We start from the raw sequence: 112801 nt of genomic DNA, 5'->3' as shown, positions 1-112801 counted from the left end.
GAGCATCCGCAACAACCGGCTCAGCGACTTCAATGCCCCAATCAAGGTCAATGGGCAGAACGGCAACTGGCCCGACGCAGGCGAGCTGGCCTGGAACACCCTGAGCAACACCAGCCCGCGCGACACCGCCCAACCCGTGGTCATGCTCGATCTGGTCGGCGCCCACCGCTGGCGCGTGCACGACAACCACGCCGCCCATTTCGTGAAAACCCAGGGCAACCGCGTGGCCTATGGCTTATTTGCCAAGGGCGCCAGTGAGGACATCCGAATCGAACGCAACCTGGTGGTCTGCACGCCCCAGGGCATTTCACAACCCGGCGAGCGCGTGGGCATTTCGGTGGGCGGCGGTGGCACCGACCCCCAGGTGTGCCGCGACGGCACCTGCCGGTCGTTTGAGCACCGCGGTGGCCTCGCCGCCAACAACGTGGTCGCGCATTGCAACGACGCGGGCGTGGACGTGAACCGGGGTGTGGACGTGCGGGTGGTGCACAACACGCTCATCAATACGGCCGGCATCACCGTGCGGGCGGGCTCCAGCGCCCGCCTGCAGGCCAACCTCGTCGACGGCGGCAGTTGGCGGCGCGACCGCAGCGTGGTGGACGAGCGCGACGCCGCCCCGCTGGCCCGGTGGCTGGACCCGGCGGCGGCACGGGCCCTGCAATGGCACTGGCGGCGGGCCCCGCTGGATGGCCCCGCCACCCCGGACATTCCCAGCGATTTCAATGGCCAATCGCGCGCCGGCCATTCGACACCGGGCGCGCTGCTCCCCTGAACTCACAATTCGTCACCGATTTTCAACAATCGGTGACAGGGATTTTCCATTCGGTCCGCCCCCAAGGCCGAATGAGTTACCAATTGACACGGCGATCAATGGCAATTCTCCGTCAATAATTCATTGACGGTATTTCGCGATATCGCACCCCTCTGATTCGCTCGAATCAGCCTCCCATCCGGCGCCTACTACCTATTCGGTACACCGATGAAGTGGTGGGTCAATTTGTGTCTTTTTGTACGAAGAATACCGTTCGTCGGCAAAAAATGCCGTGCGTTTCCGCGCACTTCCGCACATCGCCGATTTTGAACAGCCGATCAACTGTGCCGCTTTTCACGCTTTCACCCCCCCTAAAGTCATTCGCAGTGGCGTCGAGAAACAAGGCAATGGGGCCAAAAACGTGAGGCACTTCACGATCGGACTGCAGAACCCCAAACATTCGTATTAACGCTTTTGGCTGAAATTCGCCAGGCGTCGGAACTTTCAATTCAACTCATTGCGAACGCCAACCATCATGGAAATCGAATTGGTTAATCCCCGCCAGAAACGGCAGTTGTCCCGCCCGGTGTTGGCGGCCCTGTTCACCTGCGTGGCCTTGGCCGCCTGTGGTGGTGGTGGCGGTGGGGGTAGCGAAGGCGCCTCCGCGGCGCCCGTGGACAACGCGGCCAGCGCGGCGCCCCCGCCGCCCGCCAACGGCGGCTCGCCCACCCAAGCCGAGATGGACGCGGCGGCGGCCCGTGGCTGGTCCTGGAACAGCTTCAAGAAGTTCTGGGAATCGATCAAGTCGCCTGCTCCAGCACCTGCCCCCGCTCCGGCGCCTGCCCCCGCTCCGGCACCTGCCCCCGCGCCGGCGCCTGCCCCCGCTCCGGCACCTGCCCCCGCTCCGGCACCTGCCCCCGCTCCGGCACCTGCCCCCGCGCCGGCGCCTGCCCCCGCGCCGGCACCTGCTCCCGCACCGGCGCCTGCCCCCGCTCCGGCACCTGCCCCCGCGCCGGCGCCTGCCCCCGCGCCTGCCCCCGCTCCCGCCCCGGCGGTCGGCATCGGCGGCCTGGCCTGCGCCGCGGGCGCCATCACCTGCGTGGAGGTGAGCTCCGGCAGCGCCCAGACCAACCTGCCCATCACCTTCGGCCAGCCCTTCCGCAGCGGCGACCTTTCCACCAGCCAGGGCCTCAGCGCCCAGGACAGCGCCGGCAACACCGTGCCCGTGCAGATGGATGAGGTGTCCACCCATGCCAACGGCTCCGTGCGTTTCGCTGTGCTCAGCGCCAGCGTCCCCAGCCTGCCAGCCAACACCGCGCGCCTGATCAATTTCTACCCCGCCGCCAAGACCAGCCCCAGCGTCTCGGTGCCAGCCGATCCGGCCTGGAACCTGCAGGTCACGGCCAAGCTCGCCGACGGCAGCACCCTGGTGGCCAACCCGCAGCAGCAGCTCAAGCAGCAGATCGCCAGTGGCACCAACCGCCGCCTGTACGGCCCGGTGGCCAGCGAATTCACCGTGGTCGCGCCCATGGTCAACCAGGCCACCGGCGCCGCCCACCCGCACCTGGTCGCACGCCTGCACACCCGCCTGTACCAGAGCGGCCAGATCCGCACCGACGTGGTGATGGAGAACAACTGGGCGCTCAAGGCCTCGCCGTCTGACCTGAGCTACTCGTTGACCGTCACGGCCAACGGCCAGACGCTGCTGTCGCAGCCCTCGTTCACGCACCACCACCATGCGCGCTGGCACAAGGTGGTGTGGAACAACGGCGCCGCACCGAACGTTCGCCTGCGCCACAACATGCGCTACTTCCTGGATAGCCGCGCCACCTGGAACTACAACCTGGGCCTGACGATTCCTGAAACCGTGCTCGCCGCCGAGGCGAGCAACCTGGCCAAGACCAACACCGGCCCCATGGGCACGGCCATGCTGACCACCAACATGCCGGGCACCGGCGGCCGGGCGGAGATCGCCCCCGTGCCGCGCTGGACGGCGATGTACCTGGTCAGCCAGGACGACCGCGCCCGCGCCTCCATGCTGGCCAACGCCGACGCCGCCGCCAGCGCCCCCGTGCACTACCGCGACGAGGCCACCGACCAGCCCATCAGCGTGATCAAGTACCCCGGCATCGCGCTGCGCTACGGCTCCTCCAGCCCCGCCGTGCCGACCGCCAGCACGTCCAGCGTCTGGACGCCGGACATCGCGCACCAGGGGTCGTACGCCTATATCCCCTACCTGGTCACCGGCGACGCCTTCTACCTCGACGAAATGATGTTCTGGGCCGCCTGGAACGTCGCCGCCAACGACCCGTACTACCGCCAGCAGGGCAAGGGCCTGCTGATGCCCGAGCAGGTGCGCGGCCAGACCTGGGGCGCGCGTTCCCTCGCCGAAGCGGCCTTCGCCACGCCGGACAACCACCCCATGAACGGCTACTTCGACACCATGCTGTCGAACAACATGGCTTGGTTCCTGGATACCTACGGCCCGGGCAAATCGGGTCCGCTGTTCTCGCCCATGGGTGCGCTGATCTCGCAGTACAACAACAACCAGTCGCCGTCGTACGAGTCGGATTTCTTCGCCACCGTGATGAGCTGGCTGACGGAGAACAACGTGCCGAACGCCAGCGCCGTGCTCAACAGCGTGGGCCGCATGCAGATCGACCGCTTCCTGGCCACCTCCCAAACGGCCGGCTTCTGCACCAGCCGCGCCGCGGGCTACTGGCTGCAGACCATGAACGGCAGCTCGTACGTCAACACCTGGGCCGACTTCTACAAGCTGAACTACGGCACCGCCACCTGCGGCACCACCGCCCAGCCCAATGACCCGGCCTACCCCGACTGGGCCGGCGGCTACGCGGCCGTGGCGCGCGGCATGCTGGCGGCGGCGAAGAACGCCGGCGCGACCAACGCCTCGACCGCACAGGCCCGCTGGGTGCAGTTCACGCCCAACCTGGACCCGGACTTCAAGAACGACCCGTCCTACGCGATCGTGCCGCGCTGAGCGCCACGGAGTCCAGACCAAGCCCCGCGGCCCGCGCCGCGGGGCTTTTTTCTTGCGCGCATGCCCACCCCGCTGAGCACGGCGATGTGCCGCGCCGAGCGGACCCAGGCGCGGAGCGCCTCGTCCGTGGGAGGTCAGCCGCGCTGGCGCAAGGCCTCGTAGAGGCAGACGCCGCTGGCCACCGAGACGTTCAGGCTCTCGACCGCGCCGCGCATGGGGATGTGCACCAGCTCATCGCAGGTCTTGCGCGTGAGCTGGCGCATGCCTGGGCCCTCGGCGCCCAGCACCAGGGCCACCGGGCCCTTGAGGTCGACCTCGTAGACCGATTTGGGCGCGTCGTCGCTGGTGCCGATGACCCAGATGTTGCGTTCCTTGAGCTCGCCCAGCGTGCGCGCGAGATTGGTCACCATGAAGTACGGCATGGTCTCGGCCGCGCCACTGGCCACCTTGGCCACGGTGGCGTTCAGGCCCACCGCGTGGTCCTTGGGCGCCACCACGGCGTGCGCGCCCGCGCCGTCGGCCACGCGCAGGCAGGCGCCCAGGTTGTGCGGATCGGTCACGCCGTCGAGCACCAACAGCAGCGGTGCCTGGCCCGCGCCGTCCACCTGGTCCAGCAGATCGTCGAGCGAACGGGCCTGTTCGACGGGCAGCACGCGCGCGGCCACGCCCTGGTGGCCGTGGCTGCCGGCGAGCTTGGCGATGCGCAGCGCGTCGGCCTCGATCAGGCGCACGCCGGCTTCCTTGGCGCGTTCGAGGAACTGGCGCATGCGCGCGTCGCGCCGCGAGCTGTCCACGTAGACCTCGACCAGGCTCTGCGGCGCGGTCTTCAGGCGCACGCCAACCGCGTGGAAACCGAACAGGACTTTGGTGGCGGACGGGGCTTTGGGCGGGGCGGACATGGGCGCGATTATCGGCCCCCCGCCCCGGCGGCCCCGCCAGCCCGCGCGCGGCGCCTCAGGCCGCGACGCCGGCGCTGATGTCGGCCACCTGGCCCGCGCTGATGGTGATGCGGCGCTCGCAGCGCTCGGCGATGCCGCGGTCGTGCGTGACCAGCACCAGCGTGGTGTGCTGCTCGCGGTTGAGCTCGAACATCAACTCCATCACGCTGGCGCCGGTGGCGAAGTCCAGGCTGCCCGTGGGCTCGTCGGCCAGCAGCACGGCCGGGCGCACCACGAAGGCCCGCGCCAGGGCCACGCGCTGCTGCTCACCGCCCGACAGCACCTTGGGGTAGTGGTTGAGCCGCTCGCCCAGGCCCACGCGCTGCAGCATCTGCGTGGCGGCGGCGCGGGCGTCGCGCCGCCCGGCCAACTCCAGCGGCAGCATCACGTTCTCCAATGCGGTCAGGTTGGCCAGCAGCTGGAAGCTCTGGAACACGAACCCCACCTTCTCGGCGCGCAACGCGGCGCGGCGGTCCTCGTCCATGGCGAACAGATCGACACCATCGATGTGAACCGTTCCCTGCGTCGGGGTATCCAAGCCCGCGATGATCGACAGCAAGGTGCTCTTGCCCGAGCCGGAGGCGCCCACGATGGCCACGGTTTCGGCGCGGCGCAGGCTGAAATCGATATCGCGCAGAATGGTCAGCGTGCCCGTCGAGTCGGACACCGACTTGAACACATGGCTGACCGCAATCATCACATCGGACATGAAGCATTCCCTGAAGACGAACCGCCGCCACTTTAGCCTGAGCCTGGTGGCGGCGTGGGCGCTCGGCCAGGCGGGCGCGCTGCGCGCCCAGGGCAAGGCCGAGCCCGTGGTGCTGGTGGTGGGCGATTCGCTCAGCGCCGAATACGGCCTGCGCCGGGGCAGTGGCTGGGTCGCGCTCACCGAAGAGCGGCTCAAGGCCGAAAAGGTTCCGGCGCGGGTGGTCAACGCCAGCGTCAGCGGCGACACCACCTCGGGCGGGCGCTCGCGCCTGCCAGCGCTGCTCCAGCAGCACCGGCCCTCGGTCGTGGTCATCGAGCTGGGCGGCAACGACGCCCTGCGCGGCCTGCCGCTGAGCATGACGCGCGACAACCTGGCCGTCATGGCGCGCGCCGCCAAGGCCGCCGGCGCGCGCGTGCTGCTGCTGGGCATGGAAATGCCGCCCAACTACGGCGCGAAGTACGGACAGGAATTCCGCGAGCTGTTCGCCGCCGTGGCACGGCAGGAAAAGGCCGCGCTGGTGCCCTTTTTCCTCAAGGGCGTGGCCGACGGCGCCGACCCGCTGGCGCTGTTCCAGAGCGACCGCATCCACCCGAACGAGAAGGCCCAGCCCACCATGCGCGACACGGTCTGGCCTGAACTGCGCAAACTGATCGCGGCAGGATAATCGGGCCCATGCCCGTTGCCACCCTGAGCGCAGGCGACGCCCTGCGCCGCCTCGCCGAATTCGACACGATCATCGACGCCCGCACCGAGGACGAGCACGCGCTCGACCACGTACCCGGCGCCCTGAACTGGCCCACGCTGGACAACGCCGAGCGCATTGAGATCGGCACCATGTACAAGCAGGTGAGCGCCTTCGAGGCCAAGAAGCGCGGCGCCGCGCTCGCCGCGCGCAACATCGCCGCCCATATCGAGCGCGAGGTGCTCGACAAGCCCAAGAGCTGGCGCCCGCTGGTCTACTGCTGGCGCGGCGGCAACCGCAGCGGCGCCCTGGCCACCATCCTGGGCGCCATCGGTTTCCAGGTCACGCTCATCGACGGCGGCTACAAGGCCTGGCGCGCCGCGCTGGTGGACGACCTGCCCCGCCTGGCCGCGGGCTTGCGCTACCGCGTCGTCTGTGGTCCCACGGGCAGCGGCAAGACGCGGCTGCTGCACGCGCTGGCGGCTGAGGGTGCGCAGGTGCTCGACCTGGAGGGCCTGGCCTGCCACCGCAGCTCGGTGCTGGGCCACCTGCCCGGCCAGCCACAGCCCAGCCAAAAGGGCTTCGATTCCTTGCTGTGGGACGCGCTGCGCCGCTTCGACCCCGAGCGACCGGTGTACGCCGAAAGCGAAAGCAAGAAGGTGGGCAACCTGCGCGTGCCCGACGGCCTGATGGACGCCCTGCGCGCCAGCGAGTGCATCGCCCTGCGCCTGAGCGACGAGGAGCGCGTGGCGCTGCTGCTGGAAGACTACGACTACTTCGTGCGCGACCCCGAGCTGCTGATCGGGCGCCTGCAGGCCCTGCGCGCGCTGCGGGGCGGCGAGGTGGTCAACGGCTGGATCGGTCTGGTGCGCGCGGGGCGCACGCCGGAAATGGTGCGGGATCTGCTGGGCCAGCACTACGACCCCACTTACGCGGCCTCGACCTCGCGCAACTTCCGCCGCTTCGCCGAGGCCCTGCCTTGCGAGCCCACCGACCGGTCGATGGGGGCGATGCGAGCGGCCGCGCGCCGCCTCATCGACAGCGAAACGGCACCGGCCCCGAAGGCCGGTTGAGGCCTTCAGTTGGCGCCGCCGGCGCCACCATCGCCCTGCCCGGCATCGCCCGGCGCACCGGACGTCTCGCCATCGGGCTGGTCGGCACCGTCTGGGTGCTCGCTGGTCTTGCGCGCGGCCTTGGCGCGCAGTTTCTCTTCCTTCTTCTGCTTCTTGGCCAGCTCGCGCTGCCGTTTCTCGTAACCGTAGTTGGGTGTAGCCAAATCGCGCTTTCGTCGGGTTGAAGGGGGGTCAGGACCGCAAGCGGGGCAAGGCCTGCGCCAAGTCGGCCCGCAGGTCTTCGACGTGTTCCAGGCCGATGGCAAAGCGTACCAGACCCCCTGCGTGAGGCCAACCCAATGTCCGGATGGCGCTCATGCGGTACGGTGCGCACAGGCTGATGGGACCGGCCCAGCTCCAGCCCAGCTTGAACACGCGCAGGCTGTCGCAGAAGGCGTCGATGCGTTCCTGGGGAATGGACGCGTCGAAGGCTGCGCTGAACAGGCAGCCAGCCGCCTGGGCGTCGCGTTGCCAGGTGGCGTGGCCGGGCGAGCCCGCCAGCGCCGGATGGAAAACCTGCGCCACGCCGGGCTGGCCCTGCATCCAGTGCGCCAGCTCGCGCGTGGCGGCGTCCTGGGCGCGGTAGCGCAGTTCGATGCTGGGCAGACCGCGCAGCACGAGCTCGGCGTCGTTGCCAGCCACGCCCAGGCCCAGGCGCATGTGGCACAGCAGCACCGTGCGGTGCAAGGCCTCGTCGCGCGTGACCACGGAGCCCATGAGCACGTCGGCACCGCCGCTGGGGTACTTGGTGAGCGCCTGCACGGACAGGTCCACGCCCAGAGCGAAAGGCGCGAACGCGATGCCGGCGCCCCAGGTGTTGTCCAGCGCGGTGACGATGGGCCGCTCGCGGCCTTCGCTGGCCCGGCGCGCCACCGCCACCAGCGCGGGGATGTCGGGGAACTCGAGCGTGATGGAGCCCGGCGCCTCCAGCCACACCAGGCGCGTGGCCGACGAGATCTTCGCGGCCAGGTCGGCCGGGTCCATGGGATCGTAGAAGCGGTGCGCAATGCCCCAGGCCGCCAGTTCGCCCTCGGCGAAGGTTTTGCCGGGCCCGTAGGCGTTGTCCGGGATCAGCAGTTCGTCGCCCGTGCGCAGGAAGGCCATGTCCACCAGGGCCACGGCGGCCAGGCCGCTGGGCGCGAGCACGCAGTGCGCACCGCCTTCCAGGGTGGCGATGCGCTCCTCCAGGGTGAAGGTGGTGGGCGTGCCGTGCAGGCCGTAGGTGTAGCCGCTCTTGTCCTTCCAGTCGTAGGTGCGCAGGGCCTGCACGTTCGGGAAGATGACGGTGGAGGCCTTGTGCACGCCAGGCGCGACAGCCTCGAAGCCCTCGGGGGGCTTGTAGGGGTGGTGGATGAGCTGGGTGGACAGGCGCTCGCGGCTCATTCGCTCACAGCTTCCACTTTTCCAGCAGTTGCGCGGGGCGCAGGCTGTCGTAGCCCTCGAACGGCTGGTGGATCCACGGGTTGGTGGGCAGGTATTCCACCGAATAGTCGGGCGTGAAGGTGGACAGCTGCTTGGTCCAGATCACCGCGCTGCGCAACTCGGTGATAGGCGAGTAGTTGTTCTTGAGCAGGTCGATCACCACCTTGAGCGTGTGGCCCGAGTCGGCGAGGTCGTCGACCAGCAGCACCTTGCCGGCGATTTCGCCCTTGGGCGTGGTGATGTAGCGCGCGATGTCGAGCTTGCCCTGCACCGTGCCGGCCTCGGCGCGGTAAGAGCTGGTGGACATGATGGCCAGCGGTTTGTCGAAGATGCGGGAGAGGATGTCGCCCGGGCGCATGCCGCCGCGCGCCAGGCACAGGATGGTGTCGAACTCCCAGCCCGACTGGTACACCTTGAGCGCCAGCTTTTCGATGAGGTTGTGGTACTCGTCGTAGGAGACGTAGAGGTGTTTGCCGTCTTCGGTGAGCATGCGTGCGGACTCCAGGCTGGGAGGGTCGAAACAGTGTGTCGTGGGGCGGGCGAACGCCCTACCCGGGCTTACCCGTGCTCACCCCTGGAAGGGGTGCTGCAGCAGGATGGTGTGGTCGCGGTCGGGGCTGGTGGACACCACGTGGATCGGCACGCCGGTGGTCTCCTGGATCCGCTTGAGGTAGTGGCGCGCGTTCGCGGGCAGGTCCTCGAAGCGCGTGACGCCCACGGAGGACTCCGTCCAGCCGGGAATGGTCTCGTAGATGGGCTTGCAACGCGCGATCTCGTCGGCGCCCATGGGCAGGATGTCGATGCGCTCGCCGTCGAGCTCGTAGCCCGTGCAGAGCTGCAACTCGGTCAGGCCGTCGAGCACGTCGAGCTTGGTGATGCACAGGCCCGACAGGCCGTTCACCTGGGCCGAGCGCTTGAGCAGCGCGGCGTCGAACCAGCCGCAGCGGCGCGAGCGGCCGGTGGTGACGCCCTTTTCGGCGCCCACGGTGGCCATGTGCCAGCCCGGCGTGCCTTCCGTTTCCCAGTCGAGTTCGGTGGGGAACGGGCCGCCGCCCACACGCGTGCAATAGGCCTTGGTGATGCCCAGCACGTAGTGCAGCAGTTGCGGACCCACGCCCGCGCCGGCCGCGGCGTTGCCGGCCACGCAGTTGCTGGAGGTGACGAAGGGGTAGGTGCCGTGGTCGATGTCGAGCAGCGTGCCCTGCGCGCCCTCGAACAGCAGGTTGACACCCGCCTGGTGGGCTTCGTTGAGCTCGCGCGAGACGTCGGCGATCATGGGCTTGAGCTGCTCGGCCTGGGCCATGGCTTCGGCGTAGACGCGCTCGAACTGGATGGCGCCGTCCTTCATGTAGGGCGCGATCTTGTCGTCCCAGGCCATGTCGGCCGAATGCAGGTAGGTGGTGAGCACGTGGTTGTGCAGGTCCAGCAGTTCGCGCAGCTTGGCCGCGAAGCGCTCGGGGTACTTCAGGTCCTGCACGCGCAGCGCGCGGCGCGCGATCTTGTCCTCGTAAGCCGGGCCGATGCCGCGGCCCGTCGTGCCGATCTTCTCGGTGCCGGCCTTGACCTTGGCGGCCTCGCGCGCGATGTCCACCGCGGCGTGGAAGGGCAGGATCAGCGGGCAGGCCTCGCTCACGCGCAGGCGCGAACGCACCTCGACGCCAGCTTTCTCCAGTCCCTCGATTTCCTCGAACAGCTTGCCGACCGAGAGCACCACGCCGTTGCCGATGTAGCACTTGACGCCCGCGCGCATGATGCCGCTGGGAATGAGGTGCAGCGCCGTCTTCACGCCGTTGATGACGAGGGTGTGGCCCGCGTTGTGGCCGCCCTGGAAACGCACCACGCCCTGCGCGGTTTCGGTCAGCCAGTCGACCAGCTTGCCCTTGCCTTCGTCGCCCCACTGGGTGCCGACCACCACCACGTTGCGCCCGGGGGTTGCGGCGCGGTCCTTGTTGCTCATCTCGGTTTCCAGTCAAAGAGGCCGGACGGTCCAGCCGCCCGGGCGGCCGGTGTCGGGCACCAGCTCGCGGTCACACAGGAATTCATCGACCTCGTGCTCGTGCCCCGGCAGGGCACAGACCACGGTATGGCCCTGCGCGCGCAGGAGGGCCACCGCCTGGCGCAGGCCGGCGTCCATGCCCCAGGGAGCGCGGATGGCGGCCACCAGGGGGCGCGGGGCCACGCAGGCGACGAGTTCCTTGAGGTCGAGGCTGAAGCCCACGGCCGGGCGCTTGCGCCCGAACACGGCCCCCACCTCGTCGTAGCGGCCGCCGCGCGCGATGTCGGCGGCCGGGCCGCGCGCGTCGCGCGCGAAGACGGCGAAACGCACACCGGTGTAATAGGCATAGCCACGCAGGTCGGACAGATCAAACGAGACCGCCATGCCCTGCACGTGCTCGGCCAGCCACTGCAGCTCGTCCAGCGCGGCGTGCAAGGCCGGCGACGGCGTGAGCACGCGGCGTGCTTCGGCCAGCACCTGGGCATCGCCGAACAGCGTGGCCAGCGCGGTCAGGTCGCGCTGCACGGCCGCGGGCAGGGCCTTGGAGAGCAAGCGCAGCTCGGCCACGTCCTTGGCGGTGAGGGCGGCGTGCAGCAGGGCCACCCGCGCGGCGGGCAGCTTCAGCGGATCCAGCACGGCGTCGATGATGCGCACGTCAGCCAGATCGACCTGCAGCTCGCGCAGGCCGGCGCCGCGCAGGCAGGCCTGGGCCAGCTCCAGCGCCTCCAGATCGGCCTCCAGCCCGGCGTGGCCATATATCTCGGCGCCAAACTGAAGCGGCTCGCGGCTGGACGCCGGGCGCTCCATGCGCGTGTGCACCACCGGGCCGCAGTAGCACAGGCGTGCCACGCCCTGGCGGTTGAGCAGGTGGGCGTCGATGCGCGCCACCTGGGGCGTGCTGTCGGCGCGCAGGCCCAGCGTGCGGCCGCTGAGCTGGTCCACGAGCTTGAAGGTGCGCAGATCGAGCGATTCACCGGTGCCGGTGAGCAGCGACTCGATGTGCTCGAGCAACGGCGGCATCACCAGCTCGTAGCCGTGGGCGCGGGCGGTATCGAGCAGACTTCGGCGGAGTTCTTCGATGTGCCGGGCCTCGGACGGCAGGACATCGGCGATGTGATCCGGGAGGACCCAGGCGGACATGGCGTTTTCAGGCGCTGTTAAAAACCGGATTCTACCGGGACCCATGCGGGGCCCCGGCAGGCGCCGGCCTGGGCTCAGGCGAACAGGCCCGCAATCAGCAGGCCCGCGGCCACGCTGATGAGTCCGAAGAAGCGGATCTGCCCGTCGCGCAGCGAGAGCATCTGCGTGAAGACGCGGCGCCAGCCGCCGGGTGACAGCAGCGGGAGCAAGCCCTCGAACACCAGGACGAGCCCCAGCGCCAGCCACCAGGCGTCGCCGCCACCGCTGTTCATGTTCAGCGCTGCGTCGCCGCGCTCGGGCTGCGCAGCGCCCGGAAGAAGTCGGTCGAGGGATCGACCACCATCACGTCGTTGCGGCCCGTGAAGCTGGCCTTGTAGGCCTCTAGGCTGCGGTAGAACTGCGCGAAAGCCGGGTCGCGGCCGAAAGCCTCGGCGAACGAGGCCGCGGCGGCGGCGTCGCCCTCGCCTTTGATGCGCTGGGCGTCGCGGTAGGCCTCGGCCACGATCACCTCGCGCTGGCGGTCGGCGTCGGCGCGGATGGCCTCGCCCTCGGCGTAGCCGGTAGAGCGCAGCTCGTTGGCCACGCGCTTGCGTTCGGCCTCCATGCGCTGGTAGACGGAGGACACGATGGACTCGGCGTAGTCGACGCGGTTGATGCGCACGTCCACCACCTCCATGCCCCAGGGCTGGTTGGCGCTTTGCACCGCCGCCACCACGCCGCGCTGCACCTCGCGCATGAGCTCCTCGCGGTGCGTGGCGAGCAGCTCGCGCAGGGTGCGCTTGTTCACCTCCTGCTGGAACGCGTTGCGCACCACACGGTTGAGCTGCAGGGCGCCCGCGCGCTCGTTGGTGCCCACGTTGCGGATGTAGGCCTGCGGGTCGCTGATGCGCCAGCGCACGTACCAGTCAATCACCACGCGCTGCTTCTCGGCGGTGAGGGTCGGCTCGCTGTCCTGGCTCTCGAGCGTGAGCAGGCGCTTGTCGATGTAGGTGACGTTCTGGAACGGCGGCGGCAGCTTGAAGTTCAGGCCGGGCTCGGTCACGACCTGCTTGATCTGGCCGAGCTGGTAGACCACGCCGAACTGGCGCTGATCGACGACGAACAGCATGGAGCTGGCCACGGCCAGCAGCACGATGAGGGAGGTGACGACGAAACCAAGTTTGTTCATGTTCTGACTTCCCTTATCAGCGGCTTTCGCGCTCGCGCGAGCGGGCGCCGTCGCCGGAGCGCTCGGTCGGCACCGCCGTGGAGGCCGGCGAGGACGTGCTCGGCAGGGCATTGGCGGGCACGCTCGGCGGCATGGCGCCCGCGGACTGCATCAGGCGGTCGAGCGGCAGGTACAGCAGGTTGGAGCCGCCGTTCTTGGTGTCGACCAGCACCTTGGTCACGTTGCCGTAGATCTGCTGCATGGTGTCGATGTAGAGGCGATCGCGCGTGACTTGCGGTGCCTTCTGGTACTCGGCCAGCAGCGACTTGAAGCGCTGCGAATCGCCTTGCGCCTGGGCGGAGATGCGCGCCTTGTAACCCTCGGCCTCTTCCTTCAGTCGCGAGGCCGTGCCGCGGGCGCGTGGCACCACGTCGTTGGCGTAGGCCTCAGCCTCGTTCTTGGCGCGCTCGCGCTCCTGGCCGGCGCGCAGCACGTCGTCGAAGGCCGCCTGCACCTGCTCAGGCGGGCGCACGCCACCCTGCTGCAGGTTCACGGCCACCACGTCGATGCCCACCTTGTAGCGGTCGAGAATGGTCTGCATGAGGCTGCGCACGCGCGGCGCGATCTGGTCGCGTTCCTCGGCCAGCACGGCGTCCATCTTCATCTTGCCCACCACCTCGCGCACGGCGGTCTCGGCGGCCTTGAGCACGGCCAGGTCGGGGTCGCGGCTTTCGAACAGGAAGGCGCGCGCGTCACTCAGGCGGTACTGCACGACGAACTTGATGTCGACGATGTTCTCGTCCTCGGTGAGCATGGACGACTCGCGCAGGCCCGTCGCCGGCACGATGTTGTCGCGCCCCACGTCGACCGAGCGCAGCTGCGTCACGAACACCGTCTCATGCCGCTGCACGGGGTATGGCAGGCGCCAGTTGAAACCGGCCCCCACGGTGCTGTGGTAACGGCCGAACTGGGTGATGACGGCCTGCTGGCCTTCCTGCACGATGAAGAAGCCCGTGCCCAGCCAGATGAGCACCGCGATGCCGGCGATGAGGCCCACGCCCACGCCGGCCGCCTTGGGGTTGGGGTTGAAACCCTGGCCGCCGCCGTTGCCGCCGCCCGTGGGGCCACCGGGGCCGCCGGGCCGGCGGTTGCCCAGCAAGCCACCGAGCTTGCGGTTGAAGTCGCGCCAGAGTTCGTCCAGGTCGGGCGGGCCCTGGTTGGGGCCCTGCCCGCGCGGACGCTGCGGCGATCGCGAATCGTCCTCGCGGCCGTTTTGCTCACCGTCCTCGCGACCCCAGCGCGGGTCGTTGAGGTTGAACACGCCCAGCCAGCGGCGCCAGCCACGCGGACGGGCCGGCGCGGCGTCGCGCGCGGCCTGCGGGGTCCCAAGGTTCACATCCATGCTCGGTGTTGTTCCTGTTATCGACTCGGAGTTCACATTGTGCCCAATCAAACCAGCGGGTCGGCCGCTTCGGCGGGCCGCATGGGGTCTTGTTCGGCCGGCGCGCCGTGGCGGCGCGCCACCTCGGCCGCCAGCCAGGACCGCAGTTCGGGCAGACCTTCGCCCGAAAGCGCGCTCACGAAGACGCGCGGCACGCTCTGCCCATCGACCTCCATCGCGTCCAGCGCACGCAGGGGCCGGTTCGCCGGGTCCATGGCGTCGATCTTGTTGAAAACCAGCAACTGCGGCACCTCGGCCGCCCCGATCTCACCGAGCACACGCTGCACGGCGGCGATCTGCTCGGGGTGGTCGGGGTTGGAGGCGTCGACGACATGCAACAGCAGGTCGGCGTCGGCGGCTTCCTGCAAGGTCGCGGCGAAAGCCTCCACCAGGCCGTGCGGCAGCTCGCGGATGAAGCCCACGGTGTCGGACAGCGACACCGTGCGCCCGGCCTCGCCCAGGTAGAGCTGACGGGTGGTGGTGTCCAGCGTGGCGAAGAGCTGGTCAGCCGCATAGGTGCGGGCCTTCACCAGGGCGTTGAAGATCGAGCTCTTGCCGGCGTTGGTGTACCCCACCAGGGAGATGGTGAAGGCCTCGCGGCGCTGGCGCTGGCGGCGCTGCGTGGCGCGCTGCTTCTTGACCTTCTCCAGGCGCTCTTTGGTGCGCTTGATGGCCTCGCCGATCATGCGGCGGTCGAGCTCGATCTGCGTCTCGCCCGGGCCGCCGCGCATGCCGATGCCGCCGCTCTGGCGCTCCAGGTGCGACCAGCGCCGCACCAGCCGGGTTGACAAGTACTGCAGCCGCGCGAGTTCGACCTGCAGCTTGCCCTCGTGGCTGCGCGCGCGCTGCGCGAAGATTTCCAGGATCAGCAGGGTGCGGTCGTTGACCGGACAGCCCATGTGGCGCTCGAGGTTGCGCTGCTGGGCCGGGCTCAGCGCCTGATCGAACAGCACCTCGCTGGCGCCGGTGGACTGCACCAGCATCTTGATCTCGTCGGCCTTGCCCGAGCCCACGAACAGGGCCGGATCGGGCGCACGGCGCTTGCAGCTGACGCGGTCGGCCACGCGGTAACCCGCGGTCTCGGCCAGCTGGCCCAGCTCCTGCAGGTCGGCATCGAAATGGGGAAGCCCGAAATCAACCCCCACCAGGATGACCGATGGTGTGGCGTTCGGGAGAGAGGCGGTGGGAGATGTCAAATCGGTGGGGCAACGCGCCCTGCGTTGCCCACCCGGCCGTCAGGACGTGCCTGGCGGCTCGGGTTGCGCGTGTCTCGCAGCGGCGGACTCAGGCGGCGTTGGAATCGTCGGGGTTGTTGGCCGAGAACTGCACGGGACGACCGGGAACGATGGTCGAGATGGCGTGCTTGTAGACCATTTGCGTCACGGTGTTGCGCAACAGCACGACGTACTGGTCGAAGGACTCGATCTGGCCCTGCAGCTTGATGCCGTTGACCAGGTAGATCGAGACGGGGACATGTTCCCGGCGCAATTGGTTCAGGAACGGGTCTTGCAAGAGCTGGCCTTTGTTGTTGCTCACGATATGCTCCGTGTTCGGCTGGTTTTGGAGGGTGGAAACATACCACACGGGCATGCCCTGCGCCTCACCGGGCCATTATTTGCGCCTCGGTCATTCGGCTTTGAAGGGGTTGCTCGAGGTTCTGAACTCGATGCGCAGCGGGGTGCCGACGAGGTCGAAGGCCTTGCGAAAGCGCCCCTCCAGGAAGCGCCGGTAGGCGTCGGGCACCCGGTCCAGCGAGTTGCCGTGGATGACGATCACCGGGGGGTTCATGCCGCCCTGGTGGGCGTAGCGCATCTTGGGCCGGGCCTGGCCACCGCGTGACGGCGCCTGGAAGGCCACCGCCTCCTGCAGCAGGCGGGTCAGCACCGGGGTGGGCATCTTGCGCATGGCCGAGGCGTGCGCCTGGGCAATGGAGGCCCACAGCGGCGCCAGGCCCTGGCGCTTTTTCGCCGAAATGCGGTGCAGCGCGGCGAACTTCAGGAACGCCAGGCGGTTTTCGATCTGGCGCTCCAGCTGCTCGCGCTGGTAGCTGTCGATCGCGTCCCATTTGTTGATGGCCACCACCACGGCGCGGCCACTCTCCAGGATGTAGCCCGCGATGTGGGCGTCCTGGTCGGTCACGCCTTGGGTGGCGTCGAGCAGCAACAGCACGACGTTGGCGTTCTCGATGGCCTGGAGCGTCTTGATGACGGAGAACTTCTCGATCGCCTCGAACACGCGGCCCTTGCGGCGCAGGCCGGCCGTGTCGACCAGCTCGAAGCGTTGGCCATTGCGCTCGAAGGGCACGCTGATGGCGTCGCGCGTGGTGCCGGGCATGTCGAAAGCGACCAGGCGCTCCTCGCCGAGCCAGGCGTTGATCAGCGTGGATTTGCCGACGTTGGGGCGGCCCGCCACGGTCAGGCGGATGGTGCCGGTGTTGTCCTCGGCCTCGCCTTCCTCGTCCTCGGCCAGGCCGGGGACTTGGTCGAGGGCGGTCTCGATCATGGAGCGAACGCCCTGCCCGTGCGCGCCCGACACGGGCAGCACTTCGCCCAGGCCGAGTTCGAAGAACTCCACCAGCTGGGTGCCCTGGGTCATGCCCTCGGCCTTGTTGGCCACCAGCACGCAGGGCTTGCCCAGGCGGCGCAGGTAGTTGGCGATGTCGTGGTCCTGCGCGCTCAGGCCGGCGCGCGCGTCGACCACGAAGAGCACCACGTCGCTTTCGGCCACGGCTTGGCGCGTCTGCTGCGCCATTTCGCGGTAGATGCTGCCCTCGCCGGCGTCGGGCTCGAAGCCGCCGGTGTCGACGACGATGTACTCGCGTTTGCCCAGGCGGCCATTGCCGTAGTGGCGGTCGCGCGTGAGGCCGGCCAGGTCGGCCACGATGGCGTCGCGAGTGCCCGTGAGGCGGTTGAACAAGGTGGACTTGCCCACATTGGGGCGGCCCACGAGCGCGACGACGGGTTTCATGGAGGGCGAACGGGCCTTATTGCGGGCGCCAGGCGTACAGGCCGCCGCGCGCTGTCATGACCACCAGCGCGTCGCCGGCCAGCACGGGCGGCGACACGATGGCCGAGCCGTCGGTGCTCAGACGGGCCATTTCACTGCCGTCCTCGCGCGACAGCACGTGCACCAGGCCGGTGCCGTCGCCCAGCGCAATCACGCGGCCCAGGGCCAGCGGGGCGCTGAGTTGGCGGTACTTCAGGCGCTCGGAACTCCAGGCCTGTTCACCGCTGTCGCGCCGCCAGGCCAGGAGGGTGCCGTTGCTTTCGGTACCGAACAGCAGGCGGTCGTCGCCGTGCACGCCCACCACGCCCTGCGCCGGCTTGGTCCAGATCACGGAGCCGCGCACGCCGTCCAGGCAACCCACCGCGGCGCTGTAGGCGCGCACGCAGATGTTGGTGCCGATGCGGCTGACGGGCGCCAGCACGTCGACCAGGCGCTCGACCTCGTTGGTGCCGCGCGCCGTGGCCACGGGCGCTTCCCAGCGCACCGTGCCGTTGTCGGGGTTGAGGCCGACCAGGCGGCCGGACACGCCGGCCACCAGGGTGTCGCCCACGGCCGCGAGCGCGCCCGGCTGGTTCAGCGTGAGCGGGTCGCCCGAGCGGGTCTGGTTCCACAGGCGCGCCCCGTTGGCGGCGTCGAAGGCCACCACGCTGCGATCGGCGGTGAGCACGAACACCCGGCCGCCGGCCACCAGCGGCGGCGTGAAGGAACGCGCCGGCAGGCGCACGCGCCAGCGCGTCTCGCCGTCGACGATGGCCACCAGCACATTGGCGGCGGTGACGACGGCGGCGGTCTGGCCGTCGCTGCCCACGCCCGTGGCCAGGCGGGTGCGCAGGTCCACGCGCCAGGCGTCGGCGCCGGTGTTGGCGTCGATGGCGGCCACCACGCCGGTGGCGCCGGCCGCGAACACGTGGCCGGCCGCGTGCACGGGCACGAAGCCCGAGCCGCCCTCGCCCACGTTGGCGGTCCAGATCTGGCGCGTGCCCATCAGCTGGGTGGCGGGGCCCAGGTCCGCTGGCTGCGGCTTCTTGGGCCCGGAGGAGCAGGCCGCGAGCGTGAGCGCGGCCGCGAGGCACAGGCTGGCGGTGCGCAGGCGCTTCATGGCTTGGCTCCCGCGTCCACGGCCACGCCCAGCGAGGCCAGCTTCACCGCCACCAGGCGGCGCACCTCATTGCCGGCATCCAGCGCCTTCCAGGCGGCCTCGTACTGGGCCTTGGCCTCCTCGGTCTTGCCCTGGGCCAGCAGCACGTCGCCACGGCGGTCGGCCAGCAGCGGCTCGAAGGGCGCCGGCACCTTGGCCTGCAGCACCTGCAGGGCGGCGTCGGGCTTGTCGGCCTGCAGCTCCACCGAGGCCAGGCGCAGGCGGGCGACGGCCTGCAGCCCCTCGTCCTTGCTCTCGTTCAACACGGCCTGCAGGGCCTCGCGCGCCTTGTCGAGCTGGCCGCCGTCGAACAGCGCCTTGCCGGCCAGCAGGCCGGCCTGGGCGGAGAAGGTGGTGCGGGCGAAATCGGCGCGCATGTCGGCCAGCACGCGGCCCACGCGGTCCAGGTCCTTGGACTGCACGGCGCGGTCGACCTCTTCATAGAGCACCGCCGCCTTGGCCGCCTGGTTGCGCTGCCACCAGTTCCAGCCGTTGTAGGCGGCGAAGCCGCCGAACACCACGATGAGCAGCCAGCTGATGGCGTTGCCGTACTTGGCCCAGAAGTGTTTGATCTGGTCGAGCTGTTCCTGCTCTTCGAGGTCGAGGTGTTTGGCCATTGGACTCGTCGTTCGCGAAAGTGCTGGATTGTAGGTAGGCGGGCGACCCGCTCAGTGCGCGCGAAGGCGGGCAGCGATGGCGCCGGGATCGGCCAGGGGCAGCATCACCTGCCCCGCCGCCTGCTCGCGCTCGCCGCGCAGGGGCTTGAGCGCCACCTGGCCCAAGGCGATTTCCTCGGCACCGAAGATGAGCGCGAAGCGCGCGCCGCTGGCGTCGGCCTTCTTGAACTGCGATTTCATGCTGCCCATGCCCTCGGCGCCGGCGGCGTGCATCTGCACGCGGGCGCCGGCCTGGCGCAGAGCGCGCAGCAGCGGCATGACGCGCGGCAGCTCGGCGGCGTCGGGCACCACGGCGTAGGCGTCGGGCACCGGCGCTTCGGGCAGGCGGCCCTGCTCTTTCAGCAGCTCCAGGATGCGCTCCATGCCCAGGGCCCAGCCCACGGCGGGCGTGGGCTTGCCGCCGATCTGCTCGAACAGGCCGTCGTAGCGGCCGCCCGCGCACACCGTGCCCTGCGAGCCGAGCTGGGTGGTGACGAACTCGAACACCGTGAGGTTGTAGTAGTCCATGCCGCGCACCAGGCGCGGATTGACGCGGTACGCGATGCCGTGCGCCTCCAGCAGGGCCTTCACGCGCCCGAAGTGCGCGAGCGATTCGGCCCCCAGGTGGTCCATGAGCTTGGGCGCCGCGTTCACCAGCGCCTGCATGGCGGGGTTCTTGGTGTCGAGGATGCGCAGCGGGTTGCTGTGCAGGCGGCGCCTGGCGTCCTCGTCGAGCTGTTCGGCGTGCGATTCCAGGTAGGCGATCAGCGCCTGGCGGTGCGCCAGGCGTTCGGCGGGTTGGCCCAGGCTGTTGATCTCGAGCTCGATGCCCGTGAGGCCCAGCCTGGCCCACAGGTCGCAGGCCAGCACGATGAGTTCGACGTCGACGTCGGGGCCGGCGAAGCCCAGGGCCTCGGCGCCGAACTGATGGAATTGCCGGTAGCGACCACGCTGCGGGCGCTCGTGCCGGAACATCGGGCCCATGTAGTACAGGCGCTTGGGGCCGTCGTAGAGCATGGAATGCTCCAGCGCGGCGCGCACCACGCCGGCGGTGTTCTCAGGCCGCAGCGTGAGGTGCTCGCCGTTGAGCCGGTCCTCGAAGGAGTACATCTCCTTCTCGACGATGTCGGTCACCTCGCCCAGGCCCCGCACGAACAGCGCCGTGGGCTCCACGATGGGCGTGCGCAGGTTGCGGTAGCCGTAGCCCGCCATGAGCGCGCGCAGCGTGTCTTCCAGCCACTCCCAGTGCGCCGACTGCGGAGGGGCGATGTCGTTCATGCCTTTGACGGCAACCAGTTTCTCGGCCATGGAAAAAGGGGCGGTCAGGCGTGCAACACGCCGAACCGCTTCTCGATGTAGTTTTCGACGATGGTCTGGAACTCGCGCGCGATGCCCTCACCGCGCAGCGTGACGGCCTTCTGGCCGTCGATGAACACCGGCGCGGCCGGCGCCTCGCCGGTGCCGGGCAGGCTGATGCCGATGTCGGCGTGCTTGCTTTCGCCCGGTCCGTTGACGATGCAGCCCATGACCGCGACCTTCAGGCCCTCGACACCCGGGTAGCGCTCGCGCCAGACCGGCATGGAGGCGCGCAGGTAGTCGTCGATCTGCTTGGCCAGTTCCTGGAAGGTGGTGCTGGTGGTGCGGCCGCAGCCGGGACAAGCGGTGACGCTGGGCACGAAGCTGCGCAGGTCCAGGGCCTGCAGGATCTCCAGGGCGACCACCACCTCCTGTGTGCGCGCCTCGCCGGGCTGCGGCGTGAGCGAGATGCGAATGGTGTCGCCAATGCCCTGCTGCAGCAGCACCGACAGCGCGGCGGTGGAGGCCACCGCGCCCTTGGTGCCCATGCCGGCCTCGGTGAGGCCCAGGTGCAGGGGGTAGTCGCAGCGCTGCGCCAGCGCCTGGTAGACGGCGATCAGGTCCTGCACCGCGCTGACCTTGCAGGACAGCACGATGTTCTCGCCCGGCAGGCCGATGGCCTCGGCGCGCTCGGCGGACGAGATGGCCGAGGTGATGAGCGCCTCGTACATCACCTGCTTGGCGTCCCAGGGCTGGGCGCGCGCGTGGTTCTCGTCCATCAGGCGCGCGAGCAGGTCCTGGTCGAGGCTGCCCCAGTTCACGCCGATGCGGATGTGCTTGCCGTGGCGCGCGGCGATCTCGACCATCTGCGCGAACTGGCGGTCGCCCTTCTCGCCGCGCCCCACGTTGCCGGGGTTGATGCGGTACTTGGACAAGGCCTCGGCGCAGGCCGGGTGGTCGCTGAGCAGGCGGTGGCCGTTGTAGTGGAAGTCGCCGATCAGGGGCACGCTGATGCCCATGCGGTCGAGCTGCTCGCGGATGTGCGGCACGGCCTTCGCGGCCTCGTCGTTGTTGACGGTGATGCGCACGAGCTCGGAGCCGGCCTGGGCCAGCTCCTTCACCTGGATGGCGGTGGCGATGGCGTCGGCCGTGTCGGTGTTGGTCATCGACTGCACGCGCACCGGGGCGTCGCCGCCGATGGACACGCCGTGATCGCCCCAGCGCACCACGCCCTGGCGGGTGCGCCGGCGCGGGGCTTCGGGCAGGGGAATCGGGCCGTCGGACATGCGGGAACTCACTTGGCGTCGAAGCGCGCGACGTCGTTGCGCGCGACGCTGGCGACGTCGTAGGCGCGGCCGCGCAGCTTGACCTGCACCGCGCTGGCCTTGCCGATGGTCACCGCGTATGGCGGCGCGGCCGAGAACTCGACGCGCTCGCCGCGCTGCAGCAGCCGCTGCAGCACCACGGTGCCGGTGCCGTTCACCACCTCGGCCCAGGACTCGCCACTGGCCTCGATCTGCAGCACGGCGCCGCCCGGGGGCGTGGCCACGGCCGGCGCCTCGGGGGTGACGGTGGGTGCCGCGGCACTGGTGGGTGCGGTGGGCGCCGCGCCCGCGGCCGCAGGCGAAGGGGTGGGCGGCGCGGCCGCCCCGGTGTCGGCCGGGCCGGTGGTTTCCTCGCCCGCGGGCGCGCTGGGCGCGCCTGGCGTGGCCTCGGACGGCTGGAAGATCGGCAGCCCTGGCGCGGCGGCGGGGGCCGCGGGCGCGGCGGCCTCCTGGGCGGTGTCGGGCGCGCCCTGCACCACGTCCGCGGGTTCCATGTCGGGCAGGAACATGACCACCAGCGCCGCCAGCAGCAGGGCGATGGCGCCCAGCAGCGCGGGGCGCGACAGCCAGGTCAGCGGGCTGGCGGCGGGCGCCTCGCTCGCGGGCTTGAAGGGCGCGTTGATGGTGCTGTCGCTGTCGCGCAGCGCGGGCTTGGGGTTCAGCGGGATCTGCTCCAGCACCGGCGCCGGGTCGATCCGCAGCTGGCGGCAGGCGCTGGAGGCCAGGGCGCGCGCGAAGGTCAGGTCGGGCAGTTCCTCGTAGCGGCCGGCCTCCAGGGCCTCCAGCTTGCGCACAGGCACCTTGAGCGCGGCGGCCAGCGCCGCGATGTGCAGTCCCGCGGCCTCGCGGGCCTCGCTCAAACGCACCGGCCGGCTCGCCGCCGGTGCCGATTCGAGGGTCTGCTCCCCCAACTCACTCATTGAATGCCCCCCGTTGGTACGCCGCCCACTGGGGCGACTGTGGAAAACGCCGGCCCAGCTGCTGGGCGAGCTGCGCCGCCGCCACGTCGTTGTTGAGCTGGCGCTCGACCTTCACGCCAAGCCACAGCGTTTCGGCGTTGGCGAGCTCGGAGTTGTTGACGCGGCGGATGATGAACTGCGCCCCCTGGTTATCGCCCCGGCGGTGCTTGAGACTGGCCAGGTTGTAGGCGGCGATCGGGTTGCTCGGGTCGAACTCGTAGGCGCGCGCGAGCGTGGCCTCGGCGTCCTGCAGCTTGCCCGCGCGGATCTGGCAGACGCCCTGAACCAGCCAGGTGCGCGAGCGCCCGCCGTAGGTCGGCACGGCCAGGGCCTGGTTGAACATCTCGTCGGCCTGCACATAGCGGGCCTGCTCGCAGGCGAACAAGCCGTAGCTGTGCAGGGCCTGCGCGTCGCGCGGGTTGATCTGCAGCGCGCGGCGGAAGCTCTCCTCGGCCAGCGCCACGTCGTTCAGGCGCATATAGACCAGGCCGCGCAGGATGTAGGCCGGCGCGTAGTTCGGGTCGGCCTGCAGCGACAGCTTGATCTCGTCGAGCGCGACGGTGGTCTGGCCCTGCTCGTAGTAGCTGGCGGCCAGCTCGTAGCGGATGCGCGCGCGGCGCACCGCCGGCGGCTCGTCGGACGCGGTGATGGGCTCCACGCCCGGCGTGGGCGAGGCCGACACGCGCGGCGCCTGCGAGGAGGCGCAACCGGCCAACCACGCCAGCGCCAGCACCATGGATAAAAGCCACAGGGTTTGAACGGTTCGGCTGCGCGGCGGTCGGTTCGCGACGGAGGTCATGCCTGCCTTTCCTTTTCCTTGGTCATCAAACGGATGGGCTGCACCGATTCGCGGCGGCGCGCCATGCGGCGCGCGGCGTCGGTGCGGTCCAGCACGTCGCCGGCGAGCTGGCCGCAGGCGGCGTCGATGTCGTCGCCGCGCGTCTTGCGGATCGTGGTGACGATGCCGCCTTCGTTGAGCGCCTGGCCAAAGCGCTGCACCGCGGCGCGCGGCGAGCAGCGCAGGCCCGAATCGGGGAAGGGGTTGAAGGGAATGAGGTTGAGCTTGGCCGGCACGCCACGGCCGGCGTGCCCGCGCAGCAGCGTGAGCAGGGCCTGCGCGTGCTCGGGCTGGTCGTTCACACCGTCGAGCATGCAGTACTCGAAGGTGATGAAGTCGCGCGGCGCGGCCGGCAGGTAGCGCAGGCAGGCGTCGAGCAACTCGGCGATGGGGTATTTGCGGTTCAGCGGCACCAGGTCGTCGCGCAGCGGATCGAAGGGCGCGTGCAGCGACACGGCCAAAGCCACCGGGCAGTCCTGCGCCAGGCGGTCGATCATGGGCACCACGCCCGAGGTGGAGACCGTCACGCGCCGGCGCGACAGGCCATAGGCGTGGTCGTCGAGCATGGTCTTGAGCGCGGGCACCAGCGCGTGGTAGTTCTGCAGCGGCTCTCCCATGCCCATCATGACCACGTTGGTGATCACGCGTTCCCCGGGGCGGTTGAGAAACACGCGCAGGAAGAACTCGGCGTGCCAGAGCTGGGCCAGGATCTCGCCGGTGGTGAGGTTGCGCGAGAAGCCCTGGTGCCCGGTGGAGCAGAAGCGGCAGCCCACGGCGCAGCCTGCCTGCGAGGACACGCACAGCGTGCCGCGGTCGTCCTCGGGGATGAACACGGTCTCGACGGCGTTGCCGTCACCGACGTCGAACAGCCACTTGATGGTGCCGTCGGTCGAGTCCTGGCGCGAGAGCACGCGCAGGCCTTCGACGCGCGCCACGCCGGGCAGCTTCTCGCGCAGGCTGCGCGCGAGGTCGGTCATCTGGGAGAAATCGGACGCACCGCGCTGGTGGATCCAGCGAAACAGCTGGACGGCGCGGAAGCGCTTTTCGCCCAGGCCTTCGCAGAAGGCGGCCAGCCCCTCGAGATCGAAGTCGAGCAGGTTGACCGTCATGACATGGTCAACGCGAGTAGACGTTCATGCCGGGGAAGAAGAAACCCACTTCCACGGCGGCCGTCTCGGGCGCGTCGGAGCCGTGCACCGCGTTGGCGTCGATGCTGTCGGCGAAATCGGCGCGGATGGTGCCGGCGGCGGCCTTCTTCGGGTCGGTGGCGCCCATCAGGTCGCGGTTCTTGAGGATGGCGCCCTCGCCTTCGAGCACCTGGATCATCACCGGGCCGCTGATCATGAACTCGACCAGGTCCTTGAAGAAGGGGCGCGCGCTGTGCACGGCGTAGAACTGCTCGGCTTCGCGGCGCGACAGGTGGGCCATCTTGGCGGCCACGACCTTCAGGCCGGCGGCCTCGAAACGGGCGTAAATCTGGCCGATGACGTTCTTGGCGACGGCGTCGGGTTTGATGATCGAGAGGGTGCGTTCGATGGCCATGGGTTTCCTGAAGTTTTGAGAGCGATCGGAGCAGCGGACCCGTGGTCCGCAAAGCCCGCCATTCTACATGGCGGAAGTGTCAACCCCTGGGGCGGCGCCCCTGTGGACGGGGGGGTTTGCCGATGCCTTTGCCCGGGGCTTTGCCGCCCTGGCGGCGCTGGCGCTGCACCGCGTCGTGGCCGATGTAGCCCTGGCTGGTCTTCATGGGATCGGGCTGGCCGCCGGCGCTTCGACCGCGGGCCGCGGCGCCCTCGGCGCGGCGCGGCGCGGACGGCTTGGGCGGCGGCGATTTGGGGCCCGGCCCCTGGCGACGGCGCGCGCTGGCTGGGGCCGGGGCGTCGCCGCGCGGGCCCCGGGGCGGGGCATCGGCCAGGCCGGCCGCCTGGCCCAGGCGCTGCACGTCGCGCTCGCCCAGTTCGATCCAGGCCCCGCGCGGCAGGCCGCGCGGCAGCACCACGGCCCCGTAGCGGATGCGGATGAGCCGGCTCACGGCATGGCCCACGGCCTCGAACAGGCGGCGCACCTCGCGGTTGCGGCCTTCGCCGATGGTGACGCGGTACCAGCAGTTGGCGCCCTCGCCGCCCCCGTCCTCGATGGACTGGAACTGCGCCATGCCGTCTTCCAGCTGGACGCCGTCCAGCAGCCGCTGCCGCTCTTCGTTGGAGATGGCGCCGAGCACGCGCACGGCGTACTCGCGCTGCAGGCCGAAGCGCGGGTGCATCAGGCGGTTGGCCAGTTCGCCGGCGTTGGTGAACAGCAGCAGGCCCTCGGTGTTGAGGTCGAGCCGCCCCACCGACTGCCATTTGCCCTGGTGCAGGCGCGGCAGGCGGCGGAACACCGTGGGGCGGTTCTGCGGGTCATCGTGGGTGACGACCTCGCCAGCCGGCTTGTGGTAAGCCAGCACGCGCGGTGCTGGCGGCTGCAGGCGCACGCGCAGGGGCTTGCCATCCAGGCGGATCTGGTCGCCGTGCTGGATGCGTTGGCCGACGTGGGCGGGCTCGCCGTTGACCGAGAGGCGGCCCTGCACGATGAGCTGCTCCATCTCGAGCCGCGAGCCCAGGCCGGCCTGGGCCAGCACCTTGTGCAGCTTGGGCGATTCGGCCTCGGGCGCGAGCACGCGCTTGGCCGGCTCGGTGGGCGCCTCGGGGGCGTGCGACTGGGCCTCGTCGAAGGCGCCGCTGACGACCTCGTCGAAGCGCAGGGCGTCGGCGTCGGCCGCGGGTGCGTCCGCGCGCCGGGGGCGCTCGGTGCGCGGCTTGCCGACGCGCGCCGCTTCGGAGCGCGGCTGGCTGGCGCGCGGCCGATCGGACCGGGGCTTGCCGGCGGCGCTGGGCCGATCAGGCCGGGGTTTGCGTGGGGTGGCCGGGCTCATCGGGATCGTCCTCGGGGGCGGGTTCGTCGGCCGCGGGCGGTTCGCCCTCGGCCAGGGTGGCGGTGTCGTCGGCCGAGGGTTCGGCGGGCGGCTCGGCCGGTGTTTCGGCGGCAGGCTCGGCCGCGGCATCGCCAGCGGCCTCGCCGCCCTCGCCCGCCTCGGCCGGCAGCTGCGCCGCCAGGCTCTCGAAATCGAGCGAGCCCAGCGAGGACTCCTGCACCCCGCTGGCCTCCAGCGGCGGCAGCTGGTCGAGCGAGCTCAGGCCCAGGTCGTCGAGGAACTGGCGGGTGGTGGCGAACAGCGCCGGACGGCCCACCGTCTCGCGGTGGCCGATCACCTCGACCCAGCCGCGGTCCTCCAGCTGCTTGAGGATCAGCGAGTTGATGGTGACGCCTCGGATGTCCTCCATGTCGCCGCGCGTCACGGGCTGGCGGTAGGCGATGATGGCCAGCGTCTCCAGCGTAGCGCGCGAGTAGCGCGGCGGCTTCTCGGGGTGCAGGCGGTCCAGGTAGTGGCGCATCTCGGGCCGGCTCTGGAAGCGCCAGCCGCTGGCCACGGGCACCAATTCCACGCCGCGCCCGGTCCATTCGAGCTGCAGCTCGCCCAGCAGGGTCTTGAGGGTGTCATTGGCGAGTTCGCCGTCGAACAGCACCGAGAGTTCGCGCAGCGTCATCGGCTGCGCGGCACAGATGAGGGCCGTCTCGAGGACACGCTTGGCATCCGTGGTGTTCATGATGGTCTTGGTCGCTCGGCGCCGGGGCCGCGAAGAATGGGCTCTGGGTGGGCGGGGCCGGGGAAGAGGTCCCGGGCATGGGCCGCGGCACGGGCCGCGAAAGAAGCGTCCGCCGATGCGGGCGGATCAGTCGATCAGGCCCTGGCCGGCAGGGGGCGGATTGTACCGGAGCCCCCCGGCGGCCAAGGCGGCCGACAGGTCCTCGGGCGGGTCGCGCCAGAAGGCCAGCGGCGCCCCGGAAACCGGGTGCGACAGGCGCAGGGACGCCGCGTGCAGCGCCTGGCGCTGCAGGCCCCAGAGCGGCCGGCCGCCGTACAGCGTGTCGCCCACCAGCGGATGGCCCAGCCAGGCCATGTGCACGCGGATCTGGTGCGTGCGCCCGGTGTGCAGCTTGCAGGCCACCAGCATGGCCTCAGCGCAGCGGTCGAGGGCAAGGAAATCGCTCTGCGCCGGCTTGCCCGCGCCCTCGCCCACCACCGCCATGCGCAGGCGGTTGCGGGGGTCGCGACCGATGGGCTCGTGCACCGTGCGCAGGCCCTCGTGGCGCCAGGCGCCGTGCGCGATGGCCAGGTACTGGCGCCCCACCTCGCGGGCCGCGATGGCGCTCACCAGCGCCTGCATGGCGGGGCGCGACTTGGCGACCATCATCAGACCCGAGGTGTCCTTGTCGAGCCGGTGCACGATGCCCGCGCGCGGCAGCGCGGCGGCGCCCGCGTGGTGCGCGAGCAGGCCGTTGAGCAGCGTGCCGCCCCAGTGCCCGGCCGCCGGGTGCACCACCAGGCCGGCGGGCTTGTCGATGACCAGCAGGTGCTCGTCCTCGAACACCAGGTCCAGCGCCATGGGCTCGGCCACGAAGGCGCGCGCCTGCGGCGTGGGCCGCAACGTGACCACCACCGTGTCGCCCGCCGACACGCGCGTGGCGGCCTTGGTGCAGGCGCGCTCGCGCCAGAGCACGCCGCCGTCGGCCAGCAGCTGCTGCAGGTAGGAGCGGGAGAACTCGGGCACCAGCGCGGCCAGCGCACGGTCCAACCGCCAGCCGTGTAGCCCGGCGGGGACCTCGTGGCGGCGCTGCTCGGCCTGTTCGTCCCAGGGCTCGCCCTCGGGCGCCACACCCCCGGCCGATATACTGTCCGCTTCGTTCAACGAGTCCTGTTCCAGCGCCATGCCCTTGAAGTTGAGCCGTGGATTATCGGCCCCGTCCCTGGCCGCCGTCGCCCTGGCGCTGCTGCTGCAGGGCTGCAGCACGACCCCGGTCGATGAGACCATTGGCTGGAGCCCCAACCGCCTCTACAGCGAGGCCACGGACGAGCGCGACGCCGGCAACTACGCGCGCGCCGTCACCCTGTTCGAAAAGCTCGAAGGCCGCGCCGCCGGTACGCCGCTGGCGCAGCAGGCCCAGCTCGACAAGGCCTACACCCAGTACCGCGGCGACGAGCCCGCGCAGGCCCTGGCCACGCTGGACCGCTTCATGCGCCTGCACCCGGCCAGCCCCGCGTTCGACTACGCGCTCTACCTCAAAGGCCTGGTCAACTTCAACGACAACCTGGGTCTCTTCGGCTCGCTGGCGCGCCAGGACCTGTCCGAGCGCGACCAGAAGGCGGCCAAGGAATCCTACGAAGCCTTCCGAGAGCTGAGCACGCGCTTTCCCCAGTCGCGCTACACGCCGGACGCGGTGGCGCGCATGCGCTACATCGTGAACTCGCTCGCGCAGTACGAGGTGCACGTAGCGCGCTATTACTTCGGCCGGGGCGCCTACCTGGCGGCCATCAACCGCGCGCAGTCGGCGCTGACCGATTACACCGACGCACCCGCGCTCGAAGAGGCGCTGTACATCCTCGTGCAGTCCTACGACGCCCTGGGCATGACCCAGCTGCGCGACGACGCCGCGCGCGTGATGCGCGCGAGCTACCCGAACAGCGAGTACGTCGAGCACGGCTTCAAGAAGTCGAGCGATCCGTGGTGGAAGCTCTGGTGAGCGCCGCCAGTTCGCCCAGCCACGCGTCCACCTCCCCCTCCGTGTCCAGCCAGCGGCTGGGCGGCAGCGCCGCCAGCAGCGCCGGTCCGTAGGCGCGCCGGCGCAGGCGCACGTCGCCGATCACGATCAGGCCCCGATCGCCCGCGCGGCGGATCAGGCGCCCCACCCCCTGCCGCAAGGCCATCGCCGCGTCGGCCAGTTGCACCTCGCTGAACGGGTCGGCGCCCAGCGCCTGCGCGCGCGCCAGGCGCTGCCGCAGCCAGGGGTCGTCGGGCGGCGCAAACGGCAGCTTGTCGATCACCAGCAGCTGCAGGGCCTCGCCCGGCACGTCGATGCCCTGCCACAGCGCGCCGCTGGCCACCACCACCGTGGGCGCCGCACCGCCCGCGCGGCGCAGGGCCTCCAGCGCGGCATGCGTGGGGCGCTCGCCCACCAGCCACACCCGCCAGCCCGGCCGGGCGCGCGCCTGCAGGGCCTGCGCGATCCGCTGCGCCGCGCGCCGCGTGGTGGCCAGCACCAGGCAGCGGCCGCCCAGCCGCGCGATCCAGGGAACGATGCGCTCGGCCAGGGCCTGCGCGTGCGTGGCCTCGGCGGGCTCGGGCAGGTCATCGGGCACGAACAGCGCGGCGGCGCTGGGGTCTTGGTCCCCCGCCACCAGGCGCAGCGCGCGCGGCGACCAGGCGGCATCCACCGCCAGGGCCTGGCGGTGCCAGCCCAGGGCGTCGTCCAGGCCCAGCGTGGCCGAGGCGTGTACCACGCAGCGCGCGCCCAGCGGCGCCGCGGTGGCCAGGGCCAGCGCGGCCGCGTCCTGGCCCTGCGTCGCCGGCCGCAGGCAGGTCCAGTCCTCGGGCGAACGCCAATCGAGCCAGACCGCCGACGGGTCCTCGCTGCTCAGCAGCGTGTGCAGCACCTGCGCCATCGAGCGGGTGCGCTCCAGCAGGCGGCGCGGGCGTGGATCGGCCTCGCCGCTGGCCGTGAGCGCGGCCTGCGCGGCGGCGACGGCGTGGGCCAGCCGCCAGGGCGCCAGGCGATCGCCCAGGGGCCAGGCCTGCCGGCCTTCGCGCGGCGGCAGCGCCGCCAGCGCCTGGGCCAGCGCGCGCGTGGCCGATTGCCCGTCGTGCGCGAGCAGCCGCCAGGCCTGCAGGCCGCGCAGCGGGCCCTCGGCCAGCGCGGCGAGATCGGCCCACAGGCGCTGCAGCGCCGCCTGGTCGAAGGCCTCGGCGCCCAGTTGCGCGCGCAGCCCGTGCAGGGCATGCGCCTCGTCGAACACCACCACGTCCACCTCTGGCAGCAGGCGCGGGCGGCCCAGGCGATGGCGCTGCAGCTCGGCCAGCCACAGGTGGTGATTGATGACCACCACGTCGGCCGCCTGCGCGGCGCGGCGCGCGCGCTCCACGTGGCAATCGGCCCAGCGCGGGCAGGCCTGGCGCGCGCAGTTCTCGCTGGTGGAGGTGATGCGCCCGTGCAGACCGGCGATGGCGTCGGTGCCGGCCACCTGGTCGAGGTCGCCATCGCCGCCGCGCTCGGCCCAGGCCAGCAGTTCACGCAACCAGGCGTGTTCCGCCGGCACGCCCGCGCGCGGGCCCTGGTCCACCGCCGCCTGCAGGCGCGCCAGGCAGACGTAGCGCCCCCGGCCCTTGAGCAGGGCCACGCGCACCGGCTGGCCGGTGGCGCTGGCCAGGCGCGGCAGGTCTCGCTCGGCCAATTGGCGCTGCAGCACATGGGTGCTGGTGGAGACCAGCGCGCGCCGGCCCGACAGCAGCCAGGGCAGCAGGTAGGCCAGGGTCTTGCCGCTGCCCGCCGGGGCCTCGACCAACAGCGCGCCCCCGCCCTCGATGGTCTGCGCCACCGCCTGCGCCATGGCGGCCTGCGCCGCGCGCGCGGTCCAGCCGGGCCAGGTCCGGGCCAGCGCGCCACCGGGCGCGAGTGCCTGCGCCACGCGGGCGCCGAGTTCGCTCATGCGAACGCCTCCGCGCAGCGCACCGCGCGGCGGGCCCCATCGGGCGGCCGTGCGAGGCTCACGCGGGCTTCCCCCGTCCGGCCGGCCGGGGATTAGTGGATACCATTGCGACCACCGCGCCCCCGCCGCTCCAACCGATCGAATCCATATGAGCAAAGGCTATCGCATCCTGGCATCGACCGGCATCCACAAGGGTGACCGCGACTACCAGCAGGACCAGGTCGAACTGATGCAGCACACGCGCATCCCCAACTGCCTGCTGGCCGTGCTGGCCGACGGCATGGGTGGGCGCAGCGGCGGCCGCAAGGCCTCGGACCAGGTGATGCTCACGGCGCGCCAGCTGTTCAACCGCTTCGACCCCGAAACCGACGACCCGCGCGCCCTGCTCAAGCAGATCGTCAACGAGTCGCACATGGTGATCAAGCTGACGGCGGTATCGGCCGAGCAGGAACCGCACAGCACCGTGGCGGCCTTCTTGCTGCTGCCCAATGGCGAGAGCCACTGGGTGCACGCCGGCGACTCGCGGGTCTACCACTTCCGCCAGGGCAAGCTGCTGCACCGCACGACGGACCATTCCTACGTGCAGACCCTGGTCAACCAGGGCGAGATCACCGAGCAGGAAGCCCTGGACCACCCGCACGCCAACATCCTGATGGGTTGCCTGGGCACCGAGAACGACCCGCCGATCGACCTGCACGCGGTGCCCAAACTGAACGCGGGCGACGCGCTGATGGCCTGTAGCGACGGCATCTGGCACTACTTTTCGCCCGAGGAGCTGGCCAGCACCATCGCCATGCTTTCGCCGCGCGAGGCCTGCGAGTTCCTGATCCAGAAGGCGCGCACACGGGCGCGGGGGACCGGCGACAACCTCTCGCTGGTGGTCGTCAAGCTCGACCCCTTGATCTGAGCGCCGCGCTCAGGTCAGCGCCGTGTCCACCACCCGGTGCGGCAGGGCCAGGTACTCCTGCGACTGCATCTCCGTCAGGCGCGACACCGTGCGCGGGAATTCGTGCGACAGGGGCCCTTCGAGGTACAGCGCCTCGGGCGGCACGGCCGCCGACAGCACGAGCTTGCAGTGCCGGTCGTAGAGCACGTCCACCAGCCAGGTGAAGCGCCGCGCCTCCGACGCCATGCGCACCGACATCTGCGGCACGTTGGACAGCAGCACCGTGTGGAACTGGCTCGCGATCTCCAGGTAATCGTTCTGCGAGCGCGGTCCGCCACACAGGGTGCGGAAGTCGAACCAGATCACCCCGCCCGCGCGGCGCAGGGCCTGGATCTGGCGCGACTCGATGCCCATCACCGGGCTCTGGTCGCCCACCTCCGCGAGCTGGTTGAAGGTGGCTTCCATCGCCGCGTCGGCCGCGGGGCCCAGCGGCGTGTGGTACAGCGCGATGTGCGTCAGCGTGCGCTGGCGGTAGTCGGTGCCGTTGTCCACGTTCACCACCTCCAGCCGTTCCTTCAGCAGCTCGATCGCCGGCAGGATGCGGTCGCGGTGCAAGCCCTGCGGGTACAGCTGGTCGGGGTGGAAGTTCGAGGTGGTGACGAAACCCACGCCGTTGCGGAACAACGAGTCCAGCAGGCGGTGCAGGATCATGGCGTCCGTCACGTCGGCCACGTGGAACTCGTCGAAGCAGATCAGCTTGTAGCGCCGGGAGATGCGCTCGCCCAGCACGTCCAGCGGGTTCTGCGTGCCCTGCAGGTCACGCAGCTCGCGGTGCACCTCGCGCATGAACTCGTGGAAGTGCAGGCGCGTCTTGCGCTTGAGCGGCACGGCGTGGAAGAAGCAGTCCATGAGGAAGCTCTTGCCGCGCCCCACCCCGCCGAACATGTACACGCCGCGCGGGATGTCCGGCCGGTGGATGAGCTTCTTCAGCGCGTTGGAGCGCTTCTGCTTGTACTGCGTCCACTCCTGCGCGCAGCGTTCCAGCGCGTCCACGGCCCGCAGTTGGGCCGGATCGGGCGTGTAGCCGCGCTCCTTGAGCGCGGCCTCGTAGGCGCTGCGGACGCTCAAGGCGGTGTCAGAAGTTCAGTGAGCGCTTGTCGACGGCCAGCGCGGCTTCCTTCGTCGCCTCCGACAGCGAGGGGTGCGCGTGGCAGATGCGCGCGATGTCCTCGCTGCTGGCCTTGAACTCCATCGCCACCACGGCCTCCGAGATGAGCTCGCTGGCCATGGGGCCCACGATGTGCACGCCCAGGATCTCGTCGGTCGCGGCATCGGCCAGGAACTTCACCATGCCGGTGGTGTCGCCCAGCGCGCGCGCGCGGCCGTTGGCCATGAAGGGGAAGGTGCCGGCCTTGTAGGCGGCGCCGCGCGCCTTGAGCTGCTGCTCGGTCTCGCCCACCCAGGCGATCTCGGGGCTGGTGTAGATCACCCAGGGGATGGTGTTGAAGTTCACATGCCCGTGCTGGCCCGCGATGCGCTCGGCCACCGCCACGCCCTCTTCCTCGGCCTTGTGCGCGAGCATGGGGCCGCGCACCACGTCGCCAACGGCCCAGACGCCCGGCAGGTTGGTGCGGCAGTCGCCGTCGACCACGATGGCGCCGCGCTCGTCAAGCTGCAGGCCCACGCCCTCGGCGTTGAGGCCGATGGTGTTGGGCACGCGGCCGATGGAAACGATCAGCTTGTCCACCTCCAGCGTCTGCGCCTCGCCCTTGGCGGTGGTGTAGGCGATGGACACGCCCTTCTTGCCGGACTTGACTTCGCCGACCTTCACGCCCAGCTCGATCTTCAGGCCCTGCTTGTCGAAGGCCTTCTTGGCCTCCTTGGCGATCTGCTCGTCCACCGCGCCCAGGAACGTGGGCAGGCCTTCGAGGATGGTCACCTCGGCGCCCAGGCGGCGCCAGACGGAGCCCATTTCCAGGCCAATGACGCCCGAGCCGATCAGGCCCAGCTTCTTGGGCACCGCGCCCACGCGCAGGGCGCCGTCGTTCGAGAGGATGTTCTCCTCGTCGAAGGGCGCGCCGGGCAGCGCGCGCGCATTGGAACCGGTGGCCACGATGACCTGCTTGCCGACGAGGCTCTCCTCGCCCGCCTTGATCTCGTAGCCACCCGTGGAACCGGAGGTTCCATCCTCACCGGGCGGAACGGCCTTCACGAACGAACCGCGGCCGTGGAAGAAGGCCACCTTGTTCTTCTTGAACAGGAACTCGATGCCTTTGTTGTTCTGCTCGACCACGTGGTCCTTGCGCTTGAGCATCTGGCCCACGTCCAGGCTCAGGCCCTTGACCTCGATGCCGTGCTCGGCGAAGTGCTTGCCCGCGTGCTCGTAGTGCTCGGACGACTGCAGCAGCGCCTTGGAGGGGATGCAGCCCACGTTGGTGCAGGTGCCGCCCAGGGCGGCGCCGCCCTTGGCGTTTTTCCACTCGTCGATGCAGGCGACCTTGAAGCCCAGTTGCGCGGCGCGGATGGCCGCGATGTAGCCCCCGGGGCCGCCGCCGATGACGATGACGTCGAATTGCTGGCTCATCGTCTCGTCCTCAGATGTCGAACAGCAGGCGCGCGGGGTCTTCCAGCGCTTCCTTCATGGCGACCAGGCCCAGCACGGCTTCGCGGCCGTCGATGATGCGGTGGTCGTACGACATGGCGAGGTAGTTGATCGGCCGGATCACGATCTGGCCGTTCTCCACCACGGCCCGGTCCTTGGTGGCGTGCACGCCCAGGATGGCCGACTGCGGCGGGTTGATGATGGGCGTGGACAACATGGAGCCGAAGACGCCGCCGTTGCTGATGGAGAAGGTGCCGCCGGACATCTCTTCAATGCCCAGCTTGCCGTCCTTGGCCTTCTGGCCGTACTCGGCGATCTTCTTCTCGACGTCGGCGAAGCTCATCTGGTCGGCGTTGCGCAGGATGGGCACCACCAGGCCGCGCGGCGAACCCACCGCGATGCCGATGTCGAAGTAGCCGTGGTAGACGATGTCGTTGCCGTCGACCGAGGCGTTGAGCACCGGGTACTTCTTGAGCGCGTGCACCGCGGCCTTGACGAAGAAGCTCATGAAACCCAGCTTGACGCCGTGCTCCTTCTCGAACTTCTCCTGGAACTTCTTGCGCATTTCCATCACCGGGGCCATGTTGACCTCGTTGAAGGTGGTGAGGATGGCGTTGGTGGACTGCGACTGCAGCAGGCGCTCGGCGATGCGGGCGCGCAGGCGCGTCATGGGCACGCGCTCCTCCGGGCGCTCGCCCAGGTTGGGACCGGCCACCGGCACTTGCGGCAGGGCCTTGGTGGGCGCACCCGTGGGGATCGCCACCGGTGCGGCCACGGCACCGGCGGCTTTGGGCGCGGCCACGGCGGCGAGCACGTCGCCCTTGGTCACGCGGCCATCTTTGCCGGTGCCGGCCACGGAGCCCGCGGCCAGGTTGTTGTCGGCCATGAGCTTGGCGGCGGCGGGCATGGCCACGCCGGCCTTGCTGCTCGACACGGCGGCAGCGGCGGCGGGGGCCGGCGCGGGCGCGGCGGTCGCGGGGGCCGCCGCCGGTGCGGCGGCGCCGGCCACGGCGGCGGTGTCGATGCGCGCGATCACCTGGTCGGCGACGACGGTGGCGCCGTCGCCCTGCAGGATTTCGGTGAGCACGCCGCCGGCGGGGGCCGGGGTCTCGAGCACCACCTTGTCGGTCTCGATCTCGATCAGGATTTCGTCGGCGGACACCGCCTCACCGACCTTCTTTTTCCACTGCAGCAGCGTGGCCTCGGCCACCGATTCGGACAACTGAGGGACTTTGACTTCAACGATTGCCATGTTCTGTTCCGTGCGTTCGTTCTATGGGGGACGTGTCGGGCGCCTGGCGGCGCGACCGCGAGGCCACGCGCCCGACAGACTGTCTTTACTTGGTCAGGATGAAGCCCTTGAGCTTGCCGAAGGCGGCGTCGATCAGCTGCTTCTGCTGTTCCTGGTGCAGGTGGGCGTAGCCCACCGCCGGCGAGGCCGAGGCCGCGCGGCCGGCGTAGCCGAGCTTCTGGCCCTCGAGCATGTTCTCGTGGATGTAGTGCTGAACGAAGAACCAGGCGCCCTGGTTCTGCGGCTCGTCCTGGCACCACACGATGTCGGCCGCGTTCGGGAAGCGCTTGAGCTCGGCGGCGAAGGCCTTGTGCGGGAAGGGGTAGAGCTGCTCGACGCGGATGATGGCCACGTCCTCGCTGCCCTTCTCCTCGCGCTTCTTGACCAGGTCGTAGTAGACCTTGCCCGAGCACGCGATCACGCGCTTGACCTTCTCGGCCTTCTTCACCACCTCGGCGTTCTGCTCGGGGATCACGGTCTGGAAACCGCCCTTGGTGAACTCGGACAGCGGCGAGGTGGCGTCCTTGTTGCGCAGCAGGCTCTTGGGGGTGAACAGGATCAGCGGCTTGCGCAACGGGCGCACCATCTGGCGGCGCAGCACGTGGAAGATCTGGCTGGCGGTGGTCGGCTGCACGATCTGCATGTTCGTGTCGGCCGCCAGCTGCATGAAGCGCTCCAGGCGGGCCGAGCTGTGCTCGGGGCCCTGGCCTTCGTAGCCGTGCGGCAGCATCAGGGCGATGCCGTTGACGCGGCCCCACTTCACTTCGCCGGAGGCGATGAACTGGTCGATCACCACCTGCGCGCCGTTGGCGAAGTCGCCGAACTGCGCTTCCCACACCACCAGGGTGTTCGGGTCGTTCGACGCGTAGCCGTACTCAAAGCCCAGCACCGCCTCTTCCGACAGGATGGAGTCGATCACCACGAACGGGGCCTGGTTCTCGGCCACGTTCTGCAGCGGGATGTAGGTGCCCTCGTCGTACTTCTCGCGGTTCTGGTCGTGCACGACCGCGTGGCGGTGGGTGAAGGTGCCGCGGCCGCAGTCCTCGCCGGACAGGCGCACCGGGAAACCGCTGGCCACCAGCGAGGCGAAGGCCATGTGCTCGCCCATGCCCCAGTCCACCGGGATGTCGCCGCGGGCCATGGCCGCGCGGTCGGCGTAGACCTTCTTCACCAGCTGGTGCGGCGTCACGGTGTCGGGGATGGTGGTGATGCGCTCGGCCAGGCGGTTCCACTCGGTCAGCGGGATCGCGGTGTCGGCGCTGTCGCTCCACTTCTTGCCCAGGTAGGGGCTCCAGTCGACCGCGTACTTGCTCTTGAAGTTGGTGAGCACCGGGTCCACCGTGTGGCGGCCCTCATCGAGCGCGGCGCGGTAGGTCTTGACCATGTCGTCGCCCAGCGTCTCGCCCAGGCCCTGGGCCGCGAGGCGGTCGGCGTACAGCTTGCGCGTGCCGGGGTGGGCCGCGATCTTCTTGTACATCAGGGGCTGGGTCAGGCTGGGGGTGTCCTGCTCGTTGTGGCCCAGCTTGCGGAAGCAGACGATGTCGACCACCACGTCCTTCTGGAAGGCCAGGCGGAACTCGAGCGCGAGCTGGGTGGCGAACACCACGGCCTCGGGGTCGTCCCCGTTCACGTGCAGCACGGGCGACTCGATCATCTTCACGATGTCCGAGCAGTACAGCGTGGAGCGGCTGTCGCGCGGGTCGGAGGTGGTGAAGCCGATCTGGTTGTTGATGACCAGGTGCACCGTGCCGCCGGTGGAGTAGCCACGCGTCTCGGCCAGCGCCAGGGTTTCCATGACCACGCCCTGGCCGGCGAAGGCGGCGTCGCCATGCACCAGCACGGGCAGCACCTGCTTGCCCAGGGGGTCGCCGCGGCGGTCCATGCGGGCGCGCACCGAGCCCTCGACCACCGGGTTGACGATCTCCAGGTGCGAGGGGTTGAAGGCCAGCGAGAGGTGCACCGGGCCGCCGGGGGTGGCGACGTCGGAGCTGAAGCCCTGGTGGTACTTCACGTCACCGGCGGGCAGGTCCTCGGGCGCGGTGTGGTCGAACTCGGCGAACAGGTCCTTGGGCATCTTGCCCAGGGTGTTGACCAGCACGTTGAGGCGGCCGCGGTGGGCCATGCCGATGACGATTTCCTGGATGCCGGCCTGGCCGGCCTGCTGCACCAGCTCGTCCATCGAGGCGATGAAGCTCTCGCCGCCTTCGAGCGAGAAGCGCTTCTGGCCGACGTACTTGGTGTGCAGGAAGCGCTCCAGACCCTCGGCGGCCGTCAGGCGCTCCAGGATGTGCTTCTTCTTCTCGGCGTTGTAGGCCGGGCGGGTGCGCGTGGCCTCCAGCTTTTCCTGCCACCAGCGCTTCTGGTTCTGGTCGGTGATGTAGTTGTACTCGGCGCCGATAGAGCCGCAGTAGGTTTCGCGCAGCGCGTTCAGCAGGTCGCGCAGCGACATGGAATCGCGGCCGAAGAAGGTGTTGCTGGTGTTGAACACCGTCTCGTAATCGGCGTCGGTGAAGCCGTAGAACGAGGGCTCGAGCTCGGGAATGTGGGGGCGCTCGGCGCGCTTGAGCGGGTCCAGGTCGGCCCAGCGGGCGCCGACGTTGCGGTAGGCCGCGATGAGCTGCTGCACGGCGGTGCGCTTGCGGGCCAGCTCGGAATCGGCGCCGGAGGCCACCACCACGGTGGTGCCGCCCTGTTTGGCGCGCTCGGCGAAGGCGTTGATGACCGGCAGGTGCGGGACGTCCTTGGCGTTGCTGCCGTCGACCGCGGGAACGTTCTGCAGGGCGTCGAAGTACTCGCGCCAGTTGTCCGGCACGCTCGTGGGGTTGGCGAGGTAGTTCTCGTACATCTCTTCCACGTACGGCGCATTGCCGCCGAAGAGATACGAGTTGCCCTGATAGGCAACGTAGATGTTGCCCGCGTTCGATGGGGTATCGCTCATGGATCCGCTGACCTCCGTCTTCCTCGGGAAGACATTAGCTGGTTAAGACAACCTTCCGCGACACGGCTGGACCGGTTGGCGGATGCGACAGTGACTGGGAAGGACCTGACTGCGGACGGCATTGTGCCACCGCCCCGCGCCAAGGGGGCGATCATGGGCCAAAGCCCACGCCGATACTGTGACGGGTGGTGAAGCGGGCGTGACCGGCGGGCGTGCTCAGGGCGCCACGCGCGGCGACAGCCGCTCGGACGCCGGCACCGAGGCCGGCTCGTCCATCTCGATCGCGATCTGGGTGCAGACGGTGCGGCACAGCATCACGGCCTTCTCGCTCTGCACACGATAGAACACCTGCGTACCGTCCTTGCGCTTGGCGAGCACGCCCGAGCGGTAGAGCAGGTTCAGGTGCTGCGATAGGTTGGGCTGGGTGGTGTCGATCTCGCGCAACAGCTGGGAGACCGACTTTTCCTGATCGCACAGGGCGCTGAGGATGCGCAGCCGCATGGGGGTGGAGAGCACGCCGAAGAGTTCGGCGGCGAGTTCAAAGACCCGCCCTTTCTCGACCTGGGCATCACTGGCGATCATGTCGGCCATGGCATCCGCGCTTGGTTGGAAATATAAGCATGGATGATAGCCCTGGCCCCCGGCCCCCGCCTAGCCAGCCCGCCAGGGCCTGCGGCGGGAGGCGCGCTCAGCCGCCCTCGCCCGCCAGCGCCTGGCGCAGTTCGCGCTTGAGCACCTTGCCCATGGGGTTGCGCGGCAGCGCCGGCATCACCGCCCAGCGGCGCGGCACCTCGTGGCGGGCCAGGTGGGCGCGGCACCACTCGCCCAGGGCCTGCGTGTCCAGGGTGTGGCCCCGCGCCGGAACGACGCAGGCGGCCACCTCCTCGCCCAGCCGTTCGTCGGGTACCGCCACGACGGCCACGTCCGCGATGCCAGGGAAACGCATCAGCGCGGCCTCCACGGCGGCCGAGGACACTTTCAGGCCGCCGCGGTTGATCACGTCCTTCACGCGGTCGATGAAGCGCAGCAGCCCGTCCCCGTCGGCCACCACCAGGTCACCGGTGTGCAGCCAGCCGTCGCGGAAAGCGAGCGCGGTGGCCTGTGGGTCCTCGAAATAGCCAGCCGCCAGGCTGGGGCCGCGGAACAGCAGCTCGCCCGGGGTGCCGGGCCCGACCGGCCGCCCCGCCCCGTCCACCACGCGCAGCTCGCAGTGCGGCATGGCCTGGCCCATGAGGCCGGCCTTGGCCGGCAGCCAGTGCGGCGGCAGGTAGGCGCCGGCCGGACCGCTCTCGGTCATGCCCCAGACGTGCACCTGCTCCATCCAGGGCCAGCGGACCGCCGCGCGCCCGATGAGGGGCGCCGGCATGGCCGCGCCGCCGTAGGCCAGGCGCCGCACGCGCCACAGGCCCTCGGCGCCGCGCTCGGCCTCGGCCAGCATGAGCTGGATCACCGAGGGCACGCCGTGGTAGACGGTGGTGCCTTCGGCGTCGGCCAGGGCCAAGCGCTGCGCGCTGTCCAGGTGGTGCTCCATGACAAAACCCGCGCCATGCACCCAGGAGGACATGCAGCCCAGGTTCAGGCAGGAACTGGTGAAAAAGGGAAACGCGCCCTGGTAGAGGTCACCGGCCACCAGCCCCACCGCGGCGCCCATGGCCAGGCCCGCATGCAGCAGGCTGCGGTGGGTGTGCACCACCGCCTTGGCCTGGGCCGTGGTGCCCGAGGTGAACAGCAGGCAGGCGGGTTCGGTGGGCGACACGGGCGGGCCAGCCGCCTCGGCCAGCCCCGGTGCCGACCCGTCCAGGGTCGCCGGCCAGGCGGGTTCGGGCCCGTCCAGCAGCGCCAGGGGAACACCGCTGGCCGCCGCGAGGCGCGGCGCGCTGGCGGCCAGGCCAACCACCAGGCGGGGCCGCACCAGGGCCAGGGCCTGGGCCAGCTGCTCGTCGGACCCGCGCGTGCTGAGCGGCACCACCACCGCGCCGATGGCCCAGCAGCCCAGCGCCGTGAGCACCGCCTCGCGGCCGGCGTCGTTGTCCAGGTAGACAGCCACGCGGTCGCCGCGCGCCACACCCCAGCGGGTCAGGCCCTCGCCCACGCGGCGCTGCCAGCGCGCGAGCTGGGCATAGCTCAGGCGCTCGCGGTGCCCGGCGGCGGCGCGCGCGGACAGGGCGATGGCCGAGGGCCGCTGCAGCGCCCGCCGATCGATGAGCGCGCTCACGCTCAGCCCCTGCAGCTGCGCGGGCGATGGGGGCTCGAAGTCGGGACCGGCCATCGCTGCCTCAGCGACCGGTGAACACCGGCGCGCGCTTCTCGCGGAAGGCGTTCACCGCCTCCTGGTGGTCCTGGCTGCGGTTGGACAGGGCCTCGTAGGCGAGCGAGGCGTCCATGATCGAATGGGCCAGTTGCTTGAGCCCGATGTTCACGGCCATCTTGCTCCAGCGGATGGCCTTGACCGCCCCACCCGCCAGCCGATCGGCGAACTGCGCCACGCGCGCGTCCAGATCGGCCGCCGGCACGGCGTGGTTGATGAGCCCGATGCGCGCGGCCTCGGCGGCGCTCATCAGGTCACCGGTCATCAGGTACTCCTTGGCGCGCGCGTAGCCGATGAGCTGCGGCCAGATCACCGCGCCGCCGTCGCCCGCCACGAAGCCCACGCTGACGTGCGGGTCGCCGATCCTGGCGGTCTCGGCGGCGAACACCACGTCGCAGAACAGCGCGATGGTGGCGCCCAGGCCAGTGGCGTGGCCGTTGAGCTTGGCCACCAGCGGCTTCTCGCAGTCCAGCAGCGAGTAGACGATCTGCTTGCCCTCGCGGGCCGTGGTCTCGAAGGCGCCCGGCTCGTCGATCATCTTCTGCATCCAGTCGATGTCGCCGCCAGCCGAGAAGGCGCGGCCCGCGCCGCCGAGCACCACCACGTCGCTGTCCGGGTCGCCCGAGGCCTCGACGAAGACGCGCGCCAGCTCGGCGTGCATGCGCTCGTCGATGGCATTGAGCTTGTCGGGCCGGTTCATGGTGATCTCCAGCACGCGGCCCCGGCGCGCGAACTGAAGCGACGAATAGCTTGAAAAGTCCATGGGTTCCTCGCTCAGGCCGCGGCGCGGTAGACGTTGAGTTCCAGTTTTTCGCGCGCCATGGCGGCCGCCACCGGCGCCGACGCGGCCACGCGCTGCGCGTGCGCCCACAGCGCCGGCAGGCCCTGCGGGTCGATGCCCGCGTAGCCACCCCAGCGCAGCAGGGTGAGCGCGTAGGCGTCGTGGAAGGACGGCCGCTCGCCGAACCAGAACGGCGTGGCCTGCGCCACCCAGCCCTGGATGCGCTCCAGGTGATCGCGGAAGCGCTTGGTGTTGAAGCGCTTGAGCTCGGCGTGCACGGCCTCGTCCTCGGCGAACAGGTGGGGCTTGAAGACGTGGGCGAAGGTGGGGTGCGCGGTGTTGTTCATGAAGGCGAGCTGCGACATGGCCTGCGCGCGCGCCCAGGGGTCGGCGGGCAGCAGGCCCACCTGGGGGAAGCGGCGGTCCAGGTAGTCGGCGATGGCCAGCACCTGGGTCAGCGGCCGGCCCTCGACCACCAGCACGGGCACCTGGCCCAGGGGGTTGAGCGCCAGGTGCGCGGCGCTCAGGTGCTCGCCCTTGTGCAGGCGCACGGCGTGCGCCGCGAAGTCCTGGCCGATCGCCGCCCGGATGGTTTCCAGGCCGGCGTGGACCACGAACGAGCAAGTGCCCGGGCCATAGTGAAGTTCCAGCATGCAATGTGTCCTCGGTGGGGCCCGGGCGGTGCCGGGCGGGGTGGGAAGCGTCCGCCGGCCTCAGACGTCCAGGTCGTCGGGCACGGGGATGTCGAACTCCAGCAGCTGCTGGGCCATGCCCTTGCCCATGGGGTCGGGGCGCAGCGAACTGGGGCCGCCGCCGTCCAGGGCGCCGTCCAGCACGAAGTTCAGGGCGTGCAGGCCGGGCACCGCGTGGCGCACCACGGCGCCCTCGACCAGGTGGGCCAGGTAGGCCTTCACCGCCTCGGCGCTCAGCGCCGCCTCGATGAAGGGCAGGAAGGCCGGCCGGCGCGCGATGACGGCGATGTTGGAGGTGTTGCCCTTGTCGCCCGAGCGGCCCCAGGCCAGGCGCACCAGTGGCACGCGGCGCCCGCCGGGCCCGGTCGCGGTCGCGGTCGCGGCGTCGGCGCGCGGGGCCGCGGCCGGCGCCTCGGCCAACGGCGCACCGGCAGGGATGGGCACGCTCACGCACTGCCCGTCCAGCGTCACGCGCGGCGGCGCCAGCCGCGCCTTGTCCACCAGGCAGGTGAACAGGCGGTAGCGCGGCTCCACCACGGGCCGGCTGTTGAACATGAGCGCGCTGCCGGTGGTGGTGCCGGGCGCGAACGACACGCCGGGCACGCGCGCCTCGCGCGAGAACAGTTCCAGGGCCTCGCGGCGCGGGTGCGTTGCCGCCACGCGCGCGATCGCCTCGCGCAGATCGAAGGCGCGCGCGCGCGGGCCGTAGCCGTCCTCCGCGCCCACCACGCCCACGGCCACCTTCTCGAAATCGCCCAGGCCGCGCGCCAGCGCCATGGCGCGGGCCCGGCCGAGCAGCGCCTCGCCGGTGCGGCGCGCCTTGCGCACCGCGTCGATGCCGAACACCGGCAGCTGCGCCACGCAGCGGTAGCCGTCGAGGTAGGCGGCGGACAGCTTGTAGTGCGGGCCGGGTGCCTGGCCGCGCGCGCCACGCACCACCACGCGGTCGGGGCCGGCCTCGGTGACGGTGACGCCAGTGAAATCGCAGCAGACGTCGGGCAGCCGGTAGCGGGCCGGGTCGCCCACCTCGTACAGGATCTGCTCGCTGACCGTGCCGCGCGTGACCAGGCCACCGGTGCCGGCGGGCTTGCTCACCACGAAGTGCTCGGCGCCGTGGCATTCGATGACGGGGTAGCCGATGTTTTCCCAATCGGGCACGGTGTGCCAGTCGGTGTGGATGCCGCCCGTGACCTGCGGCCCGCACTCCAGGATGTGGCCCGCCAGCGAGCCCATGGCCAGGGCGTCGTGGTCGTCGGGCGTCCAGCCGTACTCGTGCATCAGCACGCCCAGCGTGGTCGCGCTGTCGACGATGCGCCCGGTGACCACGATGTCCGCGCCCATCGCCAGGGCCCGCGCGATGGGCAGCGCGCCCAGGTAGGCGTTGGCGCTGACCAGCTCGGCCGGCATGGACTCGCCGGTGTAGAAGTCCGCTGCGCCCGCCGCGCGCAGCGAGGGCATCAGGTCCAGGCAGTCGTCGCCTTCGACGCAGGCCACCGTCAGCTGGGTGCCCAGTTCGCGCTGCAGCCGTCCGATGGCCTGGACGCAGCCGGCCGGGTTCAGGCCGCCCGCGTTGGCCACCAGGCGGATGCCGCGCTGCTGGCAGGCCGGCAGGATCTCGCGCAGCGTGAGCTCGACGAACTCGCTGGCCCAGCCGGCCGCCGGGTCGCCCTGGCGGGTGTGGGCGAAGCTGGAGAGCGTCATCTCCGCCAGGTAGTCGAACACCAGGTACTGCATGCCCGGCACCGCCACCAGCTGGCGCGGCCCGAGGATGCTGTCGCCGACGAAGGCACAGGCGCCGCCGATGGTGACGGTCTTGGCGGTCTTGGAAGCGGTTCGGTTCATCAGTCGGCGCTCAGTCCCAGGCGGCGCACGATCTGGCCAGCGGTGTCGACCTCCTCGCGCAGGAAGGCGCTGAACTCGGCCGGCGTGCCGCCGATGCCCTCGGACCCCTTGCGCGCCAGCCGCTGCTGGAACTCGGGGTTCTTCATCACCTGGGCGATCTCGCGCGACAGCTTGTCCACGATGGCGGGCGGCGTGCCCGCCGGCGCCAGCAGGCCGGCCCAGGCGTAGGTCACCAGCTCCGGGTGACCCAGCTCGCCAATGGTGGGCACGGCCGGCAGCTGCGGCGAGCGCTGGTGGCTGGTCACCGCCAGGGCGTGCACCGCGCCCTTGGCGATGTGCGGCTCCATGGTGGGGATGGCGTCGAAGCTGAACTGCACGCGGCCGGTCAGCAGGTCGCCGCGCGCCTCGTTCGAGCCCTTGTAGGCCACGTCGAAGGCGCCGCGCAGGCCGGTGGCGACGGCGAAGCGCTCGCCCAGGATGTGGTTGGCCCCCCCCTTGCCGCTGGTGGCGTAGCTCAGCGGCGGCTGGCCCTTCTGGCCCAGGGCGACGAAATCCTTGAAGGCGCCCGGCATCTGCGGCGCGGCCACCAGCACCAGGGCCGTGCGCGTCATCAGCGACACCGGCACCAGCGACTGCGGCGTGTAGGGCAGCTTCTTGTAGAGCGACTGGTTGATGGCGTAGGCGCCGATCACCACGCCCAGGGTGTAGCCGTCGGGCGCCGACTTGGCCACGGACTCGGTGCCGATGATGCTGTTGGCCCCGGGCTTGTTGTCCACCACGATGGTCTGGCCCAGGCGCGCCGACAGCTCCTTCATCACCTCGCGGGTCATGTCGTCGGTGTTGCCGCCGGGCGGGTACGGCACCACCACGCGCAGCGGCCGGTTGGGGTAGCCGGCGTCGGCCTGGGCGGCGGCGCCGGTGCAGGCCAGCGCGGCCGCCGCCAGCAGCAGGCAGCGGAAGCGCAACGGGATCGAGGCGGGGGGCATGGCTTGTCTCCTGTCGTTGTTCATGGGCACTGTCGCCGGGCCATTGTGGAAGCGCCCTCCCCCGCATGGATGGCGAAACAGGGGTTTTCTGATAACGTTTTGGAATCGCAGAACATCGCCGCCAAGGCTCGCCCCATGCAACTCAAGGACCTTCAGGCCTTCGCCCGCATCGCCGAGCACGGCAACCTGCACGCGGCGGCCGACGCCCTGGGCCTGACGCAGCCGGCGCTGTCCAAGTCCGTGCGCCGGCTGGAAACCGAACTGGGCGTGCGCCTGCTGGAGCGCCTGCCGCGCGGCGTGGCCCTCACGGCCGCCGGCCGCCTGCTGCACGAGCGCGGCCGCTCGCTCGCGCGGCTGGTCGACGACACGCGCGTGGAGATCGCCGACCTCAAGACCGGCCAGTCGGGGCAGTTGCGCGTGGGCGCGGTGCCCACCATCCTGGACACCAAGCTGGCGCCGGTGCTGGCGCAGCTACTGGGCGGCGACGACCCGCTGCGCTTTTTCGTCAGCGTGCAGCTCAGCGGCGGCCTGCTGCGCGCGCTTCAGGCCGGCGAGCTGGATTTCGCGCTCGCCGCCATCCCTGAGCCGGTGCCGGACGGGCTGTCCTGCCTGCCGCTGTGGCGGCAGGAAACGCATATCGTGGCGCGCAAGGGACACTGGCTGCTGCGCCGCCCCGGCACCCTGGACGACCTGCGCCAGCAGCCCTGGCTGCTGCCGCCGCGCGGCATCATGACGCGCACCTGGGTCGAGGCCCTGTTCGCGCAGGCCGGCCTGGACAAGCCGCGCCTGATGGTGGAGGCCGACGCCTCGCCCGGCCTGTTCGCCACGCTGATCCGCAAGACCGACCTGCTGAGCGCCATGACGGTGGACACGCTGGCCTCGCCCATGGGCGCGGGTCTGGCCACGGTGGCCTCGCCGCAGGGCCCCTGGGTCACGCCCCTGGGCCTGTTCTGGCGCCGCACGGCCTACTTCTCCAAGCCCATGGAGCGCTACCGCGACCACCTGCTGGCCACCCTGGCCGAGCCCGCACCCGCCTGAACGGGCGCGGCGGGCCGCAACGGGCGGCCGCCGGCCGGGCGGTGGTCAGGCGGCGCCCACCAGGTCCTTGATCTGCTGCAGCGCGCCGGGGTCGTCCATGGTGGTCAGGTCGCCCGGGTCGCGGCCTTCGCACACGGCCTGGATCGCACGGCGCAGCAGCTTGCCGCTGCGCGTCTTGGGCAGCAGCGAGACGAAACGCACCCGCGCCGGCCGCGCCACCGCGCCCAGCTGCGCGTCCACCAGCTTCATGATCTCGCCTTCCAGCCGGAGCTGGGCCTGGGCGTCGCCCAGCGCCGAGGCGTCCTTGGCCACCACGAAGGCCATGGCCACCTGGCCCTTGAGCGAATCGGCCACGCCCACCACCGCCACTTCGGCCACGTTGGCGTGGCTGGCGATGCTCTCCTCGATTTCGCGCGTGCCCAGGCGGTGGCCGGCGACGTTGATCACGTCGTCCGTGCGGCCCAGGATGTAGTAGTAGCCGTCCTGGTCGCGGATGCCCCAGTCGAAGGTCGAATAGACCAGCTGGCCCGGGATGCTCTTCCAGTAGGTGTTGACGAAGCGCGCGTCGTCGCGCCACACCGTCTGCATGAAGCCCGGCGGCGTGGGGCCTTCGATCACCACCACGCCTTTCTGATCGGCGCCGGTCAGCTCCTCGCCGGTGGACTCGTGCAGCAGCTTCACGCGGTAGCCGTACATGGGCACGCCCGGGCTGCCGAATTTGCTGGGCTGCTTCTCCACGCCGTTGGCCACGGTCAGGATCGGCCAGCCCGACTCGGTCTGCCAGTAGTTGTCGATGATGGGCACGCCCAGGCCGTCGGCGATCCAGCGCGCCGTGGGTTCGTCCAGCGGCTCGCCGGCCAGGAACAGCGCCTTGAGGCTGGAGAGGTCGTATTGCTTGAGGTAGGCCGGGTCCTGCTTCTTGAGCACGCGCACCGCGGTGGGCGCGCTGAACATCACCGTGACCTTGTACTTCTCGACCAGCTTCCACCAGATGCCGCCGTCGGGGCGGATCGGCAGGCCCTCGTACATGATGGTCGCCATGCCCGCGATCAGCGGCCCGTAGACGATGTAGCTGTGGCCCACCACCCAGCCGATGTCGCTGGTGGAGAAATAGGTCTCGCCCGGCTGGCCCAGGAAGATGTGCCGGATGCTGGCCGCCAGCGCCACCGCGTAGCCGCCCACGTCGCGCTGCACGCCCTTGGGCTTGCCCGTGGTGCCGCTGGTGTAGATGGTGTAGCTGATGTCCGTGGCGTCGAGCCAGGTGCAAGGCACCTGCGCGTTCAGGTGCTGTTCGCGCAGGGCGGCGTAGTCGTGGTCGCGCCCGGCCACCCGCTCCATGGGCGCCAGGCCACGGTCCACCAGCAGCACCGAGGCGGGCTTGTGCCGGGCCAGGGTGATGGCCTCGTCCAGCAGCGGCTTGTAGGGCACCACCTTGCCACCGCGCGAGCCGGCGTCGGCGCTGACGATGGCCACCGGCGTGGCGTCGTCGATGCGGCTGGCCAGCGAATGGCTGGCGAAGCCGCCAAACACCACCGAGTGGATGGCGCCGATGCGCGCGCAGGCCAGCATGGCGAAGGCGGCCTCGGGAATCATGGGCATGTAGATGAGCACGCGGTCGCCCGGCTTCACGCCCTGGGCGAGCAGCACGGCGGCCATGCGCTGCACCTCGGCGTGCAGCGCCTCGAAGCTGTAGATCCGCTCCACGTCGGTCTCGGTGGACACGAAGATCAACGCGTTCTGCTGCGCGCGGTCCTTCAGGTGCCGGTCCACCGCGTTGTGGCAGAGGTTGGTGCGGCCGCCCTCGAACCAGCGCGTGAACGGCGGCTTGTCGTTGTTGCAGACGCGGGTGAAGGGCGTGTGCCAGTCGATCAGGCGGGCCTGCTCGGCCCAGAAGCCCTCGGGGTCCTCGACCGAGCGGCGGTGGAAATCGGCGTATCCCATGCGTGTCTCCTGGTGCGGCCGGCCCCGGCTGGCGGCCGCTTCTGAATTCTTAATTATGGAGACCTGGCTTGCGTGGGGCTGACGGGACTAACCCGCGCTGCCCGGGCCCGCGCCTAACGTCCGCTTAATCCTGCGCCGTTCTGATGCCGGCCGTGATCACCGCCCCCGCCAGGACGTGCCATGGACGCCATCAACCAGTGGCTGATGCCGCTGTGGAACCTCTCCCCTTCCGCTCCCGCCGCGCTGGTGCTGCTCGCGCGCGTCGCCAGCCAGTACCTCCCCTTGATCGCCTTTCTCTCGGTCGCCGTCCTGCTCAGCCTGGGCGAGCCCTGGCGGCGCACCGCCTGGCAAATGCTGCTGGCCATGGGCGCCGCCTGGCTGATCGCCAGGGGCTTGCACAGCCTGTGGCCGCAGGCGCGCCCGGCGGCGCTGGGCATCGGCACCCAGTGGCTGGAGCATGGCAATTCGCCGGCCTTCCCCAGCCGCCACGCCACCGTCGGCCTGGCCTTCGGGTTCGCCGGCCTGCTGGCCGCGCCCCGGCGCGCGGTCGGCGCGCTCTGCCTGCTCGCCGGCCTGCTCATCGCCTGGAGCCGCGTGGCCCTGGGCGTTCACTTCCCCCTGGATGTCATCGCGGGCGCGGCCATTGCCGCGGCCTGCGCCCTGGCCATGCACCGGCTGTGGCCGTGGACGCCCGCCGGCAGCGCGCCGCCGCCTTCCCCGATTTCCGTTTCCACCGACGCCGCCATGCCCTACCCCCCTGCCCTTGAAGTCTCCGTCCTGATACCGGCCAAGAACGAGGCCGGCAACATCGGCCCCCTGGTGCGGGAAATCGCCGCCGCCCTGGGCGCCGACTACGCGTTCGAGGTGGTGCTGGTCGACGACGGCAGCACCGACCACACCGGTGCGGAATTCCTGGAGCAATGCCGCCAGCGGGGCGTGCGCGGCCAGCTGCTGCGCCACGCCCGCAGCTGCGGCCAAAGCACCGCGCTGGCCACGGGGGCGCAGCACGCGCAGGGGCGCTACCTCGTCACCATCGACGGGGACGGCCAGAACGACCCCGCCGACATCCCCGCCCTGATCGCCGAAGCGCGCCGGCTCAGCGCGGCCGGCCCCGACTTCTGCATCGCCGGCTACCGGCGCAACCGCCGGGACACGCGCTGGAAGCGCCTGCAGTCGCGCATCGCCAATGGCGTGCGCCGGCGCGTGCTGGACGATGGCGTGCCCGACACCGGCTGCGGCCTCAAGCTGATCCCGCGGCAGACCTGGCAACGCCTGCCGTATTTCGACCACATGCACCGTTTCCTGCCCGCGCTCGTGCAGCGCATCGACGGGCGGATCGCCGTGGTGCCGGTCAACCACCGCCCGCGGCGCACCGGCGTGTCCAAGTACACCGCCTGGAACCGGGTGTGGGTCGGTATCGTCGACATGCTGGGCGTGCGCTGGCTGATGCTGCGCAGCCAGCACCCCACCCTGTCGTCCAAAGAGGTCGTTGGCGAGCCCATGCCGTGAAGACCGAGCTCCGCTTCTTCGCCAAGCCGCTGCTGCTCACCGCCGCGCTCAGCCTGGCCTTCGTGGCGTTGCATGAGGGCTGGCTGGGCGCCTTCACGGAGAAGGAGCTGCTGCACGCGCTGTTCCTCTACCACTGGGGCATCGCCTGGCCAGCCTTCGTGGCCATCGGCGTTGTCTACACGGCCCTGGGCGGCCCGCGCCAGGTGCTGGCCTTCAGCAGCGGCTACCTGCTCGGGGGATGGCAGGGCGCGCTGGTCAGCACGCTCATCACCGGACTCGGCGCCCTGTTGACCATGGTCGTGGCGCGCTACGCCGCCGGCGACTGGCTGCGCCGCCAGTACCCGCGGCGGGTCGAGGCGCTGCGCCAGCTCATGGCCGAGGACACCTGGAAGTGGGTCTGCATCCTGCGCCTGCTGCCGGTGGGCAGCAACCTGGCCACCAACATCGTCGCCGGGCTGTCGGGGCTGGACCTTCGGCCCATCGTCGTGGGCAGCCTGCTGGGCTACCTGCCGCAGATGCTGCTGTTCGCCTACGCGGGCTCGGGCCTGGCCCTGCACAACAGCGCGCACCTGTGGATCAGCCTGGCCACGCTGGCCGCCTCCACGGCGCTGGGCGTCTACCTGTACCGCCACGGCTTCAGGCAGCGCCTGGAGCGCCTGCGCGGCGAGGCCCAGGCGCAATGACCCACGCCGAGCGCCCCGCCGACGGCGGATGGGCCTGGCCCGTCGCGTTCATCCTGCTGGCCGCGCTCGTCGTGCTGGCGGCCGGCATCGGCCTGCGCTCGCCCTGGCCGGCCGACGAGCCGCGCTTCGCGCAGATCGCGCGCGAGATGGTCGAGTCCGGCCAATGGCTGTTCCCGATGCGCGGCGGCGAGCCCTATCCCGACAAGCCGCCCGTCTTCATCTGGCTGGTGGCCCTGTTCTACCTGGCCACCGGCCAGCTGAAAGTGGCCTTCCTGCTGCCCAGCGCGCTGGCCGGGCTGGGCACCCTCTGGCTGGTGCACGACATCGGCCGCCGCCTCTGGGGACGCGACGTCGCCCGGTACGCGCTGCTCATTCTGCTGTTCACGCCCCAGTTCTTCATGCAGGCCAAATCGGCCCAGCTCGATGCGCTGGTGACGTTCTGGATCACCCTCGGTTGCTACGGCCTGCTGAGGCACTTTGTGCTGGGCCCGTCCTGGGGCTGGTACTGCGGGGCCTTCGCGGCCATGGCGCTGGGCATCATGACCAAGGGCGTGGGCTTCCTGCCGGCGCTCATGCTCATCCCCTTCGCGCTCTGGGGCTCGCGCACCGGCGCGGGGCCTTCGGGCAAGGTCTGGGGCGCCAGGAGCTGGCTGGGCCTGCTGGTGCTGCTGGGCACGCTGGCGCTGTGGCTGGGGCCCATGCTGTGGACGGTCGCGGCCTCCGGCAGCGACGCCCTGCGCGCCTACCGCGACAACATCCTGTTCCACCAGACCGCCGGCCGCTACGCCAACCCCTGGGGCCACATCAACGCCTGGCACTACCTGTTCACGGTGGCCATCCCTTCCGTCTGGCTGCCCTTGCTGGTGCTGATGCTCACGCAGTGGCGGCGCCTGGGCCGCCTGCTCAAGGAGGACAGCACCGCCCGCGTGCTTTTCACCTGGGCGCTGATGGTGCTGGTCTTCTTCTCGCTGAGCCGGGGCAAGCGGGTGGTCTACATCCTGCCGGCGCTGCCCATGCTCTGCCTGGTGGCGGGCGCGCTCTGGCGGCGGGCGCTGGACGACGGCGGCACGCGCACCTCGGCCCTGGCGCTGCGGGCGGTGGTGGTGCTGATGGGCCTGGGCCTGGCCGCGCTGGGCGCGGTGGCCTGGCTGCACCCCGCCCTGCTGGGGCCCAAGGTCGACGACTACGGCGACGTGCTGGCCGTCATCGCCCTGCCCGTGCTGGGCATGGGCGTGGGCGTGCTGGCCCTGGCCGCCGCCACCTGGCGCCGCGACGCGCTGGCCTCGCTGGCCGCCGTATCGCTGCTGTGCTGGTTCGCGCTGTCCTGCTGGGTCTGGCCCGCGATGGACGCCCACCGCACGCCCAAGGCCTTGATGCAAGCGCTCGAGCGCGCCGTGGACGCCCGGCACGAGGTCGGCCTGCTGCAGTTCAAGGAGCAGTTCCTGCTGTTCTCGCACCGGCCGCTGACCCATTTCAGCGTCCTGGCCCCGGTGGCCGAGCAAGAGCGCAACGCCTGGCGCTGGATGCAGGAGGACCCCAGCCGTGTCCTGCTGGTGCCCGATTCGCTGGACCTGGCCTGCTTCGACATGCACCGGCTGCGCGTGCTGGGCAATGCCCACCGGCAGGACTGGGGCCTGCTCGACGCCGGCGCCATGAAGCCCCGCTGCGAGCCCCCGCTCAAGGCCCTGCGCTACACCTGGCGCCCGCAGCGCCTGGACATCCTGGACTGAGCCCGCGCCGCCGGCCTGGCCCACCGGGCCAGGCGGCCCGCGCGCCAGTGCCCGACCGCGCGGGCCTTACTTGATCAGCCCCTGCACCGCCTTGAAGTCGGGGTGCTCGGCCGTGCGCAGCCACTCGAAGGCCACCATCTCGGTGGTCAGCAGTTCGGCCCCGGCACCGGCCAGGCGGTCGAAGGCGGCGTCGCGGTTGCGCTCGGTGCGCGAGCCGCAGGCGTCCGTCACAACCCAGACCTCGAACTCCTGCTCCAGCAGCTCCAGCGCGGTCTGCATGAGGCAGACGTGGGCCTCGCAGCCGGCGATGACGATGCTGGGCCGCTCGGCCTCGCGCGGCGTCTGGGCGCGTTCCTTCTGCAGGTGCTTGGGCAGGCTGCGCACGTTGCCGCCCTGCGGGCGCGCGGGCGGGCGCAGCCAGTCGGCCAGGCCGTCGGCCACGGCGCTGAAGTGCATCTTGGCCAGGGTGCGGCGGCACAGGGCGCGCAGCTCGGGCGGGTTGGGGCCCAGCTTGTCGGGGTTCTGCTCGGTGCCCCAGGCGGGCACGTCCAGGGTCTGGGCCATCTGCGCCAGGCGCAGGGCGTTGGCCAGCACCAGCGGGCCTTCGTGGATGGCGGGCATGAGGCGGGACTGGTAGTCCACCAGCACCAGTTGGGAGTCGTCGGCGTCGAGCAGCATGGCGAGCGGGAAAAGGGTCAATCGGCGAACAGATCGCGCTGCGGCAGGGTGCGGCCGGGCGCGGCGGGGTCGAAGCGCTCGACCAGGCGGTCCACGTACTGCGCGAACAGCGCCTCCGCGGCCTGGCCGAACAGCCGGATGCGGCCGGTGTGCTTGAGCAGCAGCAGCCCCATGCCGTGGGCGAACAGGGCGGCATTCTCGCGTGCCGCGGCGTCGGGCGGCAGGCCCAGGTCCTCCAGCGCGTGTTCGCAGGGGCGCAGGGCCTCCAGCAGGCGCTCGTTGAGCGCGCGGTCCAGCTCGTGCGTCAGGCCATGCGGGGCCAGGCCATTGACGAGGTAGAAGCCCAGGTCCAGGTCGCGCGGGTGGCTGGCGTAGAAGCCGAACCAGGCCTGGGCCTTGGCCGCCAGGGCCTGGCCCGGCTGGCCCTTGGGCGCGCGCGCGGCCTGCACCTCGGCCAGCAGGCGGTCCAGCGACTCGGCCAGGAGCGCGCCGTAGATGGCCTCCTTGCTGTCGAAGTAGCTGTAGAGCGCCCCGGCGGTATAGCCCGCCTCGCGCGCGATCTCGCGGATGCTGGCGCCCTCCACGCCCTTGTCGGCGAAGACGCGGCGCGCCGCGTCCAGCACATGGGCCCGCCGCGTGTCCGACATGGCCAGCTGCCGCTGCTGGCGCAGCTCCAGCTGGCGCTGGGCCTCGGCCTGGTCGGCCGCGCTGGGCAAGGGACGAAGCTCGTCGAGGTGCACGTTCATGGCGCGCAGTGTAGCGAGGGAGGCGAACTTAGTTTTATTTCATGAACTCTTGTCAAAGAATTGAACACTGTTTAATCTTTTGATCGTCACTACCAAAATTCAACGGCAACAACGGCCCCCGAACAGGAGACAAATGCATGAACACCATGCCCCCCCCGCCAGCCCTGATGACCGGCGCCGACTACCGCGAGTCGCTGCGGCGCTACCGCCCTCGGGTGAGCGTGGACGGGCGCTGGGTGGACAGCGTGGCCGACGACCCGGCGCTGCGGCCCGGCATCAACGCCGTGGCCCTGACCTACGACTTCGCCCACCAGCCGAAGTACGCGCCGCTGATGACGGCCACGCAGCCCACCAGCGGGCGCACGGTGAACCGCATGACCCACCTGTCCACCAGCGCCGGCGACCTGCTGAACAAGCTGGAGGCGGTGCGGCTGATCTGCCAGGAAACCGGTTGCGCCCAGCGTTACCTCACCCACGACGCGCTGCACGCCATCGCCCAGCTCAGCGCCCGGCTGGACGACGCCAGCGGCGGGCGCGAACGTGGCGACCGCTTCCTGGCCTACCTGCACCGCGTGCAGGACCAGGACCTGACCCTGGGCGTGGCCATGACCGACGCCAAGGGCGACCGCAGCCGCCGCCCGCACCAGCAGGCCAACGCCGACACCTATGTGCACATCGTCGAGCGCAACGCCAAGGGCATCGTCATCAGCGGCACCAAGGCCATCGTCACGGGCGCGCCCTATATGCACGAACTGCTGGTCATGCCCTGCCGCAACATGGGCGAGGCCGACGCCGACTTCGCCGTCTGCTGCGCCGTGCCGGTGGACGCCGAAGGCCTGACCATCGTGGCCCGGCCCGCGGGCCGCCCCGGCGAACGGCTGGAGCACGGCGACGCCCTCTTCTCGCGCCGCTTCGGCCAGAGCACCGGCGTGTGCCTGTTCGATCGCGTCTTCGTGCCCTGGGAGCGCGTGTTCCTGGCTGGCGAGTGGGAACACTCCGGCCACCTCACCTACAGCTACGCCACCCACCACCGCCAAACCTGCATCGCCGCGCGCGCCGGCTTCGGCGACCTGCTGATCGGCGCCGGCGCGCTGATGTGCGAGGCCAACGGCTTCGACCCGGGTGCCGAAAGCCACCTGCGCGAACAGATGGTGGAGCTGATCACCATCGTGGAAGGCTTCTACGCCTGCGGCGTGGCGGCCAGCGTCTACGGACGGCGCGACGAACACGCCGAGGTCTTCATGCCCGACCCGGTGTTCGCCAACATCGGCAAGCTGCTGCTGGCCACCAAGATCTACGACATGCACCGCCTCGCGCACACCGTGAGCGGCGGCCTCATCGTCACCCTGCCCGGCCCCGACGAGGACCACAACCCCGAGACGGCGGGCCGGCTATCCGACGTGCTGCGCGCCAGCCCGGACGTGCCCTACGAGCAGCGCATCCAGGCCGCGCGCTTCATCGAAGACCTCACCGCCGGCTACCAGGGCGGCTGGTACAGCGTCATCAGCCTGCACGGCGGCGGCTCGCCGGCCGCCATGAAACAGGAAATCTGGCGCCACTACCCGGTGGGCGACAAGGTCGACCTGGTGGAGCGCCTGCTCGAGCGCGGCCTGAGCGCCGATCCGGCGCGCGCCATCACGCGCAACCGCCAGCCCGGCCGCTGCTGCGACAGCGGCTGCACCCAACCCGGCCAGCCCATGATGGTGAGCTTGCCAACGAATACCAAAGCAACAAAATCGGCCTGAATCAAGCAGTTACAAGGCTTTTTTCAGTTGACGGGAGAGGTGGCAGCCACTACCCTCCACGCCCATGCGCCGCTGGCTCCCCTTCCTCCTCCTTGGCTGTTCGGCCGTGGCACAGGCCGCGCCGCCCAGCGGGAGCTGGGAAAACATGGAGTCCATGCTCGCCGACAAGGGCTTCATCAGCCGCCTGGGCGAGCAGGTGCAGCAAGCCGGCACCACCGCCGGCCAGCAGGCCTCCAGCCTGGTGATCAACGCCCTGGCCTTCCTGGGCGTGCCCTACAAATGGGGCGGCAACTCCTTCGACACCGGCTTCGACTGCAGCGGCTTCGTGCGCGCCGTGTACGAGCAGTCCATGGGCAAGCTGCTGCCGCGCCGCTCCGACGAGCAGGCCGCCGCCACCCAGCCCATCGAGCGCAGCGAGCTGCAACCCGGCGACCTGGTGTTCTTCAACACCCTGCGCCGCTCCTTCAGCCACGTGGGCATCTACATCGGCGACGGCAAGTTCGTTCACTCGCCCCGCGCCGGCGCCCAGGTGCGGGTGGAGGACATGCGCGTGGCCTACTGGAACAAGCGCTTCAATGGCGCCCGCCGCGTGCCCGAAGGCGCCGGCCCCAGCCAGCCTTGAGACCGTCGCGGGCCGCGGAGCGCTGAGGCGGGCGCCGCCCCCGCGTGGCCTCAGGGAGCGGCGGGGAAGTCCAGCGCCAGGCCGAGGCGCTCGCCCCGGCGCACGCGGCCGATGGCGTGCCGCATCCGCACCCGGTAGTGGCCCCGGCCGCCCTGGAACGGGCGCTGGTCCGTGACGATGATGGCCGCGTCGCCCAGCCGCAGCGGCAGCACCAGCGGGCGCGACTGCATGCGCGGGCGCTGCTCGGTCATCACGAAGTCGCCGCCCTCGAAGTCCTGGCCGGGTTGCGACAGCAGCACGACGAGCCGCAGCGGGAACGCGGCGTCGCCCACCGGGCCCGGGTGCAGCAGCAGCTCGTCGCCGGCCCCGAGCCGGCTGAGGCAGCACGGCCACCGCACCGGCCCCGCCCGCCGCGGGTCCAACAGACGGCCGTCCAGCGCCGCCGGGTAGCGGCCATCGAGCCCCAAGGTCTCGTTCCACCGGTTGGCGATGCCCGCCAGGGGCCGGTAGAGCGCCGCGCGCCAGGCCGCCAGCGGCGCCGGCAGCGGCCCGTCGACGCCCAGCGCCTCGCCGCGCCCCAGGCCCAGGGCGGCCAGCGGCACGCGGGCGGTGGCCGAGGCGGCGAAGCGCCGCGCCAGGCCGCGCGCCGCCTCGCCGCCCAGCCAGCCGGGCAGCAGGGCGTGGCCCTCGCTGTCCAGCTGCGCCGCGAGGGAGGCCCAGTCGAGGTGCTCGACCGCCGCGTCGACGGGCGCGTCGATGGACACCGTGGCGCTCGGCCCCATCACGCCAGGGCCTCGCGGCGCAGCAGCTCGCGCTTGCGGTCCACGCCCCAGCGGTAGCCGGCCAGGTCGCCATCGCACCGCACCACGCGGTGGCAGGGAATGGCCACGGCCAGGCGGTTCGCGCCGCAGGCCTGCGCCACGGCGCGCACCGCCCGGGGCGAGCCGATGCGCTCGGCGATCTCCGCGTAGCTCGCGGTCGTGCCCGGCGGGATCTCGCGCAGGGCGCGCCAGACGCGCTCCTGGAAGGCCGTGCCCTGCACGTCCAATGGCAGCCGCAGGCCGATCGCGGGCGCTTCGATGAAGCCCACGACCTCGGCGATCCAGCGCTCGAAGGCGGCGTCGCCACCGATGAGCCGGGCCCGGGGGAACTGGTCCTGCAGCTCGCGCACCAGCGCCTCCGGGTCGTCGCCCAGCAGGATGGCGCAGATGCCGCGCTGGCTCTGGGCCACCAGGATCGCGCCCAGCGAGCACTGCCCCACCGCGAATCGGATCTGCGCCCCGGCGCCACCGGCCCGGTAGTCGCGCGCCCGCATGCCCAGCAACTGGTCGGCGGCCTCGTAGAAGCGGCTGTTGGAGTTGAAGCCCGCGCCGTAGATGGCGTCGGTGATGGACGCCTTGGGCGCGGCCAGTTCCTCGCGCAGCCGGCGGGCGCGGTAGGCCGAGCCATAGGCCTTGGGCGTCAAGCCCGTCTCGGCCTTGAACAGGCGGTGGAAGTGGAAGGGGCTCATGCCGAGCTCGGCCGCCAGGCCGTCCAGCGAGGGCGGCGTCTGCGCGGCCTCGATGAGCCGGCAGGCGCGCGCCACCCGCTCGGCCCGCGCGGCCGCCGCGCGGGTCTGGTCGCCCTGGGCGCGGCGGCTGGGTCGGTAGCCCGCCGCCTCGGCGGCGTCGGCCGAATCGAAGAAGGCCACGTTCTCGCGCCGGGGCCGCCGCGCCGCCGAGCTGGGCGGACCGTACACGCCGGTGGTGCGCACGGCATAGACGAAGTGCCCGTCGGCGGCGGCTTCCCGGGCCTGCACCGCGGCCCAGCGCTCGTCCTCGGTGCGGTAGGCGACGGTGATGCTGGCGTTCATGTTCATCCTGCCCGGCGGAACGTGAGGTTGATGCGCTGCGGGCCCAGCACGGCGTGGGACCCGTCCTTGAGCGGTGACACGCCGTGGAAGCGCAGGCGATCGGCGCCGCCCCAGACCACCACGTCCCCGTGCCGCAGCGGCAACTTGAGCGTCGGATCGGTGCGCGCCTGGCCGCCCCACAGAAACGTGGCCGGCAGGCCCAGCGAGACCGACACGATGGGCGCTGTGTCGTCGCGCTCATCGCGGTCCTGATGCAGCGACAGCCGCGCGCCGGGCGCGTAGCGGTTGATCAGGCAGGCGTCGGGCGCGAAGCCCTCGAAGCCCGCCGCGGCTGCCGCTTCGTGGGCCAAGCCGGCGAAGGCGGGCGGCATGGCCGGCCAGGGCCTGCCGCGCTCGGGATCGATGGCGCTGTACCGGTAACCCCGGCGGTCGCTGGTCCAGCCCAGCTCGCCGGCATTCGTCATCGCCACCGACATGGTGAAACCGCCCGGCGTCACCAGGTGCCGGAACGGCGACACCGCCTCGATGGCCGCGATGGCGGCCAGCAGCTGCGGCACGCACGGCAGGGCGAAGCCGTGCAGCAGCCAGGCACCGGGCCCCAGGCGCTGCTGGCGCTCGCCCGGCTCGAACAGATCCAGCGTTTCCATGCTCAACCCGCGTCGTGGAAGATGAGGCCCACCGTGTGCCGCAGGCCAGCGTGCACGCGGCTGACGCCGTGCCGCATGGCCAGCCGGCGCACGCCGCGCCGGCCCGTGGCCGGCCGTTGATGGACGGTGAACACCACCGCGTCGCCCTGGTCCAGCGGGACCACCTCCGCGCGCTGGCCCTCGCCCGATCGTTCGGTCATGACGAATTCGCCGCCCTCGAAGTCCCGGCCGGGCCGCGACAGCAGGATGGCCACCTGCAGCGGGAAGACCAGCTCGCCGTACAGGTCCTGGTGCAGGCAGTTGTGGTCGCCCTCGCCATACCGCAGGATCAGCGGCGTCGGCCGCGTCTGGCCGGCCCCATGGCAGCGCCGCAGAAAGCTGTCCAGCCCGTCCGGGTAGCGCGTGGCCAGGCCCAGCTGCTGACTCCAGCGGTTGGCGATGGGGGCCAGCCGGGGATACAGGGCGTGGCGCAGTTCGTGCAGCAGCGGCGGCAGCGGGTACGCGAAATACTTGTACTCGCCACGCCCGAAGCCGTGCCGCGCCATGACCACCCGCGAGCGGAAGCCTTGCTGGCGCGGATAAAGCGCCGCGAGGGCCTCGCATTGCGCCGCCGTGAGCAGGCCGGGCAGCACGGCGTGGCCATGGGCGTCGAGCGACGCTTCGATGCCCACCCAGTCGTGGGGCGCGGCGGTGTCCTGGCAGATGGCGCTTGGCATGGGGTCCAGTGTAGGAAGCCCCGCCGGCCAGAACACTCCGCTCCTTGCGCTTGAATTGCCCTGCCCCCAAAAAAAGCCCCCGGCCGTTGAACCGCCGGGGGCTTTTTGTCGCTCGGAGCGAGCCGGCTCAGCGCCGCGGCGGGGGCACGTCCGTGCAGCTGCCGTGCGCCACCTCGGCCGCCAGGCCCATGCTCTCGCCCAGCGTGGGGTGCGGGTGGATGGTCTTGCCGATGTCCACCGCGTCGGCGCCCATCTCGATGGCCAGCGCGACCTCGCCGATCATGTCGCCCGCGTGCGTGCCGACGATGCCACCGCCCAGGATGCGGCCGTGGCCGTGCGCCTCGGGCGAGTCGTCGAACAGCAGCTTGGTGAAGCCCTCGTCGCGGCCGTTGGCGATGGCGCGGCCCGATGCGGTCCAGGGGAACAGGCCCTTCTTGACCTTGATGCCCTGCGCCTTGGCCTGGTCCTCGGTGAGGCCCACCCAGGCCACCTCGGGGTCGGTGTAGGCCACGCTGGGGATGACGCGCGCATTGAAGGCGGCGGCGGCCAGGTCGGCCTTGCCCTGCAGCTCGCCCGCGATCACCTCGGCCGCCACATGGCCCTCGTGCACCGCCTTGTGCGCCAGCATGGGCTGGCCCACGATGTCGCCGATGGCGAAGATGTGCGGCACGTTGGTGCGCATCTGGATGTCGACGTCGATGAAGCCGCGCTCGGTGACGGCCACGCCGGCCGCGTCGGCGCCGATCTTCTTGCCGTTGGGGCTGCGGCCCACGGCCTGCAGCACCAGGTCGTAGGTCTGCGGCGCGGGCGCGTTCTCGCCCTCGAAGCTCACCTCGATGCCCGCCGGCGTGGCCTTGGCCGCCACCGTCTTGGTCTTGAGCAGGATGTTGTCGAAGCGCGGCGCGTTCATCTTCTGCCAGACCTTCACCAGGTCGCGGTCGGCGCCCTGCATCAGGCCGTCGAGCATCTCCACCACGTCCAGGCGCGCGCCCAGGGTGCTGTAGACGGTGCCCATCTCCAGGCCGATGATGCCGCCGCCCAGGATCAGCATGCGCTTGGGCACGCCGGCCAGGGCCAGCGCGCCGGTGCTGTCGACCACGCGCGGGTCCTCGGGCATGAAGGGCAGGCGCACGGCCTGCGAGCCGGCCGCGATGATGGCCTTCTTGAAGGCCACCACCTGCTTGCTCCCGGTCTTGTTCTGGCCAGCGCCCTCGGTGAGTTCCACGCCCAGGTGGTTGGGGCCGACGAAGCTGCCATAACCGCGCAGCACGGTGACCTTGCGCATCTTCGCCATGGACGATAGGCCGCCGGTGAGCTTGCCGATCACCTTGTCCTTGTGGCCGCGCAGCTTCTCGATGTTGACCACGGGGCGGCCGTACTCGATGCCGTAGCCGGCCAAGTGGTTCACCTCATCCATGACGGCGGCCACGTGCAGCAGCGCCTTGGAGGGGATGCAGCCCACGTTGAGGCAGACGCCGCCCAGCGTGGCGTAGCGCTCCACCAGCACCACCTTCAGGCCGAGGTCGGCCGCGCGGAAGGCGGCCGAGTAGCCGCCGGGGCCGCCGCCCAGCACGACGACGTCGCACGCCAGGTCGGCGGCACCGGCGTAAGCCGGGGCGGCGGGCGTGGCCGCGCGCGGGGCCGGCGCGGGACTGGCCGCGGCGGGTGCGGGTGCGGGTGCGGGCGACGCCGCGGGCGCCGGCGCGCTGGCCGCGCCCTCGCCGTCGATCACCGCGAGCAGGTCGCCGATGTTCACCTTGTCGCCGACCTTGACCTTGAGCTCCTTGAGCACGCCCGCCTGCGAGGACGGGATCTCCATCGAGGCCTTGTCGCTCTCCACGGTGATGAGCGATTGCTCGAGTTTGATGGTGTCGCCGGGTTTCACCAGCACCTCGATGACCGCGACGTCCTTGAAGTCGCCGATGTCGGGGACCTTGATGTCCATGAGAGGCATGTCGGTCTCCTTACAGCAGCACGCGGCGGAAGTCCGCCAGCACCTGGCCGAGGTACGCATTGAAACGCGCAGCGGCCGCGCCGTCGATGACGCGGTGGTCGTAGGACAGCGACAGCGGCAGCGTCAGGCGCGGCACGAACTGCTGGCCGTCCCACACCGGCTTCATCTGGCTCTTGGACAGGCCGAGGATGGCCACCTCCGGCGCGTTGATGATGGGCGTGAAGTGCGTGCCGCCAATGCCGCCGAGCGAGCTGATGGAGAAGCAGCCGCCGCTCATGTCGGCCGGGCCCATCTTGCCGTCGCGCGCCTTCTTGGCCAGATCGCCCATTTCCTGGCTGATCTGCAGGACGCCCTTCTTGTCGGCGTCCCTCAGCACGGGCACCACCAGGCCATTGGGCGTGTCGGCCGCGAAGCCGATGTGGAAGTACTGCTTGTAGACCAGGGTGTCGCCGTCGAGGCTGGCGTTGAACTCGGGGAATTTCTTCAGCGCCGAGACCACCGCCTTGATCACGAAGGCCAGCATGGTGACCTTCACGCCGGACTTCTCGTTCTCCTTGTTGGTGGCCACGCGGAAGGCCTCCAGTTCGGTGATGTCCGCCTCGTCGTTGTTGGTGACGTGCGGGATCATCACCCAGTTGCGGTGCAGGTTGGCGCCGCTGATCTTCTTGATGCGCGAGAGGTCCTTGCGCTCGACCGGGCCAAACTTGGTGAAGTCGACCTTGGGCCAAGGCAGCAGGTCCATGCCCATGCCGCCGCCACCGGCCGGGGCCTTGGCGGCCTGGGCCTGCGTCTGCGCGCTGCCCGCCATCACGGCCTTGGTGAAGTTCTGCACGTCCTCCAGCGTGATGCGGCCCTTGGGGCCGTTGCCCTTGACCTCGGCCAGCGGCACGCCCAGCTCGCGCGCGAACTTGCGCACCGAGGGCGAGGCGTGCGGCAGGCCCACGGGCGGCACGGTGGGGTTGTGCGCGGGGGCCTGGGCCGGCGCGGCCGAGGGCGCCGCCGCGGCGGGCGCCGGGCTGGACGCCTGGGCCGGGGCGGGAGCGGTGGCGGCCGGGGCGGGGGCCGGCGCCTGCGCGGGCGCGCCCGTGGCGGCCGACCCTTCCAGCACCGCGATCAGGTCGCCGATGTTGAGCTTGTCGCCCACCTTGACCTTGAGTTCCTTGAGCACGCCAGCCGACGACGAGGGAATCTCCATCGAGGCCTTGTCGCTCTCCACGGTGATGAGCGACTGCTCGACCTTGACCGCGTCGCCGGGTTTGACCAGCACCTCGATCACCGCGACGTCCTTGAAGTCGCCGATGTCGGGCACGCGCACCTCGACCGGGCCGGCAGGTGCCGCTGCGGCGGGTGCTGGAGCCGGCGGCTGCGCGGGCGAGGCAGCGGGCGCCGGTGCGGCTGCGGCGGGCGCCGGTGCGGCGGCAGCGTCGGCCTCCAGCACGACCACCACCGAGCCCTGCTTCACCTTGTCGCCGAGCTGGACCTTCAGCTCCTTCACCACCCCCGCGTGCGAGGACGGGATCTCCATCGAGGCCTTGTCGCTCTCCACGGTGATGAGCGACTGCTCGGCCTTCACGGTGTCGCCGGGCTTGACCAGCAGCTCGATCACCGCCACTTCGTCGAAATCCCCGATGTCCGGGACCTTCACTTCAATGCTTGCCATGTCGGTCTCCGGTGCTCAGGCGTGGAGCGGGTTGATCTTGTCGGCCTTGATGCCGTATTTCTGGATCGCCTCGGCCACCTTGGCCGCCGGCAGCTTGCCCTCGTCGGCCAGCGCCTTCAGCGCGGCCAGCACGATGTAGTGGCGGTTCACCTCGAAGTGCTCGCGCAGCTTGCTGCGGAAGTCGCTGCGGCCGAAGCCGTCGGTGCCCAGCACCTTGTAGGTGCGGTCCTTGGGCACGAAGGGACGGATCTGCTCCGCGTAGTTCTTCATGTAGTCGGTGGAGGCGATCACCGGGCCCGTGGTCTTGGCCAGTTGCTCGGTCACGAAGGCCGTGCGCGGCTTCTCGGTGGGGTGCAGCAGGTTCCAGCGCTCCACGTCCTGGCCGTCGCGCGTCAACTCGTTGAAGCTCGGGCAGCTCCAGATGCCAGCGGCCACACCCCAGTCCTTCTCCAGCAGCTCCTGCGCGGCGAACGCCTCGCGCAGGATGGTGCCGCTGCCCAGCAGCTGCACCGTGGGCGCGTCCTTCTTGAGCGCGGGCGCCTGCTTGCACAGGTACATGCCCTTGATGATCTGCTCCTCGGTGCCGGGCTGCAGGCCGGGCATGGGGTAGTTCTCGTTGAGCAGCGTGAGGTAATAGAAGACGTTCTCCTGGCGCTCCACCATGCGCTTGAGACCGTGGTGCATGATCACCGCCACCTCGTGCGCGAAGGTCGGGTCGTAGCTCACGCAGTTGGGAATGGTGCCCGCCATGATGTGGCTGTGGCCGTCCTCGTGCTGCAGGCCTTCGCCGTTGAGCGTGGTGCGCCCCGAGGTGCCGCCGAGCAGGAAGCCGCGGGCCTGCATGTCGCCCGCCGCCCAGGCCAGGTCGCCGATGCGCTGGAAACCGAACATCGAGTAGTACACGTAGAACGGCACCATGATGCGGTTGTTCGTCGAGTACGAGGTGGCCGCGGCGATCCAGCTGGCCATGCCGCCGGCTTCGTTGATGCCTTCCTGCAGGATCTGGCCCGCCTTGTCTTCCTTGTAGTACATGACCTGGTCTTTATCGACCGGGGTGTACAGCTGACCCTTGGGGTTGTAGATGCCGATCTGGCGGAACAGGCCTTCCATGCCGAAGGTGCGCGCCTCGTCCACCAGGATGGGCACCACGCGCGGGCCCAGCGCCTGGTCGCGCAGCAGTTGCGTCAGGAAACGCACATAGGCCTGGGTGGTGCTGATCTCGCGGCCCTCGGCCGTGGGTTCCAGCACTGCCTTGAAGGTCTCCAGCGCCGGCACGGTGAAGCTCTCGCTGCTCTTGGCGCGGCGGTGCGGCAGGTAGCCGCCCAGGGCCTTGCGGCGGTCGTGCAGGTACTTCATCTCCGGCGTGTCGTCGGCCGGCTTGTAGAACGGGATCTTGGGCAGCTCGCTGTCCGGGATCGGGATGTTGAAGCGGTCGCGCATGTAGCGGATGTCATCGTCCGACAGCTTCTTGGTCTGGTGGGCGGTGTTCTTGCCCTCGCCGGCCTTGCCCATGCCATAGCCCTTGACCGTCTTGACCAGCAGCACCGTGGGCTGGCCCTCGTGGTGGAAGGCGCGGTGGAAGGCGGCGTACACCTTCTGGGCATCGTGGCCACCGCGGCGCAGCGCCCAGATGTCGTCGTCGCTCATCTTGGACACCAGCTCCAGCGTGCGCGGGTCGCGGCCGAAGAAGTTCTTGCGCACGAAGGCGCCGTCGTTGGCCTTGAAGGCCTGGTAGTCGCCGTCCAGCGTGTCCATCATGACCTTGCGCAGCGCGCCGTCCTTGTCGCGCGCCAGCAGGGCGTCCCACTCGCTGCCCCACAGCAGCTTGATGACGTTCCAGCCCGAGCCGCGGAACTCGCCTTCCAGCTCCTGGATGATCTTGCCGTTGCCGCGCACCGGGCCGTCCAGGCGCTGCAGGTTGCAGTTGACGACGAACACCAGGTTGTCGAGCTTTTCGCGCGCCGCCAGACCGATGGCGCCCAGGCTCTCGGGCTCGTCCATCTCGCCGTCGCCACAGAACACCCAGACCTTGCGCTGGGAGGTGTCGGCGATGCCGCGCGCGTGCAGGTACTTGAGGAAACGCGCCTGGTAGATCGCCATGAGCGGCCCCAGTCCCATGGACACGGTGGGGAACTGCCAGAACCCGGGCATGAGCTTGGGGTGCGGGTAGCTGGACAGGCCTTTGCCGTCCACCTCCTGGCGGAAATTGAGCAGGTGCTCCTCGCTCAGGCGGCCTTCCATGAAGGCGCGGGCGTAGATGCCGGGCGCGCTGTGGCCCTGGATGTAGAGCAGGTCGCCGCCGTGCTTGCCGCCGTTGTCGGTGTCGTCGGCGTGCCAGAAGTGGTTGAAGCCGACCGCGAACATGTGCGCGAGCGACTGGAAAGAGCTGATGTGGCCACCCAGGTCGCCGCCGTCGGCCGGGTCCAGGCGGTTGGCCTTCACGACCATGGCCATGGCGTTCCAGCGCATGTAGGCGCGCAGCCGGCCTTCAAGCTCCAGATTGCCCGGGTTGCGGGCCTCTTCGCCGGGCTCGATGGTGTTGACGTAGCCCGTGGTGGCCGAGAACGGCATGTTCACGCTGTGCTGGCGGGCTTCTTCGAGGAGCTGCTCCAGCAGGAAGTGCGCGCGCTCGGGACCTTCTTTCTCGATGACGGCGGCCAGCGCCTCCATCCATTCCCGCGTCTCCTGGACGTCGTGGTCCACGGCGCCCGCGCCGCTGTTCGTGTCGTTCGCTGACATCGCTGTCTCCTGATGTATGAAGGCGAGCTTACGGAGCCCGTTCGGTGAAGTCTTGGATTCTTCCACAGCGGCCTGGGCATTTCAATATGCGCCTATTGATTTCTTTATGTGAAATTTCCAATAGGGGCCGGCCATGAAACCATTTCCCCTCACGTAGACTCCTCCCGCCATGTCATATACCCCCCCTGCCACCACCCCGCCGTGGTGGAAACGCTGGTGGCGCCGGCTGCCACCATCGCGGCAGGACCGCTTCGCCACGCTCGGCCCGCTGCTGGCGGTGCTGCTGTTCCTGGCCGCCATCGTGGTGGCCATCGCCTACCTGCGCTTCGAGGAGATCGACCGCGAGCGCGAGGCCGTCACGCGCGACGTCGAGTACGCCCAGCAGCGCTTGCGGCTGCGGCTGCTGGAACGCCAGGAGCAATTGATGCGCCTGGCCCGCGAGATCGACAACCAGGCCCTGGACACGGAGGAGTTCGCCTTCCAGGCCGAGACCCTGGTGAGCCAGTTCCCCGAGCTGCTGGCCATCACCTGGGTGGACAGCCGCCGCCGCGTGTTGTCGGGCTACACCTCGCCCAGCGCGCCCGTCGCGCTCATGCGCAGCGTGGGCAGCTCGCTCTCGCCATCCGAGACCGACGGCAGCTTCGACCTCGCGCGCGACCTGCGCCAGCCGATCTACTCGCGCCCGCTCGCCGACAACGACCCGCGCAGCGCGCGGCTGATGCTGCACGTGCCGCTGTCCGAGCAGGGCCGCTTCGCCGGCACCGTGATGGGCGAGTACTCGGTGGACGGCCTGGTGCGCTTCGGCATGCCGCCCGAGATCATGGCGCGCTACGCCGTGGCCCTGCTGGACGACAGCGGCACCGTGTTGGCCGGTAGCCTGCAGACGGCCGAGCCAGTGCTGTCCTTCCTGCCCTGGTCCACGCCCTCGCTGGAGCACGAGGTGCCGGTCTCGCCCGTGGGCAACGGCCTGATCCTCAAGGCCCAGGGCTACCGCACCTCGCAGGACATCGTGGGTTCGGGCTTTGTCGGGGTCATCGGCGCGCTGTCGGCGCTCACGGTGTGGATGCTGATCGGCACCTGGCGCCACACGCGCCGGCGCGTGCAGGCCCAGCAGGCCCTGGTGGCCGAGACCAATTTCCGCCGCGCCATGGAGAACTCCATGCTCACCGGCATGCGCGCGCTGGACATGCAGGGCCGCATCACCTACGTCAACCCCGCGTTCTGCTCCATGACGGGCTGGACCGAGGCCGAGCTGGTAGGCCGCACCGCGCCCTTTCCCTATTGGCCCGAGGAGGACCACGAGCTGCTGCACGCGCGACTGGACGACGAGCTCAACGGCCGCTCCACGCCCGGCGGCTTCGAGGTGCGCGTGCGCCGGCGCAACGGCACGGTGTTCGACGCGCGCATGTACGTCTCGCCGCTGATCGACCCGAAGGGACACCAGACCGGCTGGATGACCTCCATGACCGACATCACCGAGCCCAAGCGCATCCGCGAGGAGCTGTCGGCCTCCTATGAGCGCTTCACCACCGTGCTGGAGTCGCTGGACTCGGCCGTGTCGGTGGCGCCGCTGGGCAGCGAGGAACTGCTGTTCGCCAACAAGATGTACCGCCTGTGGTTCGGCACGCGCGGCCAGGGCCACCGCCACCTGGTGGACCTGGCGGGCAACCAGCCCCAGCCCAGCATGGACGACGCCGACCCGGTCGACGCCTTCGCCGGCATGCCCACCGGCACGCTCACCGACGCCGGCGTGGAGAACGCCGAGGTCTTCGTGCAGGAACTCGACCGCTGGCTGGAGGTGCGCACGCGCTACCTCACCTGGGTAGACGGGCGACTGGCGCAGATGGTGATCGCCAGCGACATCACGCCGCGGCGCGCCGCCGAGGAACAGGCCGCGCGCCAGACCGAGCGCGCCCAGACCGCCAGCCGCCTCATCACCATGGGCGAGATGGCCTCCAGCGTGGCGCACGAACTCAACCAGCCGCTCACCGCCATCAGCAACTATTGCACCGGCATCATTTCGCGCCTGCAGGAGCAGCGCATCTCACCCGAGGAAATGCTGGTGGCGCTGGACAAGACCGCGCGCCAGGCCCAGCGCGCGGGCCAGATCATCCAGCGCATCCGCGCCTTCGTGAAGCGCAGCGAGCCCAACCCCACGCTGTCGGATGTGGCCCAGATGGTGAACAACGCCATCGAGCTGGCCGACATCGAGCTGCGCCGCCAGCAGGTGCGGCTCACGCCCTACGTGGCCGCGCGCCTGCCGGCGCTGATGGTGGACCCGATTCTGATCGAGCAGGTGCTCATCAACCTGCTCAAGAACGCCGGCGAGTCCATCGTGCAGGCGGGCCGCCCGCTGGGCGAGCGCCTGGTGGAGCTGCGCGTGGCGCCGCGCCAGCTGGACGGCGAGGGCGTGGTCGAGTTCGAGGTGCGCGACTCGGGCAAGGGCGTGCCCGACGAGATGATCGAGCGCATCTACGAGGCCTTCTACAGCACCAAGAGCGAGGGCATGGGCATCGGCCTCAAGCTGTGCCGCAGCATCGTCGAGTCGCACCACGGCCGGATGCGGATGGAGAACCTCTACAATGGCACCGAGGTGACGGGGTGCTGTTTCAGCTTCTGGATCCCCGTCGCGCCGCGACTTCAACCCCAGGGTTCGTCGGACACTGCCGCCAACGAACCACTGACGGACACCGAGAGAGCGAGATGAGCCTGATCCCCAAAAAGGGCACCGTCTATGTCGTCGATGACGACGAGGCCGTGCGCGATTCCCTCCAGTGGCTGCTCGAGGGCAAGGACTTCCGGGTTCGCTGTTTTGAATCGGCGGAGGCCTTCCTCTCCCGGTACGACGCCCGCGAAGTGGCCTGCCTCATCGCTGACATCCGCATGGGCGGCATGACCGGCATGGAACTGCAGGACCGCCTGGTCGAGCGCCAGTCCCCCTTGCCCATCGTCTTCATCACCGGCCACGGCGACGTGCCCATGGCGGTCGAATCCATGAAAAAGGGCGCGCTGGACTTCATCCAGAAGCCCTTCAAGGAAGACCAACTGGTGGCCCTGGTCGAGCGCATGCTGGAACACGCGCGCGAGGCCTTCACGACCCATCAGCAGGCCGCCAGCCGCGACGCCCTGCTCTCCAAGCTCACCGGCCGCGAATCGCAGGTGCTCGAGCGCATCGTCGCCGGCCGCCTGAACAAGCAGATCGCCGACGACCTGGGCATCAGCATCAAGACGGTGGAGGCGCACCGCGCCAACATCATGGAAAAGCTCGGCGCCAATACGGTGGCCGACCTGCTCAAGATCGCCCTGGGCCAAACGCCCGCGAAAGCCTGACCCCACAGCCACCCACCAACGCCCGCCACCTTGGCGGGCGTTTCGTTTTCCCAGCCTTCACTCTCTTGCAGCCATGACCGCCCAGCTCATCGACGGCAACGCCCTCTCCCGCCAACTCCGCGCCGACGTGGCGCAGCGCGTGCAGGCCCTGCGCAACCGCGGCCTCACGCCCGGCCTGGCCGTGATCCTGGTCGGCGACAACCCGGCCTCGCAGGTCTACGTGCGCAACAAGGTCAAGGCCTGCGAGGACACCGGCATGCACTCGGTGCTGGAAACCTGGCCCGCCACGCTGAGCGAGGCCGAGCTGCTGGCGCGCGTGCAGGCCATGAATCAGGACCCGACGATCCACGGCATCCTGGTGCAGCTGCCGCTGCCCGCGCACATCGACGCGCAGAAGGTGATCGAGGCCATCTCCCCCGCCAAGGACGTGGACGGCTTTCACGTGGCCAGCGCCGGCGCGCTGATGACCGGCCTGCCCGGCTTCTGGCCCTGCACGCCGCATGGCTGCATGAAGATGCTGGAGCACATCGGCGTCGACCTGCGCGGCAAGCACGCGGTGGTGATCGGGCGCAGCAACATCGTGGGCAAGCCCATGGCGTTGATGCTGTTGCAGGCCAACGCCACCGTCACCGTCTGCCACAGCGGCACGAAGGACCTGGCGGCGTTCACGCGCCAGGCCGACGTGGTGGTGGCCGCCGTGGGCAAGCGCAATGTGCTGACGGCCGACATGGTCAAGCCCGGCGCCGTGGTGATCGACGTGGGCATGAACCGCAACGAGGCCGGCAAGCTCTGCGGCGACGTGGACTTCGACGGGGTCAAGGAAGTGGCCGACTGGATCACGCCCGTGCCCGGTGGCGTGGGCCCCATGACGATCACCATGCTGATGGTGAACACGCTCGACTCGGCCGAGCGCCAGGCCGGCGTTCAGGCGGGCTGATCGCCGCCCGCGGGCCGGGGCCCGCTCAGGCGCCACAGCAGGGCGCCGCTGCACAGCCACTGGCCCAGCACCAGGGCGCTGCCCGCGCCGTGCCAGAGCCTGAGATCGCCGCCGCTGGCGCGCGCGCTCACGATCTTCTGCGCCACGCCGTACTCCTGCAGCACGGCCAGCGCCATGGCCACACAGACCAGGGCCAGCGCGGTGCGGGCCATCGGCGAAGGGCCGCCCTGGCGCACCAGGATCAGCAGCACCAAGCCGATGACCAGGCCCGCCTGGCACTGCAGCGAGAACAGCTTCGCCGCCACCGGCCCGGCCACGGCCGGGTTGCCCAGGGCGGCGAACAAGGTGGGCACGGCCAGGAAGCTCAAGGCCGTGATGCCGCCCCACCAGAGAGCGGCCAGCATCAGCGCGGGGCGTTGCAGGCGCATGGTCCGCGCGCTCAAGCGTAGCGCACGGCCACGATTTCGTAGCGGCGCAAACCGCCGGGCGCCTGCACCTCGGCGGTGTCGCCCTCTTCCTTGCCGATCAGCGCGCGCGCGATCGGGCTGCCGATGTTGATCAGGCCTTCCTTCAGGTCGGCCTCGTCCTCGCCCACGATCTGGTACGTGACGGCCGAGCCGCTGTCCTCGTCCTCGAGTTCCACGGTGGCGCCGAACACCACCTTGCCGCCCGCGTTCAGGGCCGAGGGGTCGATGATCTGCGCCGTCGACAGCTTGCCCTCGATCTCGGCGATGCGGCCTTCGATGAAGCCCTGGCGGTCCTTGGCGGCGTCGTACTCGGCGTTCTCGCTCAGGTCGCCCTGAGCGCGCGCCTCGGCGATGGCGCTGATGACCGCGGGGCGGTCGACGGTCTTGAGGCGGTGCAGCTCTTCCTTGAGCTTTTCGGCGCCGCGCTTGGTGATGGGGATGGTGGCCATAGATGTCTCTCCACAAAAGCAAACCGCCGGGCGTTGCCGCTCGGCGGTGTCGTGAAAGGCATTATGCCCCGAAGGGCACGCGGGTCAATGCCGCGCCGGCGGATCGCGCGAGGCGCGGAGGTGGTGGGCCTCTGTTCAGGCCGCGATCAGCGCGTGCATGTCCTGCACCGAGATGACGTCCAGGCTGGCCATGTACTTCATGCCCTCGACGGCCGCCTCGGCGCCCGCGATGGTGGTGAAGGTGGTGACGCGCGCCAGCAGCGCCGAAGTGCGAATCGCGCGCGAGTCGGCGATGGCGTTGCGGCGCTCCTCCACCGTGTTGATCACCAGCGCGATGTCGCCGTTCTTGATCATGTCCACGATGTGCGGGCGGCCCTCGGTGACCTTGTTGACCGTCTGCACCGCCAGGCCGGCCGCCTCGATGGCGGCGGCCGTGCCGCGCGTGGCGATCAGCTCGAAGCCCAGGTCGACGAGCTGGCGCGCCACGTCCACGGCCCGCGGCTTGTCGCTGTTCTTCACCGTCAGGAAGACCTTGCCCGCCGTGGGCAGCTTGGTGCCCGCGCCGATCTGGCTCTTCACGAAGGCTTCGCCGAAGGTCTTGCCCACACCCATGACCTCGCCGGTGGACTTCATCTCGGGGCCGAGGATGGTGTCCACGCCCGGGAACTTGACGAAGGGGAAGACCGCTTCCTTCACGCTGAAGTACGGCGGCACCACCTCTTCACCGATGCCCTGCGAGTCGAGTGACTGGCCGGCCATGCAGCGCGCGGCCACCTTGGCCAGCTGAATGCCCGTGGCCTTGGAGACGAAGGGCACCGTGCGCGAGGCGCGCGGGTTCACTTCGAGCACGTAGATCACGTCCTTCTTCTGGCCGTCTTCCTCGATCTCCTGGATCGCGAACTGCACGTTCATGAGACCGACCACGTTCAGGCCCTGGGCCATGGCCGCGGTCTGGCGCTTGAGCTCGTCCACCGTGGCCTTGCTCAGGTAGTACGGCGGCAGCGAGCAGGCGGAGTCGCCGCTGTGCACGCCGGCCTGTTCGATGTGCTCCATCACGCCGCCGATGAACACGCGGCCCGTGGCGTCGCGCACGGCGTCCACGTCGCACTCGATGGCGTCGTTGAGGAAGCGGTCGAGCAGCACCGGCGAATCGTTGCTGACCTTCACGGCCTCGCGCATGTAGCGCTCGAGGTCGCGCTGCTCGTGCACGATTTCCATGGCGCGGCCGCCGAGCACATAGCTCGGGCGCACCACCAGCGGGTAACCCAGCGCGGCGGCCTTCTCGAGCGCTTCCGTCTCGGTGCGCGCGGTGGCGTTGGGCGGCTGGCGCAGCTTGAGCTCGTGCAGCAGCTTCTGGAAACGCTCGCGGTCTTCGGCCGCGTCGATCATGTCGGGCGAGGTGCCGATGATGGGCACGCCCGCGGCCTCCAGGCCCAGCGCGAGCTTCAGCGGCGTCTGGCCGCCGTACTGCACGATCACGCCGGCCGGCTTTTCCTTGTCGACGATCTCCAGCACGTCTTCCAGCGTGAGCGGCTCGAAGTAGAGGCGGTCGCTGGTGTCGTAGTCGGTCGACACGGTCTCGGGGTTGCAGTTGACCATGATGGTCTCGTAGCCATCCTCGCGCATGGCGAGCGCGGCGTGCACGCAGCAGTAGTCGAACTCGATGCCCTGGCCGATGCGGTTGGGACCGCCGCCCAGCACCATGATCTTCTTGTTGCCAGTGGGCTCGGCCTCGCACTCGGCCTGGCCGTGGCCTTCGTAAGTGGAGTACAGGTAGGCCGTGGTGGTGGCGAATTCGGCCGCGCAGGTGTCCACGCGCTTGTAGACCGGGCGCACGCCCAGCTCGCGGCGGCGCGCCCGCACGGCGGTGTCGCTGGTCTTGAGCAGCTTGGCCAGGCGGCGATCGGAGAAGCCTTTCTTCTTCAGGCCCCGCAGCGTGGCCACGTCCAGCGAGGCCAGCGCGCCCTCGCCCTTCTGCGCGGTCAGCGCGTCCATGGCGAGTTCGAGCTTGACGATCTCCTCGATCTGCACGAGGAACCACTTGTCGATCTTGGTGAACTGGTGCACCTCGTCGACCGTCCAGCCCGCGGCGAAGGCGTCGCCCACGTACCAGATGCGCTCGGGGCCGGGCTCACCGAGTTCCTTTTCCAGCGTCTCGCGGTCCTGCGTCTTCTCGTTCATGCCGTCGACGCCGACCTCCAGGCCGCGCAGGGCCTTCTGGAAGCTCTCCTGGAAGGTGCGGCCCATGGCCATGACCTCGCCCACGGACTTCATCTGCGTGGTCAGGCGGTCGTCGGCGTCCTTGAACTTCTCGAAGGCGAAGCGCGGGATCTTGGTGACCACGTAGTCGATCGAGGGCTCGAAGCTCGCGGGCGTGGCGCCACCGGTGATCTCGTTGCGCAGCTCGTCGAGCGTGTAGCCCACGGCCAGCTTGGCCGCGACCTTGGCGATGGGGAAGCCCGTGGCCTTGGAGGCCAGCGCGGACGAACGCGACACGCGCGGGTTCATCTCGATGACGACCATGCGGCCGTCTTTCGGGTTGATGGAGAACTGCACGTTGGAGCCACCGGTGTCGACGCCGATCTCGCGCAGCACCGCCAGGCTGGCGTTGCGCAGGATCTGGTACTCCTTGTCGGTCAGCGTCTGCGCGGGCGCCACGGTGATCGAGTCGCCGGTGTGCACGCCCATGGGGTCGAGGTTTTCGATCGAGCAGACGATGATGCAGTTGTCGGCCTTGTCGCGCACGACCTCCATCTCGTACTCTTTCCAGCCGAGCAGCGACTCTTCGATCAGCAGCTCATTGGTGGGCGAGGCCTCGATGCCGCGCTTGCAGATGGTCTCGAACTCTTCGGGGTTGTAGGCGATGCCGCCGCCCGTGCCGCCCAGCGTGAAGCTGGGGCGAATGACGACCGGGAAGCCCACGGTCTTCTGCACGCCCCAGGCCTCTTCCAGCGTGTGGGCGATGCCCGAGCGCGCCGAACCCAGGCCGATGCGCGTCATCGCGTCCTTGAACTTCAGGCGGTCCTCGGCCTTGTCGATGGCTTCGGGCGTGGCGCCGATCAGCTCGACGCCATATTTGGCCAGCACGCCGTGGCGCCAGAGGTCCAGCGCGCAGTTGAGCGCCGTCTGGCCGCCCATGGTCGGCAGGATGGCGAAGCCGCCGGCCGTTTTGGGGCGCTCCTTGGCGATGATCTTCTCGACCGTCTGCCAGGTGATGGGCTCGATGTAGGTGACGTCGGCCGTGGCCGGGTCGGTCATGATGGTGGCGGGGTTGCTGTTGATCAGCACCACGCGGTAGCCCTCTTCGCGCAGGGCCTTGCAGGCCTGCACGCCGGAGTAATCGAACTCGCAGGCCTGGCCGATGATGATGGGACCGGCGCCGATGATCAGCACGGTCTGGATGTCTGTTCTCTTGGGCATCTTGTGTCGCTCGCGGGTTATTGGTCCGCGCGTTGGTCTAGTTTGTTCAGCAGCGCCTGCGCGCGCTCGGCGGGGATGGCCTTCTGCATCAGCTGCAACAGGCCGTCACCCTGCACCAGGGGGCGCAGGACCTCGGCCTCGGCCTCGTGGAAGCGCGCGTCCCACGCGGCCATTTCGCTGTTGAAGGTCTCGTCGTCCCAGGTCTTGCACTTGGCCAGCAGCGTCACCAGCGGCACGGCCTTGTGGTCGAGGAAGGCCTTGCGGTAGGGCTTCTGCGCCCAGCGCTGCGCGAACCACTCCTTGTGCGGCGGCGGCAGCGTGAGCTGGCGCTTGGCGATGGCCTTCTCGATGGCGGCGGCGGGAAAGCTGAACAGCTTCATTCGGGCCTTCTCAGGCGGCGACCGCCGCGCGCTCCTTCATGAGCGCGACGAAGCGGTCGAACAGGTAGCCGATGTCGTGCGGACCGGGCGAGGCCTCAGGGTGGCCCTGGAAGCAGAAGGCCGGCTGGTCGGTGCGGGCCAGGCCCTGCAGCGTGCCGTCGAACAGGCTCACGTGCGTGGGGCGCAGGTTGGCGGGCAGGGTCTTTTCGTCGACCGCGAAGCCGTGGTTCTGGCTGGTGATGGACACGCGGCCGTCGTCCAGGTCTTTCACCGGGTGGTTCGCGCCATGGTGGCCGAACTTCATCTTGAAAGTCTTGGCGCCGCTGGCCAAGGCCATGATCTGGTGACCCAGGCAGATGCCGAAGGTGGGCAGGCCGGCGTCGATGATCTCGCGCGCGGCGGCGATGGCGTAGTCGCAGGGCTCCGGGTCGCCGGGGCCGTTGGAGAGGAACACACCGTCGGGCTGGAGCTTGAAGACCTCGGCCGCGGGCGTCTGCGCGGGCACCACGGTCACGCGGCAGCCGCGCGAGGCCAGCATGCGCAGGATGTTGTGCTTGACACCGAAGTCGTAGGCGACGACATGGAAGGCGGCCTGGCTGAGTTCGCCATAGCCCTGGCCCAGCGTCCACTCGGTTTCGGACCAGGCGTAGGGCTTGTCCACGGACACCACCTTGGCCAGGTCCTGCCCCGCCATGTTGGGCGCAGCCTTCGCGGCGGCAATGGCGGCGGCGCGGTGCGCGTCGGTGAGGGCTTCGCCCGCCGCCAGCGCCACGATGCAGCCGTTCTGCGCGCCGTGGGTTCGCAGGCGGCGCGTGAGCGCGCGCGTGTCCAGGTCGGCGATGGCCACGGTGTTCTCGCGGCGCAGGTAGTCGGAGAGGGTTTCCTCGCAACGGAAGTTGGAGGCCAGCAGCGGCAGGTCCTTGATGATCAGGCCGGCGGCGTGCACGCGCGTGGCTTCCACGTCTTCGCGGTTGACGCCGGTGTTGCCGATGTGGGGATAGGTCAGCGTGACGATCTGGCGGCAGTAGCTGGGATCGGTGAGGATCTCCTGGTAGCCGGTGATCGCGGTGTTGAACACCACCTCGCCCACGGTCTGGCCGGTGGCGCCGATGGAGATGCCTTCAAAGACCGTTCCATCAGCGAGCGCGAGAAGGGCTTTCGGGTGGACGGGCAGCACAGGGATCTCCAGAAAAGGGGTGGGCTGGCCGTCGCGCGCGGTCGGCAGGTGCCGCGCAGGCTTCGCGTCCACCGGCCGGGGGGGCGCTGGGTGGGCGAAATCCTGGGGTGTGGAGCCGCGGCGCGCGGGGCATGGCGCCGATTGCAGTTAAACCCTCGAATTATAGCGCGCCGCTGTGTTGCGGCGCAGCACCCAGGGCACCTGCTGACCTCAGTCGCCGGCGCCGTTGAAACGTCCGGCCGCGCTCGCGTGCAGACAGATGGCGGCCGCCGCGGCGACGTTGAGCGACTCCTCGCCACCGGGCTGCGCAATGCGCACGAAGCGGCTCGCACGCGCCATGAGCGCCTCGCCCACGCCCTGCCCTTCGTGGCCCATGACCCAGGCGCAGGGCCAGGGCAAGGCGGTCCGGTGCAACCAATCGCCCTGGTGCGAGCTGGTGACCAGCAGCGGCACCGACAGGGACGCCAGCGCCTCGGGCGCCAGGCCCTCGACCAGGCGCAGGGCGAAATGCGCGCCCATGCCCGCGCGCAGCACCTTGGGCGACCACAGCGCGGCCGAGCCCTTGAGCGCGGCCACTTGCGTGAAGCCGAAGGCGGCCGCGCTGCGCAGCACGGAGCCCACGTTGCCGGCGTCCTGCAGGCGGTCGAGCACCACGGTGGGCGCATCGGGCAGCAGCCCCGCCGCGTCGGGCAGATCGGTCACGAAGCCCATGGCGGGGGGCGACTCCAGGCCGCTCACGCTGGCCATGACGGCGTCGGGCAGGCGCACCACGCGCGGCGCGGCGGCCACCAGTTCGGCGTCGGCGCGCGGCCAGCCGGAGACGCTGAAGACAGCGATGGACGGCCGCTGGCCGCGCGCCAGCAGCGCGCGGCAGAGGTGGTCGCCGTCCAGCCAGACCCGTCCGCGCTGGCGGTAGGCGGTGTTGTCCTGCGCCAGCGCGCGCAGCTCCTTCACGAGCGGGTTGTCGCGCGACTGGATGTCCTGCGGCGTCACGGTCATGGCGTGGCCCGCGCGTCGGGCATGGCGGCGCCCAGGCCGTCGGCCGGCCGCACGGCGCTCACGCGCGCCGCGTGGGCCTGGGCCACGGGCGCGAAGGAACGCCGGTGCTCGGGCAAGGGGCCGTGCTGGCGCAAAGCGTCCAGGTGTTGCGCGGTGCCGTAGCCCTTGTGTTGGTTGAAGCCGTACTGCGGATGCCGCAGGTGCAGCTCGTCGAGCAGGCGGTCGCGCGTGACCTTGGCCAGGATGGAGGCGGCCGAGATGGCCGGTACCTTGGCGTCGCCTTGCACGATGGCTTCGGCCAGCACGTCCAGCGGCGGCAGGCGGTTGCCATCCACCAGCACCTTCACCGGCTTCAGGCGCAGCCCGGCGACCGCGCGCTGCATGGCCAGCAGGGTGGCCTGCAGGATGTTGAGCGTGTCGATCTCCTCCACCGAGGCCAGGGCCACGCTGCAGCACAGGGCCTTGGCGCGGATCTCGTCGTACAGCCGCTCGCGCCGCGCGGCGCTGAGCTGCTTGGAGTCGGCCAGGCCCGCTATGGGCTGCAGTTCGTCGAGGATGACCGCGGCCGCCACCACCGGACCCGCGAGCGGACCGCGGCCGGCCTCGTCCACGCCGGCGTGCAGGCCGGGCGTATCCCACACCAGCGTGGCCTGCTCAGCGAGCAAGAAGCGCTTCGATCGCATCGGTGGCCAGCGCCGCGGTGTCGCGGCGCAGCTGGTGGTGCAGTTGCGTGAAGCGGGCCTGCAGCGCGCGCACGCGCTCGGGCGCGTCGAGCCAGTCGAGCACGGCCTGCGCCAGGCGCTGGGGCGAGGCCTCTTCCTGCAGCAGCTCGGGCACGACGAAGTCCTGGCACAGGATGTTGGGCAGGCCCACCCAAGGCTGCAGGCGCTGGCGACGCATGATCTGCCAGGACAGCCAGTTCATGTTGTAGGCAATGACCATGGGCCGCTTGAACAGCGCGGCCTCCAGCGTGGCGGTGCCGCTGGCGATCAGCGTGGCATCACAGGCGGCCAGCACGGCATGCGACTGACCTGGCACCACCTGCACCAGGTCCGACACGCCCGCCTCGCGCGCCACGCGCTCGATGCGCTCGCGCTGCACGGGCACGGCGGGCAACACGAAGCGCAGCCCCTGGCGCGCCCGCCGCATGAGCCGCGCCGCCTCGAAAAATCGGTGCGCGAGGTAGTCGACCTCCGAGCCACGGCTGCCCGGCAACAGCGCCACCACCTCAGCGTCCTCGGGCAGGCCGAGCTGGCGGCGCGCGGCCTGGCGGTCGGGCTCCAGGGGCACCACGTTGGCCACCGGGTGCCCCACGTAGGTGGCGGCGATGCCGTGCTCGGCGAGCAGCGCGGGCTCGAAGGGAAAGATGCACAGCACGTGGTCGGCGCTCGCCTGGATCTTGCGCACGCGCTCGGGCCGCCAGGCCCAGATCGAGGGACAGACGAAATGCACCGTGCGCACGCCCGCCGCCTTGAGACTCGCTTCGAGTTCGAGGTTGAAGTCGGGCGCGTCCACCCCGATGAAAACGTCGGGTCGCTCGCCTTGCAGCAGGCGTTGGCGCAGCTGCTGGCGTATGCCCACGATTTCGCGGTAGTGCCGCAGAACCTCGACATAACCGCGCACGGCCAGCCGCTCGCTGGGCCACCAGGCGTCGAAACCCTGGGCGACCATCTGCGGACCGCCGATGCCCACGCCCGTGAGGCCCGGCCAGCGCTGGCGCAGGCCACCCAGCAGCAGGCCCGCGAGCAGATCGCCCGAGGCCTCGCCTGCCACCAGGGCGAAACGTGGCGATGCGCTCACGCCAAACCCCTCTTCAGCGAACGATGCCGCGCTGCGGCGAGGCGCCGCGCAGGAAGCCCAGCATCAGATCGACGTCTTCCCCGGCCTCGGGCTTTTCAAGGCGCAGCGCGTCGATGCGCGCCATGGCTTGCTCGAGCGTGCGGTCCTCGCGGTAGAGCGCCTTGTGCATGGCCTTGACGGCGGCGATGCGCTCGGCCGAAAAGCCGCGCCGGCGCAGGCCCTCAAAATTCATCGAGCGCGCACTGGCGGGCTGGCCCTGAGTCATCACGAACGGTGGCACGTCGGCAAGCAGCGCGGAGCACATGGCCGTCATGGCGTGCGCGCCGATGCGCACGAACTGGTGAACCACGGTGAAGCCGCCAAGGATCGCCCAATCGCCCACGTGCACGTGCCCCGCGAGTTGCGAGTTGTTGGCGAAGATGGTCTTGTTGCCCACCACGCAATCGTGCGCGAGGTGCACGTAGGCCATGATCCAGTTGTCGTCGCCCAGGCGCGTGAGCCCCTTGTCACCGGGCGAGCCGATGTTGAAGGTGCAGAACTCGCGGATGGTGTTGCGGTCGCCGATCACCAGCTCGCAGGGCTCGCCCGCGTACTTCTTGTCCTGCGGGATCGCGCCGAGGGAGTTGAACTGGAAGATGCGGTTGTCGCGGCCGATGGTGGTGTGGCCCTCGATCACGCAGTGCGGACCGACCGTGGTGCCGGCGCCGATCTTCACGTGCGGACCGATCACGGTGTACGGACCGACCTCGACAGTGCTGTCGAGCGAGGCCGAGGGATCGACGATCGCCGTGGGGTGGATACGCGTCATTGGCAGACCTCCGCGCAACGCGCTGCGGAGCGGGCCCCTTCGGGCGGCCGTGCGGTGCTCATGCGTCGCGCCCCGCCGTCAGGCAACCGTGCGCATGGTGCACATGAGCTCGGCCTCGCAGGCCACCTCATTGCTCACGCGGGTGACGCCCTTGAACTTGTAGATGCCGGCCTTGGCGCGTTCCAGGCTCACGTCCATCACGAGCTGGTCGCCCGGCTCCACGGGGCGCTTGAAGCGCGCGCCGTCGATGCCGGCGAAGTAGTAGACCGTCTTGTCGTCGGGTGCCACGCCCATGGTGTCGAAGGTCAGCAGCGCGGCCGTCTGCGCCATCGCTTCGAGCATGAGAACGCCCGGCATCACGGGCCGGTGGGGGAAGTGGCCGGTGAAGAACGGCTCATTGATGGTGACGTTCTTGAGCGCCTGGATGCGCTGGCCCTTTTCGATCGAGACCACGCGGTCCACGAGCAGGAAGGGGTAGCGGTGGGGCAGGAGTTTGAGGATCTGGTGGATGTCCATCAGGCGTCGTCCGTTCTGGTCTGGGCCCGCGCGATCGCTTGTTCCACGGCCTTGAGCCGTTCGCGCAGGCGGTTGAGCTGCTTGAGCGAAGCAGCGTTCTTTTCCCAGGCGGCATTGTCGTCGATGGGGAACATGCCGGTGTAATGGCCCGGCTGCAGGATGGAGCGCGTGACCACCGAGGCCGCCGAGATGTTGACGCCATCGGCCAGCTTGAGGTGACCCAGCACAACGGCGCCGCCGCCGATGGTGCAACGCGCGCCGATATCGGCGCTGCCGGCCACGCCCACGCAACCGGCCATGGCCGTGTGCGCGCCCACGCGCACGTTGTGGCCGATCTGGATCAGGTTGTCGAGCTTGACGCCATCCTCGATCACCGTGTCGTCGAGCGCGCCGCGGTCGATGCAGGTGTTGGCACCGATCTCCACCCCATGGCCGATGCGCACCGCGCCCAGTTGCTCGATCTTGATCCACTGCCCCTGGTGCGGCGCAAAGCCGAAGCCGTCGGCGCCGATCACCACGCCGCTGTGCAGGATGCAGCGATCGCCCACGGAGCAGCGCTCGCCCAGCGTGACGCGTGGGTGCAGCACGCTGCCCTCGCCCACCGCCGCGTCGCGACCGATCACCGCGTGGGCGCCGATGCGCGCGCCAGCGCCGACCCGGGCGCCTTCGGCGATCACCACGAACGGCCCGACATCGACGCCGGGCCCCAACACCGCGTCGGGGTGCACGCTGGCGAGCGGATCGATCCGCGGCGTGCGCGCGGGCTCGTGCCGTTCGCGCCACCACTGGGTCAGGCGCGCGAAATAGAGGTAGGGATCGTCGGTGACGATGCGCGCGACGCGATCGGCTGTGGTGGCCTCGAGCGCGGGTGGCACGATGAGGGCGCCTGCCTGGGAGGCCGCGATCTGGGTGGCGTAGCGCGCACTGGCCACGAAGGCCAGTTCATCGGCGCGGGCGCTGTTCAGCGGCGCGAGCCGCTGCACGAGAAAGGAGGCGTCACCGACCAGGCTGCCACCGAGGGCATCGACGATGGCGCCCAGCGGTGCTGCCACGGCGCGGCTTACTTGCCGTCGAGCTGGGACATCACGCGATCGGTGATGTCCACGCGCGGGCTCACGTAGTAGGCTTCCTGCACGATCAGGTCGTACTTTTCGGCCTCGGCGATCGTGCGGATCACGCGGTTGAGCTTTTCGACGACCTGCTGCAGGGCCTCGTTGCGGCGCAGGTTGAGCTCTTCCTGGAAGTCGCGCTGGCGGCGTTGCAGGTCGCGTTCCTGCTCGACCAGCTGTCGCTGGCGCGGGGTGCGCTGGCTCTCGGGCAGCGTGGGCGATTCGCGCTCGAACTTCTCGACGGCCTGGCGGAGCTGGTCGGCCGAGGCACGGAGGTCGCGCTCACGCTTGGAGAAATCCTGCTCCAGCTTGGCCGAGACGGCCTTGGCTGTGGAGGAGTCGCGCAGGATGCGCTCGACGTTGACGGCGCCAACCTTGGCACCGGCCTTGGCGTCCTGCGCCGCGGCACCGCCGACCATGGCCAACGCCAGCGACACCGCCAGGGCGAATTGCCGTGCGAACAGGCGAGTTGGGGTGTTCATCAAAAGGACGTTCCGATCTGAAACTGGAATCTCTGGATTCTATCGCCCTCGAACTTGCGAACGGGGTTAGCGAATGCAATACGCAAAGGGCCGATCGGCGACAGCCAGCTCACGCCAAGACCGACGGAAGCGCGCAGGTCGCGGGCATTGGGACGGGTGTCGTTCTCGCCAAAAACGTTACCCACGTCGAAGAAGCCAAACATGCGCAGGGTGCGGTCATTGCCCGCGCCGGGAAACGGCATGATGAATTCGGTATTGAGCGCAATGCTGCGATTGCCGCCAATGTTGATGACGGACCCGTTGGGGGAATTGATCACCGGCGAGGTCGGGCCCAGGGTGCCGCCCTCGAAGCCGCGCACCGAACCCAGGCCGCCGCCGAAGAAATTCTTGAAGACCGGGTACGGGCGGCCACCAAGGCCCTTGCCGTAGCCCAGTTCGGCGTTGAAGGCCAGGGTGTACTGGCGCGACAGCGGGTAGTACTGCTGGAACTGCAGGTTGGTCTTGGCGTAGCGCGCGTCGCCCGACAGGCTCATCTCGCCGTTGACGCGCATCAGCCGTCCCTTGGTGGGCACCAGCGCGCTGTCGCGGCTGTCGCGCGTCCAGCCCAGGGTCAATGGCAGGGTGTTGCTGGTGCGACCGAACTGCGCGGCGTAGTCCTCGTACGCCGTCGGCAGGAAGTTGCCCGGCTCGATGGTGGTCTGCTCCACGCCGGCGCCGAAGAACACGGTGTCGATCTCGGTGAAGGGCACGCCGAAGCGCACGCTCACGCCCTTGGTGACCAAGCGGTAGTCGCCATCCTGGTTGTCGTAGGGGCGCGTGGTGCGGTAATAGGCGTCGAAGGCACGCGAGACGCCGTCCTTGGTGAAGTACGGGTCGACCGTGCTCACCACCAGCTGGCGGTTGAACTTGCTGGTGTTGATGTCCAGGCCCAGGTAGTTGCCGGTGCCGAACACGTTCTCCTGGCGAATGCCCGCGATGATCGAGAGCTTTTCTTCCTGCGAGTAGCCCGCGCCCAGGGTCAGGTTGCCCGTGGGCTTTTCGACCACGGTGACGGTCAGGTCCACCTGGTCGGGCGAGCCAGGCACAGGCTCGGTGTTCAGGTCGACCGAGGTGAAGAAGCCCAGGCGGTCGATGCGGTCGCGCGAGAGGCGGATGCGGTCGCTGTCGTACCAGGCGGCTTCGAATTGCCGGAACTCGCGCCGGATGATCTCGTCGCGCGTGCGGTTGTTGCCCTCGACGTGGATGCGGCGCACGTAGACACGGCGCTGCGGCGTGGCGCGCAGCGTGAAGGCCACGCGCTTGTTGACGCGGTCGATGTCGGGCGTGGCCTCGACCTGGGCGAAGGCGTAGCCGAAGGCGCCGAAGTACTCGGTGAACGCTTTGGTGGTGTTGGTGACGTCCTCGACGTTGTAAGCCTCGCCGGGCTTGAGCGTGACGAGCGACTTGAACTCGTCCTCGCGGTCCAGGTAATCACCCTGCAGCACCACCGAGGACACCACGTAGCGGTCGCCTTCGGTGACGTTGATGGTGACCGACATGCTCTGCTTGTCGGGCGAGATGGCGACCTGCGTGGAGTCGATGCGGAAGTCGATGAAGCCGCGGCTGAGGTAGTAGGAGCGCAGCGTCTCGATGTCGGCGTTGAGCTTGGCGCGCGAGTAGCGGTCGCTCTTGGTGTACCAGCTCAGCCAGTTGCCCGTGTCGAGATCGAACAGGCCGCGCAGGGTCGACTCGGAAAATGCCTGGTTGCCGACGATGCGGATCTCGGTGATCTTGGCGATCTCGCCTTCGGTCACGCTGAAGTTCAGGTTGACGCGGTTGCGTTCGGTCGGTGTGACGGTGGTCACCACCTCGGCGCCGTAGAAGCTGCGGTTGATGTACTGGCGCTTGAGCTCCTGCTCGGCGCGGTCGGCCAGGGCCTTGTCGAACGGCCGGCCGTCGGTCAGGCCGATGTCGCGCAGCACGCCGCGCAGCACCTCGTCGCTGAACTCCTTGATGCCCGAAAAGCTCAGGCCGGCCACGGTGGGCCGCTCTTCCACGATGACGACCAGCACGTCGTTGCTGATCTGCAGCCGCACGTCACTGAACAGACCGAGGCCGAAGAGCGAGCGGATGGCCGCGCTGCCCTTGTCGTCGTTGTACTGATCGCCGATGCGAAACGGCAGCGACGCGAAGACCGTGCCCGGTTCGACCCGCTGCAAGCCCTCGACGCGGATGTCGCGCAGGGTGAAGGGATCGACCGCCCACGCCGGCAAGGCGGCCAGCAGGCCCATCGCGAGCGCAGAAAGACTCAGGCCGCGAAGACCTCGTTTGGATTGATTCATGCGAAGGAAATGTTCAGCCGGCGAGGCGGACGACATCGTTGAACAGGGCAACGGACATGAGCGCCATGAGCACCACGACACCACCACGCTGCAGGCGCTCCATCCACGCGTCCGACACGCTTCGGCCCGTGAGCGCCTCCCAAAGATAATACATGAGGTGCCCCCCATCGAGGACCGGCAGCGGCAGCAGATTGAGCACGCCCAGGCTCACGCTGATGAGGGCCAGGAACAGAAGGTAGGAGGTCAGGCCCAGGCTGGCCGACTTGCCGGCGTAGTCGGCGATGGTCAGGGGGCCGCTGAGGTTGCTCAGCGAGGCCTCGCCAATCAGCATGCGCCCCATCATCTTGAGGGTGAGCCAGGACATCTCCCAGGTTCTTTGCACGCCGCGCACCAGGCCGTCGACGGGGCCATGGCGCACGGTCAGCATGGCGGGGGCGTCGCCCACGTAGGCCTCCACCCGCGCGATCCATTGGCCGCCCTGCTGCTGCGGGCGTGGCGTCACCGCCAGGCTGAGCGCCTGGCCGCCACGGTCAATGTCCCAGCGCTGCGGTTTCGGCTGGCCCTGCGGGCCCACCGACTCGCGGATCAGGCGGCGCAGTTCCTGGCCGTCCCGCACCGGCCGGCCGTCGATGCGGCGCACCAGGTCGCCGTCGCGCAGGCCGGCGGCCTGCGCCGCCCCGCCATCGAAGACCTGCCCCACGCGCGGCGCGGTGTGCGGCGAGGTGATGCCGATGCGGCGGAACAAGGCGGCATCCGCCTCTCGCACGTCCAGGCCGGCAAGTGCCAGCGTGATCGGACGCGCTGGCGCCTCGGGCGCGGCGGCCACCCACAGGGTGAGGTCCTGGCCGTCCAGCGCCGCCTGGGTGATGCGCCAGCGCAGGTCCTCGAAGGATGCGACGCCCTCGCCCGCCGCCAAGCCATCGGAGCCGTCGTTGGCCTCGCTGGCGCGCAGCACCCATTCGCCGCCGCGCAGGCCGGCGCGCTCGGCCACGGTGCCAGCGGCCGGCGCCGACAGCACGGGCTGCGGCTCCTCGATGCCCACCCAATTGATCACCGAATAGATGAGGGTGGCCAGCAGCAGGTTGGCCAGTGGGCCAGCGGCGACGATGGCCGCGCGCGAGCGCAGCGGCTGGGTGTTGAAGGCCAGGTGGCGCTCGACGGGGTCCACCGGCGCCTCGCGCTCGTCGAGCATGCGCACGTAGCCACCGAGCGGCAACGCCCCAAGCACGAACTCCGTGGGCTTGCCGGGGCGGTGCCATCGCAGGATGGGTTTGCCAAAGCCCACCGAAAAGCGCAGCACCTTGACGCCACAGGCCACGGCCACGCGGTAGTGGCCGTATTCGTGGATCGCGATCAGCAGACCCAGGGCAACGAGGAAGGCGATGACGGTGAGCATGGGCGACTCGCTGCGCCAGGGGACAGGCCGGGCCGGCGCGAAGGATCAGGTCTGCAAACGGGTGACTTGCTGCCGCGCGCAGGCGCGGGCCTCTTCGTCGAGCGCCAGCAGGTCGGCCAGCGATTGTGGCTTGGAAGGGCTCACGCGCTGCAAAGTTGCATCGTTGACCGCGTGGATGTGGTCGAAGCGCAGCCGCCGGTCGAGAAAGGCCGCCACGGCCTCCTCGTTGGCGGCGTTGAGCACCGCGGTGGTACCGGCCGGCCCGCGCAGCGCGGACCAGGCCAGCGGCAGGCCGGGGAAACGTGTCTCGTCGGCGGTTTCGAAACTCAGCGTGCCCAGGGTGGCGAAGTCGAGCGCGCTGGCGCCCGAGGCGATGCGCTCGGGCCAGGCCAGGCCATAGGCGATGGGCACCCGCATATCGGGCGTGCCGAGCTGGGCCACGATGGAGCCGTCGCGGTACTGCACCATGGAGTGGATGACGCTCTGCGGGTGGATCACCACCTCGATGCGCTCGGGCGCCAGGCCGAAGAGGTAGCGCGCCTCGATGACCTCCAGCGCCTTGTTCATCATGGTCGCGGAGTCGACCGAGATCTTTCGGCCCATGACCCAGTTGGGGTGGGCGCAGGCCTGCTCGGGTGTGACATCGGCCAGCGTGCCGGGCGCGCGGGTGCGAAAAGGCCCCCCGGAGGCCGTGAGCACGATCTTGTCCACGCGCCGTTCCCAGCTCGCCGGGTCCTCGGGCAGCGACTGGAACACCGCCGAGTGCTCGCTGTCGATGGGCAGCAGCGTGGCGCCGCCGGCGCGCACGGTGTCCATGAACAAATCGCCGCCGACCACGAGCGCCTCCTTGTTGGCCAGCAGCAGTTTCTTGCCGGCGCGCGCGGCGGCCAGGCTGGGCGCCAGGCCGGCGGCACCGACGATGGCGGCCATCACGGCGTGCACCTCGGGCGCTTCGCTCACCTCGCACAGGGCCTGGGCACCCTGCCGCACCTCGACGGCCAGGCCGGCCTCGCGCACGCGCTCGCGCAGACGCGCGGCGGCGGCGGCGTCCACCAGCACCGCGATGCGCGGCTGGAAGGCCCGGCACTGCTGGAACAGGGCTTCGTCCTGGCGCGCGGCGGTGAGGGCGAACACGCGGTAGCGCCCGGGGTGGCGCGCGACCACGTCGAGCGTGCTTTGCCCGATCGAGCCCGTGGAACCGAGGATGGTGATGAATTGCGGGGCGTCGGACATGGATCAGAAGGAGACGAGCATCATGGCCAGCGGCAGCACGGGCAGCAAGGCGTCGATGCGGTCGAGAACGCCGCCATGGCCCGGCAGCAGGCCGCTGGAGTCCTTGACGCCGGCCGCGCGCTTGACCAGGGACTCGACCAGGTCGCCCACCACGCTCATCGTGGTGAGGAACACCAGGGCGGCCAGGGCCAGCGGCGGCCCCAGGCTCCAGAGCGTGTCGTACAGGTGGCCAGGCGCCAGCCAGCCCCGCTGGGTGCCCAGCAGCCAGACGCCGGCGAGCAAGAACACGCCGATGAGGCCGCTGATGGCGCCCTCCCAGCTCTTGCCCGGGCTGATGCGGGGCGCGAGCTTGCGGCGCCCGAAACGCTTGCCGCCGAAATACGCGGCGATGTCGGCCGCCCACACCAGCAGCAGCACGGACAGCAGAAAGCCCAGGCCGATCAGGCGCGCCTGGACCAGCGCCAGCCAGGCACAGGCGATCAGAAACAGGCCCAGCCACAGGCGGATCCAGAGTGGGCAGCGGGTCAGCGCCTCGGTGCCACCGCGCAGCAGCACCAGGGCCAGCAGCACCCAGACCCCGCACAGGCCCAGCCACAGGCGAGGCCAGGGACGCTCCACCCCGCCCAGCAGCCAAAACACCAGGCCCGCGACGCCCAGCGCCAGCCCGGCGCTCACCGCGCGGGTCTGGCCGCAGCCATTGAGCCGCGCCCATTCCCAGCCTGCCGTGCCGATCAACACCAGCGTGAAGGCCGCGAAGGGTTCGATCGACGGGTACAGCAGCGTGGGCAGGAAGACGGCGAGCAGCAGCAGCGCCGTGATGACCCGCTGTTTAAGCATCGCGGGTTCCGGCGTCGGCGGTCACGGCGGCGTCGGCACGCTGCGCGGAGGTCTGGCCGAAGCGGCGTTCGCGGCGCGCGTACTCGGCCAGGGCCAGGTCCAGCTGCGCGGCGTCGAACTCGGGCCAGAGGCAGTCGCTGAACACCAGCTCGGCGTAAGCCGCTTGCCACAACAGGAAGTTGCTGATGCGCTGCTCACCACCGGTGCGGATGATGAGGTCGGGATCGGGCACATGGGCCATGGCCATCGCGGCCGACAGGCTCTCTTCGGTGATGGCTTCGCCGCGCTCGGCCAGCCGTTGCGCGGCCTGCGCCATGTCCCAGCGCCCGCCGTAGTTGAAGCAGACATTGAGCACCAGGCGCTCATTGCCCTGCGTCGCCGCCTCCGCCGAAGCCAGGCCTTGCGCCAGGCGCGGCGACAGGCGCGAGCGGTCACCGGGGAAATGCAGGCGCACGCCACTGTCGGCCAGGCGCGGCACCTCGCGCGACAGCGCCACGGCCAGCAGGTCCATCAGGCTGGCCACCTCGTCCACGGGGCGGCTCCAGTTCTCGGACGAGAACGCGAACACGGTAAGCACCCGGATGCCGCGCTGCACGCTGGCCTCGACGATGCGGCGCAGCGCGTCCACGCCTTGCTTGTGGCCGGCCACACGCGGTAGCCAGCGCTTCTGGGCCCAGCGGCCATTGCCGTCCATCACGATCGCGACGTGATGCGGCAGGTTCTGGGCGACGGTGTTCTGCATGCCTCGGTCTGGCTCGAACGGGACCGGCGGCTCAGACCGCCATGATGTCCTGCTCCTTGCTGGCCACGAGCTTGTCCACCTCGGTGATCATGCGATCGGTCAGCTTCTGGATGTCGTCCTGGGCACGGCGCTCATCGTCCTCGGAGACTTCCTTGTCCTTCAGCAGCTTCTTGAGCGCTTCGTTGGCGTCGCGGCGCAGGTTGCGGATGGCGACCTTGGCGGACTCGCCCTCGCCCTTCACCACCTTGGTGAGCTCCCGGCGGCGCTCTTCGGTCATGGGCGGCATGGGCACGCGGATCAGGTCGCCCTGCGAGGCCGGGTTCAGGCCCAGGTCGGACTCGCGGATCGCCTTCTCGATCTTGGCGCCCATGCCCTTCTCCCAGGGCGCAACGCCGATGGTGCGGGAGTCGAGCAGCGACAGGTTGGCCACCTGCGACAGGGGCAGCATGGAGCCGTAGTAGTCCACGTGCACGGTGTCCAGCAAGGCCGGGTTCGCGCGGCCGGTGCGGACCTTGGTCAGGCTGTTCTTGAACGCCTCGATGGACTGCTGCATCTTGTGCTCGGCGTTCTTGCGGGTATCGGCAATGGTCATCTTGGGGGTCTCCTGTGGGCGGACGCGCTCAGACGTGAACGAGGGTGCCCTCGTCGGCGCCCATCACCACGTTGCGCAGCGCGCCGGGCTTGAAGATGGAAAACACCTTGACAGGCAGCTTCTGGTCACGGCACAGCGCGAACGCCGTCGCGTCCATCACCTGCAGGTTCTTGACCATGGCCTCGTCGAAGGAAATGGTGGTGTAGCGCGTGGCGCTCGGGTCCTTGTTCGGGTCGGCGGTATAGACCCCGTCGACCTTGGTGGCCTTGAGCACCATCTCGGCACCGATCTCGGCGCCGCGCAGCGCGGCCGCGGTGTCGGTGGTGAAGAAGGGGTTGCCGGTGCCGGCGGCGAACACCACCACCTTGCCTTCTTCGAGGTACTGCAGGGCCTTGGGGCGCACGTACGGCTCGACGACCTGCTCGATGCCGATGGCGGACATCACGCGGGCCACCAGGCCGGCCTTGTTCATGGTGTCGGCCAGCGCCAGCGAGTTCATGACCGTGGCGAGCATGCCCATGTAGTCGGCGGTGGCGCGGTCCATGCCCACGGAGCCACCGGCCACGCCGCGGAAGATGTTGCCACCGCCGATGACGATGGCCACTTGCACCCCGAGGCGGGTGACTTCGGCGATTTCGTCGACGATGCGCACGATGGTGGCGCGGTTGATGCCGAAGGCGTCATCGCCCATGAGGGCTTCACCGGACAGCTTCAGCAGGATCCGTTGGTAGGCGGGCATGAAAGGCTTTCTGGATCGGTTCGCGGCGCGGGCAGCCGCCAAGTGTAGCGGCGGTCCAGGGGGCCACTGGCCGCCCCGCCGCCGAAAAATGGTCAACACATATGACAACGGGCCTTGCGGCCCGTTGTCTGAGGGAGCAGGACGCTCAGGCGCCCTTGGCCGCCGCGACCTGGGCCGCCACCTCGGCGGCGAAGTCGTCGACCTTCTTCTCGATGCCCTCGCCCACCACGAACAGGGTGAAGGACTTCACCGTGGTATTGGCGGCCTTGAGCATCTGCTCCACCGTCTGCTTGTCGTTCTTGACGAAGGGCTGGTTGAACAGCGAGACCTCCTTGAGGTACTTCTGCACCGAACCTTCGATCATCTTGGCGGCGATGTCGGCGGGTTTGCCGGACTCGGCCGCCTTGGCGGTGGCCACCGAGCGCTCGCGCTCGATCAGCTCGGCCGGCACGTCGGCGCTGGTCAGCGCCACGGGCTTCATGGCGGCCACGTGCATGGCCACGTCCTTGGCGGCCGCCTCGTCGCCGTCGAACTCGACGACCACGCCGATGCGGGTGCCGTGCAGGTAGCTGGCCAGCTTGGACGAGCCGCTGTAGCGCTTGAAGCGGCGGAACGACATGTTCTCGCCGATCTTGCCAATCAGGCCCTTGCGCACGTCTTCCAGCGTCGGGCCGAAGCCGTCCTGGCTGTAGGCCAGGGCGCCCAGGGCGTCGACGTCGGCCGGGTTGTGTTCGGCGATGAGCTTGGCCGCGGCTTTGGCCAGGGCCAGGAAGCTGTCGTTCTTGGTCACGAAGTCGGTTTCGCAGTTGACCTCGATGAGCGCGCCGGTGTTGCCCTGCACGGCGGCGGCCACCACGCCTTCGGCGGTCACGCGGCTGGCGGCCTTGCCGGCCTTGGTGCCCAGCTTGACGCGCAGCAGTTCCTCGGCCTTGGCCATGTCGCCATCGGCCTCGGTGAGGGCTTTCTTGCACTCCATCATGGGGGCGTCGGTCTTGGCGCGCAGCTCAGCGACCATGCTTGCGGTGATTGCCATGTGTGTTCTCCTGGGGTCCGGCGCGTCGGGTGCGCCGGCGGGTCAATGATGGATTTCGGTTACGAAAAAGGGGCTACGCGAGCCCCTCGTTCGCGCGCGAAACGGGATCAGGCCGCGTCGTCCTGCACTTCGACGAACTCGTCGCCGCCTTCAGCCGACACGGCCTTGGCCACGTCGGACACGGCGTTGGCGCGGCCTTCCAGCACGGCGTCGGCGATGCCACGGGCGTACAGGGCCACGGCGCGGGCCGAGTCATCGTTGCCGGGGATCACATAGTCGATGCCGACGGGCGAGTGGTTGGTGTCGACCACGCCCACCAGCGGAATGCCCAGCTTCTGGGCCTCGAGCACGGCGATCTTGTGGAAACCCACGTCGACCACGAAGATGGCATCGGGCAGCGCGGTCATGTCCTGGATGCCGCCGATGTCCTTCTCAAGCTTTTCCATCTCGCGGTTGAACATGAGCTGTTCCTTCTTGCTCATGCTGTCCAGGCCGGCTTCCTTCTGAGCCTGCATGTCTTTCAGGCGCTTGATGGAAGTCTTGACGGTCTTGAAGTTGGTCAGCATGCCGCCCAGCCAGCGCTGGTCGACGAAGGGCACGCCGGCGCGGCGCGCTTCCTGGGCCACGATGTCGCGCGACTGGCGCTTGGTGCCCACCATCAGCAGGGTGCCGCGGTTGGCCGACAGCTGGCGCACGAACTTCTGCGCGTCGTGGAACATCGGCAACGTCTTTTCGAGGTTGACGATGTGGATCTTGTTGCGGTGCCCGAAGATGAAGGGCGCCATCTTGGGGTTCCAGAAGCGGGTCTGGTGACCGAAATGGACACCGGCTTCCAGCATTTCGCGCATGGAAATGGACATGAGTTGTTTCCTGAGGTTAGGTCTAAAATCCGGCCCCGATCGCGGCGGTAGCGGGTGGAGCAACTCCACGGCGGCCGACGCGACACCCGGATGGGCCGGTTTGCGATTGACTTTGCGCCGATGGGCTTCAGGCGAAGCCCCAGATGCAAAGCCTATCGATTATAGCACCCGGTGTCTGGGCGCCCTCTTCTCTTCCCTCCCTTTGCATGAACATCGCCATCGTGGGCGCAGGTGTCTGCGGCGTGACCACCGCCCATGAGCTGCTGAACGACGGTCACACGGTGACCCTGTACGAAAAGCGCGGCACGCCCGCCGAGGAAGCGAGCTTCGCGCCGGCCGGCCTGGTGTCCACCGCCTGGGCGCTGGCCTGGGCCGGCCCTGAGCACCGGCTGCACGCCCCCTGGGCGCCCCCTGGCCCTGGCGTGCGCTGGCGCGCCGGACTGGACACCGCCGCCTGGCGATGGTGGCGGCGCTGGCGGCGCGAGGAGCGCCGCCGCAGCGACGACGCCCTGCTGGCCCTGCGCGACCTGATCGACCGAGGCCTGCAGCGCCAGATTGAACTGACCGCCGAACTCGACCTGGACCACGACCGCAGCGACGACCTGTTGGTGCTGCTGAGCGACGCCCGCGAAGCAGCCAATGCGCAGCCCGCCATCGACCGCCTGCGCGGCCTGGGGCTGGAGCTGCGCGCGGTCTCGGCCGACGAGGCGCGCGCCATCGAACCCGCCCTCAATCCGACCGCGCCCCTGCATTCGGCCGTGCACCTGCGCGGCCCCGGGGTGGCCAACTGCCGCGAATGGACCATGCTCATGCGCCACCGCGTCGCGCGCCTGGGCGGTGCCTTGCACTTGCGCACCGGCGTCACCGGGCTGCGGCCGGACGGCCTGGGGTGGCGGCTGAGCGCCTCGGACGGCAGCGAGGCGCGCTTCGACGCCGTGGTGCTGTGCGCCGGCGTCGGCGCGGACGAGCTGCTCGGCAACCTCGGTTTGCCCACGCCCTGGACGGTGCTGTGGTCGCACTCCCTGAGCGCGGGGCTGCGCGAGCCCATGGACGCGCCCGTGTCGGCCGTGCTCGACCTCAAGTCACGCATCGCCATCACCCGCTTGGGCCAGCGGGTGCGCGCCTCGGGCGGGGCCGATCTCGGCGGCTCCGGCGCCGGCACCGATCCGGCCAGCCTGCGCCGGCTGGGCCAGGTGATGTCGCACTGGTTCCCGGCGGCGGCCCGTTTCTCGGGTCCGCAGGCCTCGATACAAAGCTGGCGCGGCGCCCTGGTCATGTCGGACGACGGCCTGCCCTGCATCGGCGCCAGCCGCCTGCCCGGCCTGTGGCTGAACCTGGCGCACGGCGCGGCCGGCTGGGCCATGGCCTGCGGCGCGGCGCGCCATCTCGCCGACGCCATCACCCACCCCTCCACCGAGGCCCCCGCCGCCTTTTCTCCCTCGCGTGTGGGGCTGTGAACCCGCGATCGCGTGGTGAAATGCCCACCATGCGATCCCTGCGCGCCGACCAACTCGAACCCCTGCACGACACGGCGGGTACGCGCGCGATCGAGCAGGCCCTGGCGGCCACCCTGCCCCCGCACGCCCTGATGGCCCGCGCCGGCGAGGCGGTGGCCCGCCTGGCCCTGGCCTGGCGGCCGCATGCGCGGCGCCTCTGGGTGGCCTGCGGCCCCGGCAACAACGGTGGCGACGGCCTGGTCGCCGCCCGCCATCTGTTTCAGGCCACTCCGCCCGGCTGGCGCGAGATCGTGGTGACGCACGACGCCCACCCCGAGCGCCTGCCAGCCGACGCCGCCTGGGCCTTGCGCGACGCCCTGGCCGCCGGCGTCACCGTGCAGTCCGCGCCTCCCGACAGCCCCGACCTGGTCATCGACGCCCTGCTGGGCATCGGCGCCCGCGCCTTGGGCCAGGACCCGCTGGCCACGCGCGTGCGCGAGGTGCGCGGCCATCGCGCGCCGGTGCTGTGCGTCGACCTGCCGAGCGGGCTGAACGCCGACAGCGGCGTGGACAGCGCCGGTGCCTGCCCCGACGCCGGCCCGCGCCAGACCCTGAGCCTGCTGACACTCAAACCCGGGCTGTTCACGGCCGGCGGGCGCGACGCCGCGGGCACGGTCTGGTTCCACGACCTCGGCGCCCCCGCCGACGGGGCGCCGCCCGCCGCCTGGTGGGGCGGGCACCTGCCTTCTGTGGCGGACCCGGCTGTCGGCCCCCACGCGGCCCACAAAGGCAGCCATGGGGACGTGGGCGTGCTGGGTGGCCAGCTGCCCGGCGCCACCGGTGTGGGCATGGCGGGCGCCGCCGTGCTGGCAGCGCGGGCCGCCCTGCACGCCGGCGCGGGGCGCGTGTACCTGGCACTGGTGGGGAACGGGCCAGCCCCCTCGCACGACCCGCTGTCACCCGAGCTGATGCACCGCCTGCCCGCCGCGCTGCTGGGCGCCGACGAGCACGCCCTGCCCGTGCTCGTCGCGGGCTGCGGCGGCGGCGAGGCCATTCGCGAATGGATGCCGCAGGCCCTGGTCTGCCCCCGGCTGGTGATCGACGCGGACGGGCTCAACGCCCTCGCCCGCGACCCCACGCTGCAGCGCCTGGCCGCGCGCCGCGCGGCGCGCGGCTGGCTGACGGTGCTCACGCCCCACCCGCTGGAAGCCGCCCGCCTGCTGGGGACCAGCACCGCCGAGGTCATGGCCGACCGATTGGGCGCCGCGCGCCAGCTCACCAAGCGCTTTGGCGCGGTCACGGTGCTCAAGGGGTCTGGAACCGTGGTGACCGAGCCCGGCGGCGCGCCCTGGATCAACGCCACCGGCAACGCCCGCCTGGCCACCGCCGGCACCGGCGACGTGCTGGCCGGGATGATCGGCGCGGCCTTGGCGCGCCCGCACGAACACGGCGCCGACGCCGTGCGCCGCGCCGTCGCCGCACACGGCGCGCTGGCGGACCACTGGCCCGCCGATCACACACTCACGGCCGGGCGGCTGGCGCGCGCGGCGCAGCCGCTCTGACACGCGCTACCGGGCGAATCAGCCCAGCAGCATCAGCCCCACCTGCAGGGCGATGATCACCACCAGCACCGACAGGTCGACCCCGCCCACCAGCGGGACCACGCGCCGCACGGGTGCCACGATGGGTGAGGACAGACGGTCGAGCAGCCCCATGAGGGGCGAGCGCGGCTGCACCCAAGACAGGATCGCGTAGACGATCAGCAGCAGCATGAGGCCCTGCAACAGGTCCCGCACCAGAAAACGCAGGCCCAGCACCGGCACGGCCGCCCAGGGCAACTCGCCGCCCGAGGCGATCAGCAGCCACAGCAGCGCGTGCAGCAGGGACAGCAGCACTGCGGCCACCAGGCTCGCGCCATCGATGCGGCCCTTGGCAATGGCCGCTGGCAACAGGCGGCGCAGCGGCTGCACCAGCCAGTCGGTGATTGCCATCACGAAGCGCCCGGGCTGCGCCTGCATGGGCACGCGCAGGTGGTTCATCCAGGCGCGCAGCAGCGCCGCGGCCACGAGGAAGAAAAAGACGGTGTCGAGCAGGAACAGGAGGATGCGCATGCCGGCGAGTTTAGGCCGTCGGGGACCTCAAGCCGCCAGGCGCTGACCGGCGCGCGGCGGCCGGGGGTCGAGTTCCAGGCCGGCGTCGAAGCGGCGCATGGCCTCGGCGCGCGAGGCCTCCAGAAAGTCCAGCATGATGGGCGAGCTGTCCACCAGGGCGTGGCGGCCATGGTGGAACTCGGGGTGCCACTGCACGCCGCGCGCGTAGGCCTCGCCGGTCCAGCGGATCGCCTCGACCAGGCCGTCGAGCGAGGACACGGCCTCCACCACGATGCCCTTGCCCAGGTCCGCCACCGCCTGGTGGTGGATGCTGGTGACGCGCAGCTGCGTGGACTTGGGGTAGAGATCGGTGAGCGCAGAGCCCTGGATGAAGGTGACGTCGTGCTCGAACTGGTCGTACAGCTCCACGTCCACGTGCTCGTGCGCGGCCGGGCATTGCGTGGCGATGTCCTGGAACAGTGTGCCGCCGAAAGCCACATTGAGCAGTTGCGCGCCACGGCACACGCCCAGCACGGGCTTCTTCTGCGCCAGGAAGCAGCGCATCAGCGCGAGTTCGTAGCGGTCGCGCACCACGTCGCCTCGCCACTCCTCGCGCAGCGGTTCCTGGCCGTAGGTTTCGGGCGCCACGTCCGCCCCGCCCTGCAGCACCAGGGCATCGAGTTCCTGCACCACGTGTTCAACCTTCAGGTGGCGCGCGGCCAGCTGGGTGTCCTGCGTAACGGCCGGCACCATGAAGGCCACGGCGCCATGCGCCATGATCCAGTGCGCCAGCGAGGCCTCGATGTACTGCAGGCTCTTGTTGCGAAAGCCCAGCTCGGGCGGCACATGGTGCATGAGCCGCGCCGACACGCCGATGCGCAAGGGCCGCTCCTGTTCGACGCGCGGCGATTTGCGGGCCCCGGCGCCGCCGAGGCTGCCCTTCGCACTCATCGCCGCGACGCTCACCGCTTGCCCCGCCTCGACTTGGAGGGCCCCGCGCGCGAGGGCTTGGCAACCGACTTCTTGTCGGCCGCACGGCGCACCGAGGACTTGAGTTCGGTGCCCGAGCGCGGCCTGGCCGCGCCCCGCTCCCGCCGCCCCGCGGCGGCCGAAGCGGCGTCGCCGCCGGTCTTGTCGCGCATGGCCTTGAACACCACGTCGTCCTCGCCGCTCACCAGGCGGAAATCGATGCGGCGACCATCCAGGTCGACCCGGCTGACCTGCACCTGCACGCGCGAGCCCAGCGTGTAGCGGATGCCCGTGCGCTCGCCGCGCAGTTCCTGGCGCGCCTCGTCGAAGCGGAAGTACTCGCCCCCCAGCTCGGTGATGTGCACCAGGCCCTCGACGTACATCGCATCCAGCGTAACGAAGAGGCCGAAGCTCGTGACCGCGCTGACCACGCCCGAGAACACTTCGCCCAGGTGCTCGCGCATGTACTTGCACTTGAGCCAGGCCTCCACGTCGCGGCTGGCCTCGTCGGCGCGGCGCTCGTTGGCGCTGCAGTGCAGGCCCGCGGCCTGCCAGCCCAGGGTGTCGGCCGAGGGCTTGCGCGCGTTGGGTGCCGGTGGCTTCACGCGGCTGGCCAGGCGCTTGCTGAGCTTGGCGTGCGCCTCGCCCGGCGTGGGCAGCTCGGGCAGCTGGTACTTCTGCTTGTGCAGGATGGCCTTGATCACGCGGTGCACCAGCAGGTCGGGGTAGCGGCGGATCGGGCTGGTGAAGTGCGTGTAGGCCTCGAACGCCAGGCCGAAGTGGCCGCTGTTGATGGGCGTGTAGATGGCCTGTTGCATGGAGCGCAACAGCATGGTGTGGATCTGCTGCGCTTCGGGCCGGTCCTGCGTCGCCTGGGCAATCTGCTGGAACTCACCTGGCTTGGGTTCCTCGCTGAGCGAGGCGTTGACGCCCATGGCCTTGAGGTAGTTGCGCAGCACCTCCAGCTTCTCGGGCGTGGGGCCTTCGTGCACGCGGAACAGGCCCGGGTGCTTGCCCTGCTCGATGAACTCGGCCGAGCAGACGTTGGCGGCCAGCATGGCTTCTTCGATCAGCTTGTGCGCGTCGTTGCGCGTGCGCGGCACGATGCGCTCGATGCGGCCCGATTCGTCGCAGACGATCTGCGTCTCCACGGTCTCGAAGTCCACCGCCCCGCGCGCGTTGCGCGCCGCCAGCAACGCGCGGTACACGTCGTGCAGGTTCAGCAGGTACGGCACCAGCGGCTTGCGGTTCATGGCCTCGGGGCCGCGCGTGTTCTGCAGGATCGCCGCCACCTCGGTGTAGGTGAGGCGCGCGTGGCTGAACATCACCGCCGGGTAGAACTGGTAGGCGTGGATCTCGCCGCGCGCGGTGATGAGCATGTCGCACACCATGCACAGGCGCTCCACCCCGGGGTTGAGCGAGCACAGGCCGTTGGACAGCTTCTCTGGCAGCATGGGGATCACGCGGCGCGGGAAGTAGACCGAGGTCGCGCGGTCGTAGGCGTCCACGTCGATGGGCGAACCGGTCTGCACGTAGTGGCTCACGTCGGCAATGGCCACCAGCAGGCGCCAGCCCTTGGCCTTGCCCACTTTCGCGGGCTCGCAGTACACGGCGTCGTCGAAGTCGCGCGCGTCTTCGCCATCGATGGTCACCAGCGGCACGTCGCGCAGGTCCACCCGGTGGCGCAGATCGCTCGGCCGCACGTGATCGGGCAAGGCGCGCGCCTGCGCCATGGCGGTCTGCGAGAACTCGTGCGGCACGCCGTACTTTCGGACCGCGATCTCGATCTCCATGCCCGGGTCGTCGATCTCGCCGAGCACTTCCTTCACACGCCCCACGGGCTGCCCGTACAGCGCGGGCGGCTCGGTGAGCTCCACCACCACCACCTGGCCCGGCTTGGCCGAGCCCGTGGCACCCTTGGGAATCAGCACGTCCTGGCCGTAGCGCTTGTCTTCTGGCGCCACGAGCCACACGCCGCCCTCTTGCAACAGGCGGCCGATGATGGGCGCCGTGGAGCGCTCGATGATTTCGGTGACGCGGCCCTCGGGACGGCCCTTGCGGTCGAGCCGCACGATGCGGGCCTTCACGCGGTCCTTGTGCAGCACCGCGCGCATTTCGTTGGAGGGAAGGTAGATGTCGGGCTGGCCGTCGTCGCGGACCACGAAACCGTGTCCATCACGGTGTCCGGAAACGACGCCATCAAATTCTGCAAGGAGGTTGTTTTTATCGCTCACTATTTCTCTGCTATACTGCTGGTTTCCTGAGATGCCCAGGTGGCGGAATTGGTAGACGCACTAGTTTCAGGTACTAGCGCCGAGAGGCGTGGAGGTTCGAGTCCTCTCTTGGGCACCATCATATAAGGGCCTGCAGTCCACAAGACTGCAGGCTTTTTCTTTGGCCGAATGCCGCAATGGCGCCGGCCAGGGCCGGCGGCCCCGGATCAAACGGGCAAGGCCACAAGGTCGTGACCGTCGGTATCAACAATACGGGCCCGCGTGAATTCGCCCACCTTCAGCGTCTTGCTGATCTTCTCGGGCGGCAGCAGCCGCACCACGCCATCGATTTCAGGCGCGTCCGCGTAGCTGCGGCCCACGGCCCCCTTCTTGCCCAGGCCGGGCGCGCTGTCCACCAGCACCTGCATGTTGGCGCCGATGCGAGCGCGCAGCTTGTCGGCCGACACCTGCTCGGCCACGGCCATGAAGCGCGCGCGGCGCTCCTCGCGCAGCGCCTCGGGCACCGGGTCGGCCAAGCCATTGGCGGCGGCGCCCTCCACCGGCGAATACGCGAAGCAGCCGGCGCGGTCGATGCGCGCCTCGCGCAGGAAATCGAGCAGGTGCTCGAATTCGGCCTCGGTCTCGCCGGGAAAGCCCGCGATGAAGGTGCTGCGCACGACGATCTGCGGACAGATCTCGCGCCAGCGCGCGATGCGCTCCAGGTTGCGCTCACCGCTGGCAGGCCGTTTCATGCGGCGCAGCACGTCGGGGTGGCTGTGCTGCAAGGGCACGTCCAGGTAAGGCAGCACCAGGCCTTCGGCCATCAGCGGGACGATTTCGTCCACGTGCGGGTAGGGATAAACGTAGTGCAGGCGCACCCAGGCGCCGAAGGGCTTGGCGAGCTCGCCCAATTCGCGCACCAGGTCGTGCATGCGCGTCTTCACCGGCCGGCCATCCCAGAAGCCGGTGCGGTACTTCAGGTCCACGCCGTAGGCGGAGGTGTCCTGGCTCACCACCAGCAGCTCCTTCACCCCCGCCTCGAACAGCTTGCGCGCCTCGGTCAGCACGTCACCGACGGGCCGGCTCACCAGGTCCCCGCGCATCGACGGGATGATGCAGAAGGTGCAGCGGTGGTTGCAGCCCTCGCTGATCTTGAGGTACGCGTAGTGGCGCGGCGTGAGCTTGATGCCTTGCGGCGGCACCAGGTCCACGAAGGGATCGTGTGGCTTGGGCAGGTGCTGATGCACCGCTTCCATCACCTCGTGCGTGGCGTGCGGGCCGGTGACGGCCAGCACGCTGGGGTGCATCTGGCGCACCAGGTTGCCGCCCTCTTCGCCTGCGCGCGCACCCAGGCAGCCGGTGACGATGACACGGCCGTTCTCGGCCAAGGCTTCGCCGATGGCGTCCAGGCTTTCCTTCACGGCGTCGTCGATGAAGCCGCAGGTGTTGACGATGACCAGGTCGGCGCCGTCGTAGGACTTGGAGGTCTGGTAGCCCTCGGCGCTCAGTTGGGTCAGGATCAGCTCGGCGTCGGTGAGCGCCTTGGGGCAGCCGAGGCTGACGAAGCCCACCTTGGGCACGGCGCCCGGGGCGGTTGCGGTGGATTCACTCATAGAGGCGGGATTGTCTCAGACCCCGCCCCAGCGTTCAGGCCATTCAGCGTTTGAGGCCCAGCGCGGCGAGCATCTGCTCACTGTTTTTCTGCATCTGCTCCTGCATCTGCGTGAAGGCGGTGCGCGACTGCTCAAGATAAGTGCCCATCATGCCCTGCATCATGGGCGACTGCAGGTTCATGAACTGCTTCCAGGCCTCGGGGTTGAGCCCGCCACCGCCCTGCTCCGCCATCTTCTGCTGCAGGTCCATAAAGATCTGGATGTTCTTTTCCAGATAGGACCCCATGAAGTCCTGCATGGCATGGCCGTAGAAACGGATGATGTTCGCCAGCACCTGTTCGGTGAAGATGGGCGCGCCGGCCGTTTCCTCTTCCAAGATGATCTGCAGCAGGATGCTGCGGGTGAGGTCTTCGTTGGTCTTGGCGTCACGCACCACGAAGGACTCGCTGCCCATCACCAAAGCCTTGACCTCGGCCAGGGTGATGTACGACGAGGTGTCGGTGTCGTACAGCCGGCGGTTGGGGTACTTCTTGATCACGCGCACGCCACGCGCACCCGCTGCTTCGGTCTTGGATTTGGTCGCCATTCCGGCATTCTAGGAACCGGCGGGGGGGTACCGGGCATGGTTTTCCCTGTGCAACCCGCCCCGCCTCATGGCCAAGACAAAGGGCCTGTCGCGGCGGCAACAGGCCCTTTGGGAAAGTTGGTAGGCGCGAAGGGACTCGAACCCCTGACCCCCACCATGTCAAGGTGGTGCTCTAACCAGCTGAGCTACGCGCCTTCGAACGAATCGAAGCCTCGCAGTATAGCAGTTCCTGGCCGCTCTATTTGCGCCGCACCATGCGAACGCCGTTCACGTCTCCCACCACGGCCATGGCGCGCGCCACCTGCCGGGCGTCTGCCACCTCGATGGTGAAGGTCATCCAAGCCACGCCCCTGACGGACTGGGTCTGTACCCCGATCACGTTCATCTTCTCGCGGGCGAAGACGTCGGAGATGTCGCGCAACAGGCCCTGACGGTCGACAGCCTCGATGGCCACGTCGACGGGGTACACCGCCTGAGAGCCGCCACGCGCGTCGTCGCGACCGGCCCAATCGACCTCGATCACGCGGTCAGGGCTCTTGCGCACCAGGTGCGCGAAGTCGGTGCAGTCGGCACGGTGAATGCTCACGCCCTTGCCTCGCGTGACGAAGCCGCGAATCTCGTCGGGCGGTGCGGGCCGGCAGCACTTGGCGAGCTGGGTCATCAGCGAGCCCACGCCCACCACCAGCACGTCGCCCTTGGGGCTTTCCTGGCCGCGACGCGGCTTGCGCACCCAGCTGCTGGGCTCGGGCGTGGCCTCGGGTTCGGGCGGGCGCAACTGGGTCTCGATCGAGCGCAGCGACAGCTCATCCTTGCCGACCAGCTCGAAGAGCTCGTCGGCGGAACCCAGGCCCATTTCAATGGCCAGGTCCTCGAACTTGAGTGCCGTGCGGCCTTCGCGCTGCAGCAGCTTTTCCACCGCCTCTCGCCCGCGCGCGATGGTCTCGGCCAGTGCCTGGGCGTTGAACCAGGCGCGCACCTTGCTCTTGGCGCGGTGGCTCACCAGATAACCCAACTCGGGGTTGAGCCAGTCACGCGAAGGGCCGCCGTCCTTCACGGACACGATCTCCACCGTCTGGCCGTTCTGCAGCGCCGTGTTCAGCGGCACCATGGCGCCGTCGACCTTGGCGCCGCGGCAGTGGTGGCCCAGGTCGGTGTGCACGGTGTAGGCAAAGTCGACCGGCGTGGCGCCCTGCGGCAGTTCAACGATGGCGGCGTTCGGCGTGAGCACGTAGATGCGGTCGTCGAACAGGCCCTGGGCGGTGCCGCTGAGGTCGCGCTCCCAGGCCAGCAGTTGGCGCAGCACGGCGATCTTGGCGTCGTACTCGGAGTTGGCCGTGACGCCCGAGTAGCCTTTGGCACCCGCTTCCTTGTAGGCCCAGTGCGCGGCCACGCCGTGTTCGGCGTGGTCGTGCATGGCCTGGGTACGGATCTGGATCTCGAAGGCCCGCCCCTGGGCGTCGCGCACCACCGTGTGCAGGGACTGATAGCCGTTGGGTTTGGGCTTGGCGATGTAGTCGTCGAACTCATCCGCCACCGGCGTGAAGTGCTCGTGCACGAAGGACAGCACGGCGTAGCAGTCAGCGGTTTCGAGCACGATCACGCGCAAGGCCCGGATGTCGAACACCTGCTCGAAGTCCAGCGCCTTGCCCCGCATCTTCTTGACGATGCTGTAGATGTGCTTGGGCCGGCCTTGCACCATGGCGGCGATACCCTGCGCCAGCAGCGCGCGCTGCAGGTCCTCGCGCACCTGCTCGACATGCGCCTCGCGCTCGGCGCGCTTTTCGTCGAGCAGCTTGGCCACGTTCTTGTAGGTCTGCGGCTCCAGGAAGCGGAAGGCCAGGTCTTCCATCTCCCACTTGATCTGCCAGATGCCCAGCCGGTTGGCCAGGGGCGCGAACACATGCAGGGATTCGCTGGCCAGCAGTTCACCCGGATCGCCCTTGATGGAGGCGAAATAGCGCAGCGTCTGCAGACGCGAGGCCAGGCGCAGCATCACCACGCGCAGGTCGCGCGAAAAGGCGAGCAGCATCTTGCGCACGTTCTCGGTCTGGCTGGCCGCGAGCTCGGACACGGGCGCCTTGGACAAGCCCGGCGCGGGCTGGCCCGCGTCTTGGGCAGCCAGGCGTTCCTCCTGCTTGCGCGCGAGCTTCTCCGCCGCCTTCAGACGCGCCTGCCGCTGCAACTGGACGAGCTTGGTGGTCTCCAGCGCCAGCGCGGCGTGCTGCTCGCCGAAGGCTTTGGCGATGACCTCCTGCGGCCGGTTCAGGTGCTGGCAGGCATACACCAGGTACACCACCGACTGCATGGCCTCGGACCCGCCGATGTCGGCCAGGATGCGCGCCACCGCCTCGGCGTGTGCCCAGGTGTTCTCACCCGTGTCCAGGCACTCGCCTTCCAGCAGGGGCTCGGCAAAGGCACGGGCGCGCGCCAGCGCATTGGCCTGCTGAGGCAGGCCCGCGGCGGTGGCGGCCACGATCGCGGCCGTGGCCGGCGCCGCGTCGTCCAACGAGGGGTTGGCCCGCTTCATGGCGAGAGCAGGAAGTCGAGCACGGCGCGCACCTGATCGTCGGCCATCAGCGTAGGCGCGTGACCCACGCCGGCGAAGCTCACGCAGCGCGGGCGCGGCCCGCGGGCCTGCATGGCCCGCACGGTGTCCATGCTGAGCAGGTCCGAGTCCTCGCCACGCAACACCAGGGTGGGCGCGGCGATCGCGTCGTACAGGTCCCACAGCGCGGCCTCGCCGGCGCGCACCGCCTCACGCAGCGCCTGCGTTTCCACGCCCTGCGTCATGGCCTTGAACGGCAGGGCGATGGCCGGGTCGTAGTGCAGGCGCACGCGCCCGCCGCGCTCGCGCAGCATGGGCAGGGACAGGGCCCGCCATTGCTCGGGCGTGTGGGGGCCGAAGCCCTTGGAAATGCTGGCCAGGTAGTCACTCGCCGCCTGCATGGAGTCGAAGTCGGGGTCCAGGCCCAGGTAGGTGCCGATGCGCATGAGCGCTTCCCACTGCACCACGGGTCCCACATCGTTCAGCACCAGGCGCGTGGGCGCCAGCAGCGGCTGCGCCGCCACACCCATGCCGATGAGTCCTCCCATGCTGGTGCCGACCCAGTCGATGCGCACGCCGGGTCGCTGCGCGCGCAACTGCTGCAGCAGCACGGCAAGGTCGGCCACGTAGGTGGGCACCTGGTAGGCCATGGGGTCGGCCAGCCAATCGCTGTGCCCGCGCCCCGCCACGTCCACCGCGACCACGCGGCAGAACGGTTGCAGCGCGCGCGCCAGGGTGTCGAAGTCGCGCCCCTGGCGCGACAGACCGTGCACGCAGACGACCACGTGATCGTCGCGCCCGCCGGTGCTGCGCCAGTCCCACCAAGCCATGCAGCGCGGGCCGCCTTCACGGGCCGCGGCCCCACCGACGACGGTGTGCTGGAGTTGGGGTTCGGTCATGGTGCGGCTCGGGGCTGGCGTCCGCCATCCATAATGCATGGCAGCACGTCGAACCAATCGTAATGGAACTGGAGTAACCCATGCTCACCGGGAAAACCGCACTCGTCACCGGATCCACCAGCGGCATCGGCCTCGGCATCGCCAAGGCCCTCGCACGCCAGGGCGCCAATGTCGTGCTCAATGGTTTCGGTGACAGCGCCGGCCCACAGGCCGAGGTGGCGGCACTGGGCGCCAAGGTCGGCTACCACGGTGCCGACATGAGCAAGCCGGCGGAGATTGAGGACATGATGGCCTACGCGGCCAAGACCTTCGGCCAAGTGGACATCCTCGTGAACAACGCGGGCATCCAGCACGTCGCCAGGGTGCAGGACTTCCCGGTCGAACGCTGGGACGCGGTGATCGCCATCAACTTGTCCAGCGCCTTCCATACCTCGCGTCTGGCCCTGCCGGCCATGCTCAAGGCCAACTGGGGACGCATCATCAACGTGGCTTCGGTACATGGGCTGGTGGGATCGGCGGAGAAGTCGGCGTACGTGGCGGCCAAGCATGGCATCGTGGGCCTGACCAAGGTGACGGCCCTGGAAACCGCCACCTCGGGCGTCACCTGCAACGCCATCTGCCCGGGTTGGGTGCTGACGCCGCTGGTGCAGAAGCAGGTGGACGCGAAGGCCGCCGCGCTGAAGCTTTCGAACGCGGAAGCCACCAAGCTGCTGCTGGGCGAGAAGGAGCCCTCGATGCAATTCACCACGCCCGAGGAGCTGGGCGAACTGGCGGTGTTCTTCTGCTCGCCCGCCGCCGGCAACGTACGCGGCGTGGCCTGGAACATGGACGGCGGTTGGGCCGCCCAGTAAGGCCTCAGCGCATTTGGATGGCGCCAGACACCGTGATGCTCACGGTGCTGGTGCCGGCGGCCACCGGAATGGCGGCGTCGCTCGCGGCCGCCTTGGCCTCCATGGCCATCATGCGCGGCATGGGTCGCTCGGGCATCTCGGCCGAGCTCACCGACACATCGCGCAGCGTGTAGCCGCTGAAGCCAAAGCCCTTGGCGATTTCACTGGCGCGCGCGCGAAAACGCTCGATGGCCTGCGCCTGCACCTGGGACTCCAGCGCCTGACGCGCTTCGCGCGAGAGCGAGAAGCCCATGTTGGAGACGGTGAGGGTCTGCACGCGACCAGCCACCGCGCTCACGTTGGCGATGTCGCGGCCCTCGATCACCACCTCGGCCTGACCCTGCCAGCCGCTGATGCGGCCATTGCTGCCATAACGGGGGTAGAGGCGCAGGTTGCCGGTGCGCACCTCCAGTTGCTGAGGCTTGGCCTGCGGCTGGGCGATCGCCAGCGCGGCATCCACAGCCACCTTGAGCTGATTCTGCACAGTAGCGGCATCGCTGCCCTCGCGGGTGGTGCTCAACACCACGGTGAGCCAGTCTTGCGGCACTTCCAGGTGGCCGCTGGCGGAGAGGCTCACCACATTGGCGGGCACCTCGGGCGCCTGCGCCAGCGCAACCGGCGAAGCGGCCACGGCGGCCATGAGGCTGAGAGCGGAAGCGGCGCGGCGAACCGCAGCCGCCGAGCGGGCGGGCAGATAGGGCATGGGCATGTGTGCTGGTTTTTTCAGGGCTGGCGATGGGACTCGAAGGGCGGTTGCACCCTGAGCTGCTCGCGCAGGCGCTGACGCTCCTCCACGGACAGCCGGAAAGGCTTGCCGCCGTCGTCCATGTCGTCAAAGGGTTGGCGCAGGGCATCGCGCAGCCGCATGGGCGCACGCGCCTCGCCACCATCGATTGAGATCGGCACCACCGTCACCGCCGCGGCGTCGGCGCCGATCACGCCGGCGTCGCGCGGACGCTCCGGATTGGCGTAAGCCAGACCCGCGGTCAAGCAAGCGATGGTTCCCATCCAAACGGACTTCATGGTGTGGAGGAGTATGAACAGAAGCCCGATTGTGCGAGTGAGGCCCGGGTCAAGCGAATGGCATGCGGGGCAACATCTGTAACAGCCTGTCAAAAAACCAAAAAACGAGCGTTGACAAGCACTTGCCGCTGCCAAAATCGGCTTTGTTACATTTATCGGAAGTTGCTCCCATGCCACAGAACCACCCCCGCCCCAACAAGGTTCTCGTCGTCGATGACGACGTGCGCATCCGCGACCTGCTGCGCCGCTACCTGATGCAGGAAGGCTTCGAAGTGATGCTGGCCGAAGACGGCAAGGCCCTGAACAGGGTCCTGCAGCGCGACGCCGTAGACATCATCGTGCTCGATCTGATGATGCCCGGCGAGGACGGGCTGTCGATCTGCCGCCGCCTGCGCGCCAATGGCGACCGCACGCCCATCATCATGCTGACCGCCAAGAGCGAGGACGTGGACCGCATCGTGGGCTTGGAGGTCGGCGCCGATGACTACCTCGGCAAACCGTTCAATCCGCGGGAACTGCTGGCCCGCATCCACGCCGTGCTGCGCCGCCGCCCGCCGGCCGAGGTGCCCGGCGCGCCCTCGCAGGACGCCGAGGTGGTGAAGTTCGGCCCCTACGAATTCGATCTGAGCCTGCGCACCCTGCGCAAGGACGGCAACGACCTACCCTTGACCACTGGCGAATTCGCCATGCTCAAGGCCCTGGTGCGCCACCCGCGCCAACCGCTGTCGCGCGAGAAGCTGGCCCAGTTGGCGCGCGGACGCGAATTCGAGCCCTTCGACCGCAGCCTGGATGTGCAGGTCTCGCGCCTGCGCAAGCTGATCGAGGACGACGCATCCTCGCCGCGCTACCTGCAGACGGTATGGGGCGTGGGCTACGTGTTCGTGCCGGACGGCAACACCTGATGGACAGCGAATCACGCGTACCGTTCGAGACCGAACCCACCGCGCTGGAAACCGCCCCGGCCCCGCTGGAGGTGCGGCCCACGCGCGGCGTGAGCCTGTTCTGGCGCACCTTCTTCTTTCTCACGCTGCTGCTCACGGGCTGCATCATCGCGTGGCTGCAAACCTTCCGCGCGCTGGAATATGAGCCGCGCGCCCTGCAAAGCGCGCAGCAGCTCGCTTCGCTGGTGAACCTCAGCCGCGCGGCGCTGATTCACTCGGATTCGATCGCGCGCGTCTCGCTCATCAAGACCCTGGCGTCCGAGGAAGGCCTGCGCATCGCTCCGCGCGAGCCCAACGACACCTTCCAGCTCTACGACACCGACCTGCTCAGCCGCAACGTGGCCGGACAGTTGAAGGCCCGCCTGGGGCCGGACACGGTGGTGGCGCGAGAGGTCAATCACCAGGCGGGGCTGTGGATCGGCTTCTCGATCGACGGTGACCCGTACTGGCTGCTGACCGACCCTTCGCGCATCGGCCCGGTGGCGGGCACCACCTGGCTGATCTGGCTGGGAACGGCTGCCCTGCTCTCTCTCGCTGGCGCCGCGCTCATCGCGCGCCTGATCAACCGGCCGTTGAAGAAGCTCTCCTTCGCGGCCAGTCGCGTGCGCGAGGGCGACTTCAACGCCAGTCAGCTCAACGAGACGGTGGCCACCAGCGAAATCCGCGAGGTCAACATCGGTTTCAACCGCATGGCGCAGCGCCTGTCCAAGATTGAGCAGGACCGCGCACTCATGCTCGCCGGCATCTCGCACGACCTGCGCACGCCGCTGGCGCGCCTGCGGCTGGAAACTGAGATGAGCGTGGCCGATCCGATGGCGCGCGAGCACATGTCGGCCGACATCGAGCAGGTCAACGCCATCATCGACAAGTTCCTCGACTACGCGCGGCCCGACCACATGAAGCCGGAGGAGGTCAACCTCAACGAGGTGATAGAGACCGCGCTGTTCGCGCTCGGCGACGATCCCAAGACGGTCATCAAGACCCGTATCGAGCCCGCGCTGTTCGTGCTGGGTGACCCGGTGGAGTTGCAGCGCGTGTTCAGCAACCTGCTGGAAAACGCCTCACGCTACGGCCGCGACCCCGACAGCGGCGTGGCGCAAATCGACATCGCCGCCAAGGCCAAGGACGACTCGGTGCTGGTCAAGCTGCGCGACCATGGCCGCGGCGTGCGGCCCGAAATGCTGGAGCAGCTGACCCAGCCGTTCTTCCGCGGCGACGCCGCGCGCTCCGACGCCACCGGCACGGGCCTGGGTCTGGCCATTGTGGAGCGCGCCATCACGCGCATGGGTGGGCGCTTCGCGCTGGCCAACAGCAGCACGGGCGGCCTGGCGGCGCACATGAAGCTGCGCCGCGCGCCGGGCTGAGCGCCGCCCGGCGTCTGCCGCTCAGACCTTGAACAACAAGGCCACGGCGCGGGCCTCGATGGCCTCGCCCTGCCCCACCGGCCCCATCTTCTCGGCCGTCTTGGCCTTCACGTTCACCTGGCCCACCGCCAAGTCGAGCAAGGCGGCGATGCGCTCGACCATGGCCGGGATGTGCGGCGCCAGCTTGGGCGCCTGCGCAACCACGGTGCTGTCGAGGTTGCCGATCTCGTAGCCTTCGGCGCGCACGCGCCGAGCGGCCTCGGCCAGCAGCGCACCCGAGTCGGCGCCGCGGAAGCGCTCGTCGGTGTCGGGAAAGTGGCGGCCGATATCGCCCAGCGCGGCGGCGCCGAGCAGCGCGTCGGTGATGGCATGCAGCAGCGCGTCAGCGTCGGAATGCCCCAGCAGGCCATGCGTGTGCGGCACGGTGATCCCCCCCAACACCAGTGGGCGACCGGTAACCAGGCGGTGGATGTCCCATCCTTCGCCGATGCGGATGGCGTTCATGTGCGGCTCCTGAGGATGGCTTCGGCCAAGGCGAAGTCGTACGGGTAGGTGACCTTGATGTTGCTGGCGCGCCCTTCCACCAGGCGCGGGCGCCGCCCGGTGCGCTCGATGGCGCTGGCCTCGTCGGTGATGCCCTCGAAGCCGGTGGCTCGCGCCATCAACAGCGCGTCCAGCAGTTCGCCCAGGCGGAACATCTGCGGTGTCTGTGCCAGCCACTTGTGGCGGCGCTCGATGGTGCGCGCCACGCGGCCGTCCACCTCGTCCTTCAGCGTGTCCGGCAACGGCAGCGCCAGCAGGCCGCCCACCGGGTCGCTGGCGCAGGCCTCGATCAGCGCCGTCACCTCCTCGGGCGTGACCAGGCAGCGCGCGGCGTCGTGCACCAGCACCCAATCGGCATCGGGCACGCCGGCTTCGCGCAGGGCCTGCAGGCCATTGAACACGGTTTCGGCGCGCGTGGCCCCGCCGCGGCGCAGGGCGAGCACGCCGTCGACATCGCCGGGCCAGTGCGCATCGTCGGGCGCCAGCACCACCACGATCCGATCCAGCCTCGTCACGCCGCGCAACGCAGCCAGGGTGTGCTGCACCAGAGGCCGCCCCGCGATGGGCTGGTATTGCTTGGGCAGCGGCGCGCCCGCGCGCGAACCGGTGCCCGCGCAAGGCAGCAGCGCATGGCAGCGGGGCAAGGACGATGGGGCGTGGAAAGGGGAAGCAGCGCTCATGGGCGCCGCCATTCTAGAATTCACCCACACCCCCGGCCCGATCCGACCGGGGGTATTTGCATTGTTGGTACCGACCGAATGTCCCTCACCCTGCCCGCGCTGAGCCCCGGCAAGCGCCACACCCTGCCCCACCCCGGCGGCTCGGCCGACGCGCTGTGGTTGGCCCGCCTGGCCGAGCGCGAACAGCGCGACGGCCGGCTCACCGCCATCGTCACGGCCGACGCGAACGACGCCCGGCGCCTGATCGACGAGCTGGCCTTCTTCGCGCCCGATCTGCGCACCACGCTGTTTCCCGATTGGGAAACCCTGCCCTACGACACCTTCTCGCCGCACCAGGACCTCATCAGCGAGCGCCTGGCCACCCTGTGGCGCATCTCCCAGCGCGCGCAGGACGGCGGCGCCGACGTGGTACTGGTGCCGGCCACCACGGCGCTCTACCGGCTCGCGCCACCGTCCTTCCTGGCGGGCTACACCTTCCACTTCAAGGTCAAGCAATCGCTGGACGAGGCGCGGCTCAAGGGCCAGCTCACGCTCGCGGGCTACCAGCACGTCACACAGGTGGTGAGTCCCGGCGAGTACGCCGTGCGCGGCGGCCTCATCGACCTCTTCCCCATGGGCAGCCCGGTGCCGTACCGCGTGGATCTGTTCGACGACGAGATCGACAGCATCCGCACCTTCGACCCCGACAGCCAGCGCAGCCTGTACCCGGTGAACGAGGTGCGCCTGCTGCCCGGCCGCGAATTCCCTATGGACGACGCGGCGCGCGCGCGCTTTCGCAGCCGCTGGCGCGAACTGCTCGAAGGCGATCCGACCAAGAGCCGCCTATACAAGGACATGGGCAACGGGGTGGCCACCGCCGGCATCGAGTACTACCTGCCGCTGTTCTTCGAGGACACCGCCACGGTGTTCGACTACCTTGGCGAGGCCGCAACCTTGGTGCTGCACGGGGAGCTGGAGCCCGCCTTCCAGCGCTTCTGGCAGGACACGCGCGAGCGCCACCGCCTGCTGCAGGGCGATCCCGACCGCCCCATCCTGCCGCCCGACGCCCTCTTCCTCAACGCCGAGCAGTTCTTCACCCGGGCCAAGGCGCATGCCCAGGTGGTGATGCGCCCGGGCGCCAGCGACGTGAGCGACAGCGCATTCGCCCAGGCACTGCCCGATCTGGCCGTGGTGCGCGGCGCCGACGAACCGCTGGCCAAGCTGCAGGCCCACCTGCGCGCCAGCCCGCAGCGCGCGCTGATCTTGGCCGAAAGCGACGGCCGCCGAGAAAGCCTGCTCGACTTCCTGCGCGCCAGCGGCCTGAACCCGCCCGCCTTCGACAGCCTGGCCGAATTCCAGGCCAGCGAGGAAAAGGCCGGCATCGCCACCGCCGCCCTGGCCACCGGCTTCGCCTGGCTGGAAGCCGGCATCGACTTCGTCACAGAGACCGAGCTCTTCGCCGCCGGCCCCACCACACGCCGGCGCCGCAAGCAGGAGCAGGTGAGCGACGTCGACGCGCTCATCAAGGACCTGTCCGAACTCAACGTGGGCGACCCGGTCGTGCACGCGGCGCACGGCATCGGCCGCTACCGCGGGCTCATCAACCTGGACATGGGCGAGAAAAACGCCGACGGCACGCCCGCGCTGCAGGAGTTCCTGCACCTGGAATACGCCGACAAGGCCGTGCTCTACGTGCCCGTGAGTCAGCTCGGCCTCATCGGCCGCTACACCGGTGTCAGCGCCGACGAGGCGCCGCTGCACAAGCTGGGCAGCGGCCAGTGGGAGAAGGCCAAGCGCAAGGCCGCCGAGCAGGTGCGCGACGCCGCCGCCGAACTGCTCAACATCTACGCGCGCCGCGCCGCGCGCCAAGGCCACGCCTTCCGCTACTCACCGCAGGACTACGAGGCCTTCGCCAACGACTTCGGCTTCGAGGAAACCGCCGACCAGCGCGCCGCCATCCACGCCGTGGTGCAGGACATGATCAGCCCGCGGCCCATGGACCGCCTGGTCTGCGGCGACGTGGGCTTCGGCAAGACCGAAGTGGCGCTGCGGGCGGCCTTCGTGGCCGTGACCGGCGGCAAGCAGGTGGCCTTCCTCGCGCCCACCACGCTGCTGGCAGAACAGCACTACCAGACCCTGGTGGACCGCTTCAGCAAGTGGCCGGTGAAGATCGCCGAGATGAGCCGCTTCCGATCGCAGAAGGAAATCACGGCGGCCATGAAGGGCATCGCCGACGGCTCGGTGGACATCGTCGTTGGCACGCACAAGCTGCTGAGCGAGAAAGCCCAGTTCAAGAACCTGGGCCTGCTCATCATCGACGAGGAGCACCGCTTCGGCGTGCGCCACAAGGAGGCCATGAAGCAGCTGCGCGCCGAAGTCGACGTGCTGACGCTCACCGCCACCCCCATCCCCCGCACCCTGGGCATGGCGCTCGAGGGCCTGCGCGACCTGAGCGTGATCGCCACCGCCCCGCAGCGCCGCCTGGCCATCAAGACCTTCGTTCGCAACGAAGGCAACGGCGTCATCCGCGAGGCCGTGCTGCGCGAGCTCAAGCGCGGCGGCCAGGTCTACTTCCTGCACAACGAGGTCGAAACCATCGAAAACCGCAAGGCCAAGCTGGAAGAGATCCTGCCCGAGGCGCGCATCGCCGTCGCGCACGGCCAGATGCCCGAGCGCGAGCTGGAGCGCGTGATGCGCGACTTCGTGGCCCAGCGGTACAACCTGTTGCTGTGCTCCACCATCATCGAGACCGGCATCGACGTGCCCACGGCCAACACCATCGTCATGAGCCGCGCCGACAAGTTCGGCCTGGCGCAGCTGCACCAGCTGCGCGGCCGCGTGGGCCGCAGCCACCACCAGGCCTACGCCTACCTGCTGGTGCCCGAGATCGAAGGCCTCACCAAACAGGCCGCGCAGCGGCTGGACGCCATCCAGCAGATGGAGGAACTGGGCAGCGGCTTTTACCTGGCCATGCACGATCTGGAGATCCGTGGCGCCGGCGAGGTGCTGGGCGAGAACCAGAGCGGCAACATGCTGGAGGTGGGTTTCCAGCTCTACAACGAGATGCTCTCGGAGGCCGTGAAGGCCCTCAAGGCCGGCCGCGAACCCGACCTGCTGGCGCCCTTGTCCGTCACCACCGACATCAACCTGCACGCCCCCGCCCTGCTGCCCAACGACTACTGCGGCGACGTGCACCTGCGCCTGAGCTTCTACAAAAAGCTGGCCACCGCCCGCAGCGCCGAGCAGGTCGATGCCCTGCTGGAGGAAATCGTCGACCGCTTCGGCAAGCCGCCGGCGCAGACGCAGACCCTCATCGACGTGCACCGCCTGCGCGTGCTCAGCGCGCCCTATGGCGTGGCCAAGGTCGACGCGGCGCCGGGCGTGATCAACATCACCTTCAAACCCAACCCGCCCATCGAGCCGATGCGCATCGTCGAGCTCATCCAGAAGCACAAGCACATCAAGCTGGCGGGCAACGAGAAGCTGCGCATCGAGCGCGCGCTGCCCGAGGTGAAGGACCGCGTGCAACTCGTGCGCGACGTGCTGCGCGCCCTGGGCCAACCCCAAAAGACCACCACCGAAACCGCATGACCGCCCCCGCCACTTCCATCGCCCCCGGCCTCACCGTGCGTGGCTTCACGCCGCCGCTCAAGCTCCGCGACTTCAAGCTCATCGCCT

100 protein-coding genes and 2 tRNA genes (2 of these 102 running past the window's edge) are annotated in these 112801 nt (G+C 69.9%); 23 read left to right on the top strand and 79 right to left on the bottom strand.

Features of this window, described 5'->3' with window-relative positions:
* Nucleotides 1–772: the 3' portion of a hypothetical protein gene (locus BHU06_RS15315; protein ID WP_254668184.1), read on the top strand. It extends 617 nt beyond the left edge of the window; only the last 772 of its 1389 coding nucleotides appear in the window; the start codon falls outside the window, past its left edge; the stop codon is at nt 770–772.
* 483 nt (nt 773–1255) lie between these two features.
* Here the strand turns inward: BHU06_RS15315 and BHU06_RS23145 are convergent, their stop codons facing one another.
* A complete protein-coding gene (locus BHU06_RS23145; RefSeq protein WP_275564508.1) occupies nt 1256–1555 on the bottom strand; it encodes a hypothetical protein in 300 nt (99 codons plus the stop codon).
* 301 nt (nt 1556–1856) lie between these two features.
* Between BHU06_RS23145 and BHU06_RS22850 the strand changes: the two genes are divergently transcribed.
* The gene (locus BHU06_RS22850) at nt 1857–3752 is read left to right on the top strand and encodes a hypothetical protein (protein WP_175442861.1); all 1896 of its coding nucleotides are present in this window, start codon (nt 1857–1859) and stop codon (nt 3750–3752) included.
* Between the two features lie 134 nt (nt 3753–3886).
* Here the strand turns inward: BHU06_RS22850 and rlmB are convergent, their stop codons facing one another.
* Both rlmB and BHU06_RS15295 read right to left on the bottom strand, forming a co-directional pair.
* Nucleotides 3887–4651 carry a 23S rRNA (guanosine(2251)-2'-O)-methyltransferase RlmB gene (rlmB, locus tag BHU06_RS15300; protein ID WP_070400068.1) on the bottom strand — a complete coding sequence of 255 codons (765 nt, stop codon included), beginning with the start codon at nt 4649–4651 and terminating at the stop codon, nt 3887–3889.
* A gap of 55 nt (nt 4652–4706) precedes the next feature.
* The gene (locus BHU06_RS15295) at nt 4707–5399 is read right to left on the bottom strand and encodes an ABC transporter ATP-binding protein (RefSeq protein WP_070400067.1); all 693 of its coding nucleotides are present in this window, start codon (nt 5397–5399) and stop codon (nt 4707–4709) included.
* On the opposite strand from BHU06_RS15295, the gene BHU06_RS15290 reads away from it, so the two are divergent.
* Together BHU06_RS15290 and mnmH are read left to right on the top strand one after the other, a co-directional pair.
* Entirely contained in the window at nt 5398–6063 is a 666-nt protein-coding gene (locus tag BHU06_RS15290) for an arylesterase (protein WP_070400066.1), read from the top strand. The two genes, BHU06_RS15295 and BHU06_RS15290, sit on opposite strands and share 2 nt — an antisense overlap.
* Before the next feature lie 8 nt (nt 6064–6071).
* On the top strand, nt 6072–7154 hold the full coding sequence (gene mnmH, locus BHU06_RS15285) for a tRNA 2-selenouridine(34) synthase MnmH (RefSeq protein ID WP_070400065.1): 1083 nt from the start codon (nt 6072–6074) through the stop codon (nt 7152–7154).
* 5 nt (nt 7155–7159) lie between these two features.
* Here mnmH and BHU06_RS15280 read toward each other — a convergent pair whose 3' ends face one another.
* The 22 genes from BHU06_RS15280 to BHU06_RS15175 all read right to left on the bottom strand — a co-directional run bounded on the left by BHU06_RS15280 (nt 7160) and on the right by BHU06_RS15175 (nt 28368).
* Complete coding sequence (locus tag BHU06_RS15280; RefSeq protein ID WP_070400064.1) at nt 7160–7357, bottom strand: hypothetical protein; 198 nt, start codon at nt 7355–7357, stop codon at nt 7160–7162.
* A 28-nt stretch (nt 7358–7385) separates the two neighbouring features.
* On the bottom strand, nt 7386–8576 hold the full coding sequence (locus tag BHU06_RS15275) for a PLP-dependent transferase (RefSeq protein ID WP_070400063.1): 1191 nt from the start codon (nt 8574–8576) through the stop codon (nt 7386–7388).
* 4 nt (nt 8577–8580) lie between these two features.
* Nucleotides 8581–9105, bottom strand: coding sequence for a phosphoribosyltransferase (locus tag BHU06_RS15270; RefSeq protein WP_070400062.1), 525 nt, complete (start codon nt 9103–9105; stop codon nt 8581–8583).
* A 78-nt stretch (nt 9106–9183) separates the two neighbouring features.
* Nucleotides 9184–10572: an adenylosuccinate synthase gene (locus tag BHU06_RS15265; RefSeq protein WP_070400061.1), complete on the bottom strand. Its 1389-nt coding sequence runs from the start codon at nt 10570–10572 to the stop codon at nt 9184–9186.
* Nucleotides 10573–10584: 12 nt separating this feature from the next.
* Complete coding sequence (locus BHU06_RS15260; RefSeq protein WP_070400060.1) at nt 10585–11751, bottom strand: ATP phosphoribosyltransferase regulatory subunit; 1167 nt, start codon at nt 11749–11751, stop codon at nt 10585–10587.
* Nucleotides 11752–11825: 74 nt separating this feature from the next.
* Entirely contained in the window at nt 11826–12023 is a 198-nt protein-coding gene (locus BHU06_RS15255) for a DUF2065 domain-containing protein (protein ID WP_070400059.1), read from the bottom strand.
* Between the two features lie 2 nt (nt 12024–12025).
* The gene (gene hflC / locus BHU06_RS15250; protein ID WP_070400058.1) at nt 12026–12919 is read right to left on the bottom strand and encodes a protease modulator HflC; all 894 of its coding nucleotides are present in this window, start codon (nt 12917–12919) and stop codon (nt 12026–12028) included.
* A 16-nt stretch (nt 12920–12935) separates the two neighbouring features.
* Nucleotides 12936–14300: an FtsH protease activity modulator HflK gene (gene hflK, locus BHU06_RS15245; RefSeq protein WP_254668183.1), complete on the bottom strand. Its 1365-nt coding sequence runs from the start codon at nt 14298–14300 to the stop codon at nt 12936–12938.
* A 47-nt stretch (nt 14301–14347) separates the two neighbouring features.
* Entirely contained in the window at nt 14348–15484 is a 1137-nt protein-coding gene (gene hflX / locus BHU06_RS15240; protein ID WP_254668182.1) for a GTPase HflX, read from the bottom strand.
* 139 nt (nt 15485–15623) lie between these two features.
* On the bottom strand, nt 15624–15929 hold the full coding sequence (hfq, locus tag BHU06_RS15235; protein WP_070400056.1) for an RNA chaperone Hfq: 306 nt from the start codon (nt 15927–15929) through the stop codon (nt 15624–15626).
* 36 nt (nt 15930–15965) lie between these two features.
* Nucleotides 15966–17306, bottom strand: coding sequence for a ribosome biogenesis GTPase Der (gene der, locus BHU06_RS15230; protein ID WP_070400055.1), 1341 nt, complete (start codon nt 17304–17306; stop codon nt 15966–15968).
* A gap of 16 nt (nt 17307–17322) precedes the next feature.
* On the bottom strand, nt 17323–18444 hold the full coding sequence (bamB, locus tag BHU06_RS15225; protein WP_070400054.1) for an outer membrane protein assembly factor BamB: 1122 nt from the start codon (nt 18442–18444) through the stop codon (nt 17323–17325).
* Complete coding sequence (locus BHU06_RS15220; protein WP_070400053.1) at nt 18441–19100, bottom strand: tetratricopeptide repeat protein; 660 nt, start codon at nt 19098–19100, stop codon at nt 18441–18443. The genes bamB and BHU06_RS15220 overlap by 4 nt, the downstream gene beginning before the upstream one ends.
* 51 nt (nt 19101–19151) lie before the next feature.
* Nucleotides 19152–20447, bottom strand: coding sequence for a histidine--tRNA ligase (gene hisS / locus BHU06_RS15215; RefSeq protein WP_070400052.1), 1296 nt, complete (start codon nt 20445–20447; stop codon nt 19152–19154).
* A gap of 14 nt (nt 20448–20461) precedes the next feature.
* Nucleotides 20462–21721: a flavodoxin-dependent (E)-4-hydroxy-3-methylbut-2-enyl-diphosphate synthase gene (gene ispG / locus BHU06_RS15210; RefSeq protein WP_070400051.1), complete on the bottom strand. Its 1260-nt coding sequence runs from the start codon at nt 21719–21721 to the stop codon at nt 20462–20464.
* Nucleotides 21722–21729: 8 nt separating this feature from the next.
* Nucleotides 21730–22680, bottom strand: a complete 951-nt coding sequence (locus BHU06_RS15205; RefSeq protein WP_070400050.1) for a RodZ domain-containing protein — start codon at nt 22678–22680, stop codon at nt 21730–21732.
* Nucleotides 22673–23518, bottom strand: a complete 846-nt coding sequence (pilW, locus tag BHU06_RS15200; protein ID WP_070400049.1) for a type IV pilus biogenesis/stability protein PilW — start codon at nt 23516–23518, stop codon at nt 22673–22675. The genes BHU06_RS15205 and pilW overlap by 8 nt, the downstream gene beginning before the upstream one ends.
* Nucleotides 23515–24666, bottom strand: a complete 1152-nt coding sequence (gene rlmN, locus BHU06_RS15195; RefSeq protein WP_070400048.1) for a 23S rRNA (adenine(2503)-C(2))-methyltransferase RlmN — start codon at nt 24664–24666, stop codon at nt 23515–23517. Before rlmN ends, pilW begins: the two co-directional genes overlap by 4 nt.
* 7 nt (nt 24667–24673) lie before the next feature.
* Nucleotides 24674–25099 carry a nucleoside-diphosphate kinase gene (gene ndk / locus BHU06_RS15190; RefSeq protein ID WP_070400047.1) on the bottom strand — a complete coding sequence of 142 codons (426 nt, stop codon included), beginning with the start codon at nt 25097–25099 and terminating at the stop codon, nt 24674–24676.
* 79 nt (nt 25100–25178) lie between these two features.
* Nucleotides 25179–26471 (bottom strand): 23S rRNA pseudouridine(2605) synthase RluB, encoded by a 1293-nt coding sequence (rluB, locus tag BHU06_RS15185; RefSeq protein ID WP_070400046.1) that lies wholly within the window; start codon nt 26469–26471, stop codon nt 25179–25181.
* Nucleotides 26437–27204 carry an SMC-Scp complex subunit ScpB gene (scpB, locus tag BHU06_RS15180; RefSeq protein ID WP_070400045.1) on the bottom strand — a complete coding sequence of 256 codons (768 nt, stop codon included), beginning with the start codon at nt 27202–27204 and terminating at the stop codon, nt 26437–26439. The genes rluB and scpB overlap by 35 nt, the downstream gene beginning before the upstream one ends.
* A 126-nt stretch (nt 27205–27330) precedes the next feature.
* The gene (locus BHU06_RS15175) at nt 27331–28368 is read right to left on the bottom strand and encodes an RluA family pseudouridine synthase (RefSeq protein ID WP_070400044.1); all 1038 of its coding nucleotides are present in this window, start codon (nt 28366–28368) and stop codon (nt 27331–27333) included.
* Here BHU06_RS15175 and BHU06_RS15170 point away from each other — a divergent pair.
* The gene (locus BHU06_RS15170; RefSeq protein ID WP_070400043.1) at nt 28367–29179 is read left to right on the top strand and encodes an outer membrane protein assembly factor BamD; all 813 of its coding nucleotides are present in this window, start codon (nt 28367–28369) and stop codon (nt 29177–29179) included. The genes BHU06_RS15175 and BHU06_RS15170 overlap by 2 nt on opposite strands.
* On the opposite strand, the gene BHU06_RS15165 is transcribed toward BHU06_RS15170, so the two are convergent.
* Entirely contained in the window at nt 29142–31139 is a 1998-nt protein-coding gene (locus tag BHU06_RS15165; RefSeq protein ID WP_070400042.1) for an ATP-dependent DNA helicase, read from the bottom strand. The two genes, BHU06_RS15170 and BHU06_RS15165, sit on opposite strands and share 38 nt — an antisense overlap.
* A 148-nt stretch (nt 31140–31287) precedes the next feature.
* Here BHU06_RS15165 and BHU06_RS15160 point away from each other — a divergent pair, with 148 nt between their 5' ends.
* Complete coding sequence (locus tag BHU06_RS15160) at nt 31288–32046, top strand: PP2C family serine/threonine-protein phosphatase (RefSeq protein ID WP_070400041.1); 759 nt, start codon at nt 31288–31290, stop codon at nt 32044–32046.
* 9 nt (nt 32047–32055) lie between these two features.
* On the opposite strand, the gene zapE is transcribed toward BHU06_RS15160, so the two are convergent.
* From zapE to BHU06_RS15110, 10 genes are all read right to left on the bottom strand, one after another.
* Nucleotides 32056–33153, bottom strand: a complete 1098-nt coding sequence (gene zapE, locus BHU06_RS15155; protein WP_070400040.1) for a cell division protein ZapE — start codon at nt 33151–33153, stop codon at nt 32056–32058.
* A 7-nt stretch (nt 33154–33160) separates the two neighbouring features.
* Entirely contained in the window at nt 33161–34609 is a 1449-nt protein-coding gene (gene lpdA, locus BHU06_RS15150) for a dihydrolipoyl dehydrogenase (RefSeq protein ID WP_070400039.1), read from the bottom strand.
* A gap of 10 nt (nt 34610–34619) precedes the next feature.
* Nucleotides 34620–35879 (bottom strand): 2-oxoglutarate dehydrogenase complex dihydrolipoyllysine-residue succinyltransferase, encoded by a 1260-nt coding sequence (gene odhB / locus BHU06_RS15145; RefSeq protein WP_070400038.1) that lies wholly within the window; start codon nt 35877–35879, stop codon nt 34620–34622.
* Nucleotides 35880–35964: 85 nt separating this feature from the next.
* Entirely contained in the window at nt 35965–38856 is a 2892-nt protein-coding gene (locus tag BHU06_RS15140; RefSeq protein ID WP_070400037.1) for a 2-oxoglutarate dehydrogenase E1 component, read from the bottom strand.
* A gap of 216 nt (nt 38857–39072) precedes the next feature.
* Nucleotides 39073–39447 carry a helix-turn-helix transcriptional regulator gene (locus tag BHU06_RS15135; RefSeq protein ID WP_070400036.1) on the bottom strand — a complete coding sequence of 125 codons (375 nt, stop codon included), beginning with the start codon at nt 39445–39447 and terminating at the stop codon, nt 39073–39075.
* A 97-nt stretch (nt 39448–39544) separates the two neighbouring features.
* On the bottom strand, nt 39545–41125 hold the full coding sequence (locus BHU06_RS15130; protein ID WP_070400035.1) for a class I adenylate-forming enzyme family protein: 1581 nt from the start codon (nt 41123–41125) through the stop codon (nt 39545–39547).
* Between the two features lie 7 nt (nt 41126–41132).
* Nucleotides 41133–41927, bottom strand: coding sequence for an enoyl-CoA hydratase/isomerase family protein (locus BHU06_RS15125; RefSeq protein WP_070400034.1), 795 nt, complete (start codon nt 41925–41927; stop codon nt 41133–41135).
* 11 nt (nt 41928–41938) lie between these two features.
* Nucleotides 41939–42598 (bottom strand): glutathione S-transferase family protein, encoded by a 660-nt coding sequence (locus tag BHU06_RS15120; protein WP_070400033.1) that lies wholly within the window; start codon nt 42596–42598, stop codon nt 41939–41941.
* Nucleotides 42599–42658: 60 nt separating this feature from the next.
* Nucleotides 42659–44479 carry an acyclic terpene utilization AtuA family protein gene (locus tag BHU06_RS15115; RefSeq protein ID WP_070400032.1) on the bottom strand — a complete coding sequence of 607 codons (1821 nt, stop codon included), beginning with the start codon at nt 44477–44479 and terminating at the stop codon, nt 42659–42661.
* A complete protein-coding gene (locus BHU06_RS15110) occupies nt 44479–45465 on the bottom strand; it encodes a tripartite tricarboxylate transporter substrate binding protein (protein WP_070400031.1) in 987 nt (328 codons plus the stop codon). The genes BHU06_RS15115 and BHU06_RS15110 overlap by 1 nt, the downstream gene beginning before the upstream one ends.
* Nucleotides 45466–45600: 135 nt before the next feature.
* Here BHU06_RS15110 and BHU06_RS15105 point away from each other — a divergent pair, with 135 nt between their 5' ends.
* The gene (locus BHU06_RS15105) at nt 45601–46503 is read left to right on the top strand and encodes a LysR family transcriptional regulator (protein WP_175442865.1); all 903 of its coding nucleotides are present in this window, start codon (nt 45601–45603) and stop codon (nt 46501–46503) included.
* A 45-nt stretch (nt 46504–46548) separates the two neighbouring features.
* Here the strand turns inward: BHU06_RS15105 and BHU06_RS15100 are convergent, their stop codons facing one another.
* A complete protein-coding gene (locus BHU06_RS15100) occupies nt 46549–48444 on the bottom strand; it encodes a propionate--CoA ligase (protein ID WP_070400029.1) in 1896 nt (631 codons plus the stop codon).
* 180 nt (nt 48445–48624) lie between these two features.
* Here BHU06_RS15100 and BHU06_RS22165 point away from each other — a divergent pair, with 180 nt between their 5' ends.
* From BHU06_RS22165 to BHU06_RS15085, 3 genes are read left to right on the top strand one after another with little or no spacing between them, the layout of a single operon-like run.
* On the top strand, nt 48625–49953 hold the full coding sequence (locus BHU06_RS22165) for a glycosyltransferase (RefSeq protein ID WP_083293258.1): 1329 nt from the start codon (nt 48625–48627) through the stop codon (nt 49951–49953).
* Nucleotides 49950–50636, top strand: coding sequence for a TVP38/TMEM64 family protein (locus tag BHU06_RS22845; RefSeq protein WP_175442864.1), 687 nt, complete (start codon nt 49950–49952; stop codon nt 50634–50636). The genes BHU06_RS22165 and BHU06_RS22845 overlap by 4 nt, the downstream gene beginning before the upstream one ends.
* Nucleotides 50633–52366 carry a glycosyltransferase family 39 protein gene (locus BHU06_RS15085; protein ID WP_070400028.1) on the top strand — a complete coding sequence of 578 codons (1734 nt, stop codon included), beginning with the start codon at nt 50633–50635 and terminating at the stop codon, nt 52364–52366. Before BHU06_RS22845 ends, BHU06_RS15085 begins: the two co-directional genes overlap by 4 nt.
* Before the next feature lie 66 nt (nt 52367–52432).
* On the opposite strand, the gene BHU06_RS15080 is transcribed toward BHU06_RS15085, so the two are convergent.
* Nucleotides 52433–53044, bottom strand: coding sequence for an isochorismatase family protein (locus tag BHU06_RS15080; RefSeq protein WP_070400027.1), 612 nt, complete (start codon nt 53042–53044; stop codon nt 52433–52435).
* 17 nt (nt 53045–53061) lie between these two features.
* Nucleotides 53062–53790, bottom strand: coding sequence for a TetR/AcrR family transcriptional regulator (locus BHU06_RS15075; protein WP_070400026.1), 729 nt, complete (start codon nt 53788–53790; stop codon nt 53062–53064).
* A gap of 137 nt (nt 53791–53927) precedes the next feature.
* On the opposite strand from BHU06_RS15075, the gene BHU06_RS15070 reads away from it, so the two are divergent.
* A complete protein-coding gene (locus tag BHU06_RS15070; protein ID WP_070400025.1) occupies nt 53928–55535 on the top strand; it encodes a 4-hydroxyphenylacetate 3-hydroxylase family protein in 1608 nt (535 codons plus the stop codon).
* A 64-nt stretch (nt 55536–55599) separates the two neighbouring features.
* The gene (locus BHU06_RS15065; protein WP_070400024.1) at nt 55600–56157 is read left to right on the top strand and encodes a C40 family peptidase; all 558 of its coding nucleotides are present in this window, start codon (nt 55600–55602) and stop codon (nt 56155–56157) included.
* Between the two features lie 50 nt (nt 56158–56207).
* Here BHU06_RS15065 and BHU06_RS15060 read toward each other — a convergent pair whose 3' ends face one another.
* The 7 genes from BHU06_RS15060 to aceE all read right to left on the bottom strand — a co-directional run bounded on the left by BHU06_RS15060 (nt 56208) and on the right by aceE (nt 65725).
* Nucleotides 56208–56939 carry a 2OG-Fe(II) oxygenase gene (locus tag BHU06_RS15060; protein ID WP_070400023.1) on the bottom strand — a complete coding sequence of 244 codons (732 nt, stop codon included), beginning with the start codon at nt 56937–56939 and terminating at the stop codon, nt 56208–56210.
* The gene (gene ada, locus BHU06_RS15055) at nt 56939–58015 is read right to left on the bottom strand and encodes a bifunctional DNA-binding transcriptional regulator/O6-methylguanine-DNA methyltransferase Ada (protein ID WP_070400022.1); all 1077 of its coding nucleotides are present in this window, start codon (nt 58013–58015) and stop codon (nt 56939–56941) included. The genes BHU06_RS15060 and ada overlap by 1 nt, the downstream gene beginning before the upstream one ends.
* The gene (gene alkB / locus BHU06_RS15050) at nt 58012–58656 is read right to left on the bottom strand and encodes a DNA oxidative demethylase AlkB (protein ID WP_070400021.1); all 645 of its coding nucleotides are present in this window, start codon (nt 58654–58656) and stop codon (nt 58012–58014) included. Before alkB ends, ada begins: the two co-directional genes overlap by 4 nt.
* A 2-nt stretch (nt 58657–58658) precedes the next feature.
* Complete coding sequence (locus tag BHU06_RS15045) at nt 58659–59372, bottom strand: 2OG-Fe(II) oxygenase (protein WP_070400020.1); 714 nt, start codon at nt 59370–59372, stop codon at nt 58659–58661.
* 127 nt (nt 59373–59499) lie between these two features.
* Nucleotides 59500–61326: a dihydrolipoyl dehydrogenase gene (lpdA, locus tag BHU06_RS15040; protein ID WP_070400019.1), complete on the bottom strand. Its 1827-nt coding sequence runs from the start codon at nt 61324–61326 to the stop codon at nt 59500–59502.
* 10 nt (nt 61327–61336) lie between these two features.
* A complete protein-coding gene (aceF, locus tag BHU06_RS15035; protein WP_070400018.1) occupies nt 61337–62986 on the bottom strand; it encodes a dihydrolipoyllysine-residue acetyltransferase in 1650 nt (549 codons plus the stop codon).
* 15 nt (nt 62987–63001) lie between these two features.
* On the bottom strand, nt 63002–65725 hold the full coding sequence (gene aceE / locus BHU06_RS15030; protein WP_070400017.1) for a pyruvate dehydrogenase (acetyl-transferring), homodimeric type: 2724 nt from the start codon (nt 65723–65725) through the stop codon (nt 63002–63004).
* Between the two features lie 169 nt (nt 65726–65894).
* Between aceE and BHU06_RS15025 the strand changes: the two genes are divergently transcribed.
* The 3 genes from BHU06_RS15025 to folD all read left to right on the top strand — a co-directional run bounded on the left by BHU06_RS15025 (nt 65895) and on the right by folD (nt 69992).
* Nucleotides 65895–68432, top strand: a complete 2538-nt coding sequence (locus BHU06_RS15025) for a PAS domain-containing sensor histidine kinase (protein WP_070400016.1) — start codon at nt 65895–65897, stop codon at nt 68430–68432.
* On the top strand, nt 68429–69055 hold the full coding sequence (locus BHU06_RS15020; protein ID WP_070400015.1) for a response regulator transcription factor: 627 nt from the start codon (nt 68429–68431) through the stop codon (nt 69053–69055). The genes BHU06_RS15025 and BHU06_RS15020 overlap by 4 nt, the downstream gene beginning before the upstream one ends.
* A 73-nt stretch (nt 69056–69128) precedes the next feature.
* On the top strand, nt 69129–69992 hold the full coding sequence (folD, locus tag BHU06_RS15015; protein WP_070400014.1) for a bifunctional methylenetetrahydrofolate dehydrogenase/methenyltetrahydrofolate cyclohydrolase FolD: 864 nt from the start codon (nt 69129–69131) through the stop codon (nt 69990–69992).
* Here the strand turns inward: folD and BHU06_RS15010 are convergent.
* The 21 genes from BHU06_RS15010 to rpsB form a co-directional block, all read right to left on the bottom strand.
* A complete protein-coding gene (locus BHU06_RS15010; protein WP_070400013.1) occupies nt 69980–70420 on the bottom strand; it encodes a DUF4149 domain-containing protein in 441 nt (146 codons plus the stop codon). The two genes, folD and BHU06_RS15010, sit on opposite strands and share 13 nt — an antisense overlap.
* Before the next feature lie 11 nt (nt 70421–70431).
* Complete coding sequence (gene greA, locus BHU06_RS15005) at nt 70432–70908, bottom strand: transcription elongation factor GreA (RefSeq protein ID WP_070400012.1); 477 nt, start codon at nt 70906–70908, stop codon at nt 70432–70434.
* A gap of 135 nt (nt 70909–71043) precedes the next feature.
* Nucleotides 71044–74328, bottom strand: coding sequence for a carbamoyl-phosphate synthase large subunit (gene carB, locus BHU06_RS15000; RefSeq protein ID WP_070400011.1), 3285 nt, complete (start codon nt 74326–74328; stop codon nt 71044–71046).
* A 17-nt stretch (nt 74329–74345) separates the two neighbouring features.
* Nucleotides 74346–74708, bottom strand: a complete 363-nt coding sequence (locus tag BHU06_RS14995; protein ID WP_070400010.1) for a hypothetical protein — start codon at nt 74706–74708, stop codon at nt 74346–74348.
* A gap of 10 nt (nt 74709–74718) precedes the next feature.
* Nucleotides 74719–75885 (bottom strand): glutamine-hydrolyzing carbamoyl-phosphate synthase small subunit, encoded by a 1167-nt coding sequence (carA, locus tag BHU06_RS14990; RefSeq protein ID WP_070400009.1) that lies wholly within the window; start codon nt 75883–75885, stop codon nt 74719–74721.
* A 210-nt stretch (nt 75886–76095) separates the two neighbouring features.
* The gene (locus tag BHU06_RS14985; protein WP_070400008.1) at nt 76096–76884 is read right to left on the bottom strand and encodes an RNA methyltransferase; all 789 of its coding nucleotides are present in this window, start codon (nt 76882–76884) and stop codon (nt 76096–76098) included.
* Nucleotides 76881–77567 carry a ribonuclease HII gene (gene rnhB / locus BHU06_RS14980; protein ID WP_070400007.1) on the bottom strand — a complete coding sequence of 229 codons (687 nt, stop codon included), beginning with the start codon at nt 77565–77567 and terminating at the stop codon, nt 76881–76883. The genes BHU06_RS14985 and rnhB overlap by 4 nt, the downstream gene beginning before the upstream one ends.
* Nucleotides 77539–78684 carry a lipid-A-disaccharide synthase gene (gene lpxB, locus BHU06_RS14975; protein WP_083293257.1) on the bottom strand — a complete coding sequence of 382 codons (1146 nt, stop codon included), beginning with the start codon at nt 78682–78684 and terminating at the stop codon, nt 77539–77541. The genes rnhB and lpxB overlap by 29 nt, the downstream gene beginning before the upstream one ends.
* 13 nt (nt 78685–78697) lie before the next feature.
* Nucleotides 78698–79492: an acyl-ACP--UDP-N-acetylglucosamine O-acyltransferase gene (gene lpxA / locus BHU06_RS14970; RefSeq protein ID WP_070400006.1), complete on the bottom strand. Its 795-nt coding sequence runs from the start codon at nt 79490–79492 to the stop codon at nt 78698–78700.
* Between the two features lie 78 nt (nt 79493–79570).
* Nucleotides 79571–80011, bottom strand: coding sequence for a 3-hydroxyacyl-ACP dehydratase FabZ (gene fabZ / locus BHU06_RS14965; protein WP_070400119.1), 441 nt, complete (start codon nt 80009–80011; stop codon nt 79571–79573).
* Nucleotides 80008–81060 carry a UDP-3-O-(3-hydroxymyristoyl)glucosamine N-acyltransferase gene (lpxD, locus tag BHU06_RS14960; RefSeq protein ID WP_070400005.1) on the bottom strand — a complete coding sequence of 351 codons (1053 nt, stop codon included), beginning with the start codon at nt 81058–81060 and terminating at the stop codon, nt 80008–80010. Before lpxD ends, fabZ begins: the two co-directional genes overlap by 4 nt.
* An 8-nt stretch (nt 81061–81068) precedes the next feature.
* Nucleotides 81069–81599: an OmpH family outer membrane protein gene (locus BHU06_RS14955; protein ID WP_070400004.1), complete on the bottom strand. Its 531-nt coding sequence runs from the start codon at nt 81597–81599 to the stop codon at nt 81069–81071.
* Nucleotides 81599–83920 (bottom strand): outer membrane protein assembly factor BamA, encoded by a 2322-nt coding sequence (gene bamA, locus BHU06_RS14950; RefSeq protein WP_217494350.1) that lies wholly within the window; start codon nt 83918–83920, stop codon nt 81599–81601. Before bamA ends, BHU06_RS14955 begins: the two co-directional genes overlap by 1 nt.
* Before the next feature lie 13 nt (nt 83921–83933).
* Entirely contained in the window at nt 83934–85316 is a 1383-nt protein-coding gene (gene rseP, locus BHU06_RS14945; RefSeq protein ID WP_070400002.1) for an RIP metalloprotease RseP, read from the bottom strand.
* Nucleotides 85317–85361: 45 nt separating this feature from the next.
* Nucleotides 85362–86549 (bottom strand): 1-deoxy-D-xylulose-5-phosphate reductoisomerase, encoded by a 1188-nt coding sequence (ispC, locus tag BHU06_RS14940; RefSeq protein ID WP_070400001.1) that lies wholly within the window; start codon nt 86547–86549, stop codon nt 85362–85364.
* Between the two features lie 3 nt (nt 86550–86552).
* Nucleotides 86553–87386, bottom strand: a complete 834-nt coding sequence (locus BHU06_RS14935; RefSeq protein WP_070400000.1) for a phosphatidate cytidylyltransferase — start codon at nt 87384–87386, stop codon at nt 86553–86555.
* On the bottom strand, nt 87379–88128 hold the full coding sequence (uppS, locus tag BHU06_RS14930; protein WP_070399999.1) for a polyprenyl diphosphate synthase: 750 nt from the start codon (nt 88126–88128) through the stop codon (nt 87379–87381). The genes BHU06_RS14935 and uppS overlap by 8 nt, the downstream gene beginning before the upstream one ends.
* A gap of 31 nt (nt 88129–88159) precedes the next feature.
* Nucleotides 88160–88720: a ribosome recycling factor gene (gene frr, locus BHU06_RS14925; protein WP_070399998.1), complete on the bottom strand. Its 561-nt coding sequence runs from the start codon at nt 88718–88720 to the stop codon at nt 88160–88162.
* Between the two features lie 28 nt (nt 88721–88748).
* The gene (pyrH, locus tag BHU06_RS14920) at nt 88749–89459 is read right to left on the bottom strand and encodes a UMP kinase (protein WP_070399997.1); all 711 of its coding nucleotides are present in this window, start codon (nt 89457–89459) and stop codon (nt 88749–88751) included.
* A gap of 145 nt (nt 89460–89604) precedes the next feature.
* On the bottom strand, nt 89605–90492 hold the full coding sequence (tsf, locus tag BHU06_RS14915; RefSeq protein ID WP_070399996.1) for a translation elongation factor Ts: 888 nt from the start codon (nt 90490–90492) through the stop codon (nt 89605–89607).
* Between the two features lie 107 nt (nt 90493–90599).
* The gene (rpsB, locus tag BHU06_RS14910) at nt 90600–91352 is read right to left on the bottom strand and encodes a 30S ribosomal protein S2 (protein WP_070399995.1); all 753 of its coding nucleotides are present in this window, start codon (nt 91350–91352) and stop codon (nt 90600–90602) included.
* A 206-nt stretch (nt 91353–91558) separates the two neighbouring features.
* Between rpsB and BHU06_RS14905 the strand changes: the two genes are divergently transcribed.
* Both BHU06_RS14905 and BHU06_RS14900 read left to right on the top strand, forming a co-directional pair.
* Nucleotides 91559–92809: an FAD-dependent oxidoreductase gene (locus tag BHU06_RS14905; RefSeq protein ID WP_070399994.1), complete on the top strand. Its 1251-nt coding sequence runs from the start codon at nt 91559–91561 to the stop codon at nt 92807–92809.
* 29 nt (nt 92810–92838) lie between these two features.
* Nucleotides 92839–94350 carry a bifunctional ADP-dependent NAD(P)H-hydrate dehydratase/NAD(P)H-hydrate epimerase gene (locus tag BHU06_RS14900; RefSeq protein ID WP_070400118.1) on the top strand — a complete coding sequence of 504 codons (1512 nt, stop codon included), beginning with the start codon at nt 92839–92841 and terminating at the stop codon, nt 94348–94350.
* An 18-nt stretch (nt 94351–94368) separates the two neighbouring features.
* On the opposite strand, the gene BHU06_RS14895 is transcribed toward BHU06_RS14900, so the two are convergent.
* From BHU06_RS14895 to rnr, 3 genes are read right to left on the bottom strand one after another with little or no spacing between them, the layout of a single operon-like run.
* Nucleotides 94369–94899, bottom strand: a complete 531-nt coding sequence (locus BHU06_RS14895) for a YggT family protein (protein ID WP_070399993.1) — start codon at nt 94897–94899, stop codon at nt 94369–94371.
* 27 nt (nt 94900–94926) lie between these two features.
* Nucleotides 94927–95829, bottom strand: coding sequence for a gamma-glutamyl-gamma-aminobutyrate hydrolase family protein (locus BHU06_RS14890; protein WP_083293255.1), 903 nt, complete (start codon nt 95827–95829; stop codon nt 94927–94929).
* An 11-nt stretch (nt 95830–95840) separates the two neighbouring features.
* A complete protein-coding gene (gene rnr / locus BHU06_RS14885; protein WP_139147082.1) occupies nt 95841–98081 on the bottom strand; it encodes a ribonuclease R in 2241 nt (746 codons plus the stop codon).
* 33 nt (nt 98082–98114) lie between these two features.
* Here rnr and BHU06_RS14880 point away from each other — a divergent pair.
* Nucleotides 98115–98199, top strand: a tRNA-Leu gene (locus tag BHU06_RS14880).
* An 88-nt stretch (nt 98200–98287) separates the two neighbouring features.
* Here the strand turns inward: BHU06_RS14880 and rimO are convergent.
* From rimO to BHU06_RS14855, 5 genes are all read right to left on the bottom strand, one after another.
* A complete protein-coding gene (gene rimO / locus BHU06_RS14875; RefSeq protein ID WP_070399991.1) occupies nt 98288–99673 on the bottom strand; it encodes a 30S ribosomal protein S12 methylthiotransferase RimO in 1386 nt (461 codons plus the stop codon).
* A 43-nt stretch (nt 99674–99716) separates the two neighbouring features.
* Nucleotides 99717–100259 carry a polyhydroxyalkanoate synthesis repressor PhaR gene (gene phaR, locus BHU06_RS14870; protein ID WP_070399990.1) on the bottom strand — a complete coding sequence of 181 codons (543 nt, stop codon included), beginning with the start codon at nt 100257–100259 and terminating at the stop codon, nt 99717–99719.
* A 118-nt stretch (nt 100260–100377) separates the two neighbouring features.
* Nucleotides 100378–100454 (bottom strand) — tRNA-Val (locus BHU06_RS14865).
* Between the two features lie 43 nt (nt 100455–100497).
* Nucleotides 100498–102786, bottom strand: a complete 2289-nt coding sequence (locus BHU06_RS14860) for a bifunctional (p)ppGpp synthetase/guanosine-3',5'-bis(diphosphate) 3'-pyrophosphohydrolase (protein WP_070399989.1) — start codon at nt 102784–102786, stop codon at nt 100498–100500.
* A complete protein-coding gene (locus BHU06_RS14855) occupies nt 102783–103703 on the bottom strand; it encodes an alpha/beta fold hydrolase (RefSeq protein WP_070399988.1) in 921 nt (306 codons plus the stop codon). Before BHU06_RS14855 ends, BHU06_RS14860 begins: the two co-directional genes overlap by 4 nt.
* Nucleotides 103704–103783: 80 nt before the next feature.
* Between BHU06_RS14855 and BHU06_RS14850 the strand changes: the two genes are divergently transcribed.
* A complete protein-coding gene (locus BHU06_RS14850; RefSeq protein ID WP_070399987.1) occupies nt 103784–104554 on the top strand; it encodes a 3-hydroxybutyrate dehydrogenase in 771 nt (256 codons plus the stop codon).
* A gap of 4 nt (nt 104555–104558) precedes the next feature.
* Here the strand turns inward: BHU06_RS14850 and BHU06_RS14845 are convergent, their stop codons facing one another.
* Both BHU06_RS14845 and BHU06_RS14840 read right to left on the bottom strand, forming a co-directional pair.
* Nucleotides 104559–105296 (bottom strand): SIMPL domain-containing protein, encoded by a 738-nt coding sequence (locus BHU06_RS14845; protein WP_345774088.1) that lies wholly within the window; start codon nt 105294–105296, stop codon nt 104559–104561.
* A gap of 20 nt (nt 105297–105316) precedes the next feature.
* Nucleotides 105317–105616, bottom strand: coding sequence for a hypothetical protein (locus BHU06_RS14840; RefSeq protein ID WP_139147081.1), 300 nt, complete (start codon nt 105614–105616; stop codon nt 105317–105319).
* Between the two features lie 170 nt (nt 105617–105786).
* Here BHU06_RS14840 and ompR point away from each other — a divergent pair, with 170 nt between their 5' ends.
* Both ompR and BHU06_RS14830 read left to right on the top strand, forming a co-directional pair.
* Complete coding sequence (ompR, locus tag BHU06_RS14835) at nt 105787–106518, top strand: two-component system response regulator OmpR (protein ID WP_070399984.1); 732 nt, start codon at nt 105787–105789, stop codon at nt 106516–106518.
* Entirely contained in the window at nt 106518–107921 is a 1404-nt protein-coding gene (locus tag BHU06_RS14830) for a sensor histidine kinase (protein WP_070399983.1), read from the top strand. The genes ompR and BHU06_RS14830 overlap by 1 nt, the downstream gene beginning before the upstream one ends.
* Nucleotides 107922–107942: 21 nt before the next feature.
* On the opposite strand, the gene ispF is transcribed toward BHU06_RS14830, so the two are convergent.
* Together ispF and ispD are read right to left on the bottom strand one after the other, a co-directional pair.
* The gene (ispF, locus tag BHU06_RS14825) at nt 107943–108425 is read right to left on the bottom strand and encodes a 2-C-methyl-D-erythritol 2,4-cyclodiphosphate synthase (RefSeq protein ID WP_070399982.1); all 483 of its coding nucleotides are present in this window, start codon (nt 108423–108425) and stop codon (nt 107943–107945) included.
* Nucleotides 108422–109144: a 2-C-methyl-D-erythritol 4-phosphate cytidylyltransferase gene (ispD, locus tag BHU06_RS14820; protein ID WP_070400116.1), complete on the bottom strand. Its 723-nt coding sequence runs from the start codon at nt 109142–109144 to the stop codon at nt 108422–108424. Before ispD ends, ispF begins: the two co-directional genes overlap by 4 nt.
* A gap of 78 nt (nt 109145–109222) precedes the next feature.
* On the opposite strand from ispD, the gene mfd reads away from it, so the two are divergent.
* Nucleotides 109223–112714: a transcription-repair coupling factor gene (gene mfd, locus BHU06_RS14815; RefSeq protein ID WP_070399981.1), complete on the top strand. Its 3492-nt coding sequence runs from the start codon at nt 109223–109225 to the stop codon at nt 112712–112714.
* Nucleotides 112711–112801 carry the 5' end (the start) of a phosphoserine phosphatase SerB gene (gene serB / locus BHU06_RS14810; protein ID WP_070399980.1) on the top strand. 638 nt of this gene lie beyond the right edge of the window, so 91 of the gene's 729 nt are visible here — the first part of the coding sequence; it begins with the start codon at nt 112711–112713; its stop codon lies beyond the right edge, outside the window. The genes mfd and serB overlap by 4 nt, the downstream gene beginning before the upstream one ends.

It is taken from the genome of Hydrogenophaga sp. PML113 (assembly GCF_001777155.1).
Taxonomy (GTDB): Bacteria; Pseudomonadota; Gammaproteobacteria; order Burkholderiales; family Burkholderiaceae_C; genus Hydrogenophaga; species Hydrogenophaga borbori.
This window is presented reverse-complemented; position numbering and strand designations above follow the sequence as displayed.

What these genes read in the sequence shown, in the direction of transcription:
- rlmB (WP_070400068.1), bottom strand. Translation starts at nt 4,651, where the DNA reads ATGTCCGCCCCGCCCAAAGCCCCGTCCGCCACCAAAGTCCTGTTCGGT.
- BHU06_RS15290 (WP_070400066.1), top strand. Translation starts at nt 5,398, where the DNA reads ATGAAGCATTCCCTGAAGACGAACCGCCGCCACTTTAGCCTGAGCCTG.
- BHU06_RS15295 (WP_070400067.1), bottom strand. Translation starts at nt 5,399, where the DNA reads ATGTCCGATGTGATGATTGCGGTCAGCCATGTGTTCAAGTCGGTGTCC.
- mnmH (WP_070400065.1), top strand. Translation starts at nt 6,072, where the DNA reads ATGCCCGTTGCCACCCTGAGCGCAGGCGACGCCCTGCGCCGCCTCGCC.
- BHU06_RS15275 (WP_070400063.1), bottom strand. Translation starts at nt 8,576, where the DNA reads ATGAGCCGCGAGCGCCTGTCCACCCAGCTCATCCACCACCCCTACAAG.
- BHU06_RS15270 (WP_070400062.1), bottom strand. Translation starts at nt 9,105, where the DNA reads ATGCTCACCGAAGACGGCAAACACCTCTACGTCTCCTACGACGAGTAC.
- BHU06_RS15265 (WP_070400061.1), bottom strand. Translation starts at nt 10,572, where the DNA reads ATGAGCAACAAGGACCGCGCCGCAACCCCCGGGCGCAACGTGGTGGTG.
- BHU06_RS15260 (WP_070400060.1), bottom strand. Translation starts at nt 11,751, where the DNA reads ATGTCCGCCTGGGTCCTCCCGGATCACATCGCCGATGTCCTGCCGTCC.
- BHU06_RS15255 (WP_070400059.1), bottom strand. Translation starts at nt 12,023, where the DNA reads ATGAACAGCGGTGGCGGCGACGCCTGGTGGCTGGCGCTGGGGCTCGTC.
- hflC (WP_070400058.1), bottom strand. Translation starts at nt 12,919, where the DNA reads ATGAACAAACTTGGTTTCGTCGTCACCTCCCTCATCGTGCTGCTGGCC.
- hflK (WP_254668183.1), bottom strand. Translation starts at nt 14,300, where the DNA reads ATGGATGTGAACCTTGGGACCCCGCAGGCCGCGCGCGACGCCGCGCCG.
- hfq (WP_070400056.1), bottom strand. Translation starts at nt 15,929, where the DNA reads ATGCCCGTGTGGTATGTTTCCACCCTCCAAAACCAGCCGAACACGGAG.
- der (WP_070400055.1), bottom strand. Translation starts at nt 17,306, where the DNA reads ATGAAACCCGTCGTCGCGCTCGTGGGCCGCCCCAATGTGGGCAAGTCC.
- bamB (WP_070400054.1), bottom strand. Translation starts at nt 18,444, where the DNA reads ATGAAGCGCCTGCGCACCGCCAGCCTGTGCCTCGCGGCCGCGCTCACG.
- BHU06_RS15220 (WP_070400053.1), bottom strand. Translation starts at nt 19,100, where the DNA reads ATGGCCAAACACCTCGACCTCGAAGAGCAGGAACAGCTCGACCAGATC.
- hisS (WP_070400052.1), bottom strand. Translation starts at nt 20,447, where the DNA reads ATGGCCGAGAAACTGGTTGCCGTCAAAGGCATGAACGACATCGCCCCT.
- ispG (WP_070400051.1), bottom strand. Translation starts at nt 21,721, where the DNA reads ATGTCCGACGGCCCGATTCCCCTGCCCGAAGCCCCGCGCCGGCGCACC.
- BHU06_RS15205 (WP_070400050.1), bottom strand. Translation starts at nt 22,680, where the DNA reads ATGAGTGAGTTGGGGGAGCAGACCCTCGAATCGGCACCGGCGGCGAGC.
- pilW (WP_070400049.1), bottom strand. Translation starts at nt 23,518, where the DNA reads ATGACCTCCGTCGCGAACCGACCGCCGCGCAGCCGAACCGTTCAAACC.
- rlmN (WP_070400048.1), bottom strand. Translation starts at nt 24,666, where the DNA reads ATGACGGTCAACCTGCTCGACTTCGATCTCGAGGGGCTGGCCGCCTTC.
- ndk (WP_070400047.1), bottom strand. Translation starts at nt 25,099, where the DNA reads ATGGCCATCGAACGCACCCTCTCGATCATCAAACCCGACGCCGTCGCC.
- rluB (WP_070400046.1), bottom strand. Translation starts at nt 26,471, where the DNA reads ATGAGCCCGGCCACCCCACGCAAACCCCGGCCTGATCGGCCCAGCGCC.
- scpB (WP_070400045.1), bottom strand. Translation starts at nt 27,204, where the DNA reads ATGAACACCACGGATGCCAAGCGTGTCCTCGAGACGGCCCTCATCTGT.
- BHU06_RS15170 (WP_070400043.1), top strand. Translation starts at nt 28,367, where the DNA reads ATGCCCTTGAAGTTGAGCCGTGGATTATCGGCCCCGTCCCTGGCCGCC.
- BHU06_RS15175 (WP_070400044.1), bottom strand. Translation starts at nt 28,368, where the DNA reads ATGGCGCTGGAACAGGACTCGTTGAACGAAGCGGACAGTATATCGGCC.
- BHU06_RS15165 (WP_070400042.1), bottom strand. Translation starts at nt 31,139, where the DNA reads ATGAGCGAACTCGGCGCCCGCGTGGCGCAGGCACTCGCGCCCGGTGGC.
- BHU06_RS15160 (WP_070400041.1), top strand. Translation starts at nt 31,288, where the DNA reads ATGAGCAAAGGCTATCGCATCCTGGCATCGACCGGCATCCACAAGGGT.
- lpdA (WP_070400039.1), bottom strand. Translation starts at nt 34,609, where the DNA reads ATGAGCCAGCAATTCGACGTCATCGTCATCGGCGGCGGCCCCGGGGGC.
- odhB (WP_070400038.1), bottom strand. Translation starts at nt 35,879, where the DNA reads ATGGCAATCGTTGAAGTCAAAGTCCCTCAGTTGTCCGAATCGGTGGCC.
- BHU06_RS15140 (WP_070400037.1), bottom strand. Translation starts at nt 38,856, where the DNA reads ATGAGCGATACCCCATCGAACGCGGGCAACATCTACGTTGCCTATCAG.
- BHU06_RS15135 (WP_070400036.1), bottom strand. Translation starts at nt 39,447, where the DNA reads ATGGCCGACATGATCGCCAGTGATGCCCAGGTCGAGAAAGGGCGGGTC.
- BHU06_RS15130 (WP_070400035.1), bottom strand. Translation starts at nt 41,125, where the DNA reads ATGGCCGGTCCCGACTTCGAGCCCCCATCGCCCGCGCAGCTGCAGGGG.
- BHU06_RS15125 (WP_070400034.1), bottom strand. Translation starts at nt 41,927, where the DNA reads ATGGACTTTTCAAGCTATTCGTCGCTTCAGTTCGCGCGCCGGGGCCGC.
- BHU06_RS15120 (WP_070400033.1), bottom strand. Translation starts at nt 42,598, where the DNA reads ATGCTGGAACTTCACTATGGCCCGGGCACTTGCTCGTTCGTGGTCCAC.
- BHU06_RS15115 (WP_070400032.1), bottom strand. Translation starts at nt 44,479, where the DNA reads ATGAACCGAACCGCTTCCAAGACCGCCAAGACCGTCACCATCGGCGGC.
- BHU06_RS15110 (WP_070400031.1), bottom strand. Translation starts at nt 45,465, where the DNA reads ATGCCCCCCGCCTCGATCCCGTTGCGCTTCCGCTGCCTGCTGCTGGCG.
- BHU06_RS15105 (WP_175442865.1), top strand. Translation starts at nt 45,601, where the DNA reads ATGCAACTCAAGGACCTTCAGGCCTTCGCCCGCATCGCCGAGCACGGC.
- BHU06_RS15100 (WP_070400029.1), bottom strand. Translation starts at nt 48,444, where the DNA reads ATGGGATACGCCGATTTCCACCGCCGCTCGGTCGAGGACCCCGAGGGC.
- BHU06_RS22165 (WP_083293258.1), top strand. Translation starts at nt 48,625, where the DNA reads ATGGACGCCATCAACCAGTGGCTGATGCCGCTGTGGAACCTCTCCCCT.
- BHU06_RS15085 (WP_070400028.1), top strand. Translation starts at nt 50,633, where the DNA reads ATGACCCACGCCGAGCGCCCCGCCGACGGCGGATGGGCCTGGCCCGTC.
- BHU06_RS15080 (WP_070400027.1), bottom strand. Translation starts at nt 53,044, where the DNA reads ATGCTGCTCGACGCCGACGACTCCCAACTGGTGCTGGTGGACTACCAG.
- BHU06_RS15075 (WP_070400026.1), bottom strand. Translation starts at nt 53,790, where the DNA reads ATGAACGTGCACCTCGACGAGCTTCGTCCCTTGCCCAGCGCGGCCGAC.
- BHU06_RS15070 (WP_070400025.1), top strand. Translation starts at nt 53,928, where the DNA reads ATGAACACCATGCCCCCCCCGCCAGCCCTGATGACCGGCGCCGACTAC.
- BHU06_RS15065 (WP_070400024.1), top strand. Translation starts at nt 55,600, where the DNA reads ATGCGCCGCTGGCTCCCCTTCCTCCTCCTTGGCTGTTCGGCCGTGGCA.
- BHU06_RS15060 (WP_070400023.1), bottom strand. Translation starts at nt 56,939, where the DNA reads ATGGGGCCGAGCGCCACGGTGTCCATCGACGCGCCCGTCGACGCGGCG.
- ada (WP_070400022.1), bottom strand. Translation starts at nt 58,015, where the DNA reads ATGAACATGAACGCCAGCATCACCGTCGCCTACCGCACCGAGGACGAG.
- alkB (WP_070400021.1), bottom strand. Translation starts at nt 58,656, where the DNA reads ATGGAAACGCTGGATCTGTTCGAGCCGGGCGAGCGCCAGCAGCGCCTG.
- BHU06_RS15045 (WP_070400020.1), bottom strand. Translation starts at nt 59,372, where the DNA reads ATGCCAAGCGCCATCTGCCAGGACACCGCCGCGCCCCACGACTGGGTG.
- lpdA (WP_070400019.1), bottom strand. Translation starts at nt 61,326, where the DNA reads ATGCCTCTCATGGACATCAAGGTCCCCGACATCGGCGACTTCAAGGAC.
- aceF (WP_070400018.1), bottom strand. Translation starts at nt 62,986, where the DNA reads ATGGCAAGCATTGAAGTGAAGGTCCCGGACATCGGGGATTTCGACGAA.
- aceE (WP_070400017.1), bottom strand. Translation starts at nt 65,725, where the DNA reads ATGTCAGCGAACGACACGAACAGCGGCGCGGGCGCCGTGGACCACGAC.
- BHU06_RS15025 (WP_070400016.1), top strand. Translation starts at nt 65,895, where the DNA reads ATGTCATATACCCCCCCTGCCACCACCCCGCCGTGGTGGAAACGCTGG.
- BHU06_RS15020 (WP_070400015.1), top strand. Translation starts at nt 68,429, where the DNA reads ATGAGCCTGATCCCCAAAAAGGGCACCGTCTATGTCGTCGATGACGAC.
- folD (WP_070400014.1), top strand. Translation starts at nt 69,129, where the DNA reads ATGACCGCCCAGCTCATCGACGGCAACGCCCTCTCCCGCCAACTCCGC.
- BHU06_RS15010 (WP_070400013.1), bottom strand. Translation starts at nt 70,420, where the DNA reads ATGCGCCTGCAACGCCCCGCGCTGATGCTGGCCGCTCTCTGGTGGGGC.
- greA (WP_070400012.1), bottom strand. Translation starts at nt 70,908, where the DNA reads ATGGCCACCATCCCCATCACCAAGCGCGGCGCCGAAAAGCTCAAGGAA.
- carB (WP_070400011.1), bottom strand. Translation starts at nt 74,328, where the DNA reads ATGCCCAAGAGAACAGACATCCAGACCGTGCTGATCATCGGCGCCGGT.
- BHU06_RS14995 (WP_070400010.1), bottom strand. Translation starts at nt 74,708, where the DNA reads ATGAAGCTGTTCAGCTTTCCCGCCGCCGCCATCGAGAAGGCCATCGCC.
- BHU06_RS14985 (WP_070400008.1), bottom strand. Translation starts at nt 76,884, where the DNA reads ATGACCGTGACGCCGCAGGACATCCAGTCGCGCGACAACCCGCTCGTG.
- rnhB (WP_070400007.1), bottom strand. Translation starts at nt 77,567, where the DNA reads ATGCGATCGAAGCGCTTCTTGCTCGCTGAGCAGGCCACGCTGGTGTGG.
- lpxA (WP_070400006.1), bottom strand. Translation starts at nt 79,492, where the DNA reads ATGACGCGTATCCACCCCACGGCGATCGTCGATCCCTCGGCCTCGCTC.
- BHU06_RS14955 (WP_070400004.1), bottom strand. Translation starts at nt 81,599, where the DNA reads ATGAACACCCCAACTCGCCTGTTCGCACGGCAATTCGCCCTGGCGGTG.
- bamA (WP_217494350.1), bottom strand. Translation starts at nt 83,920, where the DNA reads ATGAATCAATCCAAACGAGGTCTTCGCGGCCTGAGTCTTTCTGCGCTC.
- rseP (WP_070400002.1), bottom strand. Translation starts at nt 85,316, where the DNA reads ATGCTCACCGTCATCGCCTTCCTCGTTGCCCTGGGTCTGCTGATCGCG.
- ispC (WP_070400001.1), bottom strand. Translation starts at nt 86,549, where the DNA reads ATGTCCGACGCCCCGCAATTCATCACCATCCTCGGTTCCACGGGCTCG.
- BHU06_RS14935 (WP_070400000.1), bottom strand. Translation starts at nt 87,386, where the DNA reads ATGCTTAAACAGCGGGTCATCACGGCGCTGCTGCTGCTCGCCGTCTTC.
- uppS (WP_070399999.1), bottom strand. Translation starts at nt 88,128, where the DNA reads ATGCAGAACACCGTCGCCCAGAACCTGCCGCATCACGTCGCGATCGTG.
- frr (WP_070399998.1), bottom strand. Translation starts at nt 88,720, where the DNA reads ATGACCATTGCCGATACCCGCAAGAACGCCGAGCACAAGATGCAGCAG.
- pyrH (WP_070399997.1), bottom strand. Translation starts at nt 89,459, where the DNA reads ATGCCCGCCTACCAACGGATCCTGCTGAAGCTGTCCGGTGAAGCCCTC.
- tsf (WP_070399996.1), bottom strand. Translation starts at nt 90,492, where the DNA reads ATGGCAATCACCGCAAGCATGGTCGCTGAGCTGCGCGCCAAGACCGAC.
- rpsB (WP_070399995.1), bottom strand. Translation starts at nt 91,352, where the DNA reads ATGTCCATTTCCATGCGCGAAATGCTGGAAGCCGGTGTCCATTTCGGT.
- BHU06_RS14905 (WP_070399994.1), top strand. Translation starts at nt 91,559, where the DNA reads ATGAACATCGCCATCGTGGGCGCAGGTGTCTGCGGCGTGACCACCGCC.
- BHU06_RS14900 (WP_070400118.1), top strand. Translation starts at nt 92,839, where the DNA reads ATGCGATCCCTGCGCGCCGACCAACTCGAACCCCTGCACGACACGGCG.
- BHU06_RS14895 (WP_070399993.1), bottom strand. Translation starts at nt 94,899, where the DNA reads ATGCGCATCCTCCTGTTCCTGCTCGACACCGTCTTTTTCTTCCTCGTG.
- BHU06_RS14890 (WP_083293255.1), bottom strand. Translation starts at nt 95,829, where the DNA reads ATGAGTGCGAAGGGCAGCCTCGGCGGCGCCGGGGCCCGCAAATCGCCG.
- rimO (WP_070399991.1), bottom strand. Translation starts at nt 99,673, where the DNA reads ATGAGTGAATCCACCGCAACCGCCCCGGGCGCCGTGCCCAAGGTGGGC.
- phaR (WP_070399990.1), bottom strand. Translation starts at nt 100,259, where the DNA reads ATGGCGACCAAATCCAAGACCGAAGCAGCGGGTGCGCGTGGCGTGCGC.
- BHU06_RS14860 (WP_070399989.1), bottom strand. Translation starts at nt 102,786, where the DNA reads ATGAAGCGGGCCAACCCCTCGTTGGACGACGCGGCGCCGGCCACGGCC.
- BHU06_RS14855 (WP_070399988.1), bottom strand. Translation starts at nt 103,703, where the DNA reads ATGACCGAACCCCAACTCCAGCACACCGTCGTCGGTGGGGCCGCGGCC.
- BHU06_RS14850 (WP_070399987.1), top strand. Translation starts at nt 103,784, where the DNA reads ATGCTCACCGGGAAAACCGCACTCGTCACCGGATCCACCAGCGGCATC.
- BHU06_RS14845 (WP_345774088.1), bottom strand. Translation starts at nt 105,296, where the DNA reads ATGCCCTATCTGCCCGCCCGCTCGGCGGCTGCGGTTCGCCGCGCCGCT.
- BHU06_RS14840 (WP_139147081.1), bottom strand. Translation starts at nt 105,616, where the DNA reads ATGAAGTCCGTTTGGATGGGAACCATCGCTTGCTTGACCGCGGGTCTG.
- ompR (WP_070399984.1), top strand. Translation starts at nt 105,787, where the DNA reads ATGCCACAGAACCACCCCCGCCCCAACAAGGTTCTCGTCGTCGATGAC.
- BHU06_RS14830 (WP_070399983.1), top strand. Translation starts at nt 106,518, where the DNA reads ATGGACAGCGAATCACGCGTACCGTTCGAGACCGAACCCACCGCGCTG.
- ispF (WP_070399982.1), bottom strand. Translation starts at nt 108,425, where the DNA reads ATGAACGCCATCCGCATCGGCGAAGGATGGGACATCCACCGCCTGGTT.
- ispD (WP_070400116.1), bottom strand. Translation starts at nt 109,144, where the DNA reads ATGAGCGCTGCTTCCCCTTTCCACGCCCCATCGTCCTTGCCCCGCTGC.
- mfd (WP_070399981.1), top strand. Translation starts at nt 109,223, where the DNA reads ATGTCCCTCACCCTGCCCGCGCTGAGCCCCGGCAAGCGCCACACCCTG.